Source organism: Alteromonas sp. 5NS40-0096 (genome assembly GCF_057544385.1).
In genome coordinates this window covers 115,344-230,686 of record NZ_BAAJLQ010000001.1, presented here as the reverse complement: position 1 = coordinate 230,686, position 115,343 = coordinate 115,344, and the positions used below count along the sequence as shown (strand labels likewise).

Here is a 115,343-nt window from a genome sequence, read left to right as displayed (position 1 = left end):
GTCAGATTTTTGCACTTTCACGTTGTGCCAGCGTTTTAGAATTTCGACTTTATTGCTTTCTGGGATCGATGCGATAGCCTCGTTAAATACGCTGATTAGGGAACGTTGCGATTTCATCACCCCGAGGGTCATTGAATCATAGGGTTCGGCGTAACCCACAATGACCGCATTACTGTATTGGCCTGAATTAATGGCATTGTTTACCGAAAGCAAAGAACCAACCATCACATCTAGTTTGCCCTGATTTACCAAAGCTATACCTTCTAGTTCGGTATCGATATATCGAATCTTAATATCCGGATAATACCGGGCGATGTACTCTGCATGGCGGGACGCTTTAGTTACACCAACAATCCGATCACCAATTCCACCATACCCCTGTAAATATGGACTATTTGATTTTGCAACGAGGACATTTGGCGCTTCAAAATAAGGTTGGCTAAAGTCGAGGAAGCGCAAATGATTAGGACTGGGAGCCACCATTGCGATGACCTCACAACGACCCAACTGCACATATTCTAGACTTTGTTCCCAGGATTCTGTCGGCACTAATTCAAACTGAATATTCGCTTTGGCACTGATAATTTCAATGAAGTCTGCACTGATGCCCACGTGCCTATTGTCACGTATGGCTTCATAGGGCATCCAATCTGGTTCGACGCAATAGGTTACCGTTGATTTTGCAAAGGCGTGATGAGACCAAGTCAAACAAAGTAAGACAAATACCAGTCCACATTCCAACGCTCGCCTTAACTTCAAAAAACACCTCATTTTCAACCTTACCTCTCAATCACGGGTAGTATTACCGCACGTGACCCAATATTCAAGAACATAAATATCAGGTCACTTTATTTTTTACTTGATATTGAGGCTCCATATAGCGACGCTCTGACATAATAACGAAAAGACGTTGCAAAGCGGTGTCCAGATCGCCTTGGCTCAGATACAGAGGGGTAAACCCAATGCGAAGAATGGAAGGGGCTCTGAAGTCAGCAATGACACCAGCATCAATCCATGCTTGGCATATAGCGTAGCTTTGAGGATGTGAAAATGCGAGTTGACTTCCTCGTTGTGAGACCTCTTTTGGCGATACCAAATCAAATTCTGATAACAAACCCAAGCTATCCATCTGCGCAAGAAAGTAAACGGATAACTCTTGAGACGCCTGTTCGACGTCTTTCATATCAATCTCATCAAACACGTTCAGCGCTGCATCCAATACTGACATGCCGATGACGCCCGGCGTGCCAGATAAATTTTGTTTTATCGATTCAGCAGGCACGTAATTTGGAGAAAATTCGAACGGAGAAGCATGCCCCATCCAACCGCTAATAGGTTGCCGATAAACCTGCTGATGTCGTTCAGACACATAGATAAAACCGGGGGAACCAGGCCCACCGTTTAAGTATTTGTAGGTACAACCTACAGCGAAATCGACCTGGCACTCGTCCAATTCAACCTTGAACGCACCCGCGCTATGGGCCAAGTCCCACACGACCAATATCCCGAGCGCATGAGCAGCTTGTGTGATAGTGGCCATATCCAGCTTTTGTCCTGAGCGAAAGTTAACTTGGGTCAACACCAATACCGCCACATCTTCAGATAATTGGGCGAGTATGTCAGCCTCATCAATCAAGGTTAGATCGATGCCATTGTGACGACTCACCACACCCTCGAGAGTATATATGTCGGACGGAAAGTTATCGATTGTCGTCAACACTTTGCTGCGGCCCGTTTGCATAGTTAGCGCTGCACTGACAACTTTGAAAAGATTGACGCTAATTGTGTCACAACAAATGACTTGCCCGGGTGCAGCCCCGACCAATGTACCAATTTTGTTGCCTACTGTTTCGGGTAAATCGATCCAATCGTGACGATTCCAACTCGTAATTAGCCCCTGTGCCCATTGTTTTTCAACGACTTCTTTGGCTCTGTTTTGTGCAGATAACGGCATCGCTCCCAGCGAATTTCCATCCAAATAAATAGTGCCTTCTGGTAGCGCAAATTGTTCTGCTCGATAAACGCTTGATATCGACGGTTTGTTGTTCATGATATTAAATCACTGATGAATAAGGGTAACTAACAATTCAAATGACGCGGAGTCTGGATGTAAATAATCAAAGTGTCCAGCGCCATCCAGTTCATATATAGCGGCCTGAGCTAAGCCCAAATGTTGTCTGGGTACAATCTTATCCTTGGTACCGAGTAATAGCTTTACGGGCATCGCATATTGAAAGTTCACTGGATTCGCCTTTGCGTAGGTATCACCTAATTCCTTTGGCATTCCACCCATAAATTTTGGTGTTGCAGATTGGCAACTCCCCTTATCATTTGCGTAGTCAACGATATCTGTAATTGCCGCTAAACCAATTACAGAACGAAACGCAAATTGACTTCGGGCTGCACTCAACAATGCCAAATGACCACCCGCCGAATGCCCTACTAAATGGATGTTCTCATTGGTGGATGCTTGGCGCCTGTGTTGAATTGCGGCTGCTAATCCGGCTTCGATATCAACCAAGGTTCCTGGCCACCCACCACCTTCATCTCCGACTCTTCTGTATTCTAGAGAATAGACGTCGACGCCGTTTTGCCGCAAAGCCGCAGACATGGCATCGCTGTGACTTCGATCAAATTGATTTAACCAACAGCCACCATGAATAAAAACAACCGCTGGAGATGAATCGTCTTGGCCATTCTGCTTTGCTTGCCAATACGCTATGTTTTGCAAAGGCAAATCGCCATATTGAATATGGGATGTAGGTGCATCGGCAGAGAGAGTGAGAATATCGCTGTAAGGGACGTCTAAGGGCTTATCTTTAGCATGTGAAGACACACTCAGAAGCACCACAACTAGGATACAAAGTCTAACCATTGGTTCTTTAACAAAAAAAGGCACGATATCGCTATCGTGCCATCTTTGTACGAGGAATCAACCGTTACAGCATTTCTACTGCAAGCGCGACACCCTCTCCGCCACCAATACACAGTGACGCGATCCCTTTCTTTAAGCCTTTTTGGTTTAAAGCATGAAGTAAAGTGACGAGAATTCGAGCGCCAGATGCACCGATTGGATGACCTAATGCGCAAGCGCCACCTTTGACGTTTACTTTAGACTCGTCCAAGCCCAACTTGCGAATTGCCAGCATTGTCACCATCGCAAATGCTTCATTAATCTCAAACAAATCAACGTCGTCTTTAGACCAACCCGCCTTATCTAATACTTTTTCCATAGCGCCAACAGGGGCTACTGTGAAATCTTCAGGCTTGATCGAGTTTGTTGCGTGGGCGACAACCTTAGCCAAAGGCGTCAAGCCCAATTCTGAGGCTTTTTCTGCACTCATGACAACCAATGCCGCCGCGCCATCAGAAATGGAGCTCGAATTCGCAGCAGTGACGGTACCGTCCTTTTTAAACGCAGGCCTCAAGCTCGGGATTTTCTCTGGTCTTGCGCTGCCTGGACCTTCGTCTGTATCGACAACAATCTCTCCTTTACGGGTCGCGATAGTCACAGCAGAGATCTCGTCATTAAAGGTGCCATTGGCAATCGCGTCATTGGCTTTAGATAGTGAAGCTAAAGCAAACTCATCCATTTCAGAGCGAGTAATTTCTTCTGAATCGGCGGTGTCTTGGGCAAAGCACCCCATTGCTTTACCATCATAGGCATTTTCTAGCCCATCAAGCATCATATGATCAAGTGTTTGTCCATGTCCCATGCGATACCCACCACGTGCTTTAGGCAACATGTAAGGCGCATTACTCATGCTTTCCATACCACCAGCGACGACAGCTTGAGCAGATCCAGCTTTGATCAGGTCGTGCGCTAGCATGACAGCTTTTAAGCCTGAACCGCAAACTTTGTTAATCGTGGTAACACCAGCCGAAAGTGGCAATTCGGCTTTCAATGATGCCTGTCTCGCTGGAGACTGGCCTAAACCCGCAGGTAACACACACCCCATAATCACTTCATCAATGTGATTAACATCTACATCAGCGCAGGCCGCCTTGATCGCATCTGCACCTAAATCCGTTGCTGGCACACCAGACAAACTCCCCATGAAACCGCCCATTGGAGTCCTTTTCGCCGCTACAATTACTACTGTTCCATCACTCATAGTCTTAGTGCCTCTATTACTGGTTCAATAAGTTGAGTTGCGAGTACGCCATCAAACCGTACACATAAGTAAACACTTTCTGCTAGCTGACGCATACCCACAACCTATGACAGGTTGACGTTAAGAAAATGTTACCTTACCTTAACGTTAAGTATAATTTACGTTAACGTAAACCTGAATACCTCGACTGTCAATCCGACAATCGAAACCGGGTAACCACTAGGTGTAAACCACAAGGTATTGTGAATGACTACACACAATAATGAACCAACCTATACCATCGGCGAGCTCGCCCGTGATTTCGACATCACTCCACGCTCAATCCGTTTCTATGAAGAGCAGGAGCTTCTGAGTCCAAAAAGAACGGGACAAACCCGAATCTACTGTAACAAAGACCGTGTAAGGTTAAAGCTAATTTTACGTGGTAAGAGGTTGGGCTTCTCATTAGCCGAGGTAAAAACATTATTTGAAATGTATGACACTAATCCGAATTCAGCCGTGCAACTTGAAACCATGATTGCATTGACCGAACAGAAACGTGCCGTACTCCTACAACAATTAGAAGATATTCAAATGCTCATGACAGAACTGAATGACGTCGAGTCTCGCTGTCGCGAAGAGTTAGCAGAACTTAAACGAGGCAAAATTGCATGAACACTCTCTACCCTACTCTCAATTTCGGTCTTGGCGAAGATATCGATATGCTTCGCGATCACGTTTATCAATTCGCGCAAAACGAAATTGCACCATTGGCAGAATCTTCTGACGAGAACAACCAATTTCCTAATGAACTTTGGCCTAAACTTGGCGAAATGGGATTGTTGGGTGTTACGGTTTCTGAACAATACGGCGGTTCAGGTATGGGCTATTTGGCTCACACCGTTGCCATGGAAGAAGTTAGCCGTGCCTCAGCAGGTATTGGCCTGAGTTATGGCGCACACTCAAACCTGTGCGTAAACCAAATATACCGCAATGGCAACGACGCTCAACGAGAAAAATATTTACCAAAATTGGTCAGTGGTGAGCACATTGGCGCATTGGCTATGAGTGAGCCTAACGCCGGTTCTGATGTCGTCAGCATGAAACTCAAAGCGGAAAAGCGCGGCGATGTCTACGTGTTAAACGGCAATAAAATGTGGATTACTAATGGGCCAGACGCAGACACTTTCGTGATCTATGCGAAAACCGATCCTAACGGTGGCTCTCGTGGTATCACCGCGTTCATCGTAGAAAAAGATTTCCCTGGATTCAGCCGAGCACAAAAGCTAGACAAGTTGGGCATGCGCTCTTCCAATACCTGTGAATTGGTATTTGAAGACTGTGAAGTGCCTGCTGAAAACATACTAGGCCGAGAAGGCTCGGGCGTTGAAGTGCTGATGAGCGGTTTGGACTATGAGCGTTTAGTACTGTCTGGCGGACCACTTGGTATTATGCAAGCCTGTATGGATATTGTTGTGCCCTATATTCACGACCGACAACAGTTTGGTCAATCCATCGGCCAGTTCCAATTGGTTCAAGGCAAAGTAGCAGACATGTACACGCAAATGAATGCTGCACGTGCGTATGTCTATGCTGTTGCACAATCATGTGACCGCGGCGAGACAACACGAAAAGACGCCGCTGGTGCTATCCTCTACTCTGCCGAGTTGGCGACTAAAATGGCATTAGATGCTATCCAATTACTCGGTGGTAACGGATATATCAATGAATACCCAACAGGGCGATTACTTCGCGACGCCAAACTCTATGAAATCGGCGCTGGAACGTCTGAAATTCGACGTATGCTGATTGGCCGCGAGTTGTTCAACGAAACTAAGTAATTCAAAAGCTTTGATTAGAGGCCCACAAGAGGCCTCTTTACCTCACGACAGAAACTATCTGACTACGGTCAGATTTTTAGCATAATAGGAGGGTCAACGTGCCCGTCATCAAAAGTGCAATAAATACCAAATCTGACGCTTTCGCCGTCAACCGTGAACACATGGTTGAACAAGTCAATGACCTTAAATCGGTGATTGATACTGTCAAGCAAGGCGGCGGTGAAAAAGCCGCAGCGCGCCATCAATCTCGAGGAAAACTGCTTCCTCGTGACCGAATTAACGCTTTACTCGACCCAGGTTCGCCGTTTTTGGAAATCGGTCAACTAGCCGCTTATGACGTCTACGAGGACTATGTGCCTTGTGCAGGAGTGGTTGCGGGAATCGGCCTTGTTAATGGCCAAGAGTGCATGATAGTGGCAAACGACGCCACTGTGAAAGGTGGAACCTACTATCCATTAACCGTTAAGAAACACCTACGCGCTCAAACCATTGCCGAAGAAAATCACTTGCCGTGTATCTATCTTGTCGATTCCGGTGGTGCGAATCTGCCTCGTCAAGATGACGTATTCCCCGATAAAGACCACTTCGGTCGTATTTTTTTCAATCAGGCGAATATGTCCGCTCAAAATATTCCTCAACTAGCAGTGGTCATGGGTTCTTGCACCGCTGGTGGGGCTTATGTTCCCGCCATGGCAGATGAAAGCATCATAGTGAAAGATCAAGCGACTATCTTCTTGGGTGGCCCACCATTAGTGAAAGCTGCGACAGGTGAAGTAGTCAGCGCCGAAGAGCTCGGTGGCGGCGATGTTCACACGCGGATATCCGGAGTTGCAGACCACTTGGCCAACAACGACCACCATGCGTTGAGCATTGCCAGAGATGCCGTTGCGCGATTAAATCGCAAGAAAACCATCGATATTGACGTGACTGAGCCGCGAGCGCCGCTTTACGACAGTAAAGAGATTTACGGCATCATTCCCAAAGACACGCGCCAACAATTTGATGTGAGAGAAATCATTGCCCGTATTGTTGACGGGTCTGAATTTGACGAATTTAAAGCGAGATACGGTACCACTTTAGTATGTGGTTTTGCTCGTATCTTTGGTTACCCTGTTGGCATCGTTGCAAACAACGGCATTTTGTTTGGCGAATCCGCGATGAAAGGCGCGCATTTTGTAGAACTGTGTGCCCAGAGAAAAATCCCATTGGTCTTCCTGCAAAACATTACCGGGTTCATGGTTGGTAAACAGTACGAGCACGAAGGTATTGCGAAACATGGCGCTAAGATGGTAACTGCCGTCGCCTGCGCAAAAGTCCCTAAACTAACCGTTCTTATTGGCGGTAGTTTTGGTGCGGGTAACTACGGGATGTGTGGTCGCGCTTATGACCCTCGATTCCTGTTTATGTGGCCCAATGCTCGTATATCGGTAATGGGTGGTGAGCAAGCCGCAGGCGTGCTTGCACAGGTTAAGCGAGATCAGAAAGAACGAGCTGGCGAGACTTGGAGTACAGAAGAAGAAGCGGCTTTCAAACAACCGGTAATTGATACCTACGAGAAACAAGGTCACCCCTACTACGCTTCGGCTAGGCTGTGGGATGATGGAGTCATTGACCCTGCAGACACTCGTCGTGTTCTGGGTCTATCGCTGTCTGCTGCGCTAAACAAACCCATCGAAGATACCCAGTTTGGTATCTTTAGAATGTAGTATTGAGGAGACATAAATCATGACGAATCAATCTTCGGTTTTATATCAAGTAGATGACAGAGGCATAGCGACTGTCACGCTCAACAACCCAGACAAACACAACGCGTTTGACGAACATATCATTGCTGCGCTTACGGAGAGCTTTCAACGTGCGACAGACGATACGTCAGTAAGAGCCATGGTTTTGCAGGCCAACGGAAAAAGTTTCTGCGCTGGTGCAGATTTAGGCTGGATGAAAAAAATGGCGGCTTATTCTGAACAAGAAAATCAGCAGGACGCAGAGAAACTCGCCACCATGCTACACACGCTTTACAGCATGCCAAAGCTCACTATCGCACGGGTACAGGGAGCGGCATTTGGTGGTGCGGTTGGCTTAGTCGCGTGCTGTGATGTCGCAGTTGGCAGCAAATTAAGTAAGTTTTGCTTAAGCGAAGTAAAACTAGGCCTGATACCAGCAACAATAAGCCCTTATGTCGTCGAGGCCATGGGAGCGCGAGTGTGCAAGCGATATTTTCAGACAGCAGAGGTCTTTTCCGCAAGACGTGCAAGGCGATTAGGCTTGCTAAGCGAAGTCGTCGCCGAGCAAGAATTAGATCAATACATCAATGATATCGTTGGCCAAGTACTCAACAATGGCCCTCTAGCGGTACAAGAGGCTAAAGCCTTAGTCGACCACGTAAAGTTCCGTGCGATAAGCGCTGATTTACGCTTTGAAACTAGCGAGATGATCGCAAAAATTCGCGTATCAGAAGAAGGTCAAGAAGGACTGAATGCATTCCTTAACAAACGCGCACCAGCATGGCGAGGAACACCAAAATGATTAGAAAATTACTTATTGCAAACCGTGGAGAAATTGCCTGCCGGGTGATAAAGACCGCTAAACAGTTGGGCATTGCTACTGTGGCCGTTTATTCCGATGCCGATGAAAATGCGCTTCACGTTCGCAGTGCGGATGAAGCGGTAAGGTTGGGTCCTGCCCCTTCCAAAGACAGCTATTTGCAAATAGATAAAATCATGGCGTTTGCGAAACAGTTAAACGTTGACGCTATCCACCCTGGATACGGTTTTCTGTCGGAAAATGCTAAATTTGCGCAAGCCTGTGCTGACAACGACATTATTTTCGTCGGCCCCCCTCCTTCCGCTATTGAAGCAATGGGGTCAAAATCGGCAGCTAAGGTCATCATGGAAGACGCCGGCGTTCCTCTTGTCCCGGGTTATCACGGCGACGACCAGAGTTTTGACGTGCTAAAACAAGCCGCCGATGACATGGGCTATCCGGTACTCTTGAAAGCGGCTGCTGGTGGTGGTGGCAAAGGTATGCGCCAAGTATGGAACGAAGCAGAGTTCAGTCAATCGCTCGATGCCGCAAAACGAGAGGCAATGGCGAGCTTTGGTGATGACATCATGCTGGTTGAGAAATATTTGACCCAACCTCGCCATGTCGAATTCCAAGTGTTTTGTGATGAACATGGTAATGGCGTGTATTTGTTTGAACGAGATTGTTCAGTTCAGCGCCGCCATCAAAAAGTGATTGAAGAAGCGCCTGCGCCTGGCATGAGCGAAGCGCTGCGGGAGCAAATGGGGCAAGCTGCAATCAAAGCAGCCCAAGCTATAAATTACGTAGGAGCAGGGACCGTCGAATTCTTATTGGATTTAGATGGTAGTTTCTATTTCATGGAAATGAATACGCGACTACAAGTCGAGCATCCAGTGACAGAAGCAATTACAGGGGAAGACTTAGTTGCATGGCAGCTGTCAGTCGCCGCCGGTAACACCCTGCCCAAGCAGCAAAGTGAGTTGTCAATCAATGGCCATTCTTTCGAAGCGAGAATCTATGCGGAAGACCCAGACAACGAATTTTTGCCCGCCACTGGTACGCTCAACCTGCTTCAACCCCCGGTTGAATCGGCGAATGTCCGCGTAGATACCGGTGTTGTGCAAGGTGATGAAGTATCGGTTTACTATGACCCTATGATTGCCAAATTGGTTGTGTGGGACACTGACCGTGAAAAAGCGCGACAACGCTTACTTGTGGCTCTGCGCGATTATTATATCGACGGTATAACGACCAATATCGACTTCCTTTACAACGTCGCGGCGAGTAAACCTTTTGCTAAAGAGGAACTGGTCACAACATTTATCGAAAAACACTACGATATCCTGTTTGATAAGACAGATATTAATGACAATGCCAGTATTCCTCTGATGGCTCTGGCTGCGTTGTTGTGTCGTCAATCAGGTGTAGTGAGATCATCTGAAGACGCTCACTCTCCTTGGCTTATCAGCGATGACTGGCGTGCCAATGAAACTCACTCCAGTGAATTGACGTTAGATTGCAGTGGCCGCCAAATCACTGTGATGGTGTCGGCAGAAGGTACTCAATGGCATATTCAATGGGACGGCGGTGAAGCGAATGTCAGCGGCGTTTTGAATGGACATGACATTATTGCCAGTGTCGATGGCCACCGCCAACAAGTGACCCTATCAAAGCAGCATGATCAATATGTCATGTTTTGTGCAGACTATGCTTGCAAGTTTGTTGTTATCGAGCCAGACCTCGGCCTCGACGACAATATTGACAGCGAAAATAGTTTGACGGCACCAATGAATGGCACTGTTGTAGCCCACCTAGCTAGTGTTGGGGAAAGTGTCAAAAAAGGGGCGCCGTTACTAGTCATGGAAGCAATGAAAATGGAACACAACATCACAGCCCCTGCTGACGGTAAGGTATCGGAATACTTTTATCAAGCTGGTGACCTTGTCGATGGTGGTGCTTCACTACTCGAGTTTACGCAAGATGATGAATAGTCTTCCTAAAAAAGTCAGTATTGTTGAAGTGGGTCCGCGAGACGGCCTGCAAAACGAATCGGCAACACTGACCACTGAGCTCAAGGTCAACTTGGTCCAATCACTGGTAAATGCCGGTGTCAATCGAGTCGAAGCTGGCAGTTTCGTCTCGCCTAAATGGGTACCACAAATGGCCGATAGTGCTGCCGTATTCGATGCAATTGAGCGACGAGATGGCGTCAGTTATTCGGCGCTAACACCTAATCTACGTGGTTATCAATCGGCTATCGCAGCTAATGCGAATGAAGTTGCCGTATTCGGCGCAGCGTCTGAAGCCTTTTCACAAAAAAACATCAACTGTTCCATTGAAGAGAGTCTTGAGCGATTCTCCGAAATCTTTGCGCGCGCCAAGGAAGACGGCGTCAAAGTTCGCGGTTATGTTTCCTGCGTATTAGGATGTCCCTACCAAGGAAACGTTAGCCCACAGGCAGTGGCTCACGTAGCCGGTACCTTGTATCAAATGGGGTGTTATGAAATATCTCTGGGTGACACCATAGGTACAGGCACCCCAATCGCTACGAAAGCCATGCTAGAAGCAGTCCTTGAGGTGGTGCCTCGCGAAGCAATTGCCGTTCATTTTCACGATACCTATGGCCAAGCACTGAGTAACATTCTCACCTCACTGCAAATGGGTATCGCGACTATCGATAGCGCAGTCGCCGGTCTTGGGGGTTGCCCGTATGCCAAAGGCGCGAGTGGTAATGTAGCCACCGAAGACGTGCTCTATATGTTGAATGGCATGGGCATAGAAACGGGAATATCCCTAACCGAAATGGTTAAAATTGGCACTGAGATTAGTGCGGCGCTCAATAAGAAGCCAGCTTCTAAAGTGACTCTGGCTTCGGGTGGTAAAGCGAGCGAATAACCTGAGAATAACTTGGCAACACCTCAGCGCTATCTAACAACCGGTTTGCTTTTAAATAGGCATGTAATTTCGGTAATTGATACGGTGGCGCTGAAGGTATCCAATGATGCTCAATATGATAATTGACATGGTTTGGTGCGACCGTTAAACGTGCCAACCACCCTGCATAAACTGTTCTTGCGTGACGTCTTGGGTCTGCATCTAATAAATCGGGGACTGAGGCATGCTCTGCCGCATTGCGCACCCGGGAAAACAGCTGAAATGTTGTAAAATACGCTATCCACCATAATGAATAAGCCCACAAGCTACCATTCAGTAGCAACAGCGCAACGAGCGAAAAATGAAAGACTAACGCTGGCCATAACTCCTTGACAATATTTTTCAACGCTTCGGTTGGGCTAGGACGCGTCACTACATCAGTTTGTTTGTACGCCATGTCGTATGGTATGAATCCGGCGTGCATCATCAAAAGGAAATACAAATTTTTTAAGCCTGTGAGACCAACAAGGTCTCGCCCCAGCTTTCTTAGTAAGCTCGGCCGTTTAACAGGGTAATGCTGATAATTTGGGTAATCAGGGTCTTCCACAGTCCCTGCCTTAGCATGGTGTTTGAGGTGATATTTTCGATACCCTTTGAACTGGGCAAGGATTGGCGCGGCACACAAAAACTTGCCTACCCAATCGTTTAGCTTGGGTGATTTAAACAAAGCTCGGTGAGCACAGTCGTGCATCAATATTCCCAAACCCAATTGGCGATTACCCAGTATTACAATACTCACCAGTAAACTCACAGGATGAAAACTGTATATCGGTAACCAAACAGCAAAACCAATCAAGGCAATATTAACCAGCAGTAGAGCGGTGGCTTGAACGTCACTGCGCTGCATAAAAGGCTTTAGGTCATGTGCCCTTAAATCGGCTTGAAAAGGTTTCAACTTTTCGACTCCACGATCACTTTTAAGTTTTCCAAACCCGCTTCAAAATCAGGACCGATGAAGCTGTCCATCATCAACGCAAAATAGCGGTCCATTGGGTTCATACCGACTTCACCCGAGTCACTCCATACCACGCGAGTACCCTGTTCGGTTTCAATTAACTGAAACTCCCCTACTGACCCCATGTCAAACTCCGGGAAATACAAAGAATAAGTCACTTTGCGATTGTGCTCTAATGCGGTGATTTCCATTTGCCCATTGCCTTGGGTTTCACTCAGCCACTCGGTTTTCATACCAATCGCTCGATCGGGACCGCCATAAACTATTTCCATCTTGGGGTCTCGCTTAAACCATACCCCCCATTGAGGCCACTGCTTAAGGTTGACGACAGCGGGGTAAATATCTTGTGGAGGCGCATCAATGACTATGCTTCGTTCTACTCTGTAGTCGGCTGGTAACATGAACCCCAGCACTGTTGCGAGCACGATAACACCTGCAATTACGATAAATACTTTCTTCAATGCTGCCATACTTTGTCCCTATTCAGTTAATCACGCCACCAGCTTATAACAATTCATTAACATTTTATAGTCGAATTTCTTTAAACTTACGCAAACATGCGCACATTACCCTCTAACTACCTCGTGTTTGCGGGCATATGAAGAGAACGGTCAAGTTTTCTTCATAAAATAGAGTGATAACGGTCACTTAGCGGTGCTGGCATTATCATTATTCTTGTGTAAGATGAGACTAAAGTCGAAGAATATAAGTTGTTAACGACACAGCAGTATCGTGTCCCTTCCTTATGGAGAACAGGAAATATGACGGACAGTAGCGCTCGCTATATTAGTAACCTCACCCGTGACACATATGCACTCATCCTCGCAGGTGGACGAGGCTCGCGACTTCATGAACTCACAAATTGGCGCGCCAAACCTGCGCTCTATTTTGGTGGTAAGTTCAGAATTATCGACTTTCCTTTGTCCAATTGTATCAACTCGGGGATTCGACGTGTTGGAGTTATCACCCAATACAAATCTCACTCATTAATTCGGCATTTGGTAAGGGGTTGGGGTCACTTCAAGAAAGAGCTCGGAGAATCGGTAGAAATTCTTCCTGCGTCACAACGCTTTTCCGAACAATGGTACGAAGGTACAGCAGATGCCGTATTCCAAAACATTGATATCATTCGAGACGAACTGCCCAAATACGTGATGATTTTGTCAGGTGACCACATTTACCGTATGGATTACGGTGATATGCTGGCTCGACATGTCGAAACAGGTGCTCAGATGACGGTAAGTTGTATGCGTGTACCGTGTGAAGAGGCTGCGGGTGCATTTGGTGTAATGGAAGTCGATGACAGATACCGAATCTTGGGCTTTGAAGAAAAACCTGCGCAACCGTCTACCCTGCCTAACGATCCAGATCATTGTTTGGCTTCTATGGGCAACTATGTATTCAACACTGATTTCCTGTTCGAACAACTCAAAAAAGATTCCGAGCGCTCAGGCTCGCAGCGTGACTTCGGAAAAGATATTATTCCGTCTATTATCAAAGATTGCGATGTCTACGCATTTCCTTTCCAAAGTGGGTCTAGCGGCTATGCGTACTGGCGTGATGTGGGTACGATTGACTCCTTTTGGGAAGCCAATATGGAGCTAGTAGCGCCTGTACCTGCGTTAAATCTATATGACCAAAAGTGGCCTATATGGACTTATCAAGAGCAGCTTCCTCCAGCGAAATTCGTATGGGAAGACGACAATCGTCGAGGTGAAGCGATCAATTCCGTTGTCTCTGGTGGCTGTATCGTGTCAGGTTCGACGTTAAGGCGCAGTTTGTGTTTCTCTAACGTGAGAATACACAGTTATGGCTTAATCGAAGAAGCAGTGATTTTACCCGACGTTGAAATTAAGCGTCATGTGAAAATGCGCAAAGTGATTATCGACCGTGGCTGTGTCATCCCTGAGGGCATGGTGATTGGCTATAATCACGACGATGATAGAGCACGGGGCTTCCGAGTTTCCGATAAAGGCGTTGTACTTGTCACACGAGAGATGCTTGAAGCGCTAGAAGGTTAATCTATCAGTGGCTACTGCTATCAGTGTTTTAATCAAGCACTGATAGCCCACTTTTCTACCGTCCGTTGGATGATCTTGGCCGTTTTCTCTGGATACTCCAAAGGAAACATATGCCCTCCCTCAACTTCCGCATGTGCCATTTTGTTGGCTCGAATAAACCGGTTGCGCAAGCGCGGTACACAAATATCGGTTTGCGTTCCAGTTACTATCATTGAGGGACAGGTTAACTCTCCCGTGTAGCGATTAAGATCATGGGGAATGTTGCGAAAAACTGCCGCTTCAACGCGATTGTCGAAATTGAGCACTTTGCCTTGGGGTGACTCAATGGTATTCGCTCTGACATAATCGAGCAAACTCTCGTGGTGAAAGTCCTTAAACAGTGCTTTCCCTTGAAAATACGCAAACACATCTTCTTCAACCGACCAAGCTGTTTTCCTAGCCTCGGCTAAGTCAGCACGTGTTAGCTTATCTATCAAACTCGACTGTTTAGCAAATCGAATAATCATTCTAGATACCCCCGTCACAAGGGGTGGATCTAACATAATTAAACCGGCGATTCGGTCTTTCAGTTGGCAAGCAGCCATATAAGATACAATGGCTCCAAAAGAATGCCCGACTAGAAAAATCGGTTGTTGAGGTTGAATGTCCTGTTCGATGTGCTCGACTAATTCATCCCGTTGATTGTGCCAATTTTGCGATATCGGAAAACGCGTAGTATGGCCGAACTTTGGTAACGCATGAAGATGCCAATGTGCTGGGAGATGGGAAAACAAATACCGGTAGCTACCAGACGGAAATCCATTGGCATGGGCAAAATGCAGAGAAATGGGTAAAGTGGACAAGACAACTCCGAAACGCTTTGAATACCGCGCCAACTCTGACTATGGATTGAATACCCCAGTTTCAGTTGTGCGCTAAAAAACTCGCACCTTAACGAGAAAGTCGGCTCAACACAACCATTGAGCCATCCTTAATAACAGGCATTGTTGCTTACTCAAAGCCCCCTACGCTCTGCATCAGCCCAATCTCTTTCAATTTGTGTGCTTGTCCACAGAAAAATGACAATTGACAAACCATAAGGAATCAACAAATACGCCAGTGCTTGTCTCAACGCTTCTACCTCGCCAAGCGAGGGAATTAGTGCCTGACTGACGATACCAGTCAATGTTGGCCCACCGCCCAGCGCAATAATATTGAGCACGAAGAAAAACAGTGCCGTCGACATCGCTCTAACATTAACGGGAGCAAGGGTTTGCGCCATGGCGAAACTCGGCCCTAGGTAAGAACCGCTGGTAAACAGCAGCACTGTTAATAGCGCCACGGACGTCCACATATCGCCGGCTTGCAATGAGAAATAAAGTGCAGGCGTACCTATGAGTAACGCAATGGAGGGCAACAATGCATACGCTTTTTTATTGTGTTTACCCCATTTGTCGGCCAAGACACCGCCCAACCAAACGCCAGAGGCGTAAGCGGTACCGTTAATCACACCAAAAGCGATAAGCAGTTCGGAAATATCTAAGCCCGGAAAACTGCGAACATAGTAGTCAATGACCCAAGTTGAAATGGCGTAGTTACCGAAAGACCCGAAAGAAATCCCCAAGCACATGCCCCACCATGTAGGAATCGATAGTAACTGCTTCAATGATGCCATTACCTTGGGTTTGTCGGCGGTTTGGCTTTGTTCGGTCTCCACCACCGCGGCTTGCTGGCGCACCGGTTCTACAACAGTGAATTTCAGCAGTAAGGCTAGTGCAATCCCGGGGAGACCAACGCTTATCATGACGATACGCCAGTCGGCGCTTCCCCCTTGCAAGAAAAACGCAGACGCAAAAAATGCCAGCATAATACCGAACGGAATACCAAGAGAATAAATCGCCAGTGCACCAGCTCGCTTTTCCTTGGGAAACAAGTCGGAAATTATGCTGTGTGAGGGTGGAGAACCACCTGCCTCGCCGATCCCGACGCCGATTCTCGCCAACGCTAACTGAAGATAGTTCGTAGCAAGCCCAGATAGCGCCGTGAAACCACTCCATAATGTGAGAGACACAGCAATGATGTTGACTCTACTGTAACGGTCAGCCAACCAAGCGATGGGAATTCCAACCACTGTGTACAACAAGGCAAAATAAATCCCTTTCAACCAGCCTAATTGGGCATCATTCAGCCCCATATCAGCTTGAATGAAAGGCGACAAAATACCTATTATTTGCCGATCAATGAAGTTGAATGCATAGACCAAAGTCAGTATAAAAAGCACGTAGTTTCTATAGCCATTGGAAACTTGTGCGGTGTTATTACTGGCAACCGCCGTTTTATCCATCGTATTAGCGCCTTATCAGTTTTTTTACACTATACGGTGGCGGCGAATATTCGCACAACTAAATGTTAATTATTTGTGAACATAAATGAAATGATTGGCGTGAGCGCCAGAATGTTCTATTATCACATCAAACTCATCCGACCAGATACTTATTATGCATGTAGATGAATTATTAAATTTGCCCGCCGTAAACCAAACGGCACAAACCACTTGGATTCACAGCGACGTTGTTGTGCCTGAAGACTGGGCGCAAGGGCGTACAAGTTTCGGTGGTATCTCAGCGGCACTCGTTTATCAAGCTATCAGTCAACATCTCGAAGACGACCGAGTACTGCGCTCTTTCACCACCAATTTTGTTGGCCCACTTAACGTTGGTGTACCGTTTTCGATTGAAGTGGAGCTGCTGAGAACAGGTAAAAACGTATCGCAATTTATTGGTAAAGCGGTACAAGATGGAAAAGTAGCCGTGTTTTGTCAGGCATGCTTTGGTGTGCCAAGAGAATCTTCAATACGTGTGGAGAATTCAGATACTCACAATATGGAAGTGCCGAAAAAAGGAAAGTTCATCCCGCAGATACCCAAAGTGACTCCCAAATTTTTGCGCCACTTTGATTTATCCATCGCCAAAGGTGGCTTGCCATTTACCCGGCAAAAAGAGGCATTAATTCACGGTTGGATGCGCTTTAAAGAAGCACCAGCGTCTATCACTGATGCGCATATCATTACCTTGATAGATGCTTGGCCGCCTACGTTACTCCCCATGTTGAAGTGGCCTGCGCCGGCCAGCACAGTCAGTTGGAACCTAGAGTTTATTCACCCACACCGGCCCATCAAAGGCGAGGACTGGTTTGCTTATCAAGCTGACACGAGACAAGCAGCAGATGGCTACGGCCACACTGAAGCAACAATTTGGGATATGCACGGCGAAGTCATTGCAATCAGTCGTCAGACTGTAGCCGTATTTGACTGAGCTCTGACAGATAAAAAACGCCGCGATGGACCAAGTTCATCGCGGCGTTGTTGTTTGACAACAGATCAGTACAACATGTAAGCACTTGGGTTAAACAAAGAAATCACGCTAATGCATTGTAAATTCGTAATATCCAATGCATCTTCCAAATCTTCCCTATTCAGCGATAGCCTATCGTGCATGATTTCTTCCAAGTTGTTGTAACTCGGATAGATATCTGGATGCACATTATCTAACGCCAATACGTAGGAGAGTTGTAAAATTTGGGCATCGAGGTTGTGCTCAGTCAAGGCTGGGCTGTGAACCTGCCCTATTGGAGCAAAAATCGACGAAGGAATCCCCCATTGTTCTATGAGGTGGGCAGACAATTCGGCGTAGGTAAACCCTAATATTGCTTGTTGCAGTTGAGCTGGGGTGACTCTGGCATTATACGCTAGGCAACGCTGTGCCGCTTTGGGTGCCATAGACACTACCACTAGCTCGCCTATGTTGTGCAATAGACCTGCGACAAACAATCTCTCAGCTTCGCGAATTCGCTTACCTTCTGCAAAATATTTGGCTAACAAACCACAGCTGACGCTTTGCTCCCAATATTTGTCTAAATCGATAATTTTGCTTTCGACATCGCTAAACGTGTTACTGACACCATATGCCAAGGCCAGGTCATAGGCAGACCGTGTACCAATCACTTGAACGGCTTTACTGATTGTCTCAATCTTATTTGGGAATCGGTACAAAGCACTGTTGGCGACTTTCAGAAGTTGCGCACTTAACCCAGGATCAAAAGCAATGATATCAGCGATGTCGTCCATGCTGGCAGCACTGTCATCCATACATTCTTTAAGCCTGGTGACTGCATCAGGAAGAACAAAGATTTCACTGGCCTTTTCGGCCAAATCGCGCGCTTTCATAACGGCATAATCTCCACATTTTCACCTCTCTTCCCAGAAGTGCATACTCATTAAAAACAACTACCTATCCATGAGTAGATCAATAGAGTAATCGAAGTGAAGCGATAAAGCTCTACATAATAAGTCTATTAAGATATAGCTATAGATACCTATAGCGTCAAATGCATACAGCCCTGATGTGATAGACTATTGATTAGTCGGAAGATATTTAGTGGCTACCTTTTCTTGCTTTCCAATCAGGTATGGCGTACTGACATTAACCATTCAAGTTTTGTACAACTTGAGCACATTTTGCCGCGTCACTGGCTGGCAACAAAACGGCCAATATCAAAAGCACTTAAAAAACAGAAATATCACCAATAAACCCGATAATTTGGCTTAGAGTCCTAGTTGTTCTCGCAACGATTTGCCATCTACTCCAGGAAATCGCCCCTGTGCCTCAAACGCGTTTTCAGCGTCGTGAATAAGGCCGCATATTCTTTTAACGAGAGGACACGATACACCCGTCAGCTTCCCCGCTCGAGCGACGGCACCATAGAGAAACTCTACTTCAGTGAGGTGACCACTGTGCAAATCCCACCACATAGAAGTTTTTACGGTTGGATCTATCTTTAACATTTTATTGGCAACCAACTTAAATACAAACGTCGGAAGCTTTAAAATTTTGGGGATCATCGTCGCTTGCACGGCAGTCAACTTGATTAATTTAATCTCTTTGGCTTGCGCAACGGCAATCACCTCTTCCATCAAACCTGCTACGACAATGCGGTAGTCTCGGTTTTCTAACATCGTCTTGACTGGCACATTTGCCAGTGCATTAACCGCGTTCCCCATATTAAGCTGCAGTTTAGACCAGAGTACCGAAGCCATATCATTATGAAGAGTTAAATCAAGAACAGGCGAGTTAAACTGTCCTACGAATCGATTGAAGTTTATCGCACTGGGGTTGTGCTCTATTGTCAAAGCACCGGGTGTCCCTCTGTGAAGGCGGTTGTCTGGTTCTATGGTGACATTAAACGGCACCATCGCCCGAAGCACTGTGTTGTCGGGGAAAGCGCGGCGAATATCATCATCACTATCGAGCCCATTCTGGCAGCACACAATGACGGAATGAGGTTTTACATAGTGCTGCAAATCACTAACAATACTTGCTACTGCTGTGCACTTAACAGTAAGCCATATTACATCAGCAGTGTAAGTAGACTCACTCGCAACACAAGCTTCAACATCACCGTGTCCAACACTGGTTAGGTGGCCCTCAACATCGCTCAGTGACAAGCCTTGTTTGATTCTCTCTAACCATGTTCCTCTCGCAACCATCAAAGTACGCTGATTCGTCAGTGTTAACGCCACCCCGATATAAGAGCCAATCAGGCCACTGCCAAACACTAGATGATTAAGCGACATAAACATACCCCGAGGTTTTTGCTCATGGTAAACTTCCCCACCAATTCCGTCCACTGACACTTTTCCCGACAACGCTACAATGAGCACGACAAAGCACATCGCTATTATTGGTTACGTTTGGCCAGAACCCGATTCTTCAGCTGCCGGTCAAAATATGACAAACCTTTTGAATCTATTTGTAGAAGCGGGTTGGCACGTCAGTTTTATTTGTGCGGCAAATGACAGTATCCACGCGCCAGAATTAACCTCCATGGGTGTCACCCCTTACCTTACCTTTATTAACGATGATAGTTTTGACACCTTGATTAGCGATCTCTCTCCTGATCTCGTCATCTTCGATCGCTTTATGATAGAGGAACAGTTTTCATGGCGGGTTAAACGGGCTTGTCCAGACGCTATGCTTGTACTTAACACCGAGGATTTACACAGCCTGCGCCATGCTCGCCAGATAGCGGTAAAAGCGGGCAGCAACGCACGTGATGCGGTCCTGAATAATGACATGGCTTTGCGCGAAGTCGCCGCTATCCTGCGTTGTGACATAACACTGGTCATTTCGCGTGCCGAGCTAGCACTGCTGTGCCAACACTATGGCGTTTCGCGTACACAGCTACTGTATTTCCCTCTTCACCTTCCCGATACAACCGCCAAATACCCCAGTTTTTCGGCCCGGGAGGGGTTCATGACCATCGGTAATTTCAGGCACGAACCAAACTGGGATTCAGTCCGCTATATTCGAGAGCAGCTGTGGCCCAGTATTCGCAAGCAGCTCCCTGAGGCGAAATGTTATATCTATGGTGCTTACCCGGCCAAGAAAGTGACAAACCTGCACAATGAGAAGCTTGGTTTTTTAGTAAAAGGTTGGGTAAACGATGCCCATGAAGCAATTTCACAACACCGGGTGATGTTAGCGCCTTTGCGCTTTGGCGCGGGTATTAAGGGTAAATTAATCAGTGCTATGCAGACGCGCACTCCCAGTGTCACAACGTGGGTGGGAGCCGAAGGTTTTTGTGAAAACACGCCGTGGCCAGGGGCGATTGCCAATGACCCCAAAACCCAAATTCAACAGGCTATTTCACTCCATCAAGAACAAAACCTATGGGAGAATGCGGTATCAAGTACAGTGAACGTACTGAACGAATATACTAACAATGGCACAGGCAGAAGTGCATTACTGCCAGCCATAGATGAAGGGCTACGCAACCTCAAAGCATTACGGCAAGCCAACTTCAACCAACAAATGTTGTGGCATCATACATTGCGCAGTACCCAATTTATGGGACAGTGGATTACGGCAAAGAATCAGGTGATTGAATAGCCTTAACGACCTGTGTAACACCATTGCCCCGAGATTCACTGAGGTAACGCTGCATCCCAATCTCGCTCAGATAGGCTTCAAAATCAAAGTCGACGAGTTCAGATAGCGTCAACGTCTCTGCCTTTTCAATAATAATAGCCAATACGCCTCTTATTATTTTACTTGGCGAAAAGGCGCGTACCGTAATTTGATCGTTAAGCATAGTTATCTTTAACCAAACGTCACTCTCGCACCCTTTCACATAATTACTCTCAGTGCGTTCGTGTTCGGGTAATGTCGACAACACCTTGCCCGCCAGCATTATCTGACGCAAGGTGTTATCCCAGCCTTTAGCTGTTCGAATAAGCCCAGCCAATTCCGCCATAGCCATTAATCATTTTTCTCAGCTTCAGACCAGCTATCAGCCAATGTCGAGGCGGGCAAAATCATGTTTTCGTCTTTGCCAGCAAATGGAAATGCCACTATCGTCGTGTTGTTTGCTTCTAAACCCGGTGCCCAGGTAGACACAAAAGTGTCGATATCAACCACTTGTGGCTGCGCCACCACCCCATGTTCATTTTGCCAGTTAACGGCAAAGTCTTTGTGTGGCCATACGGGTAAACTCAAATCCGTGTCGGTCTCCATCATGATGAACCCTTGTTCGCCCTGCAGCATCCAAATTTCACCTGCGTTTTCACAATACATGATTAGCAGCTCTAAGCGCTCCTCAGCACTGAGGTAACTTGCCTGTTTAATCATACTCTCGCTGAGAGATTCGGTTACGGTTTTTGGGAACATATTGCGCTCTTTTGTCGCTGAATTTGCGCGGATTCTAGCCCACGTCGAGCATAATGCCAAATGTGAATTGCCTAGCGGCATTTTTGCCACAAAAGCTGATTGAAAATCAACCAATCATGATTTACTCTTTCGGATAGCTTTACCAATACCGCGACAAATATAACTAGATAGCAGGGACGATATGGTTACTCGGTGGTTAGTAGAACATCTTTATGATTTCAGCGCGTTTACAAGCCGTAAGCTCAACACACTTATTTTTTATACTTTTGCACTGGCCATCGCCAGTTCAGCTGGCATTGGCTATCTAGGACTAACGCTGTTTGCCCCAAATTATAATATCGAGCCCGCACTGCCCCAGTCTATTTCAACGCTGTATACTCAAGTTCATCAAGGCCATCAACTCACTGAACAAGAGTTTAAAACGCTTTTCAAGTTCTACACCGTGCAATGGGAAGACGCTAAGCGGCACACCCTTGCGCTAGAAAATGACAAATCACTGCGGTCTGTCACCTATAATGTGCAGGCTAAATGGCGTGGTATTCCAATGGTGGCATTGTTCCCTTACATCGGAGCAAATCATCAACATCTCGCCGAAATCGCACGAACTACCGAGCCCAACATTGCGCCGATTTTAAGACAAGTCTACATCAGTGCGGGTTGGCATAATCGCGCTGATGAAATGTACAAGCTCATGCTGGACAATAATCTGATAGGCAATACTGTACATTACGACTAAATAAGAATGGCGTTTCGCTTAGTTCTGTACAAGGGTTAGCGGTAAGGAAAAACTCTTCACACTAAGCAGTGGTGATAGCTGGACCCGATCTGGTACACTCATGATATCTATTCCGTGTACTTTGAGACCAATGAAATTCATCTCTTTTAATATCAATGGCATTCGTGCCCGCCTTCATCAGCTAGAAGCCCTAATTGAAAAGCATCAACCCGATGTGATTGGCTTGCAAGAAATAAAAGTTCACAACGAACAATTTCCAATCGATGCCGTACAAGCAATGGGATATCACGTGTATTTTCACGGCCAAAAAAGTCATTATGGCGTTGCCATGTTGTGTAAATCAGAGCCCAAGCAAGTGCAATACGGTTTTCCTACCGATGAAGAAGATGCTCAGCGTCGCATGATCATGGTGACACTGACAATGCCTAACGGCGAAGATGTGACAGTACTCAATGGCTATTTCCCTCAAGGAGAAAATGAAAGCCACGAAACCAAGTACCCTGCTAAACGCAAATACTATGAAGATTTGATGCAGTACTTGTCGGGTCACGATCCAGAACGTGACAATGTTGTAGTCATGGGCGACGTCAATATTTCCCATACCGACTTGGATATTGGTATTGGTGAAGAAAACCGCAAAAGATGGCTACGTACTGGCAAGTGTAGCTTCTTGCCAGAGGAACGCATTTGGCTCAACAGAGTTTTTGATTGGGGCTTAAGCGATAGTTTCCGTACTCTCCATCCGACAACAGATGATAGATTCAGCTGGTTTGATTATCGCTCAAAAGGATTTAACGATAACCGTGGCTTGAGAATAGATTTGATTTTAGCCACACCAAAACTACATGAAACACTGACGGAAGCCGATGTTGATTACGAATTGAGAGGCATAGAAAAACCGTCGGATCACGCGCCAATCTGGGCGACATATAACGTAGGTTAATGTTGAGTACCATTCAAACAATTGGCGTATTGGGTTACGCCATCGCCCTATTCGTTGTAGGAAGGTCCATCAATTGGACCGCTCTTATTAGTGATAAACGCCAACAACATATCGTCTTTGGTGCAACCGCGGCGGTTTTCGTATTATGGATTTTTAGAACCGGTATCTACGAAGGGTTAAATGTTCACTTTTTGTGGTTGTCTGCGCTCACCCTAACACTGGGTTTTCGTTGGTCTGTAATCAGTGCCAGCTTAGCGCTGCTCGGCGTAACACTCGCCGGTATGGAACAATGGACTATGCTAGGCGTGAATGGTTTGTTGGGCGTATTCCTACCAATTGGCCTTACGTACTTAATTTACGTCATCGCATTCCACAAAATTCCACGCCACCTATTCGTTTATATCTTCGTGTGCGCCTTCTTCCCTGGTGCCATTGCCATCGCTGCCAAAATGTTAGCCTTAGGAGGCTATTACACGCTAGATGGCATTCACTCGTGGATGGTCGCAAAAGATAATTACATGATTCTGGTGCCACTGATGCTGTTCCCCGAAGGGCTGCTAAACGGCATGACAATCACTTTGTTGATCATATACAAGCCCGAATGGGTCTACACCTTTCACGACAAGTTTTACATAGACGGGAAGTGATCTAGCGCTATCTTGAGCGGTATCCTTGTACCATAAACGAAAAAAGGCCTTAAATAGGCCTTTTTTGTTAATCCAATGGAACCGACAAAGATTTAGAACAAGGTGTCCATTACATTCGCTAGTTCTGTTTTACCTTCGCGAATCTCTTCTTCAGACAAGCCATTAATCTCATGCGGAAACACGAGCCATTCATCGCTCTCATTCACGTAGTAATCAGGCACGATGTCAGTTTTGTTGTTTTGTGGTTTATACCAAGGGCAGGCAATACGGATATCTTTAGGCAAGTTCAAACGCATCAGCTTTCTGACCTGATTAATCAAGGCTTCCACACTTCTGCCGGAATCGAAGACATCGTCAACAATTAGCAACGAATCGTTTGCGTTGGCGTTTTCTACCAGATAATGCAAACCGTGCACGCGAATTTCCTTCGATTGCTGGTTAATACCGTAGTAAGACGACGTACGCACGGCAATATGGTCTGTTGGTACGTTTTTGAATTCGAAAAACTCTTGTACTGCGATACCAATTGGCGCGCCACCACGCCAAATGCCAATAATGAAATTTGGTCTAAAGCCGTCTTCAAATACTTGTGATGCCAGGCGGAATGAATCTTCCAGAAGTGACTGTGAAGTAATGAATTTCTTTTGCATAGGGGACAACCTGACGAATTTAAAAGATCGCGAGTATAGTGAAAAATTTCAGGGTTTGCACTGTAAATTATTCATTCTGCAAGACTTGGGCAGGCTGTACCTTCAACGCGCGGTAAGCTGGGTAAAGACTCGCGATTACACACAAACCAAAGGCAAACGCGGCCACTACTGATACTTGCATCCAGCGAAGGTCGACAGGAACCCCCTGCCCGTCTGCAGAGAGCGCGAGATTGACGCCAAGTAGCGCCAATATACTGTTTAGCTGTGACGTAATCACCAAACCGAGGAGCAAGCCAATAACAGTGCCTTTTAAACCGTTAAACATGCCGTTAAAAACGAATACCGACATAATGGTTTTCGTCGTCATACCTTGCGTTTGCAAAATCGCGATATCCCCCTGTTTTTCGGTTACCACCATCACTAACGCCGAGACGATATTAAAAGCGGCTACGGTGATTATCAGTAGCAACATCAAAAACATCATGTTCTTTTCCATTTTCACCGCATCAAACAATGGGCCTTGACGAGACCGCCAATTGTCAACGGTCAAGCCATCTTGCCGTAGTTGGGTGTCGAGAGACTGATAATCAAAAGCATCTTTTAGAAAAATACGGCTTGCCGGTGGTGTTCCCTTGCGCTGGCGCATTAGTCGAGACAGGTCTGCCTGATGCATGTAGATAACCTTGTCATCCAGTTGGCTACCAACGCTGAACACGCCGGCAATGTTAACTAAGCGCTGGCTGGGCATTCTGCCAAAAGGGGTATATACACTGGCTCCACTGACCATCAAGCGCAACGTGTCTCCCGGTCTCACCTCTAATTGCATGGCGAGTGCTCGCCCCAAAATGACAGAAAATTCACCCGCTTGAAGCTGAGTAAAATTGCCTACCATCATATGGTCAGCGACGATACTCAACGCCTGCATATCGCTGGGGGTAACGCCTTGTAACTGTACTCCACGCAACCCAAATCGCGATTGGGCGACGCCCTCATTCTCCAAGTACGCCGAAACGGCTAACACATTTTCATCAGGCGGTAGTGTCAAATCTTCGGGCGCAACTCGCTCAACGACGATATGAGGCACAATGCCTAAAATCCGTTTTTTCAGCTGACCTTCGAAACCATTCATAACCGATATGACGATAATTAACGCGGCTAAACCCAGTGCAATACCTGCGACGGAGAAGCGATTGATAAATGACACGAAACTATTTTGTTTGCCAGCGCGGGTGTAGCGCATGGCGATAAAAGCCGAAAGCGGGTGATACATGATTCGTTATTTTATTGTGATGATTGAGCCACGCTGCCGATAACAGTAACAAGCCGAGATAATGCTCTCGATGTCTCATTTTTCGACAGTTTTTGAGATAACAATTACTTATGCTACACGCATAATACGTGTAAGCTAAAGACCGTACAAGACGAAGTAGCAGGAGTCAAAGATGGAATCACTCACGTTAGCAGAGAAAACCGCCCAGTTTGAAGAGTTTTTCATGATCCAACACGCGGTTAATATCAATGTGACCCCGTTGGCTGATCACACCCAAGTGCCCAGTCCTGAGCACTTAGACAAAGTGATGCCGCCTGCATTCAAGATGGCCAGTGAATTGGCAACGATTGAAGCCCAAGCGCTGCGCCCCCTTCGTCATTTGAGTGATCACGCTTCTGAGTTAGCCGAATACCTTACTCACCAAGCACGCAAGATAGACTTGATGATGTCCTATATTTTGCAACAACAAGACGAAGAGAGTCAGCGTTTTGAAACTCACAAGTTTGGTGGCGGAGGTGTCATTGTTGTCCACCCAAGTTCAGTAGACGTTGGCACCATTGCCGAACTCAAATTGTTTTTGAGCGAAGAGGCGGCGGCAATTTTCTGTTACGGCGAGGTCATTGCTTGTGAAGCGGTAGACGACAACTACCACGTTTCTCTTGCGTTCACATCAATACGCGAACAAGACCAAGAACTCCTCGTCAGAGCGAGTTTGCATTTGCAAACTCAGCAGCTGAGAAAACGAGCGCAGAAAAAATCCCAATCTGCCGATTGATCTTTTACAATCACGCCTCAAGTATTAACCGCCTAACCATAGAAACAGAATTTCAGGTGTCATGACAGCCTCACTACTCGCTTTACCACTCCCCAAAGCCAAATCATCGGCAAATGTGCAAGATCATCAGATTTGGGGGCATCTCCAAGGTAGCAGCCAAGCATTAGCTGTAGCCCAAGCCAGCCATCAGCACAAAGGGCCGGTTATTTTAATAACCGCGGACACACCGAGTGCGTTGAAGCTCGAAAAAGAACTGGGGTATTTTCTCAATGACCACAACCAGCATGTCACCTTGTTTCCCGACTGGGAAACCTTGCCTTATGACATGTTCTCGCCCCATCAGGATATCGTTTCCCAACGCTTGGAAACCCTTTACCGGTTGACCCAAAGAGAACAAGGCATCTTTATTGTGCCAATCAACACCTTGATGCAGCGATTGGCGCCTGTCGACTATCTAGGTCAATACCTACTCATGTTGGAGACGGGGCAAAACCTAGACCGTGATAACTTTCGGCGAAAATTAGAGCTAAGTGGCTATTTGCATGTCAGCCAGGTAATGAGTCACAGTGAGTTTTCAATACGTGGCAGCATTATCGATCTCTTTCCTATGGGCAGCGAGCAACCCTTTAGGTTAGATTTATTTGACGACGAAATCGATTCCATTCGTTATTTCGATCCGGAAACCCAACGTTCGACAGATAAGGTCGATAAAATAAAGTTACTCCCCGCGCGAGAATTTCCAACGGACAAAGCGGCGATCAATCTCTTCCGCCAACAGTTTCTCGATAAGTTTGACGCGAACAATAGTCAAGAATCGGTATTTTCTCAGGTCTCAAAAGGTACCATGCCAAGTGGCGTTGAATACTACCTGCCTTTGTTTTTCAATGATACGGCTACGTTATTTGACTACCTTCACCCCGATGCATTACTGCTGCTTCACGGCGATATCAATGACGCCAGTGAGTTTTATTGGGCAGATTTGTCCGAGCGTTACGAACAACACAGGTATAACTTAGCGCGACCATTGTTATCTCCTGCTGAGTTATTCATTCCCGTTAATGACTTGTTCGGGGCGATAAAACAATGGCCAAGAGTCTCTTTAACTGATGCTCTGCCCGATGACAAAGCTGGTCGACATGACATGCAATGCCCAAGGCTTAACGACATTGCATTTAATCCGCAAAAGAAAGACCCCGCTCTGAGGCTTACGCAAACCCTCAAAGAAGCTCAGGACAGAGGCGCCAAAGTATTGTTTTGCGCGGAATCTGAAGGGCGTAAAGAAAACCTATTAGAATTACTGGGCAAGGCCAAAATTCACCCGGTAAACATCGATAGTTTCGATGCGTTTCTCGCTAGCCACGACGCCATTGGTATTTCGATTGGAATGGTGGAGCACAGCTTTACTTGGCACAATACGGATGGCGAATTACTGTTCATCACAGAAACAGAATTACTCGGACATAAAGTCAGCCAAAGACGTCTTCGTGAGAGCCGTTCCAGCATTGACGAAAGTGCTATCATTCGCAATTTGGCAGAGCTTGCTGTTGGGCAGCCGGTTGTCCATTTAGATCATGGTGTTGGGCGTTACTTGGGGTTACAAACTCTGGATGCTGGCGGCGTTGCAACTGAATATCTGACCATTGAGTACGCCAAACAAGCGAAACTGTATGTTCCCGTTTCGTCATTGCATTTAATTTCACGCTACAGTGGTGGCGACCCAGATACCGCACAAATTCACAATTTAGGTTCTGAAGCCTGGACCAAAGCAAAACGCAAAGCGGCGGAAAAGGTCAGAGATGTCGCAGCTGAACTACTCGATGTGTACGCAAAGCGCGCCGCAAAACCTGGCTTTGCCTATGGTATTGAATGGGAAGATTATCAGTCTTTCGCTGACAGTTTTCCATTCGAAGAAACTGCCGACCAGTTACACGCTATCAATGCCGTCATTCAGGACATGGGTAGCCCTCAAGCGATGGATAGATTGGTCTGTGGCGACGTTGGATTCGGTAAGACTGAAGTGGCTATGAGAGCAGCATTCTTGGCCGCCAACCAAGGCAAGCAAGTCGCTATTCTGGTGCCAACGACTCTGCTCGCACAACAACATTATGAAAACTTCAAAGATCGCTTTGCAAACTGGCCGTTTAATATTGAAGTAATGTCTCGCTTTGTCAGTGGCAAAGCTCAGAAGACAGTGATCGACGGTATTGCTTCGGGTAACGTCGATATCATTGTAGGCACGCACAAACTGCTACAAGACGACGTAAAGTTTGCCGATTTGGGCTTGGTGATCATTGACGAAGAGCACCGCTTTGGCGTAAGGCAGAAAGAAAAATTTAAGGCATTGCGCGCAGATGTTGATATTCTCACTCTGACAGCGACACCCATTCCTCGTACATTGAATATGGCAATGTCAGGAATGCGAGATTTATCCATCATTGCCACCCCACCGGCGAAGCGCTTGTCGATCAAGACTTTTGTTCAGCAAAGAGACAAGGCAGTAATACGCGAAGCCATCATGCGTGAAATTCTTCGTGGCGGCCAAGTGTACTTCTTACACAACGAAGTCGACTCCATAGAACGCACGGCCGAAGAGATTGCTGAAATTGTACCCGAGGCCCGCATCGCAGTCGGACATGGTCAAATGCGTGAACGTGAGCTGGAAACCGTGATGAGCGATTTCTACCATCAGCGATACAACGTGTTGGTGTGCACCACTATTATTGAGACCGGGATTGACGTTCCGACGGCGAATACCATCATAATGGATCGCGCAGACCACCTTGGCTTAGCACAATTGCACCAGCTACGTGGTCGTGTGGGTCGTTCTCATCACCAAGCGTATGCCTATTTGTTAACGCCTCATCCCAAACGTATGACCAAGGATGCCAAAAAGCGGCTTGATGCCATCGCGGAACTGGAAGATCTGGGTGCAGGCTTTGCGTTAGCCACACACGATTTAGAAATTCGCGGTGCTGGCGAATTACTTGGGGACGATCAATCAGGACAAATCGCTTCTATCGGCTTCACCTTGTATATGGAAATGCTAGAACAAGCAGTGACGGCGCTTAAAGAAGGAAAAGAACCCACTCTAACCGAATCATTGAGTCAACATACCGAAATTGAGTTGCGAATTCCGGCGTTGCTGCCAGAGGATTACATCGCTGATGTGAACACGCGCTTGTCTTTGTATAAACAACTCGCATCTTGCAAAGATGCGAGAGAGATTGATGAATTTCAAATTGAGTGTATCGATAGGTTTGGTTTGTTACCTGATGCGGCGAAAAATCTCATCAAGGTCGCTAAATTGAAGTTGCAAGCTGAAGCCATTGGCATTCTTAAAATAGAGTTGAGCGGTAACGGTGGTACGATGGAGTTCAAGGACACAACAAAAGTTGACCCGGGTTACATCATTCAACTGGTTCAAACTCGCCCCCAAGAATTTAAATTTGAAGGTAGCCAAAAACTGCGATTAACCAAGAAAACCGAGACGGCGAGCGACCGTTTAGGTATGGTAGAGAAGGTAATCGGTGATTTAGCCAAGGAGACGCAAAAGTAATGCAAATTAAGGCGTGGTTGTCAGGGGCACTACTTGTACTTAGCAGTGCGAGCCAAGCTGCAGATGATTGGTGGTTTGATGTTGAGGTTATTGCTTTCAAACGCAATGTCGATATCAATGCGCTTCAAGAGCAATTTCCCTTGTCACAAGATTTTAGTGACGTTCAGTATACGTGGGACGTGATATCTCAATCACTTTACCCTGACATTGCTTGGGTAAAACAAAACCTTGGGCAGTGTGATACTCCCATCAGCCCGATTTGGTACGACACGCCCTCTTTGGAGGATATTGGTGCAATGTACGAGTCTTGGCGTCAATCACTGACGCCAGAAGCGCTTGCTGCGCATGACGAGGCTCAGGCCTTGTTGGAGGGCAATGAACAGGCTCAAATGATTGCTGAGGATTTGTTACAACAAACAGAAGCGCTTAACGAGACCATACCCGCCCCGTCTGAGACAGTATTAGTTCCCGTTGACGACACGGGCGACCTGCTTTGGTCCGGTGATCTCATCGCTGAACAATGGCTCTATTTCCATGGCCCCAAGGCTTACGATAGTGCAGTATTTGCAGCCACACTAAAAGACTGTAATCCCGCCACTGACTGGCTACAATTTGACGGTTCCCAGTGGGTTCGCCACATCACCGACAACCGTCTGCCTGATTTAGCTCGCACGCCGATAGTTGTGATGGGTAAAGACTGGGACCGCTCAGTTCAGCCTCATGCTCTAAGCGAAGAACAATTCGAACTGGCTGAATTATCTAAACAGATTCGCTGGAGAAAAGGCTTAGAGCGAATCTTACATGTTGCATGGCGTCAAGAAGTCAAATTCGGCCAAGACGAGGCCGATACTGTGCGCTTGTTTGCCGGAACTAACTTCGCTGAGCAATATGATGGTGATGGCAAGGCGCGAGTTATCGATGTTGCAATAGATAGCGCTCAAGCCTTTACGCCAATTGAAGAAAACACCGTTTCCGAACCCGTTATTGTGCCCGCTGAGCAAGACATTTTTAGCACTATCGATGACATCGCACTTGAACATCCAACTGTACCCTTTGCGCGTTTTACGCAATTAGAGCAGGATTTAGGTACTGAAGAAGCAAACGACGCGGCGCGTTCTCCAATTTGGGAACTCGATGGCGGAGTAAAAATCTTTCTGAAGTACATCAATCGGGTGCCTTATTTGCACATAGACAGTCAATTAGCATTTAGGCAAGCGACTTTGATTGAATCCGACGCACAAAATAACGCAACGTCAGAACAGCAATATCAGCTCGTGTCTGTCCCCTTCAATCAATTACGTCGGGTGATCAGCAAGCAAGTTCATTACTTTGACCATCCGTTGTTCGGCTTTGTGATTGAATTACGTCGCTACCAAAGGCCAGCCGCAGAGCAAGAACCTGAGGGCACCGTTATACAATAACGGTGTTCAGCCTTTTCATTGCATTAGCATAGTTGAGTTTAGCGTCAGCTGACAACGTCCTGTTGACCAAACGCTCACGGCGATTGTTTTGATCATATTCGCGAGATAAGTTATCTAAAACCTCAGCGGCCCCTTGTGGGTGATTACACACCAAGACCATGTCGCACCCTGCTTCCATTGCGGCTTCAGCTCTTTGTGTGAAACTACCGGTGGCAACTGCACCTTCCATTGATAAATCATCAGAAAAGATAACGCCATCAAAAGCGAGTTGCTGGCGCAACACCGTTTGCATCCAGTACGGAGAGAAACCCGCTGGTTTGTCGCATAACTGAGGATAAACCACGTGTGCGGGCATAATAGCATCAAGGGCGTTTTCAGCTATCAACTGTTTAAACGGCAATAAATCTAACGCCTCTATCTCTTGAAGGCTTCGGTCATCAATAGGACTGGCAATATGGGAGTCGGCCTCAACGCTACCATGGCCTGGGAAATGTTTGCCTGTCACTGGCATGGACATTTCATGCATCCCCCCAATGAGTTGCTCAGCGAGCGCTATCACCTCTTGAGGCGAAGCGCTGAAACTGCGATCGCCAATAACGTTAGAGATACCATCCACATCAAGAACCGGCGCAAAACTCAAATCAATATCCCATTGTTTTAACTCGTAAGCTAATACCCGCCCACAATCGATGGCGATATCTTTGCTGCTATAGCGACTCGTCGCCAAAGCACTGATCGCCCCCATTGCCGGAATGGAAGTGAACCCTTCGCGAAAACGCTGCACTCGGCCACCTTCGTGGTCAACTGCAATCATAATGTCGCCCCTTGCTGCGCCCCGAATTTGTTTTACTAAGTGCGCTAGTTGAGCCGTATCAAAATAGTTTCGAGTAAACAAAATCACGCCACCTGTCGTGGGATGTGCAATCATTTCTCGTTCTTCTGCAAGTAATTCCTCGCCACGGCAATCCAACATTAATGGCCCCATGCGCTCCCCTCTATTCTTGTTATTAGAAGTCTACTTGTTAACATTTCGTTATCAGTGCTTCATTTCATTTCGGTGAGTCGGTAGGATAGAGAAAAAAACGGAGTAACTCACGTGCTAAATTGGATTAAATGGGCATTGATCACCCTTGTTGGTCTCGTTGCGGTTGGGAGTTTAGCTATCTACTTTGCCTTGATTGGCAGTTTACCCTCCCTAGATGGCAATATTTCTTCTTCAGCTGTTGGCGCGGATGTCAAAATAGAAAGAGACAGCTTGGGCCACGCTGTAGTCAGTGCTGATACGCTCAATGACGCCGTGTTTGGATTGGGCTATGCTCACGCCCAAGATCGGTTGTTTCAAATGGATGCCCAACGCCGAGCCGCTGCGGGGGAATTGTCTGAGTGGCTAGGAAAAGGCTTGTTAGACGTCGATAAGCGCGCTCGTTTCCACCAATTTAGAAAACGGGCCAAACTCATCGTTGCTAACTTGCCCCAATGGCAAAAGGACGTATTGGATCACTACGCTGCTGGTGTCAATCAAGCGATATCGGAAATGTCAGTGTTACCATTCGAATACCTCTTAACCCAATTTGATGTCAGCCCTTGGCAACCAGAAGACTCGGTTCTCGTTGCCTTCAGTATGTACATGAGCTTACAAGCTAGCCAAGTCGACCGAGATCTCGCACTGTCGGAAATTGAGCGAGCTTACGGTGAAGATATGGTGGCGTTTTTAACTCAACCTAGCCAGTACCAATCTGCCTATGATGGCAGTATTGATGTGAAGTCTCCTGAGATTCCGAGCCTCACCCCATCAGCACTTGCATATCTTCACATCGAAGAACCCCTCGATATCGGTAGTAATAACTGGGCAGTCACCGGTGCCTTAACGGCCACACAAGCAGGTATGTTGGCTAACGACATGCACTTGGGGCTCCGCGTACCGATAATTTGGTATAGAGGCCAAATTAACTACCAAGAAAACGGTCAAAATGTCCAAGTTACGGGCGTAACCTTACCCGGCTTACCCGGCGTTGTTGTCGGCACTAATGATTATATCGCATGGGGATTTACCAATGCGAATTTAGACAATGTCGACTGGATTGTATTGGACTCAGACACCCCATCGCAGGTAGAAAAGGAGATCATAAAAACCCCTGATGGCGATGTACAATTTGATATCGAGATGAGTGAGTTTGGTCCGGTCAAAACCATTGACTCAAAACGCTATGCATTGCAATGGGTAGCGCATCAGCCGTATGCCGTTGACTTAGATATTATGGAACTTGGCGTTAAAACGTCAATTGAGCAGGCGCTTCCCGTTGTTCATCGGATTGGCATCCCTGTGCAAAACGTGACTATGGTCGACAGACACGGTAACGCCTCATGGACGCCGGGTGGTGCCGTCACCGCGAGAAAAAAACCAACCATGTCCGCCATACCACAATCAGCCTATTCAGCGCTGTGGAAAGAAGACGAGACTGAGCTGCCCGTCAACTTAAACCCTGAACATGGCCGTATTTGGACCGGTAATGCGAGAGTCATTTCAACGGACGACCTCGGCCGCTTTGGTGATGGTGGCTATGCGATGGGCGCCCGGCAATTACAAATTCGAGATCGAATGTTTGAGTTTGAGGAATTTGATGAAGCGCGTTTTTACGCCATCCAACTCGATAACGAGGCCCGATTTATCGAACGTTGGCATGAAAGGCTGCTAACACTGCTCAAAGCCAGTGACAAAGACTACAGTATTGACATCACCGCTCTCGAAAATTGGGGTAAGTGCGCTTGCCCTGAATCTGTTGGTTACACCTTAGCTCGGCGTTTTCGTTCTCAAGTGACTAACGCTCTGCTATCACCACTGGCCAATCATTTGGAAGAGAAAGGGCTGAGCTTGTCGCCAGTGCTACGACATACTGAACCTGCGATTAGAACCATATTGGAACAGCAACCTGACAATTGGTTACCCAGCGATTTTAGCGACTGGCAGTCATTTCTGCTTGCGCAGTACGACGATAGCAAGCAACAGCTGGTCGATGAGTTCGGGGAAAGTGAAGACTTGTCCTCGCTCAATTGGGGACGGGTAAATGCCCTCAAAGTTCAGCACCCCATTGCAGCTCAACTCCCGATTGTAGGAAAACACCTCAATATGGTGGAATATCCTGGATTCGGAGATAGTTATATGCCTGCGGTTCAGGGGCCGGCTTTCGGCGCCTCAGAGCGTTTATTCGTGCAACCCGGCCATTTGGACAAGGCCATTCTAACATTACCTGGAGGCCAGTCAGGCCATCCATTATCGGATTACTATCGAATTGGGTTTGATGATTACGTCGAACAAAGACAAACGCCTTTGTTACCTCAAACCATTGTTCATACGCTGACCATTACCCCTGCGGGCTGAGGCTTCAATGACACCAGCGATTAACATGCTGATTGATAAGAAGCTGCCTCACCAAGTATTGAAGTTTGTTCATCAACCCGGTGCTGGCAGCTTCGCAATGGAAGCAGCGCAGAAACTGAATATTGACCCTGCCCAAGTGTTCAAAACACTGGTAGTAGAAACAGACGATGGGCGCCTTGCCGTGGGCGTTGTTCCGGCAGATCGAATGTTAAATTTAAAACAACTAGCAAAAGCCCTGGGTTGCAAAAAAGCAGCGATGGCCGACAAGACCAAGGTAGAGAGAACGACTGGATACATCATGGGTGGTGTTAGCCCACTTGGACAAAAGAAGCAACTACCTACGGTATTAGACGCCTCTAGCCAATCTTTCGACACTATTTTAGTCAGTGGCGGTAAACGTGGGCTGGAAATTCAGATTTCTCCATCGAGTTTGTGCCAACTGCTGAATGCAAAAGTCGCCGAAATTGGAGCGTATTGACCGTTGAACACCCATTTTCATTCTTTGTTTCGTTGGCATAGAGGCCGCCAAAACAGTGGCTATGACAAGATGCTGTTGTTGTTCTGCAAATGGGGATTAAAATTTGATGTGTATTTGTTGCGTTTTCATCAAGGGAGTGAAATCCCAGCTCATACCGATCCAGTAAAAGCCGGCCGACATTACCGATTAAACATTGTATTGGTCAATGCTCAAAAAGGCGGTGAATTTCACTGCAGCAATCCAATTTTCGAAACCAAGCGAATCAAATTGTTTCGCCCCGATATTAGTGAACACAGTGTGACTAAAGTCGAGATGGGGCGTCGTTATCTGATCAGTATCGGGTGGTTGCGCGCTAACTAGTGCTACCTTGTTGTTTTGCTTTTTTCACGTGGTACATGTTTTCGTCGGCTTTATTCAACCAGCGTTGAATATGAGATTTATGGTCTTCGATTAACACCGCACCGATACTGGCGTTAACCTCATTTGCACAAAAGCAAGATGCCAATCGAGAGACTAAATTATCTAGGTCACTTTGGGTGTCACACGAACTTAAAATCGCAAACTCATCGCCCCCCATTCGCGCCGCCAAGTCACTTTCTCTGATAGTCGATTTGATGGCGATGGCTAAAGCTTGAATCGCTTGGTCTCCCGCTTCATGCCCGCCGCTATCATTAATGGCTTTAAGCCCATCTAAATCGAGATAGAGTAAACCCAGATGTTGCTCTGATCGCCGCGCTAATGCCAACCGATGCTCGGCTTCCATCAAGAAGCTACGACGATTCTCGAGCCCTGTAAGATCATCGTGAAAAGCAATATCTGACATCGCCACGAACTGTTCTACCAGTTTCAAGTCCCCTTCAACTAAATCGCGAAGTTGGACCATCAAATCAAGGTACTCGTCTTGATAATTCGTTTCGGCATAATCCATGACACAAATGGTGCCAAAAGCCGTGCCGTCAGGCCAAAACACCGGCAAGCCGAAGTAGGACAAAAAGCCGTCGTTATGTACCTCGGGGTTGGTATCCCAATACGGGTCTAACTTGGCATTACGGACGTAGAGTGCATCCCGAGTTTCGACAATTTTACGGCAAAAAATATTGGTGTCACTGGGAATGAACGCCCCAGCGGGATAAGGATTACTCTTTTGTTTGCAGCTAAGTACCACTTGGTACCCTTGGGAGGTGTGTTGGACCAAGAAGCCAGCGGGCGCTTTGAACACGCGCGACATGACCGAAACGGTGCGCTGCCATTTGTCTAAGGGAACTAAATCCTTTTGCTCTTCTCGTATCCACTTATCATAGTCAATCATTATCGATACAAAGAATGCCTTCGCGAACTGCTGTCTCTCTTTAGTATTACCAAAATCCCAAAAGCTGCAAGTTCAAAATGTATAGGCCTAAAAAAGAATTTGCCATCGACAAGGTTGTGACATCAACCACCTTCAGTGGCTGTGTACTTCTCTAGCCACATTTGTCTCGCGCGTTCGATGTGGCTTGTTTGAACAGGCTCGCTACCGGCTAGGGTTTGTGCCATCTGCTCAATGAGACTATCGCGCTTGAGCAACAGTGCATCAGCTTGTGAAATCAAATCCGCTGCTTCAGGGTACTTTGCCACTAAATCATCGATGGGTAACAGCGCTTTGTAGCGAAGTTCAAATTCATCGTTGAACAAAGAGCGCTTGGCATTGAAACGCAGGTAATCCGCGCATTGATTCGACTTCAAGTAGGCGAGATCATCTTCTGATAATTGGCCGGCCACACCAACCTGATACGCTTGCTCCATCCACTGGGCAAACAATTGCTCGTCTTTATTCTTCACGGCCTGTTTAACGCCGGCCACCAAGTCTGTTGCGGTCAAGATCTGGTCAATAGAAATGATGGGAATCGGTGCCTGTTTCACTTCTGGAGCAGAAGTTTGCGCTAGAAAAACTAAGCGCCCGCCAACAATTGCAGCGATGATAGCCACAACGACAAAAATTTTCTTCATAGTGATTGACTACAATAGGTATCTAGAAGTTAAAAAACAGAAAAACGGGGCTTAAGCCCCGCTTTTATAATGGAACGATCAAATCGGTTTGGCGAGTGCGACAAGTCACACTATGGGGTCGTTTTACTCGGCTGGAGGCTTAGAGTTCTCAACTCGGCTCTTCAGCTTCTGACCTGGTCTAAACGTCACAACACGACGTGCTTTGATTGGAATATCTTCCCCAGTTTTTGGGTTTCTTCCCGGTCGCTCGTTCTTGTCCCTAAGGTCAAAATTGCCAAAACCGGACAGTTTCACTTGTTCACCAGATTCAAGAGCTTCTTTTATTTCTTCAAAGAATGCCTCGACTAAATCCTTAGCATCACGCTTGTTAATACCCAATTTTTCGAATAAGTGCTCAGCCATCTCGGCTTTGGTTAATGCCATAGTTTACTCTCTTAACGCTGCCCCAAACTCAGATTCTAGGCCCTGAACAATTGTATCAACTGCCTGTTGAATCTCCGATTCTTCCAATGTTTTGTCAGGATCCTGCAATACCAGTGATAATGCCAAGCTCTTGAACCCAGGTTCAATTCCCTGACCTTTATACACGTCGAACAAGTTTAGGCCAACTAGTTGATTTACGCCAATTTTTTCGACAAAAGAAACAATATCACCGACACTTAACTCATCTTTAACCAAAATAGCAATATCTCGGCGATTCGCTGGGAACTTAGAAATCGCCTGCGCTTGCGGTAAATCACGAGCAAGTACGTCTTGTAATTTAAGTTCAAATACAAAAGGTCTGCCACTTACACCCAATAATTTATTAAATTGTGGATGCAAGGCTCCCAACCAGCCAATCTCTTTATCATCCAATACGATACGAGCACTCATGCCCGGATGCAAGGCGCTGTGTTGAGCAGTTTCAAAGCGAACTTCTGCCGATTTGCAAGTCAACGCCAGTAACGCTTCAACATCGGCTTTTGCATCAAAGAAATCAACGGCATTGTCGTCTTGATCCCAATGCTCTTTATGACGACGGCCAGCAATTACGCCACCTATGACAGCTTCTTGCGTCACGCCAGAGGGTTCTTGTGCATTAGGAATGAAGCGTAACCCAGTTTCAAACAAACGAATTCGGTTCTGTTGGCGCTTTTGATTGTAGGCACACGAAGCCAACAAGCCAGGCCACGTTGATACTCTCATTACTGACATATCAGCAGAAATTGGATGCGGTAACGTCAATCCATTCATATCGGGGAACAAAGCCGATTGCGCTTTAGGGTCAACAAATGAATAGGTAATGGCTTCATTGTAACCGCGCTGCAACAACACTTGCTTCACAGCATTCAGTGAAAGTGCAGATTCCTGTGCAGGGATCATGTTCAACTGCGCAGTTGGGGCGACATTGGGTATATTGTTGTAGCCATAAACTCGCGCGACTTCTTCAATCAGGTCTTCCTCGATGGCAATATCGAAACGGTAGCTTGGCGCTACCGCTTGCCAACCGTCCTCAGTCGGTGTGACTGATAAACCAAGACGTACAAGAATATCTTCGACTTGACTGTCTTCAACAGTGATTCCCAAAACGCGAGCTAAACGCGTTTTGCGCAATGTGACGGTTGCTGATGAAGGCAATTGTGCTTCGTCAACCGCTTCTATTACTGGGCCAACTTCACCGCCACAGATTTCCAAAATCAGTGCAGTCGCACGCTCCATCGCCGTGGCTTGAAGCGTGTAATCCACGCCACGCTCATAGCGATGAGATGCATCTGTATGTAAACCATATTGGCGAGCACGCCCCATGATTGCATCGCGATTAAAAAACGCGCTTTCTAGCAAGATATCTTGGGTTTCGGTTGTCACACCTGAGTGTAAACCACCGAAAATTCCAGCCATCGCGAGTGGCTTCTCGTCGTCCGCGATGACGAGGGTGTTGGGTTTGAGTTCAGCTTCGCTTTCGTCAAGTAGTACAAGCTTCTCACCTTCTGAAGCATAACGAACTTGAATACCGCCTTTAATCGACGTCAAATCAAACGCATGCATTGGGTGACCGAGTTCAAGCAACACAAAGTTAGTCACATCAACAATAGGGTCAATACTGCGCACACCGCAACGACGAAGCTTTTCAGTTAGCCATAATGGTGACTGAGCCTTTACGTTGACGTTTTTAATTACTCGTCCAAGATAACGTGGGCAACCATCGGGTGCATTCAATACGATTGGCAGTTCAGCGTCGCTTGTCACAGCCACAGCTTCAATTTGAGGTTCGGTGACATCTGCTTGGTTCAACACACCCACTTCACGGGCGACACCGCGAATACCTAAACAATCGGCACGGTTTGGCGTCAGGTCGATTTCGATAGTCTTGTCATTAAGCCCTAAGTACTCTCTAATGTCCTGACCAATAGGCGCATCAAGTGGCAATTCGATAATCCCATCGTGATCATCACTGATACCTAGCTCTGAGAAACTACAAAGCATGCCAAATGAAGGTTCACCACGTAACTTTGCTTTCTTGATTTTAAAGTTGCCTGGCAATACGGCACCAACCACTGCAACGGCGACTTTTAAGCCTTGACGGCAATTTGGCGCACCACAGACAATATCTAGCAATTCGTCTGCACCCACGTTGATCTTAGTCACGCGCAACTTATCGGCATTAGGGTGCTGACCACACTCCACTACTTCACCAATAACGACGCCAGAAAAGTCGCCTGCGACCGCTTCTACACCATCAACCTCTAGGCCAGCCATACTAAGTTGCTCTGCAAGGTCAGCAGTGCTAACTGATGGGTTAACCCACTCTCTTAACCAATTTTCACTGAATTTCATTTGCGTTTTGCCTTAATTGAATTGCTTGAGGAATCGAACATCGTTCTCGAAGAATGCGCGAAGGTCATTAACTCCATATCGCAACATTGTTAGGCGCTCAACGCCCATACCAAAAGCAAATCCTGTGTACTCTTCAGGGTCAATATTCACGGCGCGCAGCACGTTCGGATGAACCATGCCACAACCCAATACTTCTAACCATTGACCATTTTTGCCCATTACATCGACCTCAGCTGATGGCTCGGTAAACGGGAAATAAGACGGACGAAAACGCACTTGCAGTGACTCTTCAAAAAAGTTTTGCAAGAAGTCGTGAAGAATGCCTTTTAACTCAGTAAAGCTTACATTTTTATCTACCATCAAGCCTTCGACTTGGTGGAACATTGGGGTATGTGTTTGGTCGTAGTCATTTCGATAAACACGGCCCGGAGAAATAATGCGCAACGGCGGCTGCTCTGTTTCCATCGTGCGAATCTGAACGCCAGATGTCTGTGTACGCAACATGACATCAGGATTGAAATAAAACGTATCATGGTCGGCTCGAGCTGGGTGGTTAGCCGGAATATTTAACGCATCAAAATTGTGGAAACCATCTTCGACTTCAGGACCCGTTTTAACGGCAAAACCAAGCTCACTAAAGAAAGATTCAATACGTTGAATCGTACGGCTGACTGGATGTAGATTGCCAGGTTGTTCCGTGCGACCAGGTAGAGTCACATCAATCGCTTCGGACGCAAGTTTAGCGTTCATTTCTGCCTGGCGTAATGCGTCACCTTTAACCGTGATTGCTTGTTGGATTTGCTGTTTGGCTTCGTTGATTTTCTGACCCGCTGCAGGACGTTCCTCAGCAGACAACTTGCCCAATCCTTTTAGTAGGTCGGTAAGCTTCCCTTTTTTACCCATGAACTCAACCCTAACTTGGTCAAGTGTGGCTGCATCTTCGGCAGCGTCAACCAACTCTTTTGCTTGGTTGATGATAGCTTCAAGCTCCATGATTTCCCCAATTTGGCATTGTTTTCACATTACTTCGCAGGCCTTATTTTTTCACCGCGCAGTATGCCTAAAATAAAAATGGGTATTCTACACCAGTTGAGTATTTGAACCACCCTAACAAGCTGATTATTACCACTTTTGAGGCATTTTTTACTGAGCGACTCAAACCTACAGGCCTTTACTGCCTAGATTTTGTTCAACACCAGTCTTTTTTACGTCAACACGTGTTTGTAGCCGTTACGTCTTCGAAGCCATGGCAAATGATAAACCACGACAGAGGCAAGAGAATGCGGCTCAGGCAGTTGCACCCCACCCTTGCAAGCGACTACACTGCGGGAGTTAAAGTAAAAGATTGAAAAGATGATCAAGCCGTATTACGACAAAAAACACAGCACAACCCTTACGCTTTTCAGTAAAGCTGGTTTCGCAGAAGACTGGGAATTAGAACGATGCAGCGAAACTGAAGGGATACAAATGCGAGACCTACCGCCATTTTTACGCACGCTACTCATTACCGATGGCACAGTGACTAAACACCTCGAAGCGTATTTTTGGGAGCCGGTAAATGTGAAACCTCTTGCACAATCGTTAAAGCAAACCGAGAGTGAAATTCCTTGGTTACATTTGCAAGCCGATGAAACCGTACTGACTCGTGAAGTCGAATTGGAGGGAGAGCAAAGTAAACACCATTACGCTACTGCATTTTCTATCGTTTGCCCAACCTTGATTCCAGCCCCCTTCAGACAGGCGTTGCTGGATGGCGAAATTGGTATTGGTAAGCTGATTCGCGAGTCAGGAATGGAGTCTTATCGAGAAGTACTTGAAATCGGTGTAACCGACAGTCCCTTATCTAAAGGCAGTGAACAATCTCAGGCCCACGTGTATAGAACCTATCGCATTTTATTAGCAGGCAAAGCGGCAATTCTGATTACTGAACGCTTCCCTCTCGCTATTTTTTCAAGCTGAAACGAAAAACGGCGAGCATCCTGCTCGCCGTTTCCCGAAAGAACTTAAACTTAATTAAAATTTAATTAAGCTAATGCGCCTTTAGCCGCTTCGACTAATGCGCTGAAAGCCGCTTTGTCATGTACAGCGATGTCGGCAAGGATCTTACGATCGATTTCGACAGACGCTTTCTTAAGGCCGTTGATGAAACGGCTGTAAGACATGCCATTTTGACGTGCCGCAGCGTTGATACGTGCAATCCATAGTTGACGGAATTGACGTTTACGCTGACGACGGTCACGATAAGCGTATTGACCAGCTTTAGTTACAGCTTGTACCGCAACGCGATATACACGACTACGTGCACCGTAATAACCTTTTGCCTGCTTTAGGACTTTTTTGTGACGAGCACGTGCGATTGTGCCGCGTTTTACTCTAGCCATTATTCAGTCTCCTACTATTAAACGTAAGGTAGCATGCGCTGTACTAGTGCAGTATCAGACGTATGAACCAATTTTTTGCCACGAAGGTGACGTTTACGCTTAGAGCTCTTCTTGGTCAAAATGTGACGCAAGTGAGACTGTTTGCTTTTAAAGCGGCCAGAACCCGTTTTCTTGAAACGCTTCGCTGCACCACTCACAGTTTTCATTTTAGGCATTGCTAAAACTCCGCATTGTTAAATATCGATGGTCAGTGTGCAGTCACTTCACATCGGTTAAAATTTGTAGCAAGGTGTTGCAGGGTGCAGAATCCCGCAAACTTTAGACCGTTACTACTTCTTAATTGGGGCGAGCACCATGATCATCTGACGACCTTCCACCTTACGGGGGAACGATTCGCAGTTGGCAATGTCTTCCAAATCCGCTTTAACACGGTTTAACAATTCAATGCCAATCTCTTGGTGCGCCATTTCACGACCGCGGAAGCGGATAGTGACTTTGGCTTTATCACCGCCTTCTAGAAAGCGACGCAGGTTGCGCAGTTTTACCTGGTAATCGCCTTCATCAGTGCCAGGGCGAAATTTAATCTCCTTGACCTGAATTTGCTTCTGTTTTTTCTTCTGCTCTTTTTGAGCTTTACTTTTCTCGAAGAGGAATTTGCCGTAGTCCATAACTTTACAGACCGGCGGCTCGGCATTCGGACTAATTTCAACCAAATCTAAGGATGCATCTTCAGCAGACTGTAGTGCTTCGTTAAGCGATACCACGCCTACCTGTTCGCCATCTTTTCCGATAAGTCGAACTTCTCTAGCTGTAATTTCATCGTTAATGCGGGCTTTATCGCCCTGAGCCTTATTGTTAGCGCCTTTAATGTGCTATTCCTCCAAGTACTTAAATCTTACACTTGTTTCTTTCTATATCGTCTTAAGCGAAACAAGTACGACAAAACGCCCCTCGGGGCGTTGATCACTTAATCGTCTTCTCGTTTATTTCTTGTTGGGCCATCGTGATGAATTCATCAAGCGGCATAGAACCGAGGTCATCCCCGCGACGTGATCGAACGGCAACCTGTCCAGTTTCCATTTCTTTATCACCGACAACAAGCATATAAGGAACACGCTTTAATGTGTGCTCGCGGATTTTAAAGCCAATCTTCTCATTTCTCAAGTCCGACTTTGCTCTAATTCCCGATTGTTGCAATTTTTTTACACAATTTTGGGCATATTCGCTCTGTTTGTCAGTAATATTCATCAACACCACCTGTTGTGGTGCTAACCACAGTGGGAAGAAACCGGCAAACTCTTCAGTCAAAATACCAATGAAGCGTTCAAGTGAACCCAAAATAGCACGGTGGATCATTACCGGCACTTTTCTTTCACCGTCTTCGGCCACATACGTAGAACCAAGACGAGCAGGCATTGAGAAGTCCAATTGAATTGTTCCGCATTGCCATGCGCGTTCTAGACAGTCGAACAATGTAAATTCAATTTTTGGACCGTAAAACGCGCCTTCGCCGGGTTGATAATCAAAGGTGATGTCATTGGCTTTTAGCGCATCAGCCAAGGCCGCTTCTGATTTATCCCAAATTTCATCCGAACCGATGCGTTTCTCAGGTCGAGTCGACAATTTTACGACGATGTTTTCTTTTTCAAATCCAAACGTCTTGTAAGTGTCGTAGACCATGTCGATGCAACCTGTCACTTCTGCAAGAATCTGTTCTTCTGTACAAAAAACATGAGCATCGTCTTGAGTAAAGCTTCGTACGCGCATCAAACCATGCAAAGAGCCAGAAGGCTCGTTACGGTGTACCACACCAAATTCAGCCATGCGTAATGGTAGATCGCGATAAGACTTTAAGCCTTGGTTAAACACCTGAACGTGACCTGGACAGTTCATTGGTTTCACTGCATAGGTACGCTTTTCAGATTCAGTAGCAAAAATGTTTTCTTGGTACTTGTCCCAGTGACCCGATTTTTCCCACATGCTGACGTCCATGATCAGTGGCGCACGAATTTCATCGTACTCATATTTCACCAACTGTTCACGAGCATAGTTTTCCAATTCTTTGTAGATTGTCCAACCGTCATTGTGCCAGAACACCATTCCCGGTGCTTCTTCTTGCCAATGGAACAAATCAAGCGTCTTACCAATTTTGCGGTGGTCGCGTTTTTCTGCTTCTTCTAAGCGCGTTAAATACGCTTTTAGTTGCTTTTTATCAGCCCACGCTGTGCCGTAAATGCGCTGTAACATTTTGTTGTCGCTATCACCGCGCCAGTACGCACCTGCGACTTTCATGATTTTGAAATGATGACAGAACTTCATGTTTGGAACATGAGGACCACGGCACATGTCAATGTACTCTTCGTGGTGATAAAGACCAGGCTTGTCGTCCTTTGCGATGTTCTCGTCAAGGATTTCCATTTTGTAAGATTCGCCACGCGCTTCAAACGTATCTCGCGCTTCTTGCCAACTGACTTTCTTTTTGATGACGTCGTAGTTGGTCTTAGCCAACTCCAACATGCGCTTTTCGAGCTTTTGCAAATCGTCTTGTGTCAAAGAATGCTCAAGGTCGATATCGTAGTAAAAACCGTTATCAATGACTGGCCCGATAGCCATTTTGACATCCGGGTACAACTGCTTGATAGCATGTCCTAAAAGGTGAGCACAACTGTGACGAATAATCTCTAGTCCTTCGTCATCGCGCGCGGTAATAATTTGTAAGTTTGCATCGCTATCGATCATATCGACCGCATCGACAAGCTCGCCATTCACTTTACCGGCGATGGTTGCTTTGGCTAGACCTGGGCCAATGTCGTTTGCCACATCTAGTACAGAAACTGGGTTTTCGAACGCGCGTTGACTTCCGTCAGGGAGAGTAATTACAGGCATGGAATTTCCTTTACAGTGGTGACGCCTACTCTGCGCCACTTGTGATTAAAAATAAATTAACACTCAGCTTTCCAACCTATTGAAAAGCTGACATACATCGACAAATTCGATTGTGGTTTCGCTAACCGATACCAGTGGTTAGGAGCGACGATTATAACGACTTACCGATGACATGCAATGGCCTAAAAATTTCCCCTTGCGATACGTTGCGATAAATGAAGTTAATCGGCGTCTTTCGTACCATGTTTTAGTGTCTTGCTCGTCATTCAATAACCCACAATAGTCGCAGCGTAGTTAGCTCATATAGACTAGGGGGCGAGGGGCGAATCCCAATATCAACAAACTTCAACATGCCCTAGCAAACCTGCCACTTTTGGCCATACTGTAAGTATCGGAATCTCACTGGACGCGTGGCATGTGGCATTTCATTAGTGAACACATTTCTCAGCAAACCAATAACCTGTTCATCTGCCAACACAGGACAGAATTGAACGGAGGCGACTCCCACAAGAGTTACGTTATTCGCGATGATGCAAAGCGCTATTTTGTAAAAACAGCCCCCCTCCAGCCATCCCCCTATTTAGCATGTGAGGCGGACAGCTTGGATGCCTTGGCTAAAACTCAGACTATTGCGACCCCAAAAGTCGTGTGCCGAGGTATTGCGTCGTGTCACGGTGAAGAGACTGAATATTTGGTGTTACAACACTTAAAGTTTATCGATAGGTCAGATGTATCATGGCAACAACTCGGTGAAAGTTTAGCAAAGCTTCACAGAGCCAACATCAAAGACACAATGGGATGGCGATACGACAACTACATTGGTAAAACGAAGCAACTGAATACATCGTGCCATGACTGGCCGACATTTTATGCTGAAAATAGAGTCGCCGCTATGCTCGAGGCGCTAGCAGAAAAAGGCATTCGGCTCGGTGATATCGATGCTATTACAACACTGATAAAACGTAAGCTGGATGGTCACCATCCCTCTTTGTCGCTCCTACATGGCGATTTATGGTCTGGCAATGTCGGGTTTACGCGCTCCCAATCGTATGTCTTCGATCCTGCAAGTTACATTGGTGATAGAGAAACCGATATTGCCATGTCAGAGTTATTTGGCGGCTTCCCACCAGCATTCTACCAGGCATATAAAACCGCTTTCCCACTGTCACCACTATATTCTGTGCGCAAAGAAGTCTATCAGCTGTACCACGTGCTTAATCACGCACTTTTGTTTCACGAGCCTTACGTTTCTATGGCAAAATCAACGATTAAGGGCTTACACAGCTGATCATCTTTTTCAGAGATGTCAACGTAATTGATTATCTGCCCGCTGATTTTGAGGAAAACATGCACGACACCCACTCTCCCGTTGCCCTAGTAACAGGTGCAGCTAAACGCATTGGTAAACAACTCGCTATAACGCTGCACACAGCCGGATACCGCGTCATCATCCACTATAATCAATCGTGTAATGACGCTGAAGCGCTGGCATCCCAGCTCAATGATATTAGCCCCAATAGTGCAGCCACGGTTGGCGGCTCTCTGATTCACACAGACGCAATTCAACAGGTTGCAAATGATGCACTCAGTGCGTTCAAGCGACTCGATATACTCATCAATAACGCGTCCGCTTTCTATCCTACAGAAGTGACAAAGGCGACGCCTGACGACTGGCAGCAATTAATGGGAAGTAATGCAAAAGGCCCCTATTTCCTAACTCAAGCCTTGCTCAGTGCACTACAGCAAAATCACGGTCAAATCATAAACATGATTGATATGCATGTTGATCGACCATTGCCTAATCACAGTATCTATTGCATGGCAAAATCGGCGTTAAAAACCATGACAAAAGCACTGGCACTAGAGTTTGCACCTCACATTCGGGTCAACGGTATCGCCCCAGGTGCAATTTTATGGCCTGAACGTCCACTCGCCGACGACCAACAACAGGCTTTACTCAACAGCATTCCAGCCAAACGCCTTGGTAGCGTTGAAGACATCGCGCAGACGGCGTTGTTCTTAATCAACGCCAATTATGTCACGGGCCAAATTATTTACGTAGACGGTGGCAGAAGCCTAGTCCCAAATGCACAAGACTGTTAAATCCGCGGTAGCAACACTATTTCTTATCAGTGGGCTGTTAGCCGGCTGTACAGGCGATCCGTTACCAAATGCACACAAGGATTATGCCGAGCGCTTGGAAAGGGTCCTAGCAACGCCAATTGCTCAGCCTCAATACGCGCAATTACCTGAGTTTCCCGACGCAGCAAGCCTTCGTCAATCGCCACCGGCTATTGCAATCAAACTCAGTGAGTTTTACGCGCTTGAAAACTGCCAAATTGCTAGTGAAGTGGCTGCGCGAAACACAGCCTTGGGAAAAACGCAGCTACCGTCACAACGTTTCAGCTACGAATTAAAATTGATCAAATTACTATCCGATTGTGCGGACACTCATGGACAATCGATTGGCATGCAGTCAAAACTCCAAAATTGGCTAGCACAAAAGCGCAGTGCTGTGACATTAAATTGGGCTAACGTATTGCTAACCAGCAAAGCGACTCATTTGGCATTTAGCCATGCGCCTTCATTGTTAACTCAAACTAGCAATCAAACTTTGCAAAGCGCCATCAATGCATTTGCCTACCTCACCCCAACTCAAGTCGATGAGTCTTTTGACACCGCCGTCCTAGAACAACAATTACAATTGATTGAACTGACTCGACTACCGGTTAAGTTATGGCAATCTCAAACCTACATTCAACAACATTTTTCGTTGATTACACCTCAACTAGAGCAGGCGTTAAACGAAATCGCTTGTCCGCAAGGTAGGGCCGGCGAACAAGCGAAAATTCTGCGTAATGTGTTCTACTTATTCTTCATTGAACAGATACAACCCATAGGGTCGGTGATCAATCGGGCACATTATCAAATGCAACCGATTGTTGACCGTTGGTTAGTCTCGACAGCGCTGCCTGAACACTTCAAACAGTATGTAGCTTCGGTACACGTTGATGGCTTCGACCGCTACCAAGCGGCAATGACTCGTCACGTAAAAGTGTGGCAGCAGTTTCTCGCTCGCTGTAATTTAAGCCCAGTCGCACCAAATTAAGCGGTTTACACTTGCACGACTAAGTAAGCGCCCAGCCCAACAGTAAAGACAAAGCTGCCCCACAGCGTATGTTCAATAACCACAATCGCGGTTGAGCGTGTTTGCATGTAGCGGTAACCAAACAGCGCCCCGCCAAACCACGTACACACTACGGCAAGCCAATTTCCATAGACAATGTGTGCTAACCCAAACAAAAATGTACTTAACGCCCAGCGATGATGCTTCGAGGGTAAAATGCGTTTGTATCGATGGAAAAAATAAGTACGAAAAATAATTTCTTGGGGAATGACAGATACAATGGGGTAAATCAGTAGTGTCATTACCCACAATCCTGTTTGCTCTCGCGGCCAAGATAAAAAAGCTTCTGGCAAGAACACATAAATAGCGACAGTGAGCAAACATGCCCAAGGTAAAAATACGCGAAGCGCAGAGAAACAATGGGAACGAAAATCACGGATATGCCAAAGCCGAAAGCGCTTGAACTGATTATCTGCGAGTAACACAGCCAAACACGCCATACCGACACCGAACAAAATGGGCATCAGATAAAGGTGTAAGTCGCTCACCCACCAAAATACACCTATCGGCATAAGGACAAACAAGAGCAACAATTCTGCCCACAACTTTTGATTGGCCAACGGCTGCCTCCACGAATCGAAAAACCATCCACCCCTCAATGACAATAGGATGACACTTTTATGTCATTATAGCGAAAATCGCACCGTTCAAAAAGTAAACTATTGGACCATTTCAATGCTGCAGACTGGAGTATGTCGTCTCCATTGAATAATCCACATTGTCTATACTGTTATTCACGCAATGAGATGGTATTGCAGCTTGGAGCGATGTTAGTTGTCTGGCTCGTTCGGGGTTATCGATTTTAGGGTCGACGAATCGTAGCGATTTTCGCTAAACTCTAGGAAAAAGCAATCGAGATAACACGTGTCTTCTGAGCAAAATGTTTTAAGCCGAATTGAACAACACTACCCTAGCCTGTCACCCACGGCTCAAAACATCGCCAATTATTTGCAGCAACACCCCATGGCTATCGTCACACTCTCAGTCGCGGAAATAGCAAACGAAACAAACACGTCAAAAGCCACAGTCAGCCGATTCTTCCGGCAATTGGGATATGACTCTCATCAAGATGCTCGACAAGCAATGCTGTCAAAACGAGCTAGTGGCTACCCAATTGCGCATTCTGCTGATACCAGTAATTACCTCAATGCAGAGTTACACAACTTAGAGTCGACCTTTGGTCCGATAGAAGAGTCACAATTGGATAGTCTCGCGAAAACGATATCCGAGGCCAAAAGGGTCATTTTAATTGGTTATCGCAACAACTATTCACTGGCCCTAACATTCAGACAGCAACTCAAACAAATGCGCCCACACGTGCACTTGTATCCGGTGCCAGGACAAACCTTGTCAGAAGATTTGATTGATATTGATGAACAAGACCTCGTCATTTTGTTTGGCATGCGTCGTCGCCCGACTTTTTTCAGCCGTTTAATCGACCAATTGTCTTCCCGCAATGTATTTCTGATTACCGATCCAAGCGGTCAGATTTACAATCAAAAGGTGAGTCATTTATTAGTTTGCCAATTGGGCCAACAACAGGCTTTTGACAGCTATGCTGCGCCTATGGCTTTAATCGCTACGCTGTCAAACAAAGTGTACTCAGTACTGGGTGAAACGGGGCAACTGCGCACAGCTGCCATTTCCGATATGTATGAAGAATTGGGTGAACTTGATATCCGTTAAACCGTAACTTAACTAATCTTTTGAAACGTGGTCGCTGATATGTGTTTCAAAACCGTCAATACTGGATTGATTCCGGGTCAACCAGTATTCTTGAATCCCATCCGCCCCTTTTTTATCAGCCCAATCATTGAGCAACTGTCTATCTGATTCAAAGCTATAGTTCGGCACAGACATGCCACATGAAGATTGAACCAGATCGATATGCTGAATAAATATCTGGCGACTGCCGGTGAAGTTGGGGAACAAGGCGGCGTAATGCTCCCAATCAAGGCTATCTTGGTGTAGTACTTCTGCTTTGCCGTAGGTTCTTAGAATCTGTGGTTTTCCCTCAAAGGCACAAAACATAATGGTCATGCGATTCACTCGGCCCACATGTGCCGCCGTCTCATTGCCGCTGCCAGTTAGATTCAACCAAGCAATTCGCGATTCATCTAACACGCGGAGCGAGTCGCCACCTTTAGGTGAGACATTCACACGGCCCTCTTCAGCAGCTGTGCCAACAAAGAACATTTTCTGTTGTTCAATAAATTTGATTAACGGGTCTGTCAAACAAGGGAATTGCTTTGCCATAGTCAGTTTCCTCTACACCACAGTGTCTTGTTTCTCATCATACAAAGGTAAACACACTTGGGCTACGATGCCACCAGAGGGTTTGTTACGCAATGACAATCGTCCATGGTGCACATCAACTAAATCCTGACAGACGCTCAACCCAATTCCCGAACCATTGGCTTTGGTTGTACGAAACGGCAACATAATATCTGCCATCATCTCTGCTGGCACACCAGGGCCATCGTCTTCGATAGTGATAGATACGTCTAGTTCACTGACAACCACATTCACCGTCACTTCTTTATCCGGCGCAGCTTCATGAGCGTTTTTGAGCAAATTGATTAAGACCTGCTCCAATTGGGACGGATCACCGAACACGTCGGCATCATGCCAAAACTTTCCCTTTTTGAAATCGTACAGTGGCTTGATGTTATCCAATAGCGGTAGGATAGTAATTCGGGATTTTTGTGTGATGCGTTGTTTTGCCAAGTCGCTGTAACTCTTTACGAAACTTGCCAATCGGTCTATCCGCGTAGAGATCGTATTGAAGACCCTATCTAAATGGGGCTCGTTTAAACGTTCAGATAACAGCTTGCCGTTGTGACACATAGTGCTTATCGGCGCGATTGAATTATTGAGTTCGTGACTGATCACTCGGATGATCTTTTTCCAAGTTTGGAGTTCTTGTCGGGCAAACTCTTCCGTGACAGGTTTAAAAATATAGAGTGCGTGAGGCATGCCATGCAACAACATGTTCTCTTTGCTCACATGCCACAATTGAGTGTGATGAAGCTCATCGGTCTGGCTGAGTAATGTTCTGCCGCTGACGTTAAGCCGCGCTTCGACGTCATCAAAATATTGCGCCTGAATATCTCGCCAATCTGCCCCCACTACACTGCCGTGCTCACGCGTAAAATAGTCGACTGAACGATTGGCAAAATTGATTTGGCCACGGTGATTGACGATAATCATGGCGACATTGCCACTGTTGACCACTTTATCAAGCAACAGCTCTCGCTGATAAAGGTGTTGACGCTCTGCTCTCAATTTATCAGCGGTGCGATTGAACAGTGACAGTACATCTTCGTATCCGGGCACGGATTCAGGGTTGACCGAAACTGAAAAGTTACCATCGAGCATGTGAGTAAGGCCATCTCTAAAGCTGGCTTCGAGAGCGAGTTGCTCTTTGCGATGGCGACTATAGGCAACAAAAAGCAAAACCAATATACCTGCGCTGACGCCAAGCAAAGCAAAAGGATGGTCTGGCCATAACCACACCCAGGTCGCTAGAAACAGGCAATTGAGCAGCAAGATAACGATCCACTGCCTCATGAAGGCTGCTCCAGATTGTATTTTTCAATACGGCGATACAAGGATTGTCGACTCAAACCCAGCGCATCGGCCGCTTGTTTGATAACCCACTGGTGTTCTTCCAAGGCTTTTGCCACCCGAGACTTATCATCGTCCTCAAGCTGTGCAGCTTGCATTTGAAAATCCCCAGCGTTGAGCTCACTTGAAGATGCAAATACGAGCGCCCTTGCACACGCATTTTGCAACTCTCTGACATTGCCCGGCCAAGTGTGTCTACGCAAGGCATTCTCTGCGTCTTGCGTAAGATGTTTATCATCACCGATAAAGTGTCTCACTAATGGAAGAATGTCGTCTTTTCTCTCACACAGTGGGGGAATATTAAGCTCAATTACGTTCAACCGAAAATACAAATCTTCCCGAAATTTGCCCTGGCGCACGGCGCTGGGTAAGTCCTCATTTGTCGCACAAACCACTCTGACATTCGACTTCAAAGTGGTATTTGAGCCCAAACGTTCGAATTCACCCGTTTGTAAAACTCGCAGCAATTTCATTTGACCACTGAGCGACAAATTACCAATTTCATCGAGAAATAGCGTGCCATTGTCCGCCGCCTCAAAGCGCCCTATTCGCTGGCTATTGGCACCTGTAAACGCCCCTTTTTCAGCGCCAAACAACTCAGCTTCCATCAACTGGTCTGGCAAAGCGCCAACATTGACTTTAATGAAAGCCGCGTCGGCGCGGTTCGACTGTTGGTGCATATAATCCGCTAACTTTTCTTTACCACTGCCATTGGGGCCCGTTATCAGCACATTGACATCAGCTTTAGCGACGCGGGTCGCGTGTTGGACAAGTGTATTCATGGCCTCACTGCGATAGATCATCGGTGAATGACCGAGTGCAGTGCTATCGTTGGATTGGGATTGGCTCGTGTGCTGAGAAATGGTTGCTAGCAGCTTTTCATCTGACCAAGGCTTGGGCAAGTAGTCAATTGCCCCCGCTTTGACAAGCTCTACTGCTGTTTCGAGTTGAGTCCAAGCGGTCATCAGAACAATAGGCAGATCAGGGTGGTTCTGCCGCAATTGATAAAACAAGGATTTGCCCTCATCGCCTGAACTCGTCTCTAAACTAAAATTCATGTCTTGGATAACCAAATCAATCGCTTGATTCTGTGACGCCATTAATGCGCTTTTGACATCTTGGGCACACACCACATCGTAACCGTGGAGATGAAGTAATAAGTCCAGTGCATCAAGAATATCGGGGTTGTCATCCACAACCAGAATTTTAGGCATAGTCTATGTTACTCCTTTAAATCGTCCGTGTAGCAATGACTGGTGGAATTCGACTGGTTTGCCTTGCCGGCCACCAAGTCGCCAGTGTGCCTGCAAAAAACACCACAACAAATGCCAGTAAATACAAAACGATACTAGGTTTACTGACTTCAATTTGCGCACTTAGCATAATGTTAAATGCTATCACAAATCCAACGCCAATTACGCCACCAACAAAGGAAATCAACCAGTTTTCGCTTAGCACATACAGCAGAATATCTTTGCGTTTTGCGCCCAACGCCCGTCGAATGCCTATCAGCTTTTTCTGCTTGGCAATGTGGAATTGAGCATGGGCAAAGCTACTGATAGCCGTGACCACCAACATCAGTACACATAGCATCGCAAACAAACTTGCTAATCCCGTGTCATTCTCGAAGTAGTCCGCATGACGTTCTTTCAATGTGTAAACGTCCATGATGTCTCTTTCTGGGTTGACGGCCAAAATAGCATCAGCAACTTGCGCCCTAGCTTGCGCCATTTTGCCGGGCTCCACGTTTATGACGTAATGCTGGGTAAACGAATGCATCGTAATAGGATTCACATTGAACAAAAAGAATTGCTTGGTTACATCGGTACTTGGAGTATTGAGCATATCCCCTACTACCCCAACAATACGGCCGCGATTACTGAGTTTCCCAAGCGGAGACTCATCGGGATAAACCATATTTGCCAACGACTGACTGATAACAATGTTTCGCAACTCTTCATCACCACCCGCATATTCATCAGCTTGGGTAAGCGCTCTTCCCTCTACAATCTCTAATCCGAAGCTATCAATTGCATCAGCAGTGCTCGAGTAGTAAGCAACAAACTGTAACAGGCGGTCCTTTGGTGGCGCGTCGGGATCTTCCGCGCTATCTCTGAAATTCCCGTTCCACCCACCTCGTTGCAACGGCAGCTGTACTTGTGGAGAGACAGCGCGAACACCGTCAATTTCGCTCAATCGAAGTAGGTCCTCATCTAGAATCGAGCGATAGTAATTTGGATCTTCAAACTTAGCAGAAGTCGGCAAGGCTTCAACCACGAGAATGTTGTCAATGTCCATCCCAGTGGGAATCATCAATTTGTCACGAGTATCCAATGCCAACACTAGGCTGTTGACAATCAGTCCTAGGGTCAGTGCCAATTGAAGCAATAATAGCCCTGTTAAGAACTGTCTTTGCATTAATGATTTGATCAAGGCTTTGATATTCATGTCCCTATCCTTTTAATACGCTGGAGATACTGTGACGACCCGCTTGAATCAGAGGGTATGCCATACATACGATCGACGTAATCAGTGCAATTGCAAGACCGATAAAGACGGTATCCATCTCTATCACAGCTATATTGGTAAAATCACTCAGGAATTGCTTTGCGATCTGTAAAAACAACCAGCTCAGCAACATCGACGCCAATCCTGCAAGTAAGCCAACAATGACGCTCTCAACCATACCTTGGGCAAATAACTGCTTTCGGCTTACGCCAAGGGCGCGCTTTAGCCCAGTTTCAAATTGATTACTTTCATAACGTGCTAGTAAAAGGCTACTGGCATTGAATAGGCAAACGACTAAGAACAATGCGGTTGCAATGGCAAAAGCCAAAATGCGGTTGTCGACGACTTCTTCGTGCTCAAGCCACTCGTTGACATCGTGTAATTCGTTAAGAATATCGTTGGGGTGCTGCCCTGCATCACGCAGTTGTCCAGTGTAGTCATCAAGCCATTGTTGCATGGCAGGACGATCTGCAGGTGAAGCCAGTTCAACCCACGTTTGTAAATAATAGACACTGCCGTTACGGGTTTCGGCCATCGACTCATAGTTATCAGAAGACACTGTTTGAACCGTATTGTAGATATTGGCATCCAATGCCACATCTAAAGGCATGTAGATATCTTCGGTGCCATCAAACCTGCCACTCTGAGGGTGATAAAATCGCGGGCGAACACGCCAGCGGTCAAGCACACCCACAACGGTGTATAGCTTGTCTTGAATATCGACCGATTTGCCAATACTGCTTTCTTTACCGAAAAGCTGTTCGTTCATCGACGCACTCAGGACGACTTCGTTTGCGCTTTCAGATGAGAAGCCATTGCCATACTTAAAAGGCGCATTGAACATGTCAAAAAAATCGCCAGTTGTCGCGCGGAGTGTCGAGCGATAGCGCGTTAAACTCTTGCTTTGTGCCGCTTTGGGATAAGCAATGCCTTGATAAGAGACTGAGGTACGCACTGGCACATCAGATTCTAAAATCGCGGCTGAGTCAGCGTATCGTGTAATGGCAAACGGCTGTGTGTGTGGTGTGCCTTCCGGCCACGTATTCATACTGACGTGGAACAACCTATCGCTTTTACTCGGTATCGGGTCGCTTGCCATGGTATTGATCATGGCAATATTGGCGATAAATGCGCCTAAACCAATCGCCAAGGTCAGTAACACCAATCCGTACAATGTTGGTGCTCGCTTGATATTCAACAAGCTTAATTTGAAATAATAATGAAACATAATGCCTCCCTATTAACCCTGAACCGCTTCTTGGCTTGTCGCAGCCATTGGCTCATAAATGCCAAAATCCGAAACTTGGCCATCAATGATTTGAACATTGCGCTGCACAGCGCGAGCTTGGTCGGGGTCATGTGTCACCATAATGATGGTGGCACCTTCTTTATTGAGGTCATTCAACAATTCCATGACCTGCCTAGCCATCAAAGAGTCCAAATTCCCAGTTGGTTCATCAGCGAGCAGAATTTTCGGCTCACCGGCTAGTGCACGGGCGATGGCAACGCGCTGTTGCTGACCGCCGGACAACTGCCTTGGAAGATAATGCTGACGGGCCGCCAGCCCCACTTTTTCAAGGGCGCTCTCTACTCGTTCCTTACGCTCTTTGGCGCTAAATCCACGATAACGCAATGGTAAATCTACGTTATCAAACAAACTAAAGTCCGGAATGAGATTGTAGTTTTGAAAAATGAACCCAATTTTTTCATTTCTCAGCTCTGATAACTCATCATCCTTTAGCCCTTGCACCGATATTCCATCTAGCTGATAGTCGCCCTGCTGAAAACTGTCTAACAATCCAGCGATATTCAAAAACGTTGACTTTCCAGACCCCGATGGGCCAGTCACGGCGACAAACTCACCTTTTTGCACGTTTAAGCTAAAGTCTCTTAACGCATGAGTTTGAATAGTTTCTGTGCGATAGATTCGACTAATATTGTTCATTGATAGCATTGTCATTTCCTTGTCTTAATTCGTTATTGGTCAACGCGTACAGCGTCAAATTCGAGAATGGTGGCATAGTCAGACACGATAATTTGGTCGCTCGCGTCCAGCCCTGATAGCACTTCGATGTAATCGACACTCGCCGCGCCTGTGGTAATTGGGGTTTTGTGTGCAATATCCGCATCGCCAAAACGGTAGGCAGTCACCCCCGCACCCGATTGATAAAATGCACCGCGCTTCACCATTAACACATCGTTTTTTCGCTCAAACTCAATACGGGCATTCAAACGCTGGTTTTGACGCAAGTTGCGTGATTCGGCACCTTCAATACGGGCTTTGACTTGCACTTGGTTGTTGAGGATTTCTGGCGAAACGGATGCGATTGTCGCCTCTATCGATTGCCCTCCAACTTGGATGGTTACCGCTAGGCCAATACCTAAATCATCAGCGTAAAATTCTGGAACATTCAATTCCGCCTCATACTGACTTAAATCGACAATGGTGAGTAACGCCGCGGACTCGGTCACCTTTTCCTTTTGTTCAACAAGCCAATTGCCTATTACACCAGAGAAAGGCGCGGCAATTACCAGTTGCGATTTGCGACGTTCAAGCTCTTCTAATACAAGTTGCTGTTGTTCTACCTTACCTTGTCGGTTCTGCCCTTCGAATGCCAAACGCTCGCGGGCCAAGAGTACCTTTTCACTGGCGTGTTTAAACGTCAACTGTGCCTCTAACAGCGTATCGTTAGCTTTCACCCAATCTAGTTCGCTAATTACGTTTTGTTCGTAGGATTCATCGGCTCTGGCTTTTTCACGCTTGGCGGCATTGAGTGTAACTTTTGCATTATCTAGCTCTCTATTTAGGTCGAGCGCCACCTCTTTATCTTCCAATTCACCGCGCTTTGCTTCTAGTTGTAAACTCGCCAACACTGCTTGAGCTTGACGCAGTTCAGCATGTAATTCTGGGCTATCAATGGTAGCAACAGCATCACCTTGGTTCACCGCATCGCCGGGTTTCGCAATCAGTTCTACCACTCCAGCTTCCGTACTATAAAGTTGGGGGGCATTGGCGGCCACTAGGCGTCCGCTGACGGCAACATCACGAATCAAGTCGCCCTTAAAAACTTCAGATACCTGGACGCTGTCACCATCAATACTCGGTATACTGTTGAACCACAGTGACAAAGTAGGCATTGAATAAAATGCCAATACGCCTCCAACAGCAAGTGCACCAACCCACATTGGCCATTTGCGCTTTTCGCCACTGCTCGCAATGACTTCATCTTGTCCTTGTGTTCCTTCGATCATTTTTTCACTTCCGGTTTTCAACTATACCGTTATGTGCTGCACGGCCTATGCCAACAAGAAGGCAAACATTAAGTAACTGTATTTTAAAGGATTTTGAAAAAACCATCGACTAAGCAGTGTCCGACCGGACACGTCTCACTGTCCGTTAGTGTCCGCAGACAAAGAAGTGGACACTGTGGTCAATCAAGTAAATCGGACATTCGTCTATCGAGCCTATCGTTGTGGGCATACTCCCTTAATCACTCGTATTGAAGGCTTAAGGGAAGACGAATAACCCTAGGTAACTACCTCATACACGCAAGGTTTCTGCCTCATTTGCATAGGAGTCGTTGAATCTTGCATGTTTTGCGTAGCTTAAGTTCACTACACTATTTATGAACTGAATAGAAAGTATCGACAAAGATTACTTTCGTTTCACTTGACTTAAAGATGAAACAATTGTTTCATTAACACTATCCCACTGTATGAGAGTTAACATGGCACAAGATCTGGTTGAAAACCCGTTTATCAACAACGACATTAACGCGGCAACACAAAATGCACCTGATGGCGAACTGTCAGGGTTATCTGTTGCTGTGAAAGATCTTTTTCATATTGCCGGCTTGCCAACAACGGCGGGAAACCCTGATTGGTTGGCATCTCATGCCCTACCTGAAGTCACCAACTCAGCCGTACGCGCACTACTTGATGCGGGTGCGACCTATCGTGGAAAAACCATCACAGATGAACTGGCCTACAGTCTCAATGGACAGAATTGTCATCATGGCACCCCGATCAACCCCGTCACGCCAGACAGGCTGCCCGGCGGGTCGTCAAGTGGTTCCGCAGTCGCGGTCGCAGCATCACTTACCGATATTGGATTGGGAACCGACACCGGTGGTTCTATTCGCGTCCCAGCAAGCTATAACGGTTTGTTTGGACTTCGCCCAACTCATGGCGACATTCCGTGTGACAACATGGTTCCACTAGCACCTTCATTCGATACCGTGGGATGGATGACTGCTTCTTTGGCAATAATGGAGAAAACGGCAAACGTTTTGCTGCCTAAAAGCAATGTACCTGAGATTGAAACCTTGGGCATTGCACAATCACTCGTTGATGATGTCGAACACAAAGACGTAATCAATACATGGCTACGCGGCATCGAGATGCCGCAATCTAGCGTTGACATCGATTTAAGTAAGCTAAAAACCGCGGACGCATTTCGCGTATTACAAGGGGCTGAAATATGGCAGCAACACGGCAAGTGGCTTCGCGCCACGGCTCCTGCAATCGCCGACGACATTCAGGCCCGATTCACTTGGTGTGAAACCCTAACTGCGAGTGATATCGATGGGGCAAAAACCATTCAGCAGGACGTTATCGCACATTTAGATGGCCTATTTAGCAAAGTCGACGCGATCGTTATGCCAACAACTCCGGGGTTATCACCGCTTCTTACAACGCCTGCAGAAGCGCTCGCTCAATATCGAAATCAGCTTTTGGGCATGACGGCAATTGCAGGTCTTTGTGGCTTGCCACAATTGCATCTACCTTTATTTACTCTACATGGCGCACCTTGTGGCCTATCTCTGCTCGGACCAAAAGGCAGTGATCGCCGCCTAATTACGCTCGCCGCCCGTTTACTGGATAAGAATAATGACGAATAAACATATTGCATTTACAGCCCCCCACTATGCGGCATCGCAAGTGGGGCAAAATATTTTAGAAAAAGGCGGTACTGCCATCGAAGCTATGGTTGCCGCAGCCGCATCGATCGCCGTGGAATATCCCCACATGAATGGTCTAGGCGGTGATGGTTTTTGGCTCATCAGTGAGCCTGGTAAAGCCCCGATAGCCATTGATGCCTGTGGTATTGCAGCGGCGAATGCCGACCTAGATTTTTTTAGTGGTCACGATGCCATTCCCAGTCGAGGCGGCAAAGCCGCTGTCACGATGGCGGGTGCTGTTAAAGGTTGGCAAAAAGCCCTGGAAATCAGCACTCAATGGCAAACACCTCTGCCGTTATCGACCCTACTCGATACTGCGATAAGCCAAGCAGAATGGGGCGTTGAAGTCACACAGAGCCTATCAGATGCCAGCTTCAAAACCTTCGAAGACTTAGCAGGCGATCCCCACTTTGACCAGTTTCTGATCAAAGGTAAAGCGCTCAAAAAAGGTAAGATTATTAAACTTACTCAACTTGCCCAAACACTTCGTCAACTGGCTGAACGGGGCTTAGACGACTTTTACAACGGCGACATTGCACAAAAGTTAGCGACCGACCTTCAGGCTGCTGGCTCACCCATTACGTTAAAAGACTTCAACGATTACCAAGCTGAGATCATGACTCCTTTGTCAGTACAAACGAGTAAAGGCAAGTTGTACAATTTACCCGCGCCGACTCAAGGTATTGCATCTCTGCTTATTTTGGCGCTGTACGACAAAGTACAACACCTTGGCAAGACAGATGCAGACATGGTGCATCTACTGATTGAATGTACAAAACAGGCTTTTATTGCTCGCAATCAATATGTGACGGACCCAACGCGCTTGGCTGTCGATTTACAATCACTTTTAGCGCAAGACAACCTTGAAGAAATGGCCAAAAACATTGACCTAGATAACGCTTTACCTTGGCCACATGAGGCGAAACACGGCGACACCATATGGATGGGCGCTTGTGATAGCGAAGGCAGAATGGTGAGCTATATTCAAAGTCTTTACTGGGAATTCGGCAGCGGTATTGTTAGCCCGTCAACGGGCATCGTTTGGAACAATCGCGGTACGTCTTTCACATTACAGCCCGGTGACTTACAACAATTAGCCCCTGGAATGAAGCCTTTCCACACGCTTAACCCAGCCTATGCAGAGCTTAGCGATGGCAGGCGTGTTAGCTACGGCACCATGGGCGGCGAAGGCCAGCCACAAACCCAAGCGGCAATATTCGCGCGTCATTTTTATCATGGGCAACCGCTAGACAAATCCATCGCTCTGGGTCGTTGGCTACTCGGCCGTACTTGGGGTGACCAATCTCACAACCTCAAAGTAGAACAAGACCTCAATGACTATGTTGGTGACGCCCTAAGATCACGTGGGCACGACATGGTCGTTGTCGATGCTTGTACTGAATTAATGGGCCATGCTGGTGCCATTGTTTTACACACAGACGGCGTAACAGATGCGGCTACCGACCCAAGAAGCGATGGCAAAGCGTTCAGTGCCCTTTTCAACACAACAGGACAGGATTAAGTCATTTTATGCAATTCGTTATAGAGAATCTTCCCACTATCGCCGCACTCATTGGCACAGGTGTATTTGCTGGTTTGTTAGCTGGGTTGCTGGGAGTAGGTGGCGGTATTGTTATCGTGCCTGTGTTGTACTTTTTGTTTCAAGCATTTGGGGTCTCTCCCGAGTCGGCTATGGTCGTCGCGACAGCCACTTCGTTAGCGACAATCGTTCCGACGTCAATCAGCTCCATTCGCGCACACAAAGCTAAAGACAATGTCGATTTCGCACTGCTAAAAATTTGGGGGCCATTTATCCTCGTAGGCGTGTTAGTCGGCAGCTGGCTGGTGACACGAGTTAACGGCGAATGGCTGACCATGCTATTTGGTGTGATCGCAACCTTATCCGCAATCAACATGTTGTTTGGTGGCAAAAAAGCACTGTTCCAAGGCCTACCGGGTAAGCCTGGCCAAGCATTGATGGGGACCAGTGTAGGTCTGTTCAGCTCTCTTGTTGGTATTGGTGGCGGCACACTTACGGTCCCTATGCTGACGTTCTGCAATTACCCCGCTCACAGAGCAGTAGGAACAGCCGCAGCAGTTGGCTTAATTATCTCGTTACCCGCCGCCATTACCATGTTAATCGTGGGTACCACACCAGCCGATGCGCCATTTGGTACTTTCGGCTTAGTCAATTTAGTCGGGTTTGTTTGCATCGTGCCACTGACGGTTCTATTTGCGCCGATTGGCGCGTCCCTCGCAGCAAAACTCGATGCCCAGAAACTCAAGAAAGTCTTCGCCGTAGTCTTGATGATTACCGGTGTCCGTATGCTTGCTCAGTTATTTATGTAGGAAATTCGCAATGAAAGTATTATCACCACCTCCTCGCTTATTGATGGGTCCAGGCCCAATCAACTGTTATCCAAGAGTACTCACTGCGATGTCAACTCAACTGGTCGGCCAATACGACCCAGTGATGACTGGCTATATGAATGAGACCATGGCGCTGTATCGCGATGTGTTTCGCACGCAAAACCAACAAACCTTTTTGATTGATGGTACATCACGTGCGGGGATTGAAGCCGTGCTGGTGTCTGCTATAGAACCCGGAGACAAGGTGTTAGTACCGGTCTTTGGCCGATTTGGACACTTGCTGACTGAGATTGCCCAGCGTTGTGATGCAGAAGTACACACCATTGAAGTACCATGGGGTGAAGTGTTCCAGCCTGAACAGATCGAAGAAGCTATCAAACGGGTTCAGCCTAAAATGTTAGCGGTAGTACAAGGTGACACATCTACCACCATGCTTCAGCCTCTCGAACATTTAGGTGCCATCTGTCGTGAACACGGTGTGCTATTTTACAGCGACGCGACGGCTTCAATTGGTGGAAACCCCTTCGAAACAGACAAATGGCAACTTGACGCTGTGTCTGTTGGCCTTCAGAAATGCCTCGGCGGACCGTCAGGTAGCGCGCCGGTTACGCTGAGCCAACGCTATGTCGATATGGTAAATAAACGTCGCCACGTTGAAGCGGGTATACGCAGTGAACACCACCAAGATGGCCAATCTTCACGCATTCGCTCCAACTACTTCGACTTACCTATGATCATGGATTACTGGGGTGAAGAGCGTCTAAATCACCACACTGAAGCAGCCTCTATGCTTTATTGTGCTCGAGAGTGTGCGATCAATTTGCTAGAGGAAGGCATTGACGACACCATTCGTCGCCACAAATTAGCTGGAGACGCTATGCTCGCAGGGGTAAAAGCATTGAACCTTCAGCCTTTTGGCGACCTTGCGCACAAAATGAATAATGTGGTGGGTGTATACATTCCTGACGTGGTGGATGGCGAGGCTATTCGAAGTCAAATGTTGCACGATTTCAATATCGAAATCGGCACGAGTTTTGGCCCTCTTCAAGGCAAAATCTGGCGTATTGGAACCATGGGTTATAACGCTCGACCCGATGCGGTGTACAACACGCTGCAATCTTTGGAAACCGTGCTTCGCCGCGCAGGTCACAAGCTAGCGCCGGGAGAAGGTGTGGATGCCGCGTTTGATGTTTACGGTGCAGCGCGTAAATGAGTCAATTCAAGGCACTAGCTGAACAGGTAATGGCTCGATGTGATGAATTGGGTGCGATTAGCCAACACCCCAATCATGTAGACAGACGCTACCTGACAGCAGAACACAAAAAAGCCAATGCACTTGTCGCGTCTTGGATGGAACAAGCCAACATGATGACATGGCAAGACGGCGCAGGAAACCTGTGGGGTCGCTATGAGAGCAAGGCCAAAGATGCCAAGCGCTTACTGATAGGTAGCCATTTAGATACGGTACCAAACGGTGGAAAATACGATGGCATGCTGGGTGTCATTGCGCCAATCGCAATGGTGCAACACTTTGCAAAAACAGGCGCTGAGTTTCCTTTTCACATCGATATAGTCGGATTCGGCGATGAAGAAGGTACTCGATTTGGCTCAACATTGCTGGGAAGCCGGGCACTGGTCGGCAACTGGCCACAAGAATGGGCTGACCTGACGGATGTCGACGGTATATCACTTCGACAAGCTCTTGCTGAATTTGGTTTGGAGTTTGAAGCTGTAAATGACAGCAAAGTCGATGCTGCAAGCGTACATGCCTATGTAGAGCTACACATAGAACAGGGGCCTGTGCTTGAGCAGCGCGATCTCGCCGTTGGTGTTGTCAGTGCCATAGCTGGGGCAAAACGCTTTGCATTTACTGTCACAGGATTTGCTGGGCACGCGGGAACGGTGCCGATGGGTTTGCGACAAGATGCGTTGGCAGGTGCCAGTGAGATGATTCTTGCCGTAGAGCAAATTGCCGCCAACAGTGGCGTTGTGGCGACGGTCGGTAAAATCGATAACCGTCCTAACGGTGTGAATGTCATTTCAGGTAAAACCCAATTCAGTCTCGATATTCGCAGCGACAATGACAACCTAAGAGATACAACGCTTACAGAGATTATCAGCGCGTTTGAGCAAATCGCCCAGCGCCGTAATCTACAGGTTAACTATGAACAAACCCACAGCGCACCGGCTGTAGTCTGTTCAAATCACCTACAAGAACAGCTAACAGCGGCCGTTGAACATTGCCAAGGGCATTCATTAACCCTGTTGTCTGGCGCGGGTCATGATGCAATGGCCATTGCCGACATATGCCCTGTCGCCATGTTGTTTACTCGTTGCGAAAAAGGCATAAGCCATCACCCCGGTGAAGCAATTACGTCGAAAGATGTGGATATTAGCCTCGCTACACTTCACCACTTTGTTAGCCAATTTCAACCACCAGAGCAGGTTTAGGAGAAACCATGTTAATCAAACGAATTTACAATGATGACGCCGGTAAAAGCCATTTTGGTGAAATCGACATCCCTTTAGCAGATGGTGGCCCCATCGGACTGCTGTCCGAAAAGTTTCCTGCTGGCTCCGTCATATTCCGCGAGACACCTGCTGATTATGACTTCAAATGGCACCCCGCCCCAGCCCGACAGTTACTATTCATTCTCAAAGGCAGGGCTGAGTTTAAAGTTTCATCCGGTGAGCGTCAGGTATTTGGTGCCGGTGACGTTCTGTTGCTAGAGGACACTGAAGGGGAAGGACATTGTAGCAAAGCGCTTTACAATGAAGTGCGCCATTCCATTTTCGTTACCTTACCTGAAGGGTTAACTCTCTAGACCGCTTGGGGGTGGCAACATCCCCTCCTCTCTCGCACCACTTAAGTGCATAATGCAGCCCATCGGCGCAAGTCGATTCGTAACCGGATAACCCTTCACGTCAAAAGTCGAGGAATCTCGCTCTTCACGCTCTCACTCACAAAAACTGACTAATTGGTCAGCAAATTGCTTTATTGGTGACATATCCCGTTCAAATTGGAAATGTCATGCAAAGCTCAAACAGTGATTTGCTTTATTCTCTCGATGATAAACCACCAATACGCCAAACTATAGTTGTCGCCTTTCAGCACATACTCGCAAGTTTCGTCGGTATTGTTACACCAACACTTATCATAGGCTCAGCATTGGGCTTAGATAACGAAATGCCTCACTTGATCAGTATGGCACTGTTGGCCTCAGGTATCGGCACATTTATTCAAAGTCGTCGATTCGGTCCCGTTGGCAGTGGTTTGTTGACGGTGCAAGGGACTAGCTTCGCGTTCATTGGCGCTTTACTCATAGCCGGAGCTTCGGTCAAAAGCCAAGGAGGTAGCAATGCTGACATTATGGCCATGATGCTCGGAATCAGTATGGCGGGTGCGCTTGTTGAGGTAATACTCAGCGTCTTTATTCATCGGTTCAAAACAATCATTACGCCTTTAACCACAGGTATAGTCATCACTGCCATTGGCTTGTCTCTCATCAAGGTGGGAATGACAGATTTAGCTGGGGGCTTCGGTGCCGACAACTTTGGCGCGCCCTCCGAGCTCTTGTTGGGGCTAGTTGTGGTTCTCGTCATCGTTTTTCTCAATGCGTCACCGCTTCCCTTAGCACGTTTATCTGCCATATTTGTTGGGATTGCGGTTGGTGCCATTATCGCGGGGATGCAAGGGCAATTGTCGATTGCCAGTGCAACGACACTGCCAGCGTTTTCTCTTCCACATCCCTTTAAATATGGGATTGCATTTGATTGGGGCCTGTTTTTGCCCGTCGCGTTTATTTACTTTTTTAGCGCGATTGAAACGGCAGGCGATCTCACGGCTAACAGTCTGTTTTGTCGCCTACCTGTCAGCGGGGATAGCTACTTGCAGCGTATCAAGAGAGGTATTCTTGCCGATGGTATCAATTCTGTCATCGCCACCAGTCTCAACAGTTTCCCCAATACCACTTTCGGTCAGAACAATGGCGTGATCCAACTAACCGGTGTCGCCAGTCGACGGGTGGGCATTGCCGTAGGTTGCCTACTCATGCTTTTGGGCCTCTTCCCCGTGATAGGAGGCGTTCTACAGGCTTTGCCAAAACCGATTATCGGCGGCGCTACGCTCATCATGTTTGCCATGGTAGCAGTAGGTGGTTTAAAGCTGCTTACTCAAAACCCACTTACCCGAAGAGACTCTCTAATTGTCGCCAGTGCACTGGGCGCTGGCGTCGGTGTGATGATGGTACCAAGCGCCTTACAAGGCCTCCCTCAATGGTCTCAGTACGCGTTATCTTCACCGGTCACGACATCGGGATTAGTCGCGGTTTTACTCACTTTAACCTTGCCTGGAAAACGGCATAAAAGAACGACGTTAAAGACTGAAAAGGAATATTCATAAACTTCTGCTACGCTGAGATATTCATGGTGCACCAAGCCCCATATTGGTGCATCAAATTTTAGGTAAAGGAAAACCTTTACATTTAATTAACTCCAATATTTTACAGTGAAATTAAAAACCATATAAAACAACAACTTAAAAAGAGCGCATTTCTTGACCATTTGGACAACAACTGGCATTGAATGTGCAAAGTAGGTTTGTTGCACAAAATGAGTAAGCTCGAACAACGAGCAATAAAACGATAAAAGTCAGAGGAAACGCATGAAACACACACATTTCACACGCTCTCCACTTGCACGCGCTGTCGCATTGAGTTGCGCAGTATTGATGCCAACAGTAGCGCTGGCACAAGAAGCGGAAGAAGCGGATGTAGAACGCATTGAAGTAAAAGGCTCGTTGGGCAGTCTTCCGGGTCAAGACGTTGAAGCCGTATTTGGTTTTGGCAAGTCGATACTTGAAACGCCACGCTCGGCGTCGACGATTTCTGACGCACAAATGGAGCGTTTTAACGTTACTGATATCGATGAGCTAGTTGCCTTCGCTCCTGGTACATTTACTCAGTCTTTCTTTGGTGTTGCTGGTTCATTGGACGTACGTGGTACACCGGGCGAAGTGTATTTCCGTGGTGTAAGACGTCTAGATAACCCAGGTAACTACCCTACGCCAATCGGCGCGTCTAGCCGAATCGATATCGTTCGCGGCCCGGCGTCACCTATTTATGGTCCGTCGAAAATCGGTGGCTACCTAAACTTTAACCCCAAATCAGCTCGTGCCTCTTCTGGTCAATATCTAGAAGCGCCAACCGGAGCATTATCATATACCACAGGCTCATGGGATAAGAGCGTGCTTACAGCGGAAGTAGGCGGCCCAACATCCATTGGTGGTAAAGAAATGGGCTACTACTTGTACGGTGAAGTAGAAAACTCTGATAGCTATTATGAGAATACGCAAACTGACCAAACCGTATTGCAAGCATCATTTAACGTTGATATCTCTGATGAACTGCGCTTAGAGTTCGGCGGAATGTATCACGATTACGACGGTAACCAGGTTGCGGGTTGGAACCGTTTGACTCAAGATCTTATCGACAATGGTACTTATATTACGGGTAGTCCAACGTCACTAGATACCGATGGTGATGGCTCTATCTCTCACCAAGAATACGACGCAGTTGCGCACCTGATTAACCCATTTATCTTTACACCCGCTGTGCCGTTAAATACTGTTGGTCCTGATTTCTTTGCGCCAGAAATGGGCTTGGTTAATCCAGGAACTGCGCAATTAAATGGCTCTCAGGTACTTGTTGCTCCTGATGATACGCTTCAAAACGAAGTTATCACGCTCTACTTTGATGCGATTTACTATTCAGACAACTGGGAAATCAAAAACCAGTTGTTCTATGAAGCGTATGAAAACCTCAACGAAAATGCGTACGGTTTCTCACAGTTCCACGACAGCTGGGTAATCGAAGACAAGTTGGTTTTCGCTACGGAATATGAATCTGACAGTATGTTAGCCCAGTTCCAAATCTCGCCTTCAATTCGTTACACAGATTTTGACCACGGCGATGATTTCAACAACGAATACTTTGACCGTCGTGACCTGACAGGCCCATCTACTGCCCTAGATCGTCGTTTGTTAGCAACTCGCATCAACGACGATTACACCACTTATAGTCGTGGTAATTACCTCGACTTGGGCTTTGGTGTAATGACCGATATCACTTGGGATTGGGGTTTGAACCTAGTATTGGGTGCACGTTATGACACCATTGATATTGAAAGTGAGACTCCGGGAGACTTAATCCTAGTCCGTACTCGTGTGTTCGACGACCCAGACGCAGGCCCAATTCCTGACTCGTATGCGGAAGATACGGTTGATGGGGTATCATGGAATGCCAGTATCTCTTATAAAACTGAAATTGGTTTCATTCCTTACATCACCATTGCTGAACAAGCGACACTAGTCGCAGGCCAAGGTGCTGAAATTTCAGTGGATCAGGTCGAGGAAGACGGTGCCTTCGATACCTCTGAATTGTTCGAATACGGTGTGAAAGGTTCATTCCTTGATGATTCACTTTACTTTGCGTTGTCTATTTACGACCAAGAACGTACTGACTTTAATGCACAGGCAATTGTGACTAACGCAACGACGAAAAACGAAGGTGTTGAACTTGAGTTACGTTGGGTAGTTAACGAAAACCTAGTATTGTCAGCAGGTTACTCGAAGACTGAAGTGAAAAACTTGACGACGGTTGACGGTGGTAACCAGTTTGGTTTCTTTGGTGCTGAAGACTTACCATTAATCACTGACCCGTCTATTTTATACGGTGGCTCAGCGATCGGTCTCAACCTTGCTGGTGAAGGTACGTCTAACCCAGAAGGCCTGAAAGCGGGTATTCCTGAAAACATTTACACACTTACTGCGACCTATGACTTCCAGAATGGTTATGCAGCAAACGTCAGTGTTGTTGATGTTGATGAAGTATCATCTGGCTTCTCTGGCGCTGTGACGCTGCCAGCTTACACACTGGTCAACGCGGGCTTGGCTTATGAAGCCGATGATTGGTCAGTTAACGTAACAGTGAAGAACCTAACTGATGAACGTTACTTCCGTGCAAACTTCCCTGACTTGTTTGGTAGCCAAATTGTGCTACCAGAGCTACCACGTCATTGGAATGCAACGTTTAACTACAAATTCTAAGTGCTTCTCCGCTTAGTTCAAAGGGTAAATCAGGTATGCTGATTTACCCTTTTTTTATTAGCGACGCCTAAACGAGGGAACATCATGACAAAATTAGTCATCACCATTTTTTTCGCTCTGCTACTCGCCGGCTGTGGCAGCAAAGAACAATCGACAACGCCAATACCGATAAAAGTTGTTGTCGTCACCATGTTTGAAATCGGTGACGACCAAGGAGACAAGCCCGGTGAATTTCAACTGTGGAAGCAAGGCCAGAATCTATACCAGCGCTACGACTATGCTGCGGGCTTTCACGATTTCTATCTCAACCCGGAGACTGGCGTCCTTGGCATGGTCACTGGTATGGGTAACACCCGAGCATCTGCTGCAATTATGGGATTGGGTTTAGATCCAAGATTCGACTTGACCAAAGCGTATTGGTTGGTAGCAGGCATTAGTGGTATCGACCCGGCTGATGGCAGTATTGGCTCAGCGGTATGGGCAGACTATTTAGTCGACGGTGATATTGCCCACCAAATCGACGGGAGGGAAATTCCCAAAGATTGGCCGACGGGGTATTTTCCACTGTTTGCAGACGCGCCCTACCCCAGCAGCGATGAATCTGTCCTGTCTAGTTCAAACAATGGAGAAGTGTTCGCTCTGAATAAAGCGCTGAGCGATTGGGCCTACGAGCTAACTAAGTCAATCACCATATTGGATACCGAACCGATGCAGGCATTGCGAGGTTTGTACACCGACCATCCTAAAGCCATGCAGCCGCCCCGCGTCATGAAAGGTGATCAGTTGGCTGCATCGACATTTTGGCACGGTAAACTATTTAACCAATGGGCCAATGAGTGGACCGATTATTGGACTGATGGCAAAGGGAATTTCGTCACTTCCGCGATGGAAGATACCGGTACCTATCAGGCTTTATCATACCTTACGAAAGCGGGTAAAGCGGATAAAAATCGCTTAATGGTTTTACGCACTGCGAGTAACTTTACAATGCAACCCCCAGGCTTAACTGCTGCCCAAAACCTAGCATCAGAGAGTTCAGGTGCGGGGTATGCTGGTATGATGCCATCCATTCAGGCGGCGTATGATGTCGGTAGTACGGTCGTAGAGGAATTGGTTGAAAACTGGGCTCAATACGAATCAACGACCCCAGTAAAAGAGTAACACTCTTCCCTACGCTTTGCTCTGCACACAATGAGCGCCGCGTAGGGAGAATGTCGAACCTAGAAAGTGTCGATAATATCTATCCACTTTTGTTTTTCTGACAGCGATAAAAAGCTCGCCGCGAAACTATTTTTAGCCAGTTGTTTAAGCTGAGTTTCGTTCATGCCCAGCGCTTGTTCTAACGCGTGGAAGTTATCGTTCATATACCCGCCAAAATAGCTGGGATCGTCCGAATTAACCGTTGCAGTCACACCAGCATCAAGCAAACTCAGTATATTGTGTTGAGCCATATCATCGACCACACATAACTTCAAATTACTCAACGGACAAACCGTTAACGGCATCTTGGTTTCAATAAGCCGTGACATCAACGTAGGGTCTTCGGCACTTCGCACACCATGGTCAATGCGATCGACCTTTAACACATCTAGCGCAGACCAAATGTATTCTGGCGGCCCCTCTTCTCCGGCATGAGCAACACACTTGAAGCCCAATGCCCGAGAGCGCTCAAACACCCGAGCAAATTTTTCTGGTGGATTCCCCACCTCCGAACTGTCTAGACCAACCGCAGTGATATGGCTGTAGTAGTTTTCTGCCTGTTCTAGTGTCTGCAGTGCATCGTCTTCAGATAGATGACGCAAATAAGACATAATCAGATAAACACTAATACCCAGTTCTTCTTTTGCCCGCGCTATCGCTTTGATAAACCCGGGCATAAACACATCAAATCCAACACCTCTGTGAGTATGGGTTTGCGGGTCAAACATAATCTCTGTATGAACCACGTTGTCTTCTTTACAACGCAGTAAATAGGCCCACATCAGGGCAAAAAAGTCGTCTTCATCACGAAGCACATCAGCACCTTGGTAATACAGATCTAAAAAACTCTGCAAATCACTGAACTGATAGGCTTGTGCAATTGCATCTACGCTGTCATATGGCAGGGCAATCTGATGCTTTTGCGCTAGGTCCCACATCATTTGAGGCTCTAGCGTTCCCTCAATGTGTAGATGCAACTCTACTTTTGGCAATGCTGCAATAAGCGCTTGTACCGTCATTTGTTATCTCTCCCACAGGATTGCACCACTTTGATACTAACGCACAACTTTAGTGCACTACAATGAAAGGAAACTTGCGAAAACCTGTGCAAATTCAACTAATCATGTTTATATACTGGTGCGAAGCAATGGAATACTGCTTGCTTTGTTGTACCCGCATTGCCTTAATCGGCGCGGCGATAACATACAATAGCGATAACAATAATAGGTTTGAACAAAAATATACAGCAATTTTTGACTATTTGGTCAACTTTTTGCTTCTAGTTTGGCAAACCACGCGTACAAAACGCCAATTTTGAGAGACCAAATATCAGTGTCACTAGTAGAAAAAATATTTAAATTACAAGAACATGGAACGAGTTTTAAAACAGAGATCATCGCTGGATTAACGACTTTTGCAGCCATGTCCTACATTCTAGTAGTCAACCCGGGAATTCTCGGCCTCAGCGGCATGCCAGTTGAGGGCCTCATCACAGTTACTGCGCTAGCTGCCTGTCTGGGAACGCTATTGATGGCAGCGTTTACCAATTACCCCATTGCTTTGGCGCCGGGCATGGGCCTCAATGCCTTTTTTGCATTTACTATTTGCATGACAAGGGAAGTGCCTTGGGAAGCCGCGCTCGGTATTGTGTTTTGGAACGGTATCTTGTTTTTGATACTCACGCTGACTGGCGTTAGAAAGAAAATTGCCGAAGCAATCCCCCATGCGCTAAAAATTGGCGTGCAATGCGGTATTGGCCTGTTCATCGCTTTTATTGGTTTGAAGAACGCTGGGCTAATCGTTGATCATCCTGCTACATTTGTTACCTTAGGTGACTTGTCCGACCCAGCAGTACTATTGGCGTTTGCAGGCATCATTTTTACTATCATTCTGGTCATGAAAAATGTCACGGGCGGTATTTTAATCTCCATCGCTTTGTTGACCCTCATTGGTGCCTTTGTGCCAACCGAGTCGGGTTATTTGACGGCGACACCCGACGCTATTGTCGGCATGCCTGAACCTATTTCAGACACTTTCTTTGCGATGGATATCTGGTACCCCATCAACAATTTCGGTGAAACATGGGACCTGATATTCGCCCTTATGTTCGTCAACATGTTTGATACTATCGGTACTCTGATTGGCGTTTCTCGTAAAGCAAACTTATTAGACGAAGATGGCAAGCTGCCAAAAATGGGCAGTGCTATGACAGCCGATGCCGCAGCCAGTGTTGTCGGAGCGGGTCTGGGTACGTCTCCCGTAACCAGCTATGTTGAATCAGCTGCAGGCGTGTCATCGGGCGGCCGTACGGGTTTGACAGCCGTAGTAGTCGCACTGTGCTTTTTACTTGCCTTGTTCCTTACTCCCTTAATGAAAGTCATTCCTTTGATGGCAACAACACCTGCATTGATTATGGTCGGTATTTTGATGATGGATTCGATTCGTCAAATAGACTTCGATGATTTGGGTGCGCTGGCCACAGCCGTGGTTGCTTTGTTAGCAATGCCGCTGACGTTCAGCATCAGTGAAGGCATTGCATTGGGTTTTATCACTTACGTTGGCATCATGCTGGGTACGGGAAGGCACAAACAAGTGAGTGTTATTACCTATTTGATGGCGTTAGTGTTTATTTTAAGGTACGTGTTTGATTTAAAGTAAGCACCTCTTCGTGCCATTGACCTCAATGGCGCGAGGCATTGTCTACTGATTTAGTTCCAAAGAGTGAACAGTAATGGGTGCGGCGGCAGATGGCTTTTGCAAGATAACTGAATAGCTTGCGCCAAGTCCATTACCTGACCCCAGATGGCAGGAATCAGAGCGGTTTACACGATATCCTTGAATCAACAAATCAGCTGCGCCATCATGGTTAAAATCGGTCACTAGACTAAGCTTCATGGTAAAGTTATCAGTCACCACCCCGCATTCGTAAGTGGTTTCAGCTAAAGTCACATCGATATCATGGTTCTTTGTCGATCTAACATTATTCAGCACGTCTTTGAGTAGCTTACCCTCAACCCAAGTTTTATGGATTTGTTTGGCCAGCTCGTAACCCTCGTCACTGTATATGCCACCTGACATAGGGATAAGCTCTGCAGGTATTGCCCACCACCAATTACCGCTCGTTAAATCAAAAAAATTGACTTTGGGCGCAGAAGTTTGCTCAATCAATGCAAGCTCGGCACAAGCTTTCGCAAAACGCATTTCCATAGCCATATCATAAGTCGAGTTACCAAAACAGGCTTTGGACTTTAGCGCTTTAAACTCTCTACAGTTTCGATAAGGCTGACGCTTTGCTGTGTCGGGTAACTCCTCGCAATACAACATGGCACCTTGATAGTTAAAATCAAATAGTGCTTCTTTATATTCATCTACGGTGATATCAATCTGAGGTAACGCGGTCTCAAGGCTGTTGTTTAAAGTTGCTGCCGCTAAAATGCTCAATACCAGTTTCATCAATGTCCTTTTAAAATTTGACAACACGCAAAAGAGCGATGGCGCGGTGCTTTACCGAAACGATCAAGCGGGATAATGTGCTTTCCAGTGCTCGGCGATTGCCTCGCGAGTGCAGCACCAAACGCGATCATGCTGTTGTACATATTCGATGAACCTTTGTAAGGCCATCATGCGAGCAGGTCGGCCTATGATGCGGCAGTGTAACCCAATGGATAACATTTTGGGTTGAGATTCGCCTTCGGCGTAAAGTACGTCAAAGGCGTCTTTCAAGTACTGAAAAAATTGCTCTCCACTGTTAAACCCTTGTGGCGTCGCGAACCGCATATCATTGGTATCCAAGGTATATGGCACCATCAACAAGGGTTTATCGTAATGACGGTCGTAATATGGCAAGTCGTCGGCATAGGAATCTGCACAGTACAAAATGTCATCGCGCTCAGCGATAAGCTTCAACGTGTTCGGGCTCGTTCGCCCCGTATACCAGCCTTTGGGTTTACTCCCTGTCAGTGACTCATGCAAATTAATTGAGTCCTCAATCAACTGACGTTCTTGTTCAATACTCATATCTTGGTAGTGAATCCAGCGCATGGCATGAGATGCCATTTCCCAATCGGCGTCGAGCATGGCTTTTACTGCTTCAGGATGACGTTGCATTGCCATCGTCACGCCGAAAACGGTGACAGGAATATTGTATTTGGTGAAGAGTCGATGCAAACGCCAGAAACCAGCGCGACTACCGTACTCATATATCGACTCCATACTTAAGTGGCGATCGGCATAGGCTTGGGCACCAATAATTTCAGACAAGAAAATTTCGGAATGCTCATCACCATGTAGTACGCAGTTTTCTCCGCCCTCTTCGTAATTGAGCACAAACTGTACAGCAATTTTAGCCTTGCCAGGCCATTTGGGATCTGGGGGCGTAGCACCGTAACCTACTAGGTCCCGGGGGTAAGTCGTTGTCATAAAACTAATTGCCTTTATACTTTTCTGGAATACTCAAACCACAGCCGCCCAAAATCAATTGAACGAGATTTCGCGTCGCCTCGGCAAAGTCTTGCTTCAACATTTTACTGCCCCGCAGGTTCGTAATTTGTGCTGAAAAATCGGCGTAGTGCTGGGTACAAGCCCATATGTGGTACAACAGATACTCCGCAGACATCGCATGCATTTTACCTTGTTCAATCCAGCCTTCGATTACTGCCACGCGGCCACGCATCCACTCGCCGTGCTCTTCTCTGAAATAATCGGTGACGTTGGTCGCGCCGTTGAGAATTTCCATCGCGAACACTTTTGACGCATAGGGGTTTGAACGTGAAATCTCCATTTTTTCTGCGATGTATTCAGCCAGCACAATAGCGGGGTCATCTTCAACTGTCGCCTTGTCGAAAGCAGAATTCCACGTATCCAAAATTTGTTGAAGCACCGCCATGTACAATTCTTGCTTAGTTTTGAAGTAGTACAGTACATTGGTCTTCGGCAACCCTGCACGATCAGCAATTTGTTGAACTGACGTCCCTTTTAGGCCATTTTGTGCGAATGCTTTTTCCGCCGCACTGAGAATCAGCACTTTATTTTTGGCGCCTATACTCGCATCCATAGCTCGAATTTTCGACATTTGAGTTGCTTGTCCTTTGATTACTTTGATTACCCGTATTTTCTGACCATCTAGTCTGCCACAAGCGAGTGCCAGAACAAACCGTCTATTGTATGAATTTGCACAAATATTGCTTGATGTAGTTTTCAGCGCACCTAGTCTACACTCCTTTACGTGCAAGACTTAGAACGCAATGAACATACCAAAACGTCATTGGTGTGTTTTTTTAAAACTAAAAATCTGACCAATTGGTCTACTTTTTTAAACAAAAGCCATATATAGTATGTGGTCAAAGCGATTCTGATGATATTTTTTGGAGTACAACATGATCCGGTTTCTACTGAATGAAGAGCTCGTTACCATAGAGCGCGAAAACGCGGACACAACAGTACTGAATTATTTGCGTGAAAAACGCGATATGCAAGGCACCAAAGAAGGGTGCGCAGCGGGCGATTGTGGTGCATGTACGGTAGTACTTGCCGAAACCAACGACGATACTCAATCACTGAACTACCGTTCTGTGAACAGTTGTGTCACATTTTTGTCGGCATTGGACGGCAAACAGCTGATAACGGTTGAGCACCTCAAGCAAGGCAACAAACTGCACCCTGTGCAACAATCCATGGTAGACCATCACGGTTCACAATGCGGTTTTTGTACTCCTGGCTTTATCATGTCTATGTTCGCGCTATACCAGCAAGATACGGAAGTAGACAGAAACAAAGTACTTTCTGCATTGTCTGGTAACCTTTGTCGGTGCACAGGTTACAGACCTATCATAGACGCCACGCTCGCGGTATGCGGAGAAACCGCCAATGACCAATTTACAGCAAACGCTGAGCGAACCATAGAGACCCTCAAATCCATTGCCAGTGACGAACAAGCTGGCGTTGATGGACTTTATATTCCGAAAAACCGGTCTCAGTTAGCTCAACTAGTCGCGGCACACCCTGACGCACGGCTGGTTGCAGGTAGCACTGATCTAGCGCTAGAAACAACACAACAATTGAATCCGTTAACCAAAATGATCAGCCTGACGCAAGTTAAGGAGCTCAAGCGGGTCGACGTCAGCGACACCCATGTGACAATTGGAGCCGCATGTCCGCTAAACGACATCACAGACGTATTGTTAGACCATTTCCCCGCTCTCTCAGAGATTGTTGAGCGGTTTGCCTCTTTGCCTATACGCAACCAAGCCACACTGGGCGGTAATGTTGCCAATGCCAGTCCTATCGGCGATATGCCTCCAGTACTTTTGGCTCTCGAAGCGTCAGTTATACTGGACAATGGGCAACGCACTCGTCAAGTTGAACTCTCAGAGTTTTTCACGGGTTATCGACAAACACTGTTGAGTGAAGATGAATGGATAGACGCGATTGTCATTCCGAAACTCGCCGCCAACGAAACTGTCAAGGCATACAAAATTTCTAAGCGACACGAAGACGACATTTCGGCGGTATGCGCAGTGTTTAAAATAGCACTTAATGATGGTGTGATTGATGGGATATCGACTGGCTTCGGCGGTGTCGCAGCAACGCCTGTGAGGTGTCAATCGCTGAGCGATACACTTGTTGGCAAGGCTTGGCAGCAATCCAGTGTAATGAATGCGGGCAAAACGCAACTCGAGCAAGCCTTTTCGCCTATTGATGATGTCAGAGCCAGTGCAGCCTATCGCAAACAGGTTTTAGGCAATTTATGGCATCGTTTTTGGCTCGAAACCAACAGTGCTCAGCAAGCAATAGCAACGAGAGTAATCAGCCATGCGTAAACTCATTGACCAACCCAATGTTGTGCCTTCCACGCAAGGCGTTCACACCAGTAAAAAACACGAAAGCGCGCCGCGTCAGGTAGCCGGTAGTGCAAGATATGTTGACGATATTCCAGAGCCAGCGAATATTACCTATGCTGCCGTCGGCGTGAGTCAAGTCGCGCGGGGGAGTATCAAGAGCATCGATTTATCGGCGGTAAAAAATGCACCGGGCGTGATTGACGTTATCACCGCCCAAGACGTACCGGGCCACATCGATATTGGTCCAGTATTCAAAGGGGATCCCGTGCTAGCTGACGGCGAAATAAAGTTTCATGGCCAACCTATATTCGCCGTATTGGCTGACAGTGTGACCCATGCTAGGCAGGCAGCGAAACTGGGTAATATCGACATTGCTCCTATGCCTGCCATCCTTGATGTAGAAACCGCTGCAGCGCAAAACTACACAGTACGTCCCCCTCATCAAATGGCTTTGGGCAATGCCGATGAAGCCATGGATAAGGCATCAAACACCGTCAGTGGCACTTTGTCTGTTGGCGGCCAAGAGCACGTTTATTTGGAAGGCCAAGTCTCTTTAGCTATACCGGAAGAAGAAGACCGCATGCACGTTTACACGTCTAGCCAACACCCTAGCGAAGTGCAAAAACTGGTTGCGGAAGTACTCGACGTCAAACTGCATAAAGTCGTTATTGACATGCGTCGCATGGGCGGAGGCTTTGGTGGCAAAGAGACTCAGGCAGCGCAATGGGCCTGTATCGCGGCGTTACTCGCCTCTCGCGCTGGTCGCGCTGTAAAACTGCGCCTTCCTCGTCAGCAAGACATGATAGCGACAGGTAAACGTCATCCATTTGAAAACCAGTTCGAAGTGGGATTTGATGACAATGGTAAAATCACAGCCGCCAAAATACGGGTCAATGGCAACTGCGGCCACTCGCCCGACTTGTCTGATGCGATTGTCGACCGAGCAATGTTCCATTCCGACAATAGCTACTCGTTAGGACAAGCAAAAATTGATGGTGCGCGCCTCAGAACTGACATGGTATCCCACACTGCATATCGAGGATTTGGCGGTCCGCAAGGTATGATTATGGCTGAAGCGATGATCGATGCTATTGCGAGGTCAACAAAACAAGATCCTTTGACAGTTCGCAAACTTAATTTCTACGGTAAAGGCAACGGTACCACTACTCCATATGGTATGGAGGTTGAACACGAGGTGATTCACGAGCTTGTTTCACAATTAGAGCAATCCAGTGACTACTGGGCTCGTCGCGAAGCCATCTCTGCCTTTAATAAAACCAGTCCAATTATCAAGAAAGGATTAGCCTTAACGCCTGTGAAATTCGGTATATCTTTTACCGCCAAGCATTTGAATCAAGCAGGCGCACTGGTTCATGTCTATACCGATGGTAGTATTCAAGCTAACCACGGTGGCACCGAGATGGGACAAGGTCTTCACACTAAAATAGCGCAGATAGTGGCTAACGAGTTTGGTGTGGATACTGACGACGTAGAAGTGACATCAACGCGCACCGACAAGGTCCCCAACACGTCACCTACTGCCGCCTCAAGTGGTACCGATCTCAATGGTAAGGCCGCACAGAATGCGTGCATTACCATTAAGCAGCGTCTCGCAGCGTTTTATGCGCAGAGCCACGATGGCAATGCGGATGATGTCGTATTTTCTGACAACCAAGTGACATTAGGCGAACATACCACAAGCTTTACCGCTTTGGTGCAAGATGCTTATATGGCAAGGGTGTCACTGTCTTCCAGTGGTTTTTATAAAACACCTAAAATTCATTATGATCGCAGCACAGGAAAAGGACGCCCATTCTTTTACTTTGCTTACGGGGCGTCAGTTAGCGAAGTCAGCGTAGACACGCTGACGGGAGAATATCACGTTGACCGTGTTGACGTTTTGCACGACGTTGGAAAAAGCCTCAACCCGGCAATAGACAAAGGCCAGATTGAAGGTGGATTTATCCAAGGCATGGGTTGGCTGACCACAGAAGAATTGCTGTGGGACAAAGCTGGGAAGTTATCAAGTAATAACTTAGCCACCTATAAAATTCCCGCCATTGGCGACACGCCTGAGGTATTTAACGTCGATTTGTTTGACAGGCCAAATGAAGAAGACAGCATTTACCATTCAAAGGCCGTTGGTGAACCGCCATTCATGTTAGCAATTTCGGTTTGGAGTGCGATAAAAGATGCAGTTTCAAGCTTATCTGACTATACAATTGACCCGCAGATAGACACACCTGCGACGCCAGAGAAGGTATTGCGAGCGGTGACTGCGATGCGCGAGGACCAACCATGAGACCGACGACTTGGTTTGATGCCCTCCACCGATGCCAACACTTAGGCCAGTCTTACGCGATAGTCACAGTAATGACAACCGCGGGCTCCACGCCTCGTGATGCGGGCACGAAAATGATAGTCACAGGTGACAGCCAGTACGATACTATCGGCGGCGGACATCTAGAGTATCAAGCTATTGCTAAGGCACGAGAATTACTCGCGAAGGGTGAGCAGGTTCAACATATTGAGTCATACCCTTTGTCCAGTAAACTCGGCCAATGTTGTGGCGGAGCAATGAAAGTGTTCATCGAAGTCAATGTGACTCACACCCAAACCCTAGCGGTTTTTGGTGGCGGACACGTCGCCCAGGCTTTGGTCCCTATTTTAGCCCAGTTGCCACTGCAAATACGCTGGATAGATAGCCGCAGTGAATGTTTTGATGAAGTGCCAACGCCCGACAATGTGGAATGTGTTATTGATGACGATCCGGTCGCGGAGATGGCGGATTTACCACAAGGCAGTTGGGCCGTCATCCTGACCCACAACCACCAGTTAGATTACGAATTAGTCGAATGTGCACTGAAGAAAAACCATTGTGAATTCCTCGGCATGATTGGCTCAGAAACCAAAGCCAAACGCTTTCGAACACGCCTAGCGAGTCGCGATTTTGATGAACAACAAATTGCACAGATGGTGAGTCCCATAGGCGAGCTTTCCGTACCGGGTAAGCGCCCTATCGAAGTCGCCGTTGCTATCAGTGCTCAGATTATTCAAAAACTCAATTCTCAGGGTATTACGCGCCCTGTGATCAACAAAAAATTGTCGAGCGAAGTACAATGACATTAACTGAATTAAACTATTTCAAACACAACGAAGCCGTTGATTGGTTTATGCAAACCTGCACATCGTCTAAGTGGTGTGATGCCATGGCACAGGCCCGTCCATTCAATAGCGTCGAGCAAGTCAAAGCCACCGCGGAAAACATCTGGTCGCAGATGGATGAAGACGATATTTTAGAGGCGTTCAAAGGCCACCCTATGATTGGCGACATCAGTAGTCTGCGTGAAAAATACGCTAACACAAAAGCCCTTGCTGCGAATGAACAAAGCGGCGCTTCCGTGGCGTCTGATGAGGTTTTACACGCGCTCAAGCAAAGTAATATCGACTATTTGGAAAAGCACGGCTTTATTTTCATCATCTGTGCAACAGGTTTGTCCGCACAAACAATGTTAGCGGCACTGGAAACCAGATTACCCAATACTACCGAACAAGAACTCGCCACTGCGGCAGGTGAACAAATTAAGATTACTCTTCTCAGAATTGAGAAAGGCCTGAGCGAATAGGAAAAATGATGAATAGCTTATCAAGCCATGTTCTAGATACCACTTCAGGTAAGCCTGCAAGCGGCATTAAAATTACGTTAACCACGCCTCAGGGTCAAAGTTTTGAAGGCATTACCGACGATGATGGCCGCTGCCGAGACTGGGGTAACATTGACTTTTCTGCTGGGGTTTATTCTGTTCGCTTCCATTGCCAAGCGTACTTATTGGCGCATCACCAAGCCAGTTTTTACCCACACGTCGATATTGCGTTCGAAATGACAGAAAACGGCGGTCATTATCACGTACCTTTGTTGATTTCACCATTTGGCTTTAGTAGCTACAGAGGCAGTTAAGTGACACAGTCTACACCAGTGGCGCAGCTGTATCGCGCCAGCATTGCACACTTTCCGCAGTGCTCTGATTCACCTCGAGACGCCCTCTCCTATTTTGTGGATGGCGCTTTGGTCGTATTCGGTGAGAACATTGAAGCAGTTGGCGATTACGCAGATTTAAAACCTCGCTTTAGCCATGCTCAAGAGCACGATTTTCGCGGCAAGCTGCTTATTCCGGGCCTGATTGATAGTCACGTACACTTCCCTCAAACAGAGATGATCGCCTGTTATGGTGAACAGCTGTTGAGCTGGTTGGAGAATTATACCTTTCCTACCGAGAAACGTTTCAAACAACAAGATTACAGCGACAAAATCGCGCGCTTGTTTATCGACCAGTTATTGAAGAATGGGACAACATCTGCCTTTGCCTTCTCAAGCGTACACAAGAGTGCGTGCGAAAGTTTATTCAATGTCGCATCCGCTCACAACATGGCGATAGTAGCGGGTAAAGTCTGTATGGACCGAAACTGCCCTGATGACTTGAGCGATACGGCAATAACGGCTCAACGTGACACCGCTGATTTAATTGATAAGTGGCACGGCAAAGGCAGAAATTTGTACGCCATCACGCCGCGATTCGCACCAACGAGCACTGAGGCCCAGATGGCCGCTCTTGGCGAGTTAGCACAACAATATCAAGATGTGTTTATTCAAACGCATTTGTCGGAAAACAAAGACGAAATTGAGTGGGTCAAATCACTTTATCCTCAGCACAAAGGCTATCTGGACGTGTATGACCATTACAACATGGTCAGAGAGCGCTCCGTTTATGGCCATTGTATTCACTTGACTAACGATGAATGGGCTCGCATGGGCGAATCCGGCGCTACCGCAGCGTTTTGTCCAACCTCTAATCTGTTCTTGGGCAGTGGGTTGTTCGACAACGACAAGGCTAAGCAAAATGGCGTCAAGGTGGCACTAGCCAGTGACGTTGGTGCAGGTACCAGTTTCAATTTGCTTCGCACTTACGGTGAAGCCTATAAAATAAGTCAACTCAGAGGCGCACCGATAGACGCCATAGAGGGATTCTATATGATGACGCAAGGTGCAGCCGCTGCTCATGGGCTCACACATACCATCGGCAATTTAAATCCGGGCTCTCATGCCGACTTTGTTCTACTCACGCCTCAGTTTGACGCGTTGAGTTCACTTCGTATCGCAAACGATGCACCAGTAGACGATGTACTTTTTGCATTGAGTATGCTCGGTGATGATCGTGCAATTGCCGCGACTTACGTTGCTGGCAAGCAATATATAACTATTCAGGAGAATTACGATGCCTTGGCTTGATTGGCTATCATTGTTCGTTCGTTGGTTTCACGTTATCGCTGGCGTTGCTTGGATTGGCGCCTCATTTTACTTTATTTGGTTGGACAACAACCTGCGGACACCGCCCCAATGGAAACAGGACAAAGGGATTAAAGGTGACCTATGGGCAATTCATGGCGGTGGCTTTTACGAAGTTGCCAAATATGCCTATGGGCCAGAACAGATGCCTGAAAAGCTTCACTGGTTCAAATGGGAAGCTTACACAACTTGGTTAAGCGGCTTTGCCCTATTAGTGATCGTTTACTACTTTGGTGCGTCTGTGTATTTAATTGACCCCAGTGTAATGGCACTTACACCACTGCAAGCAATTGGTCTTGGGTTGGCATTTATCTTTGGTGGCTTGGCTATTTATGAAATCGCCTGTCGCAGTCGTTTAGGCCAATATCCTGTGGTATTCGCCATCTGCTTGGTGGGCTTTATTACGCTCGCGTGCTACCTAGCAACGCAATGGTTTAGTGGGCGCGGTGCATACATTCATGTCGGGGCGTTGATTGGTACCATCATGGCCGGCAATGTCTTTTTTAATATCATGCCCAATCAGCGAAAAATGGTAGCTGCCGTTGCGAATAAACAGGATATTGACCCTGCGTGGGGCGCTGGTGCGAAGTTACGTTCAGTGCACAATAACTACTTCACATTGCCCCTATTGTTCATCATGATCAGTAATCATTATCCCATGACGTATCAGCACGAACAAAACTGGCTTGTCTTAGTTTTGATCATTGGTATCTCCGCGTGGATTCGCCACTTTTTCAACCTAAAACACCTAGGTATTGTAAAACCCGGCATTCTCATTTCAGGTGCCGCAGCGATGTTTGCAATGGCACTGTGGGTATCATGGCCAGCTTCAACACCAGAGAACAACCAGGCCAGCAACGCAGTTAAACAGTCCGAAAATAGTGTTGAGCCAAAAGTGGTTATCTCTGACGAGCAAGTGGCAAGTATCGTGAAAACCCACTGTACAGGTTGTCATTCGGCAACCCCTACCGACAGTATATTTGTTGTCGCCCCTGCGGGCGTCATGTTCGATACATGGGAGCAAATTGACAGGCTGTCACCGCGTATTGTTCATCGAGCCGCGGTCACAAAAGATATGCCTCTACTCAATAAGACCAACATGACCGACCAAGAGCGCCAACAATTGGCCGATTGGTATGCCGCAAGGCAATAGACTGTACTAAGGTGCTGTTTTCTTATTGAACACAGCACCTTACTATTGACCAAATTCACCTCCCACCTTGGCAAAAAGCATTGTAAACCATCGATCATTTTCGGGTTTATGAGTATGCTTGGGTAAGAGACGTCGCAAGGATGCGATACGCGCCACTCTTATTGCGCCAAGAGCAAACGGTATACAAGGAAGGAACGCGGTTTTGGAGACACACTATCTCATAGCAACAATGATAGCCTTTTCATTGTTTATGGTGGGCGCAACCTACTGGTTGGGTAAGCGCAAAACGCGAATGCCAATCACAGTTGCGATAATCGGTTTAATCACATCCATCATGCCGCCAATTGCCCTAATGTATCTTGTGATTCTCGTTTTCCGTGCGCCCGTAGATCTTACTTCTGACCCCAAATCCCAACGCTAGTGAGAGTCTTTTGTCATTTTTTTGTATTGAGAATCAAACTGTAGCGGCGTATCTGCTCTTTTCGTATTACTGCGGATCGCGTCAGACAAATCACATGAATTTCCTGTCAAACACCAACTAGTCGGCTGGCTGACCGAAGCGTCATTTTGTCTGTGTCGATATTGCGATACCGCGTGATATACCAAGCGACGTGAGCGATTCAGACTGCCAATCGGCTCCCATGCTCCTACACCGTGCCAAGGGTTCATTGACAGGTCTTCACAAAACTGTTGTTGTGCCTCACTGGTAAAGTGTTGTGGCGGGATATTAATGGTTGCGATGGGCACAAAGGGTGAATCCTGTTCTTTCCAGATTACAGTGGCATCGTCAATTGGCATATAAAATCCAGGCTTCTGCTCCTGTACCATGAATTGGAAACAGCCCGCCCCCTTGTCTAGGGTGTTTGCCATCGCTTCTGTCAAATAGTCGAAATCCTTGGTGTTGGCATTGTTATCAAATGTCATTCCTTCACAGGCTTTGGCTGAAAACTTCAGCACGGTATCACCAAGTGTATACGGCAGCATCGAATAATATTGGGGTGTGAGTGGGTTACTAATTTTGGCTGATACGGTTTGAATTGCTCGATAAAACTGTTTTGGATGTAACCTAGGCGGCCATAGGCTGATAAACCAGCGGGTTCTTTTCAATTGGGCCAGATAGCGCATGTCTTCTACATAATCGTAGACGTTGCGATGAAAAAACGCTGCCATATTCGTCATGATAAAATCTTGGGTACCCGTTTTGCCTAATTCGGGGGCAATTGGCTGTCCTTCAACGCCCACAAGCTTAACGGCCATCCCTCTTGCATCGGGCTTACTGTCGGCTTGCACTGTCATGTCGCCGTTGGAAAAGCGTATCCAAGCCTCGTAGGCTTTGCCTGGCGTTGCAAAGACACTGTGCTGCAAGTACTCGGGAATATCAGGATTAACGGTAAAAGTCGCCCTTACACATCCCGTTGCCTTGGCGTGTGCGTCACGACGATATGGCAAGCCATTGACCTTTTCTGCCGCTTTGGAAATCTCCCGACCATACTCCATGGCCTTTTGGATCGCTTGCAGTTCGCGGTCAGAGATCTCCATTCCCAGTTTGTCTATCGTTTGTTCTGCAAGCGCATTGCCAACGTTTAACCAAGTGCTGCCGAGTATAAGTGCAATAGCACAGGCACGGGATGATTTCGCAATATTCACATCTATTCTCCTTGAATCACATTGGCCGCAGCATGACGTAAATGCGAATTGTCACAGCTTTTAGTATGCCAATCCGTTACAGGAGGAGGAGTATGTTTCGACCAGTCTTGTGGGTCACCTCCCAAACGCTCGCTATAGTCTGGATTTCCCATCACTTTGAGGTATTCCATCAACGCAAATTTCTCGACTTCGGAAAACAAAGGACCGATACGACCTGGCATATCTACATCTGTAAACAAATGGCCAGTATTGTGATTGCCAGCGATACTCGTATCGTGTTTGAAACTGCCCGCACTTGGCGTATGTACATAGCCTAAATGAACCGGGTCATACTCGCGGTTTCCGACATGAAACGTCTTAGGCCGCATGCGCAGTGGTGACAACATATGATAAACCGTTGGCACCGAACCGTTGTGTAAAAATGGAGGCGTAGCCCAGACACCGTGTAATGGGCGAGATTTATAAGCTCGTTGGTTGGTGATTCGAAATGGGATATTCAAACCATCGAAATCCGCAACTCGGTCACCGTCGATTCCCCAACGTTGATAAGTTGCAGGCACAAGTTCGTTGAGCAATAGTTGTAAACCGTTTCCGGCATTCACTGGTTTTGCGCCGGGTACTAACTTACTGGGATCATACCGGTTGTCCATATAATTGTTAGCCAATTTAGGGTCGGTACCGATGTCTTCGACCTTGAGCCAAGGTACAGACCAAATCACGCTGCGCCAATCTTGTCGGTAGGCATTCGCCCCCTCTTTGGTAACATCGCCAGCCATATCCCACTGCCAATTACTGTCGTTCTGCCCGGCCACGGTAGGGTCGGATTGGGTTGCAAGTGGCCAAGCGTACGATTCACTGTAGTGTGGGCCATGGCAATGCTGACAGTGATGAGCAAACAAGTCTTTACCCGCGACGGCTTTATCTATGTCTATTTCGCCGAGAATATTTGCTGGCCATTTGGGTGGTTCTAATTCACGTATCAGGCCTTCTGCACAATGTAAGCCATCAATATCAACAAGAGATTGCCCTAGTTCATCACCGGTGAGTCGCTTACCTTGGTCATCCACAAGCTTGATGGGTGCCAACACGCCCAATGCTTCCCCCATGTTTCTGGCCATAGGTTGATTAGTAAACCCTGTGTACTGTACCCAGTCGAAGCGCCAGATATCCCACAAGAATGGATAGCTTGCGGGCGCATCTGCCACTTTGTAGTTATTGGGTTCATCGAGATCATAACCAAAGACGATGTTGCCGATACGACCGACAGCATCCGTTCGTCCTCTGCCCTCTTCAACCGGATAGTATTTGCTTGCACCGGCGGTTCCAACAAAGTGCTTTAATCGCTTTGCATAAGCCCACAGATCTGCTTTCAACGCTTTTCTTGCGTCTTTGTCATGCCCCACTAAGCGGTTAGCAAACCTATCCCATTTGTTGGGATTAAGCAGCGTTTCAAAAACGCTAGCGCCCAGTGTGGTAATGAATTCACCGCGCTTCGCATTGGCAATACTTTGAACCGCTTGTCCACCGTCAACGCGCATGGCCACACCGTTATAATGTAACTCTCCTGTGTGGCAAGTTGCACAACCGATATCCAACATCTCTTTACCGCTTATCGGGTCGAGATGCCGCCCCAATCCAACGGGTAAATTACCCGGGTTAATCTCACTTGCTCGCTGCCCTGGATTAACGATGAACCCCCAGCCACGCATGTTTTCGGGGGACGTCAACAGATCGTGAGACAGTGGCAGTTCTAAATTCACAAACCAGTCATATTCCAAACCGAATAACTCGGTGCCCTGTGGCGTGAAGTAAAAACTCTGCCGTTGCTTTTCTGTCCAGCCCTCGTTTAAGTAGGTTAACGAGTGAATTTGCTCTTGCGTCAAATTTGGAGCGAGTAACGCTTTTAAGCCAACAAACCCCGCTATAAGGACGCCAACTGTGGCGACAGTCCATCGCAGCCAAACCGGACCTAAGGCTCGCCACAAACCGAATAGCGCGATGACGATGCCTTTAATCCAGCGCCACAAACCGCGAAGCCAGTAAATAGGATTGAGCCTTCTTAGCCATCTTTTTATTTTCATTTTTTATTCCGTTATTTACTGTAGTAAGCGCGGCGCTGCGCGTAAGACACCAATTCGCTCTGTTCAAATTTACTGCGTATATTCGTCAGGTAGTTTTCCATCAAATGGGCTTTAACACTGGTATTGAACACATTCTTCCAAAATGACCAGGCCGAGTTCACTTGCGCATCTTGCGATGATTCAAAAACGTAGTATTGATCCCGTAGCAATGTAATTTGATCACCGACATGCTCAAAGCCACCGTGTAGCTCATCTAAAACATCATTTGCTGGGAGTAAAGGAACGACATCGTTTTCGTCAACAACACGCATCAAAGGCAAATGATGGTAACGCTGTACACCGTTTTTATTGGTAACCATGGGCTGGCCGAAGTTAATACAAGGTAGAATCTTGCGTCCATCTTCGTAGTAATACATCAGAAGTAAGGTCGAAATCGCCGCTCCTAGACTATGTCCGGTAAGCACCAATTCATAGTCGTCGAGTAAAAGTGGGGTCAACGATTGATAAACCGCATAAGCGCAGTCGTCGAATCCTTTATGCACCCAGATCGGCAATCGGTGGCTCTTGTGATAAATGTACGTAAAGTCTTCAATGGCATTGGTTAAATTACATGTACCACGTACCGTAATGACATGGGTCTTTGATTCGTGATCAGTTTCCAAAAAATAGCGGAGCTTTTTGCCACATCCCCCCACTTTTTCAACCAGTGGGTAGGTCTCTTGAATCGCTTCTGGGGATTGATAGGCGGTAGTCGCTCGCAGTGCGAATGTTTCTAGTAGCTTGAAGTTGACAATCATTGTCAATCCGTCCTTGCGCTATCGTAGGTGTGGTTTTCACTATTCAAGTCGTCGCACTTTTTCGCCATTTGTCATTGGCCTTAGAGTGCGTGTGCAACATCAGTTATTAATACTATATCCACTTTAATCTTTATATAACAAGACTCTATGATAAAAACTTAGTAATATGAATACATACCATTGTGCAAAAATTGTGAATGTTTGTAGTGTGAGTTTTTATACAATGCCGTTCGTAGTTACACTTTGACGTGTGATGTTTAGAAGTAACGTGCAGCCATGTTGTGAATGACTCTGTTCATCAAACCTCCAGTCATATCTTTAGGGCGGAAACCAGATGCTAAACAAGTATCTTATCGTAGCGTTTGTTTTGACTTTTTTTGTGACCACGGGGTCATGGGCGGACCAAGTTTCAGTGACATCCGTTGAAGCAGGGTCACAGCAAACTGGCCAATCAGATGTCTGGCATGACCCAACTGGAGACAAAACTCTCACCCACGCCATCGAAGCATTTAACAACAATGCGTTCTTTTCGTTGGAGACCGCGGGGTCGACGGGTTTGAAACCCGGGGCGTTTTGGTCGCACTTTTCACTGGTCAATGAAAATGACGGCACTGCTCATCTGTATATTGAGTACATTGACCATCAACTGATCTCACTTGAAGTCTGGGAGCATGACAGCAGCACAAACCAGACAGTAAAGATAGCTGACCTATCGATGGCTAAACCGTTCCAACACAGAGAACTCGCTCATCATAGGTTTGTGTTCCCAGTCGAGTTAGAAGCGGGACAAAACAAAACGTATTTTGCCAAGTACAGTTCTGATCAAATGGGGTTTGTTTTCCCCAGCATGCGTATATGGTCACCTCAAGAGTTTAATCGACAAACTACATCAGAAACCGCCATTATGGCCTTTCTCATTGGCGGCTTTTTCTTAATGGCGTTATTTGCTTTGGTCGCGGGCGTCGCTTCAAATGCCAAAACATTTTATGCCTATTCGATATATGCATTCTCAAAAATCACCATATGGCTCGCGGTTTACGGCTATTTACATCAGTACATTTTCCCCGATAATTTTCATTGGAGTTTCATCTGGATCGCCGCCGCCTGTACGGTATATTTTGGCATATTTTTCGCCCGCATCTTTCTAAAAAGTCGACGTTTCACACCGAACATGGATGTTGTATTAAAACTGATGATGGCGAACGCTATATTCTTATTCGGCTGCGCCATATTCCAGCTCACAGTACCTGCAATCATCTCTATTACTATTGCCATGTTGATGTATCCGGTATTGGTGATTACCGGTTTTATTCGATGGCGACAAGGCTCCACTGAGGCAGGCATATTTTGCCTGGCGTGGAGTTTTTTGATCATTTCGTTGGTCACACAAGCACTAAGAGATTTGGGTTTGGTCCCCGTGACCTTGTCTAATTATTACTGGCCAGCCTACGCGTCATTCTTCGAGCTGCTCACCATCATGGCGGCAATTGGTATGAAGGTGAAATCCCTTCGCGAAGCCAAAGCCGAGGCAGAAGCTCGCTACCGCAAACACCTAGAAGATTCGAATAGCAACTTGGAGCAAATCGTCGCTGAGCGAACTCAAGCCCTTGAGCAGGCCAAGCGAAAAGCCGAGCTGGAGGCTCGAACCGATCCTTTGACAGGCTTGAGCAACCGCCGTTGTTTTATTTCTCAAGCAGAAACCCGAATTGCCTTGGCTAAACGCAAATCTGTCTCTGTTTGTCTGTTTTTAATTGATCTGGATTTCTTTAAAAGCATTAATGATACCTATGGTCATCACATCGGCGATGAGGCTCTGAAGGCTTTTGCCGATATATTAAAGCAGTCTACCCGTAACATCGATGTGTGCGGCCGTTATGGTGGTGAGGAGTTTGTTGTGCTTTGCGACGATAATGCGCTTGGCGCCCAAGAGCTCGCCGAACGCATTCGCAAGAATACTGAATCCCTGGTACTGGATACCGAGTCGGGAAAACTCACCTTCACTATCAGTGTTGGTTTAGCAGAGTTTAACTTAAACGAGTCGCTTGAGTCGTTGCTTTCAAAAGCAGATAAAGCTATGTATCGCGCCAAAGAAAGTGGACGAAACAAAGTCGTCAGTATTACGCGAAATGCCGCCACTGCCAGTTAAGACTAAATGCAAAGGCAAACGATGAAACTGACAACGAGATGGACCTGGGTACTAATGGCGACAATGTGTCATTTTACTTGGGCGGCGGCACCCAATAACCAGCCCTCTCAATGGGTATTGGACAAACAAAGCGACAATATCACCATTTACACAAAGCATATCGAGGGCTCAGATGTCGATGCTTTCAAAGGTGTAACGACTTTACCGGCAAGTCGCGATAGTATTTTAGCAATCATGGAAGATACCGAAGCGCTAGCGCAATGGATGCCGGATGTGATCAGTGCTGAGTTACTCTTCCACGAGGGCAATACCAAAATCCAGTACGTACAGACAGATATTCCTTGGCCGGGGAAAAATCGAGACGGTGCCTACCAACTTACGCTCGAAGAGAGTGATACCCAAACAACTATCCTGATTTGGGCGGTGCCAGAATACCTGGAGCCCAATCCCAAGTTCGTCCGAATTCCTTATGCTAAAGGCTTTTGGCAATTAAGTGATGTTGAAGAAGGCACCCGTGTTGTTTACCAATTGCACGCCGAACCCGGTGGAAAATTACCCGCTTGGCTTATCAATAAATTCGTGACAGACACGCCATTTCAGGCATTATCGAATCTCGCCACGCAAACAAGTGAAAAAGGAACTGAGTATGAAAATTAAAGGAAAATTCGACGTTGGATTGCAACCCTTAGATGCGAGTTTTGCCCCCAGCGATGGTGCAAGTGTTGGACGGATGGGCATAAACAAAACCTTTCACGGCGATCTAGATGCCACCAGTGTAGGAGAAATGTTGAGCCTAACAACAGCAACCAAAGGCTCTGCCGGATACGTTGCAATCGAAAGCGTTACCGGTAGCTTACTGGGTAAAACAGGCAGTTTCGCGCTACAGCATTTTGGTACAATGTCAGCATCGGGTAAGCGGCTAACACTTGAAGTCATACCTGATTCCGGTACCGAGGCGTTGGCTAGCCTCGCCGGTGTCATGGATATTATTATTCGAGATGGCGAGCATTACTATGAGTTCGATTTTAAGCTTGAAACTAACCTACAATAATTGTAGCCGCTCCCATTGCCAATCCTCTTGAGGAAGTGGAACTTGCTTTCTCAGCGCATTGTACTCAGATTCCCCCATTGCAAATGCGACAGTTTTAAACTGACTTTTGGCTTTTATCGCTCGAGTTTGCAACAGATTGAGCTTCTCGTCAGCTTGGTCAGAAAAGTCATCAGCTAAAATATCTAAGCTCTTGCTGTGTGCGGCGTAATACTGCAGCACATACCCGACTAATTTGACCAATACTGAAATCATCCGTTTACTCGGAGACAATGGGCTAAGGTGTGACATTTCAAGCGCTTCTTTTGCACCCGTTTCCGTCAGTTCTGCCAGTGCCGCATGCAGCTGTTCTGCAGTCCTTTGATAGTGTTTCAATAGCGCTAAATAACTTTCTGGCACATCTGTTCCATTTTGTTCGAGGTCATCTGCCATATCCTCACTCAACATATCGAGATTGATGATAAGACGCCCTACTGCACTCATTACAACATTACCCTTTCTTGCGACATGAAAAACACACATAAGCTGTCAAAATTACCACACTATGTGAGGTTTCAAAACCTCTGTTGGCCATGGTCGGACTGGGTGACGAGTTCAATGGACACATCAGTGTAGTGACGTGAAATGTGTTTTTTGATCTAGAACAACTCTAGGGCTTTTTTGCCTTGTTCAAATAAACACACAGCCCTATTCTTCTGCGGATTTTCAATCCGGAACAAACACCATGGTACACAGCAGTAAACCCGAACTCCTCTCTCCAGCAGGCAGCCTAAGAAACATGAGGTACGCCTTCGCCTATGGAGCGGATGCCGTGTATGCTGGCCAACCCCGTTACTCTCTTAGAGTAAGAAACAACGAATTCAATATAGAGAACCTAAAAACGGGCATAGATGAAGCCCATCAATTAGGCAAAAAGTTCTACGTTGTGAGCAATATTGCGCCGCACAACAGTAAAGTGGACACCTACTTAAAAGATATCGCTCCCATCATCGACATGCAGCCAGACGCGCTAATTATGTCTGATCCCGGTATGATCATGCTAGTGCGTGAACACTACCCAAAGATGCCAATTCACCTATCAGTTCAGGCTAACGCTGTTAACTATGCCACGGTCCAGTTTTGGTCACGTTTGGGTATTGAAAGAGTCATTCTATCTCGAGAGCTTTCACTCAAGGAAATTGACGTAATCAGGACTAAAGTACCTGACATTGAGCTCGAAATTTTTGTTCATGGCGCACTTTGCATGGCGTATTCCGGTCGCTGCTTGCTTTCCGGTTATATCAATAAACGAGACCCGAATCAGGGTGCATGTACCAATGCATGTCGCTGGCAATATACAGCAGAGAAAGCTCGAGAAAACGAGACCGGAGACATCGTTCATGTTCAGCAGCCTGATGTGAATACCCCGGTATTGGGGCTGGGCCAACCAACCGACGATGTATACCTACTTGAAGAACCGATGAAGCCCGGTGAGTACATGCCAGCATTTGAAGATGAGCATGGTACTTACATCATGAACTCAAAAGATTTACGCGCCGTACAACACGTCGAAACCTTGGTAGGTATGGGTGTTCACTCTCTCAAAATTGAAGGCAGAACGAAATCCCACTACTACTGCGCGCGAACCGCACAAGTCTATCGCAAAGCCATCGACGACGCCGCAGAAGGCAAACCTTTTGACCCAGATTTAATGCTATCCCTTGAAGGACTTGCCAACCGAGGCTACACAGAAGGTTTTTTACGTCGCCATACACACGACGAATATCAAAATTACCAATCTGGTAGCTCAGTGAGCGACCACCAACAATTCGTGGGTGAAATTTTAGGTTGGTGTCCAGATACCGAGATGGCCATTGTCGATGTCAAAAACAAGTTTTGCGTCGGACATCAACTCGAACTAATGACCCCCGATGGCAATCTGACTTTCGATCTGCAATATATGATTGATTACAAAGGTAACACCATTGATAACGCGAAGGGTTCAGGTCACCAAGTCAGAATTCCTGTACCTCATGGTGTATCACTCGACTATGCATTATTACTGCGCAATCTTGAAGAGAACCAAACAACGCGACGTCCATTCGATACGGCTCCTGAAGAAACTGCGTGAGGAATGACACTATGGCACTGAGAATTACTGACGACTGTATAAACTGTGATATGTGTGAACCAGAATGCCCAAATGCTGCGATCAGTATGGGTGAAAACATCTATCACATCGATACAAAGCGCTGTACCGAATGTGTGGGACATTACGATGAGCCCACTTGTGTCAGTGTTTGCCCTATTGATTGTATCGAGCCCGACCCCCAAGCCAAAGAAACACTTGACCAATTGGCAGAAAAGTTTATCGCACTGACAGGGGCCTAAATCGGTACCTTTTATCGATAAACATTGTCGAGAATCAATCTTGGCTCATGTGATATTTATTAATCAAATCTTTATGAATTTGTGACACTTTAGGCAACGTCACTGGGTTAGACTGCAGATATCAATGATTAATAAGTTGGTCGTATTGTGGTGAAAAAAAGTGTAAGTGTTTTAGCAGGGCTGTGTCTTTTTCAAATCAATAGTGTTGTCGCATTTGAGTGGGATTTTATTTCTCTGAGAACCACCCTGTCGCGGCCAGATACTAGCCAGAGCCTGATTTTCAGAGCACCCGGCGAGACGGAACAAAAAACCTTGTTTCATCTATCTCCAACCAATAATGAACGCATCGGTTTTTTTCTCGACATCAATGATATTGAAATTGGTTATGCGGTAGACGCGCGCAAAGACGACATTGAAACCGACACTCAAAACTTTCTCATTTCCTACCGCAAACTTAAACACTCAAGAATCACACTCAATTACCAGACACTCGAAGGCCTAGACACGAGAGTAGAAAACTTATCCGGTGCAGGCCAGTTTAGTCAGTTTCTAGAGCAAACCAAATCCACGAAAATCGAATTATTCGGGCAACACAACTTCTACACTTTTGGTGGCAAAACGTCAGCCTTTGAACACTTTTTCCTAAATCGTCCCAAGTTGAGCTCTGTATTCGATTGGTCTCTCAGTATCAATGGCGGCTGGTCTGTAAAGAGGCTTTCACTCGAATCCCCAACGTCTATTTTACTCCAAACCGATTTTGTTGGCGCCGAGCTGGCCCCCATTACCGAATTAGACTCGGTCTCTTATAGCGGTGATATCGGTCCATTTTTGTCACTACAAGCCCCCAACAACTTTCACTTCTTCGCTGAGTACAAATTTGGTAAAGGTGTGATTAAAAATCTGAGTGATACAGATAGCCTAAAAGAGTCGGGAGACGAAAAAGCCCGGGCATTCGGCGCGGGTATCTCATGGACATCGTCCGATGAAAAACTCTTGGTTTTACTGCGCGGTTGGAAACAAGAGGGCCGCCATGTTTCAACTTCATTCGGCGACCTATCGGTAGTCTGGTTTTTTTAAGATTGGAGAGAGCATTGTGCCAAAGATGGGCGTTATGATTTCTCAATGTGCTGCAAAATCCAATCCCTAAAATGGTTTACATGGGTATAGTAATCAACGGCGCCATAAAGCCCCTGCTGCCAATTGGTCGCTTGTGTGTCTTGCCACGAACTGACACCGACAATATGTGCGACTCCATCTTTTACTACATACGCCGGTGAGCCGCTATCACCGCCACCTCCTATCCCCTCCAGTGGTAACGCATTGTCATCGGGATGGCTGAAATCAAAACTCACCCATTGTCCCTTTGCCGTTACCACTTCGTTTTGAGCAAACCTGAGCTGCATGGGGGCGTCGACAATGCCGTCTTTGCCATTACCCGTATCCCCTTTTCCCGTGATATTGATAATATCTCCCTCGCTTAATTGATGTTTAAACATAACAACGGCTGGGATAGGTTTGGCGGGAACGGAGATTTTCACTAACGCAATGTCATACCCAAACTGGCGGTCTCGCCATTTTTCATGGGTGTAAACCGCTTTGATATCGAGGTTTTCACCTTGGATTTCTGCCCTGTCCGACGCTTCAAGGAAATTGGCAACATGAGCCGCGGTCAAAACCCACCCTTCGCCGATGTAGGTGCCAGAGCCAACAGGGTAAAGCTCGTCGTTATGCTTGGCGGTAAAAGTTACCAGTGCAGGCAACATCTCGTTATGTACCGTGTAGCGTTTATCATCAATATCATGACGAATGATTATTCCATCCGCAGACCTACAAATACCGAATATTAAAGCGGCGGTTACAAGCCATAGACGCATGTTATGTTCTCCTTGACAGAGTGGATTACAAACGTAATCATAATTAATATTACAACTGTAATCAACAATAAGAGAATACTCGCATGCTCCTAAAACGACTTTTTGTGGTGTTAGCCCTAACTCTGCTGACTCAACGGGTTTTTGCCGAAAGTTCGACAGACACACTGACCTTATCCCACCCCAATATCTCGTCTCCTTTGACATTTAACATTCATTTGCCCCATCGCTATTCAGCTAACAAGAGTAAGCGCTATGTATTGATGTTCAATTTACATCCCCAATCAAATACCTACCTCACCGGAATGCATGACTGGATGAGCCATAATGGAGAGTGGCCGTGGCTAGAAACCATTATCGTAACGCCGCAATCTGGCAACCTTATGGCAAGCTTATTCGACCCGAGTGGAGCGACCACTCCAATGCTTGATTTTATGGAGGCAACATTGCTGCCTGCCATCGATAACAAGTACAGGACCAATGGTTATCGTATTATCAGTGGTTTTCGGGTAGACGGTAGTGTTGTTCTTTCGTCTTTGCTTAATAAGCCAACACTGTTTAACGCCCACATTGCCGTCAGTCCGGAACTCAGTAACGATATGGCCGGCATACTGAGCAGTGCTAAACCTAAACTGATATCACTGGACAACAAACCGAGATATTTACTCTTCAGCCATGGTACAAGTGTCAAAGAATCTCACCAGTATGGGCATTACCAGACGCTAGAGCAGCAATTGAAGGCCCATGCACCTTCTAGCTTACAATGGCAATACCTCCCCCTTGAGGACAGTTATTTTATGTCGTTGCCATTGCTCTCTGTCATCAAAGGTATTGAGCAGATTTTCGATGACATTCACACGGGTTTGTCTGCCGAATCTACCGTGTCACAAGGAGGTGTTGACTCGATTGTTTCCCACTATCACTATCTTTCAAACGAGAAATATGGATTTGAAGTCTCGCCCAAATTTTCGATAAAAACGTTGGCAGACAGTAAGCTATCAAATTCGCTTGAGGAGGGATTGCAAATCTATCAAGTATTAGTCCAGCTTTATCCCGATGATCCCTATAGCTATCACAACATCGCTAAGGCCTATGCAAAATATGGTGATTTTCAACAAGCCGTAGTTTATCAAGAGCGCGCCGTAAACAAGGCAAAGCCTTTGTCAACGTGGCACCAAAAACGGCATCAACGCTTTTTAGACACTTATCGATTAAAACAGCAATGAATGGTTAAGTACGTCGGTACTGTGTTTAACACCTATCTTCATTCCTTCTGTATCAATGCGACCCAGAGCAGCAACTCTGTCCCAGGAGCTTGACATGAGGTCGTATTGGCTGGAATCTTGGCTATCAAACTCAGAGCACAAGGCTCAAACCAACATGTCTCTCGGTAGATAGTTTGAGTAGCAAATAGAGAGAAAGAGGAGATTCAAGGTGTTTGCCGTTATATTCAAAGCCAAAACGGGCCAACAAGATGCGCAATACTCCGAAACCGTCGCTATTATGCGTGAAATCGCATTTCGCGAGTATCATTGCCAAGATTTCATTGCCGTTACAGAAGGAAACCAAGAGATCGCGATTTCGTACTGGTTGTCAGAAGACGATATCAAACGTTGGCACGAAAATGCCAAGCACGCCGTCGCACAGCGGCTTGGTAGGGAAAAATGGTACCAATCTTATGTCGTGGAAGTCGCAGAAATAAAACGCCGCTATGCCGTTGGTGAACCATAGCCTCTGCAAACTGCGTTATTCAATGCTAGTCGTGTTTAAGCGTGATAAAACTCATCAAAAACAATTTGTTGGCGTTGTTTTCTCTTTTCCCACGCTAGACGCTCAAGTTCAGGGGAAGGCTGAAATGCCTTCACATGGCCGACGCACAAATAGGCAATTAGCTCTCTATCCTGCGGGGCATTGAGAATGTCTTTGATGCGGTCTTCATCGAGAATGCTCACCCACCCCATACCGATGTTTAACGCACGCGCCATCAACCACATATTTTGCACTGCTGATACAACACTAAACCTGCCCATGTCAGGCATACTGGTTTGCCCTAAAACGGGACCAGACTTGGGTTTGTAAAATACTGCAATATTCACCGGAGTTTCCAGTATTCCTTCCAATTTTAACTGAGCATATGTCGCCTGCTTGTCTTCGCTCATACCACTTTGTGCAAATTGCGTTTTGGCCGATTCATTTTCGGCTCTGAACACTTCACTCACCGCAACCCGCGTGTTCTTGTCTTTGATGATCACAAACTCCCAAGGCTGGGAAAATCCCACCGAGGGAGCAAGTAACGCGGCATCGATAATGCGAGCTAAATCCTTTTCGTCTATTGGGTCTGCGAGGAAATTATTGCCCCGAATGTCACGCCGCAATCGCATGATTTCAAACAGCTGGTCAGCGTATTCGGCATGGAAGTGAAGAGTTTTAGACATGGTACAACAACCTCAGAGCAAACTGGGCGGTATTGTAGCGTATGCTAAATCTAACGCCCAGTGTTTAACGGCGGGTTACCGCAAGCACATTTTGAGCGACTTCAATCAGCTTGCAATGCTGATCCATCGCGCTTTTCTGAAGCTTTCGGTAAGCTTGCTCTTCTGTCATATCCAATTGTTGCATTAGTACCAGTTTTGCGCGGTCTACCAGTTTCTGATCAGTGATTGCCTGCTTCGCTTCCTCCAACTCGTGGCTCATCTTCTTAATATTTTCAGATTGCTCACGAAGCAAAGCATAAATAGAGCGATTCACGGACAAGCTCGCATCGGTTTCTGCATCCGTTTGCCGGGTTGAATCGGCCCCTCTCAAGCCAGGTAAATTGGGATCGAATAACAATGTAAGTGCACCGTTGTGATCTTTGGTCGCTCCCGCCAGTGCTTTGAGTCGTTTTGAATGATCATTAAGAGTTTGCTCGGCAAGTTCAACTTTTTGATTTGCACAGCACAACATTCTTTCAATGAGCGTTTCCTCAACGTTGTGCATCATATCAATGCGCGTTGTCGCCAAGTCATACCACACTTCACTGATTTCAGCTGCGATGGGCGTACCGTCTGCCAATTGGCAAATCATGTTCCGCATTTGATCGAGTTCTTCTACTTGCTTACTCGCTTCAAGCGCTTGCCATTTTTCCACGTCGTCTTTATGGGCAAACGATAAAAAAATGTCGATGCTCTGTGTTTGCGCCGTTTGTAGCTGATGTAACCGCTCGCATAAGGATTTATTGAAGTGCGTCTCGGCAAAACCAATGGCCCCCCACGCTCGCTCTTGCCCTGCGTATTCTTTGGCCTGGATAAAGTTAAACAAGGCCACGAGTAAACGCGTAATTTCTGGGTCACCGGAAACGTCTGCCGCATCAAACACCACTGACAACAACGAAGCGATAAGACGGCAATAAGCTTGGGTTGACGTTAATGGGGTGACGCTGAGCTCGTCGACTTTCTTGCGTAACTCTGGAAGATGGTCGATCCCCTGTAACGCAAGAGTGATAGAACTCAACAAGCGCATGTTGCTCAATGATTCATGGCCGTTTAAATACAGCGCTTTAAGCTGGCTGCGCAGCCGCTCTTCGCTGTTTTGGCTTTGTGAAATTTGGCTGGCGCGCTTCTGGCCAAACTGTGTGCAACGAGACGCGAGAAAGACATTGCTCGTCCCCCGCTCTTTTTGTAGCTGATGAATCATATCGCTTACTACACCGACCAATTTGCAGTTAGATGCCAACTGATTCAGGCCAGTGAGCTCGGCGTTTTTCGCAGCAAGAAAAAAACGTTTTGTTGCTTCGCTGTAGTGATTACCTGTCATACCTACGACTAGTCATAAACCATGATGAGTCAGACTGCATGCAATCATCGCTCCACGTACCAAAAAAATACTGCAACGCCACTAACCACCCAGTACTAAAGGATTTATTCCTCTCACATTTGTGCATAAAGCTATCCGCATATGTCATTTTGCACTGAATAAGTGCAGCTCATTCACCAAAATCACACGCACTCACAGCGTAAACGTGACTCAACCTCTATTGCAAAATGCAAGTAACCCGATGATTTAAATGAAAAATTTAAAAAAATAACAGTGGTGGCACGGTCGATGCAGTCGATTGAATGACTGGATGTCAAAGGCGGCAACAGTTTAACAACACGAGCAACACATAAAGACAATGGCGTCTCAAACCTTTGATTTTCTTGGGTTGGGGCGTTTTTTTTTGCCACTTGAGCAGAGATTCAAGCGACAACTGGGTATGACACTTTGATTGGGAGATATCAATAATGGCTTATTTAATGCCAACGGAATTCGTCACCAAAATGGTTGATGCTGGCGAATCAAAAATTTATATGTCGACGCGAGACACGCTTGTCAGAGCGTATATGGCAGGGGCAATTCTCGCTTTAGCAGCGGTATTCGCCGTAACAATTGCAGTTCAAACAGGGGTATTCCTGATAGGTGCCGTACTGTTTCCTATCGGCTTTTGTATGCTTTATTTGATGGGTTTCGACTTGCTAACAGGCGTTTTCGTACTATGTCCTTTAGCTTGGCTAGCAAAACGGCCCGGAGTGACATGGAAACAGATTCTGCGCAATTGGGGTTTAGTATTCCTTGGTAACTTCGCCGGAGCGCTGACGGTTGCATTCATGATGTCTTTTGTCTTCACATACGGCTACAACACAGATGGCGGTGCGATCGCAACGAAAGTCGCCAGCATTGGTGAAGCGAGAACCCTCGGCTATGCAGAATATGGTATGGCGGGTTGGTTGACCATATTCTTCCGCGGCATGCTATGTAACTGGATGGTGAGTATGGGCGTGGTTGGCGCCATGATTTCTACGCATGTCAGCGGCAAAATTTTGGCGATGTGGATGCCAATTATGTTGTTCTTCTTCATGGGGTTCGAGCACTCTGTGGTGAACATGTTCTTGTTCCCATTCGGCCTGATCATGGGTGGCGATTTCTCAATCATGGATTACTTCGTCTGGAATGAGATTCCAACGGCTCTGGGCAACCTTGTCGGCGGTTTAGCATTCACTGGCCTTACGCTTTACAGCACGCACTATCGCACTGCACCAAAGCGCAAGCTTGTTCCTGAAACGAAACCTGTTGATCCTGAAGCAGCTACTGCCTAAGGAGAAGGTGTCGCCTTAGGTACAGCTGAGGCGACACCGCTTTTACTATGCACTTTACGGTCAGTGAGCATTCAATAGCGGGAATCAAAACTGTTAATCAAGACTACTGTTTAAGTGTCGTACCAGATACTCAACAACTCTTACATCGCGGTGCAGTCTTCGTAGTATGTGACGGCATTAGCAGCAGTGATGTCAGCCAATATGCCAGTCAACTGGCGGCCGATGAATTTGCGAAACAATACTACGCAGCGTCTTCGTTGTGGAGCCCCATAGAGGCGGCAAATCTCGCGCTACAATATTGTAACTTCAAACTTTTCAGCAAAACACAAAGCAGTGAATATCGAGATAACCCCGACCGAGGGTATGTCTGTACTTTTGTCGCCCTTATCGTGTTGCCCGAACAGTTTTTTGTTATGCATTTGGGTGACAGCCGATGCTACCTGCGTTCAAATGAGCGGTTTTCTCAAGTCACTCAAGACCAAGTCCAAACGTCTTCTCATGGTGACGTGCTGCTTAGTAATGCCCTCGGCCACAAATCATCCATTGCGCCTTGTATATTCCAAGGTGCTACCGAAGCAGGGTTACAGTTTCTGCTGACCACGGATGGCGTTCATGATGTATTGGATGAGGCGCACATCAGCAGTGAATTAACCCTATCTAATGCCACCATTGCGACGAGGTTAGTCAACAAGGCTCTCAAAAACGGCAGTAAAGATAACCTATCCGCTATTGCTATCAAGGTGGAATCCACGGGAGCCGCTAGGGCTAACGCTGTGATTTACCCCCTTTCGTTTTTGCCAGTATTGGATGTAGGCGAACGCATTGATGGCCTCACCATTATTGATGTGCTACACAGGAACCATCGAAGCCACGTTTATCTGGTAAAACCCGAAGGCAAGGCGAAGCCTGTTGTGCTCAAAACTCCCTCTGTCGAATACGAAAATGACGCCAACTACATACAAGCTTTTAAACATGAAGAATGGATCACTCAGCGAATTAACTCGCCTTACGTGGTCAAAACAGCAGATGTTGTAGGCTCTCGTACCGCACTTTACAGTTTGTATGAACACATTAGCGCACAATCGCTACCCGCATGGCTAAACGATAAAGGCAGTCCAACATTGTCGACCGTTAGGCACATCGCCAGCCAACTCGCGAACGGTATTCAAGCACTACATCGCCAAGACACGCTACACCGAGATATCAGGCCCCAAAACATACTTGTCGATGAAAATGGCAAAGTCACACTGATCGATCTCGGTTGTGCATCAGTCGAAAATCACATTACGACATTGGGCTTGAACCACATGGAAATCCCCGGTACGGCTATGTATACAGCACCGGAGTATTTTCTTGGCGAACCCGGTAGTCAAGGGTCTGATATCTATTCGCTCGGCGTACTCATTTATCACCTTCTGAGCGGCGAATTTCCCTATGGCAGCAATGTCGCGAGAGCAACCAGTTACGGAGCACAACTCAAACTTAAATATACATCGCTACTTTCTCCTGACCGCGAGCTACCGGTGTGGGTGGATGAGACCTTAAAAAAAGCAACCCACATTGACCCCAACAAGCGCTACAGCGAAGTATCAGAATTCATCCACGATTTACATCAACCAAACCCGAGGTTTCTCAAGCAGTATCAACGGCCTCTTCTCGAGCGCAAGCCCGTTCAATTCTGGCAAACCGTCAGCGCAGGCTTGTTTATTATCATCTGTATTCTTATCGCAACACGTTAAACAAGGAAATCACTATGATCACTAGCAGGCAAGATGTCACCGATATGATTGTAAGCAGTAAGGTCCTGAACCGTATCAAATGGCAGGATGTGAGCGAAAAATTAGGGTTATCAAAAGAGTGGACAACAGCGGCTTGCTTGGGCCAAATGGCCATGACTAAATCCCAAGCTGAAATTGTCGGTGATATATTCTCATTGACTGATGAAGCGGTTGCATGGCTGCAAATCGTGCCTTACAAGGGATCCATTGATGCTCCCGTGCCGACCGACCCATTGATTTATCGATGGTATGAAGTGGTTAGCGTGTATGGCAGTACCATCAAGGAATTGATTCATGAAGAATTCGGAGATGGCATCATGAGTGCGATTGATTTCTCGATGGATATACAACGAGAAGCTGACCCAAAGGGCGATCGCGTCAACGTTGTACTATCGGGCAAATTCCTGCCTTACAAAACATATTGAACTAACACTTAACAACCCCAGAACTTCGCCTCGAATTATTGAGGCGAAGCCTGCAATTTATTTCTTTCCTACCCTCTCTAATATTCAAAGATTATCTATACTGATTGAGCCATGTTGATCTACCACTAACTCTTAATCAGTTTTATTGATTACAAAAATCAATTTTAAATACTTTTTTAAATCGTATTTTTTGAATAATATTATTCCCGTACTGAAACACAACTCACCAATTGAGGAAATGAAAATGTTAGAGAATCGCGAAGGCCAAACCATCCCATCAGTTACTTTTCGTACTCGTCAAAATGACGAATGGGTAGATGTTACAACGGACGAACTATTTGCAGGAAAAACGGTCGTTGTATTCTCACTACCAGGTGCATTTACACCTACGTGTAGTTCAACTCATTTACCGCGCTACAACGAACTAGCGCCAGTGCTAAAACAAAACGGTGTCGACAGTATTCTGTGTGTTTCTGTTAACGATACTTTCGTTATGAACGCATGGGCTGCAGACCAAGAAGCCGAAAACATCACTATGATCCCCGATGGCAACGGTGAGTTTTCTGACGGCATGGGTCTATTGGTAGACAAAGACGATCTCGGCTTTGGTAAGCGTTCATGGAGATACTCAATGCTAGTCAAAGACGGTGTGGTTGAGAAAATGTTCATCGAACCTGAAAAACCAGGTGACCCGTTCGAAGTATCAGACGCCGATACGATGTTGAACTACATTAATCCAAATGCGTCTGCGGGGGAATCTGTAGCGATATTTACCAAGCCTGGTTGCCCATTCTGTGCCAAAGCCAAAGCACTTTTATCTGAAAAAGGCTTAGCGTACGAAGAGGTCGTACTTGGCACTGACGCGACACTAACTGGTTTGCGAGCGGTATCCGGTCGTGAAACCGTACCACAGGTATTCATTGGTGGTAACCACATTGGCGGCAGCGATGATTTGGAAGCTTACTTCAACAGCTAAGCGCTAACCCACGCTAAATATCGGCGCCTCTCGGCGCCGAATTTTTTAAGAGACGTTATTCAGCCTGCAAGGAACTGTCATGCGAATTATTGAAACTGATGTCGCCATTATTGGCACAGGAACCGCTGGTCTCGGCGCATACCGAGCGGCAAAGCAACACACAGACAAGGTGGTATTAATCGAAGGCGGCGCTTACGGCACGACATGTGCTCGTGTGGGCTGTATGCCAAGTAAACTATTGATCGCGGCAGCAGAAGCAGCACACGCTATCGACAAAGCGCACCATTTCGGTGTAAATCCAGATGGCTATACCATTGACGGCCATGCCGTTATGCAACGCGTAAAATCAGAGCGCGATCGATTCGTCGGTTTTGTATTAGAATCTGTGGAGTCAATCAATGCTGAGGACCGCATTTTGGGCTTCGCTAAGTTTATTGACGACAATACGCTGATGGTGGATGAGCACACGAAAATTAGTGCCAAACGCATTGTCATTGCCACTGGCTCTCGCCCGACCTATCCACCATTTTTTGAGCAGTTGGGCGATAGATTAATTATCAATGATGATGTGTTCGAATGGGACACATTGCCCGAAAGTGTCATTGTTTTTGGCCCCGGAGTTATCGGTCTAGAGCTAGGCCAAGCTTTACATCGACTGGGTGTAAAAGTTCATATGTTTGGCGTTGGTGGCGCGGTAGGCCCGATTACTGACCCCGTTGTAGCAGACTATGCAAAAACGCTGTTTACCAATGAATTTTACCTTGACCCTGACGCAAAAATTGAAAAGTTGGAGAAACAAGGTGATAAAGCTGTTGTCACTTTTGTGCACAAAGACACAGGTGAACTTACGACAGTGTCAGCCGACTTCGCTATCGCTGCAACAGGTCGCAAGCCTAATGTCGATAATCTCGATATACACAACACTAGCCTCGACCTAGACGAGCGCGGTGTCCCTGTTGCTAACCCCTATACGATGCAGTGTGGACAAAGTCACATCTTTATTGCTGGCGACGCGTCAAACATGATTCCACTGCTACATGAGGCAACGGATCAGGGAAAAATCGCTGGCGATAACGCAGGTCGTTTCCCGGATATTCGTCCTGGTTTACGCCGCGCAGGTATTGGTGTTGTATTTAGCGACCCACAGTTGGCAACCATTGGCAGTAACTTTCGCTCTGTAGAAGGAGAGCTGGGAGACTGCGGTTGCTACGCCGTTGGAGAAGTCAGCTTTGAAGGCCAAGGCAGAAGCCGAGTCATGCTGAAAAACAAAGGTGTGCTGCGGGTTTATGGAGAGCAAGGCACAGGCACTTTTATTGGCGCTGAAATGATTGGCCCAGGAGCTGAACATATTGCTCACTTACTGTCATGGGCAGTGCAAAACAAGATGACGGTGTCACAAATGTTAGAGATGCCGTTTTATCACCCCGTGATTGAAGAAGGCGTGAGAACAGCACTTCGCGATCTCAATGCGAAACTCCACATTGGCAAAGCAATTGCGGACCAGTGTGCTGAGTGTGGCCCAGGTGCATAATTACAGCATCAAATAGGCTGAGAATAAAAAACCAAACACCACACTTGTTGCCTTCAACTCGTGTGGTGCCTTTTTTCACAAAAACACCTAGCGGAACATTAAAGACAAACAATAGTAAGCTCGCTAGCGTTTTATTTACCGAGCCATTTAAGCTTGGCGGCGTTAGCCGTCTTGTCGAATTCCGCCTGAGTTATTCTACCCTGAATCAAATCCGCTTCTGCAGACTGAACAGCCTTGACGTATTCGTATTCTAAATCAGCCAGAATATAGCCCAGCTTGGTTTCAGTTATGTTGCCTTTTCGAAAATGACTCATCGCCAGCTTCTTATTCCATGCTTTACCTTCAGGTGGTGACGGAAGCGAAAAGTCGAGGGTAAGCAGCCTTTTATCAGAGATTTCCAAACCTTTACTAATTGAATCTTCCGCACATTTATACAGCATATAATCAATGGAATCTTGTAGGCCGTAAACATGCCAGTCATAACCGGCGTTACAGGCACCGACGACATTGCCCTCGATATCGGTAATGTCTATGCTTCTCTCAGCACAACCTGAGAGACAAAACAATGCAAGTAAGAGTACGAAGCATTTATTGAACATGAGTAAATTTTTCTAAATGTTTTTATGTTTTCGAGCACGAGGATACGCTCGAAGTTAGCACGAATGGGTGTGCGAGTAGAATATTACCCACAAAAAAACCTTGCCGTTACCAACAAGGTTTTTAGGACTAAACAATAGCGCTAACGTCGCTGTGGACCAATATAGATTGCGCTGTAAGTTACTTAGCAGCTTCCAAATCACGGTCAAAGAGGTAAGGCGTATCGACTCTTGATCGGTACAACAAATAGACCGCGTACAGCAGAATGGGAACGTTCAGCAACAGCGAGGGTATCGCAAATACACCTACTTGATGGGTCATACCATACACCAACAACGCGCTCAGCAAAGAAAACGCGGTTAATTGCTGTAATCGCCTTTTGTTCATCGATGTCACCCCTGCTGCCAATGCCACGACTAGCAATAACGGTACCCAGAAAATAGCGACACCTTCATACTGTAGGGTGAACACCAAAATGGCACTGACTGATAGCGCGATTGGTGTACCCCAGACAATACCGTGCCATACACGTGCCAAGCGAGTCTCTGTACGATTTTGTTTGAGCAGCCATATATTGATGCCAGACGTCGCTAACAGGGTTAGCATCATCCCTAACACAAAATAAACCAACTTCATTGGTAGCCCAGCAAAGTCACCAAAATGCAATCGATACAGAGAATAGATAGCTTGCTTCCCTAGGTCCCCCTCTTTGTAACCCGCCGAACCTATGTAGGTGCCATCAGGTTTAAACCGATAGTTTTCAGAGTAAATAAGCTTACCTTGAATTTTCGTATACACTTCAATGAATTGCCCTTCAGTATTGGGTTCGTGCACGGTCAGAAATATCGGTTTTCCTTCGGGTTCTAGCTCAAGGGTTTTTGCCAACGCTTTTCCCACTTCAACAGCCTGTATAGGTAAAGATAGTTCTGGCTCAGCCGTAAATACCTCTCCGATAACGGCTTCTCGGTCTCCGCCGTAAAAGGCTTGTGCGACTATAACCAGCACAATTCCGGCCAGTCCAAAATAAGTGCCTGTAACACCAATGATCAGGTGAAATGGGCTGGCCCAAACACCAATTCGGTTGTGTAAGTCGATATTTTGCTGAAGCCCACTACCTCCACGCCGGAAGCGAAATGCATCTTTAATAATACGCTTGTGTGCGACAATGCCCGAGACGATAAGTCCGCAAATCATCGCACCAAAAAGGCTGACAATGACGACACCGATGTTGGTTGGTAGATGCAAAAACTCATGTAAGTGTGTCAGTAACGTCGTAAAAGTTGGCTTTTCTATCTCTAAAAGCTCGCCTTCTTCGCTAACAAAATGGGCGACGTGATCATCTTCGACTACAAGCCGTGGTATTCCCGATGTAGGCAATACGACATGGTAGTGTTCTGTTTCAGTATCATAGCGTTGCCTAAAGGTATCGAATACTTGCTGCACTCTTTCGGGCGATGTTTCACTGAACTCAGGAATATTAGGCTGCTCCCAACGTTCCCATTCTTGATAAAACACACTCAGCGCGCCGGAAATACAAATTAGATACAAGAACGCGCCTAAAAATACACCAATCCAGCTATGAGCCGATAATGCGTTTCTTGTTTTTTTAGTGGTTGATGTTGTCATATTCCCTCCGCTACACCATCAATCCCACACCCAAAGCAATGCATATGACCATTGCCAATGTGTGTATCCAAGGTTTTGAGGATGCAAGAAATAGATAGCTCCAAGTCCCCCACACCATGGGAAGTACAATAATGCCCAGTGCCAGTCTATCCGCGACGGCAATGGGTAAGTAATAGACCGCAAAACACAATACAAGGCTAACCGCCGCCATATTCAACACGAGTACAACGAGTAGTCGCCCCGTGTTTTTTGAATAGGACAACAAGCCAACATCAAGTGATTTAGCCTGGGTTTTGAGTGGCGTTTGAGGCAGTAATTTCCGCTCTAGTGGTAAAAGAAACCATACCAACAGGCCAGGCACAATGCCCGCCGAGACCACGCCATACTCTGCCCCTAAAGCCGCTGACCATACAAAAAAAGAGCCTATAAAAAGCCCTCCACCATATAACGCAAGTTGGCGGCTACTTTGCCGCCAGCTAAAATAAGTCGCAGTTAAAGCCAGCATCGATATGACGCTGGCACCTGCAACACTAATCGCAGTGTTGAACATGAGCGCTTGTTACCCTTGTTAGAATCGGTACGTTAACGTGCCAGTCACAGTGCGTCTCAGCCCAGGAAAACAATCGCCTCGTGCTAAGCAAGATGTGAGGTACTTCTTATCAGTCACATTTCTGACGTTAAGTGCGAGTGATAAACTGTCATCTATGTCGTAACCCATCATAAAGTCGCCTAGGGTGTAACTTGGTGTCTCATAACGCACAGTCCCATCTTCAGAGACACTTTGCCCAACATGTCTTACACCGCCGCCAATACGCAAGTTAGGGATCCAATCTGTTGGCTCCCACAATACCCATATCGAGCCTTGACTCTCTGGTACTGAAGACAGTTCAAAGCCGTTTGGATCCTCTGCATCAATCGTTGAATACGCCAATTCCATTGATACTTGTTCTAACTGGAACTTTGCTTCAAACTCGAGACCAGACAGTTTGGATACACCAAGTTGTTGCCCTGCGGTTGCCGGTAGTGCATTTGGGTTAGGTAAGTTAGAGATTTCAATATCGTAGTAAGCCGCGGAGAAGAAGCCTGGGATAAAACCGGGCTCATACTTAATACCTGCTTCCCATTGACGAGCTTCTTCTGGCTCTAATTGATCCCCTTCAGCAGTCTGGCCAACAACCGTTTCAAAAGACTCGGCATAACTAATGTAAGGTGCTACGCCACTTTCAAAGGCGTACAACAAGCCACCACTAAACGAGGTTTGACTGTCACTTTGTTTTGTTGTGCCATCATCATTATCGATGTCGTCATAGCGAACACCCGCCGTCAAATGCCAGTTACCGATGGTCATATTGTCTGAAATGTAAAAACCGAGATCTTTTACATTTTGTTCTGGGTTGTCCACATAAATGGCGTCAAAAACCGACTGGTCAGGTGCACCGGTATAAACTGGGTTTGCCAAGTCTAGAACAAACCTGAAGTCGCCTTGTAATGCCCCGCCACCATACAGATACGAAATATTGTTATCCGTGACGACATCTTGATATTGCGCACCGGCTAATATTTCATGCTCAATTGCCCCCGTCTCGACGATATGGCGTAGGCGCACATCAAAGGCTTTTTGCTCTGATTCATTGTCTGCTTGATAAAAGCTACGAGGTACCGTCGTCGGAGTCGCAATCACAGCTCCGGCAATATCGTTGAGGTAACGACTTACGCCATTGCCGGTAAAGGTTGGCCATGCTTGATGGTAGTCTGCTTCCCCGTCACGCCAGAGTGCAGTAAAGGTCAGCTCGGTGTCATCGTTAAACCTATGTTCACCCAAAACTGTCAGCTGTGTGGATTCTGTGTCATAGCGATTAAAATCTGGCTCGCCGATGTAGACATCTTGGTCGAGATAGCTGCCATCGGGAAGCGGCTGCAATGTACCAACGACAGGAATAAACTGAGATGCCGTATCACTTTCGGTATCTTGAATCATGCCGATGACAGTAATCTTGGTGTCGTCTGAAGGTAAAAAGCTGATAGATGGCATAGCAACATAAGTCTTGTCGTCAACAAAATCGACTTGTGTCCCGGCATCGCGGTACAGGCCGACGAACCGCCCTTGAACCGACTGTTCATCATTAAGCGCACCAGTAACATCAACGCCAAGCTGTTTGTTATCAAAGCTACCGTAGCGCGCCACAATTTCCCCTGAACGCTCAGCTCTGGGGGTTTTAGAAACATAGTTAACGATACCGCCCGGAGAACCCTGACCATAAAGCACTGAGGCAGGTCCGCGCAGCAACTCGACTTGCTCAATAGTGTAGAGTTCAGGACGCGTGGTGTTATAGCTACCAAATAGCTCTTGAATAGAGTCGCGATAACGCGGAATTGCTAATCCGCGAGACCTTACCCAGTCCCCACGCGTTGCAAAACCGAATGTTTCACCCGTAATGCCCGCCGTATAGGTGGTCGCCTGCGATAAACTCAGTGCACCTTTGATGTTAAATGCCTCGGCAGTCTCAATCGACAGTGAACGAGCCATCTCTACAATTGGCGTTTGTGACTTAGTCGCACCGAATGATGACACGGCGCCATACACCTCCACCACTTCAATCTCATTGTCTTCATTCGTATTATCAGATTGTTGGGATACAGCAGGGAAAGCCAGCAAAGAGCTAATACTCAAGGCCAGCAAATGTTTTGCAGTTTGCATTCTTGTTAAATTCCATTTGAATGATAATAATTCTTATTTAGAATTGCATTTATTCTAATAGATAGTCAAGTAGTTATTCGCTAACCGTTCTAAAAAACAAAAGGTTAACTGGGATCTGCTAATTTTTGTTTTTTAAAGAGGCAGTGGATACAACGCTGTGTTGAGCCACAATTGCCAAAGAAAAAGGGGATTGATTCAATAGTTGAAGCATGAGCGCGCCGCTTAAAAAAGCGAATAACAAGCTGTCATCAAAGAAGCCGGATATAAAGATAAAGAGCCGAGAATGGAGTTATAAACATCGGCCCTATCCTTCATTTTAAACTGTGAGGTGTGGCGAAGGCCTATGAAGCGACAACCAAATAAGATGTGCGGATGCAGACACATCAAAATAGAGTCATTGCGACGCGAAGTGTGAAGAAATGTAAAATCCTGTACCCATTTTCCAAGTTTCTTCCGTCATTGGTCCGCGGAACAATTACCCTAAAAATTGAATCGCACACATGGTCAAATCATCTTGGAATGTGGTGCAACCACAAAACTGGTTCATTCTTGTTTCCAAGAACTCAAGCATGGCATCAGGTGAAGCCGGTGATACCATCAACCCTGCCTCTAGGCCATGAAAACCGAAGGCTTCAGCATCAGTATTTTGTGTTTCAATAACGACATCGGTGTACAAAAATAACGTATCTCCAACGTTCACTGGAACAGTATGGTTCTCCCAGGTTTGTTCTCGTAACACTCCAATTGGTATACCGCCCTCATTCAGTGACGTTAAGCCTAACTGCGACTTAATATAAGCATGGGGATGACCGGCATTGGCATAAGTGATTTGTTGCTCAGCTTCCGAATAATGAAAGACTGCAGCTGTACAAAATGTCCCACGCCCTTTACGAGTAAAGAAATGACGATTGATGTAAGCCAGCACATCAGCGGGACTCGGTTCTATCGGGTCATAAGTCCTTAAGATGGCATCAATCATAGCCGTTTCGACCGCCGCAGATGGCCCATGGCCGCTGACATCTGCGATGATAATACCCACTTCTTTCATCCCAGTATCAGGGTCGGTTAAATTAGCGATATCGATATAATCGCCACCCGCCCCTTTCATTGCTTTATAAACGAAAGCGATTTTGGTGCCAGGAATATCGATGTTGTCATGGGGAAGCATCAATTGCTGAATATTCGCAATTTCTTCCATTTCTTCGCGAATCCAGGTTTCTGCTTTCTCTAAACGTCCTTGTACCGCTGATAAATGTGATTGTGTGAAGTCAATGACAAGTTGTTGAAAATGCGTTTTGATCGAGCTTTCTTGCCAACGAGATTTATGATCGACAATCACAATATAGGCGATGTGTTTACAGTGAGCCTCGCAGGGCAAAACCCAAACGACACAGCCATCTACGACCGCTTGGCGAATGTCCTTACTGCCATTGTCCGGTAAAAGCTCTAGCAGCGCTGGTTTTTGCTCGATAAACCAGTGTTGAGTGGAAAAAACGAGACGACGAGAATCAGTCACTAACGCATGGTCTGAATACGGAAAGTAACTATCGAGATGGTTTTTAAACCAATCTAGCTCGCAAAAGCTTGCGCGTTTTTCACCCATTAAATACATTGGTTATTTTGCTTCCAAAGCTTTTAATTTTTCTTCAAGGGCTTGATTTAAGCCACTGACACCTTTGCTTTTCAGTGTAGACTGATAATCGTTACTGAACGAGCGAATCATAGAAATCCCTTCCGCAACGAAATCGTAAATTTTCCAGTCATTGTCACGATAATACAAGCGATAACTCACGGGGATCACGACATCGGGAGATTGAATCTCAGTGTCGACTATGGCGTACACTTTCTTTTTGATCTGCTCATCTTTATAAGCCACGACTTGGTTGTCATATTCATCGAGAAGATTGATATAAGTGTTTACCAAAAGCGAGCGAAAGAGTTTGAGAAATTCGCGTTTCTCTTCTTTTGTTGCCGTACGCCAGTAACGCGCTAACACCCGTTGTGCAGACGCTTGTAAGTCAACATGAGTGTTGATTACACCTGCTAATTTCTCTCGTTTTTGGGTAATATCCAATTCAGCATCAGCCGCAATAGAGATGATATCTTGCACCCCAGCTTTCACTCTTTCAGTCGGGTTATCAGCAGCTTGAACAGAGAAAGCAAACCCCATCACCAACAGAACACTTAACAACTTTTTCATGGTTTACTCCTGACTAAACATATATTTACTAACCAGTTCTTCCAAACTGATAGACGACTCGGTTTCGATGATTTCCTCGCCTTCTTCGAGGAACAGGTCAGAACCACCGGGAATAATTTTAATAAACCTATCGCCAATGATGCCCGCCGTTCGGATTGCAGCAATAGAATCATCCGGTACTTCAACTGCGTCATCTAAAGCGATTACCACTACTGCCTGAAACAGTTGTGGATCGAACTCGATTGACGTGGCTTTGCCAACTCGCACACCCGCGACTTCAACAAATGCCCCTTCCTTCAAACCTGAAGCGCTGTCAAAACGCGCCACCAACGAATATTGGCCAGACTGTGAAATAGAAGCACCACCGATTGAAACTGACATAAATAACAGTGCACCGGCACCAATTATCACAAACAGTCCAACCAATAACGTAAGGGAAGAATTTTTCATTATTGATGTCCTTACAACATTAAAGAGCTAATTATGTAATCGCTGAAGAGCATTAAAATTGCGCTCAGCACCACGGCCTGGGTTGTGGCATTACTCACGCCCGCTGCCCCTTGATTTTTCTGATTTAAGTGGAGGTAAAAGCCAAAATAGAGGGGTAACCAAATAATAATCACACCAAAAATCAGAGATTTAATTTGTCCCATCAGCACATCTTTTGCATTTACGGTATCGATCAAACCTTGGATGTAGGCCCCTGCACTTTCGCCTTGAATTAACACACCAACGATATAACCGCCGCCTATGCCCACAAGGTCGAAAACTGCGGTTAAAATGGGTACACAAATGAGTGCTGCGATAAAACGCGGTAACAGCACAAATCGATGGGCATCAATCGCCATGCACGTCAATGCATCGAATTGCTGCTCGTTGCGCATAATGCCGATTTCTGCACATGTTGCCGAGCCCACTCGCGCGATTACCATCAGCGCTGTCATAACCGGCCCGAGCTCGCGAATTAAGCTCAAGGCAACGGCTGACCCGAGCAAGTCTACCGAGCCAAATCTGACTAGCGTATCGTAAAATTGAAGCGCAACAACCATGCCTGTAAACACGGCTGCGACTAACAACACGCTCAACGATCGATTGCCAATGAAAAAGATTTGTTTAACGACTTCTCTCCACGGCAACTTCCCAGAAAAAGCACTGATCACAATCTTAAACAATAACTCGGCCGCTAATCCAACATGGCTGACCATATCGAGTGTGCGCTGCCCTACACTATTCACTTTGTCTAGTGTACTCATGATCCATTCCCTCTGTTGAGTAATCGATTCAAATACACTTCGCCTTCGTCCTTTTGTGTGTTGGGGCGACGATTGATGAGGTTTTGAATGCGCTCATCCGGGTGATTTTTAATTTCGTCAACAGTACCAAATGCCACTGCCTCTCCACCGAACAGTACGAGAATTTTGTCTGCGATTTTAAACACACTTTCAAGCTCATGTGTTACGACAACTACAGACATTTGCATGGCATCTCGCAAGGTCAAAATCAAATCGTCCAGCTCGACGGCAGTGGTCGGGTCCAGCCCTGCAGAAGGTTCGTCAAAAAACAACAACTGAGGGTCCATTACTACCGCTCTAGCCAACCCAGCTCGTTTGACCATGCCACCAGACAATTCCGATGGCATGAGGTTTTCTGTTCCCGACATGTTCATGAGTTCGAGCTTCATACGTACCATGATGTCGATAGTAGCCGCGTCCAATTCGGTATTTTGTTCAAGAGGCAAACGCACATTGTCGCCTACACTCATGGAACTCAATAACGCCCCACCTTGAAAAGCAACGCCCATTTTTTTACGCAATTCAAATATCTGTTTTGACGATGCCTGACAAATATTAACGTCATCAATAACCACATCACCCGACGAGGGCTTGCGCAAACCAAGCATGTGATTCAACAAGGTGCTTTTACCTGACCCAGAACCACCCATTATCACGACAATCTCGCCGCTTTGGACCTCAAAATTGATGTCTTTCAGCACCTGCTTGGCGCCATAAAACGCGTTCAGGCCACTGACGGAAATAGTTGGTTTACTCATGACAAGGCGTCTACTGAATCAACCATCGAGAATACGGTATCCAAACGAGTCAATTTAAACACTTGCAGCGGTGCGCCCTGTGCCCCAGCGATATGGAATTC

The 115,343-nt window shown here is 46.6% G+C and carries 107 protein-coding genes (2 of these 107 cut by a window edge); 54 read left to right on the top strand and 53 right to left on the bottom strand.

The window, feature by feature from the left end:
• From AC27G9_RS01150 to AC27G9_RS01135, 4 genes are all read right to left on the bottom strand, one after another.
• Positions 1 to 759: the 5' portion of a diguanylate cyclase gene (locus AC27G9_RS01150; RefSeq protein ID WP_487070161.1), read on the bottom strand. Its footprint begins 651 nt before the window's first position; only the first 759 of its 1,410 coding nucleotides appear in the window; the start codon lies at positions 757 to 759; its stop codon lies off the left edge, out of view.
• A gap of 79 nt (positions 760 to 838) precedes the next feature.
• Entirely contained in the window at positions 839 to 2,050 is a 1,212-nt protein-coding gene (gene kynU, locus AC27G9_RS01145; protein WP_487070159.1) for a kynureninase, read from the bottom strand.
• A 9-nt stretch (positions 2,051 to 2,059) separates the two neighbouring features.
• Positions 2,060 to 2,836 carry an alpha/beta hydrolase family protein gene (locus AC27G9_RS01140; RefSeq protein WP_487070157.1) on the bottom strand — a complete coding sequence of 259 codons (777 nt, stop codon included), beginning with the start codon at positions 2,834 to 2,836 and terminating at the stop codon, positions 2,060 to 2,062.
• Between the two features lie 103 nt (positions 2,837 to 2,939).
• On the bottom strand, positions 2,940 to 4,115 hold the full coding sequence (locus tag AC27G9_RS01135; protein ID WP_487070155.1) for a thiolase family protein: 1,176 nt from the start codon (positions 4,113 to 4,115) through the stop codon (positions 2,940 to 2,942).
• Between the two features lie 246 nt (positions 4,116 to 4,361).
• Here AC27G9_RS01135 and AC27G9_RS01130 point away from each other — a divergent pair, with 246 nt between their 5' ends.
• From AC27G9_RS01130 to AC27G9_RS01105, 6 genes are all read left to right on the top strand, one after another.
• A complete protein-coding gene (locus AC27G9_RS01130) occupies positions 4,362 to 4,769 on the top strand; it encodes a MerR family transcriptional regulator (RefSeq protein ID WP_487070153.1) in 408 nt (135 codons plus the stop codon).
• The gene (locus AC27G9_RS01125) at positions 4,766 to 5,935 is read left to right on the top strand and encodes an isovaleryl-CoA dehydrogenase (RefSeq protein WP_487070151.1); all 1,170 of its coding nucleotides are present in this window, start codon (positions 4,766 to 4,768) and stop codon (positions 5,933 to 5,935) included. The genes AC27G9_RS01130 and AC27G9_RS01125 overlap by 4 nt, the downstream gene beginning before the upstream one ends.
• 98 nt (positions 5,936 to 6,033) lie before the next feature.
• The gene (locus AC27G9_RS01120) at positions 6,034 to 7,641 is read left to right on the top strand and encodes a carboxyl transferase domain-containing protein (RefSeq protein WP_487070149.1); all 1,608 of its coding nucleotides are present in this window, start codon (positions 6,034 to 6,036) and stop codon (positions 7,639 to 7,641) included.
• A gap of 19 nt (positions 7,642 to 7,660) precedes the next feature.
• Positions 7,661 to 8,461 carry an enoyl-CoA hydratase/isomerase family protein gene (locus AC27G9_RS01115; RefSeq protein ID WP_487070147.1) on the top strand — a complete coding sequence of 267 codons (801 nt, stop codon included), beginning with the start codon at positions 7,661 to 7,663 and terminating at the stop codon, positions 8,459 to 8,461.
• Positions 8,458 to 10,449, top strand: a complete 1,992-nt coding sequence (locus AC27G9_RS01110) for an acetyl/propionyl/methylcrotonyl-CoA carboxylase subunit alpha (protein WP_487070145.1) — start codon at positions 8,458 to 8,460, stop codon at positions 10,447 to 10,449. Before AC27G9_RS01115 ends, AC27G9_RS01110 begins: the two co-directional genes overlap by 4 nt.
• Positions 10,439 to 11,353 carry a hydroxymethylglutaryl-CoA lyase gene (locus AC27G9_RS01105; RefSeq protein WP_487070143.1) on the top strand — a complete coding sequence of 305 codons (915 nt, stop codon included), beginning with the start codon at positions 10,439 to 10,441 and terminating at the stop codon, positions 11,351 to 11,353. The genes AC27G9_RS01110 and AC27G9_RS01105 overlap by 11 nt, the downstream gene beginning before the upstream one ends.
• Here the strand turns inward: AC27G9_RS01105 and AC27G9_RS01100 are convergent.
• A complete protein-coding gene (locus AC27G9_RS01100) occupies positions 11,313 to 12,287 on the bottom strand; it encodes a fatty acid desaturase family protein (protein WP_487070141.1) in 975 nt (324 codons plus the stop codon). The two genes, AC27G9_RS01105 and AC27G9_RS01100, sit on opposite strands and share 41 nt — an antisense overlap.
• Positions 12,284 to 12,817, bottom strand: coding sequence for an SRPBCC family protein (locus tag AC27G9_RS01095; protein ID WP_487070139.1), 534 nt, complete (start codon positions 12,815 to 12,817; stop codon positions 12,284 to 12,286). The genes AC27G9_RS01100 and AC27G9_RS01095 overlap by 4 nt, the downstream gene beginning before the upstream one ends.
• A 291-nt stretch (positions 12,818 to 13,108) precedes the next feature.
• Here AC27G9_RS01095 and glgC point away from each other — a divergent pair, with 291 nt between their 5' ends.
• A complete protein-coding gene (glgC, locus tag AC27G9_RS01090; RefSeq protein ID WP_487070137.1) occupies positions 13,109 to 14,368 on the top strand; it encodes a glucose-1-phosphate adenylyltransferase in 1,260 nt (419 codons plus the stop codon).
• A gap of 32 nt (positions 14,369 to 14,400) precedes the next feature.
• Here glgC and AC27G9_RS01085 read toward each other — a convergent pair whose 3' ends face one another.
• Positions 14,401 to 15,210 carry an alpha/beta fold hydrolase gene (locus AC27G9_RS01085; RefSeq protein WP_487070135.1) on the bottom strand — a complete coding sequence of 270 codons (810 nt, stop codon included), beginning with the start codon at positions 15,208 to 15,210 and terminating at the stop codon, positions 14,401 to 14,403.
• 152 nt (positions 15,211 to 15,362) lie between these two features.
• The gene (locus tag AC27G9_RS01080; protein WP_487070133.1) at positions 15,363 to 16,691 is read right to left on the bottom strand and encodes a spinster family MFS transporter; all 1,329 of its coding nucleotides are present in this window, start codon (positions 16,689 to 16,691) and stop codon (positions 15,363 to 15,365) included.
• A gap of 154 nt (positions 16,692 to 16,845) precedes the next feature.
• On the opposite strand from AC27G9_RS01080, the gene AC27G9_RS01075 reads away from it, so the two are divergent.
• Positions 16,846 to 17,661: an acyl-CoA thioesterase gene (locus tag AC27G9_RS01075; RefSeq protein ID WP_487070131.1), complete on the top strand. Its 816-nt coding sequence runs from the start codon at positions 16,846 to 16,848 to the stop codon at positions 17,659 to 17,661.
• Positions 17,662 to 17,726: 65 nt separating this feature from the next.
• On the opposite strand, the gene AC27G9_RS01070 is transcribed toward AC27G9_RS01075, so the two are convergent.
• The gene (locus AC27G9_RS01070; protein ID WP_487070130.1) at positions 17,727 to 18,572 is read right to left on the bottom strand and encodes an HDOD domain-containing protein; all 846 of its coding nucleotides are present in this window, start codon (positions 18,570 to 18,572) and stop codon (positions 17,727 to 17,729) included.
• A 378-nt stretch (positions 18,573 to 18,950) separates the two neighbouring features.
• Positions 18,951 to 19,979, bottom strand: coding sequence for a 2-dehydropantoate 2-reductase (locus AC27G9_RS01065; protein ID WP_487070128.1), 1,029 nt, complete (start codon positions 19,977 to 19,979; stop codon positions 18,951 to 18,953).
• A gap of 79 nt (positions 19,980 to 20,058) precedes the next feature.
• Here AC27G9_RS01065 and AC27G9_RS01060 point away from each other — a divergent pair, with 79 nt between their 5' ends.
• Positions 20,059 to 21,294 carry a glycosyltransferase gene (locus tag AC27G9_RS01060; protein WP_487070126.1) on the top strand — a complete coding sequence of 412 codons (1,236 nt, stop codon included), beginning with the start codon at positions 20,059 to 20,061 and terminating at the stop codon, positions 21,292 to 21,294.
• Here AC27G9_RS01060 and AC27G9_RS01055 read toward each other — a convergent pair.
• Both AC27G9_RS01055 and AC27G9_RS01050 read right to left on the bottom strand, forming a co-directional pair.
• Positions 21,266 to 21,664, bottom strand: coding sequence for a SufE family protein (locus AC27G9_RS01055; RefSeq protein WP_487070124.1), 399 nt, complete (start codon positions 21,662 to 21,664; stop codon positions 21,266 to 21,268). The two genes, AC27G9_RS01060 and AC27G9_RS01055, sit on opposite strands and share 29 nt — an antisense overlap.
• The gene (locus AC27G9_RS01050; protein ID WP_487070122.1) at positions 21,664 to 22,071 is read right to left on the bottom strand and encodes a DUF2750 domain-containing protein; all 408 of its coding nucleotides are present in this window, start codon (positions 22,069 to 22,071) and stop codon (positions 21,664 to 21,666) included. Before AC27G9_RS01050 ends, AC27G9_RS01055 begins: the two co-directional genes overlap by 1 nt.
• 181 nt (positions 22,072 to 22,252) lie before the next feature.
• On the opposite strand from AC27G9_RS01050, the gene AC27G9_RS01045 reads away from it, so the two are divergent.
• The 3 genes from AC27G9_RS01045 (at position 22,253) to AC27G9_RS01035 (ending at position 24,397) form a co-directional block, all read left to right on the top strand.
• A complete protein-coding gene (locus AC27G9_RS01045) occupies positions 22,253 to 22,807 on the top strand; it encodes a hypothetical protein (protein ID WP_487070120.1) in 555 nt (184 codons plus the stop codon).
• 130 nt (positions 22,808 to 22,937) lie between these two features.
• A complete protein-coding gene (xthA, locus tag AC27G9_RS01040) occupies positions 22,938 to 23,750 on the top strand; it encodes an exodeoxyribonuclease III (RefSeq protein WP_487070118.1) in 813 nt (270 codons plus the stop codon).
• Positions 23,750 to 24,397 (top strand): energy-coupling factor ABC transporter permease, encoded by a 648-nt coding sequence (locus AC27G9_RS01035; protein WP_487070116.1) that lies wholly within the window; start codon positions 23,750 to 23,752, stop codon positions 24,395 to 24,397. The genes xthA and AC27G9_RS01035 overlap by 1 nt, the downstream gene beginning before the upstream one ends.
• A gap of 92 nt (positions 24,398 to 24,489) precedes the next feature.
• Here AC27G9_RS01035 and AC27G9_RS01030 read toward each other — a convergent pair whose 3' ends face one another.
• Both AC27G9_RS01030 and AC27G9_RS01025 read right to left on the bottom strand, forming a co-directional pair.
• Positions 24,490 to 25,047: a phosphoribosyltransferase gene (locus AC27G9_RS01030; RefSeq protein ID WP_487070114.1), complete on the bottom strand. Its 558-nt coding sequence runs from the start codon at positions 25,045 to 25,047 to the stop codon at positions 24,490 to 24,492.
• Positions 25,048 to 25,114: 67 nt separating this feature from the next.
• Positions 25,115 to 26,317: a lipoprotein-releasing ABC transporter permease subunit gene (locus AC27G9_RS01025; protein ID WP_487070112.1), complete on the bottom strand. Its 1,203-nt coding sequence runs from the start codon at positions 26,315 to 26,317 to the stop codon at positions 25,115 to 25,117.
• Between the two features lie 172 nt (positions 26,318 to 26,489).
• On the opposite strand from AC27G9_RS01025, the gene AC27G9_RS01020 reads away from it, so the two are divergent.
• The 3 genes from AC27G9_RS01020 to AC27G9_RS01010 all read left to right on the top strand — a co-directional run bounded on the left by AC27G9_RS01020 (position 26,490) and on the right by AC27G9_RS01010 (position 32,069).
• Positions 26,490 to 27,092, top strand: coding sequence for a PilZ domain-containing protein (locus AC27G9_RS01020; protein ID WP_487070110.1), 603 nt, complete (start codon positions 26,490 to 26,492; stop codon positions 27,090 to 27,092).
• 61 nt (positions 27,093 to 27,153) lie between these two features.
• Positions 27,154 to 30,648: a transcription-repair coupling factor gene (gene mfd, locus AC27G9_RS01015; RefSeq protein ID WP_487070108.1), complete on the top strand. Its 3,495-nt coding sequence runs from the start codon at positions 27,154 to 27,156 to the stop codon at positions 30,646 to 30,648.
• A complete protein-coding gene (locus AC27G9_RS01010; RefSeq protein WP_487070106.1) occupies positions 30,648 to 32,069 on the top strand; it encodes a CsiV family protein in 1,422 nt (473 codons plus the stop codon). The genes mfd and AC27G9_RS01010 overlap by 1 nt, the downstream gene beginning before the upstream one ends.
• On the opposite strand, the gene nagZ is transcribed toward AC27G9_RS01010, so the two are convergent.
• The gene (nagZ, locus tag AC27G9_RS01005; RefSeq protein WP_487070104.1) at positions 32,059 to 33,054 is read right to left on the bottom strand and encodes a beta-N-acetylhexosaminidase; all 996 of its coding nucleotides are present in this window, start codon (positions 33,052 to 33,054) and stop codon (positions 32,059 to 32,061) included. The genes AC27G9_RS01010 and nagZ overlap by 11 nt on opposite strands.
• A 111-nt stretch (positions 33,055 to 33,165) precedes the next feature.
• Here nagZ and AC27G9_RS01000 point away from each other — a divergent pair, with 111 nt between their 5' ends.
• From AC27G9_RS01000 to AC27G9_RS00990, 3 genes are all read left to right on the top strand, one after another.
• Positions 33,166 to 35,448 (top strand): penicillin acylase family protein, encoded by a 2,283-nt coding sequence (locus AC27G9_RS01000; protein WP_487070102.1) that lies wholly within the window; start codon positions 33,166 to 33,168, stop codon positions 35,446 to 35,448.
• 7 nt (positions 35,449 to 35,455) lie between these two features.
• Entirely contained in the window at positions 35,456 to 35,926 is a 471-nt protein-coding gene (ybaK, locus tag AC27G9_RS00995) for a Cys-tRNA(Pro) deacylase (RefSeq protein WP_487070100.1), read from the top strand.
• A gap of 69 nt (positions 35,927 to 35,995) precedes the next feature.
• Positions 35,996 to 36,286 carry a 2OG-Fe(II) oxygenase gene (locus AC27G9_RS00990; RefSeq protein ID WP_487072029.1) on the top strand — a complete coding sequence of 97 codons (291 nt, stop codon included), beginning with the start codon at positions 35,996 to 35,998 and terminating at the stop codon, positions 36,284 to 36,286.
• On the opposite strand, the gene AC27G9_RS00985 is transcribed toward AC27G9_RS00990, so the two are convergent.
• From AC27G9_RS00985 to pheS, 5 genes are all read right to left on the bottom strand, one after another.
• Positions 36,279 to 37,235 (bottom strand): sensor domain-containing diguanylate cyclase, encoded by a 957-nt coding sequence (locus tag AC27G9_RS00985; RefSeq protein WP_487070098.1) that lies wholly within the window; start codon positions 37,233 to 37,235, stop codon positions 36,279 to 36,281. The genes AC27G9_RS00990 and AC27G9_RS00985 overlap by 8 nt on opposite strands.
• A gap of 122 nt (positions 37,236 to 37,357) precedes the next feature.
• Positions 37,358 to 37,912 (bottom strand): hypothetical protein, encoded by a 555-nt coding sequence (locus AC27G9_RS00980; protein WP_487070096.1) that lies wholly within the window; start codon positions 37,910 to 37,912, stop codon positions 37,358 to 37,360.
• A gap of 123 nt (positions 37,913 to 38,035) precedes the next feature.
• Positions 38,036 to 38,335: an integration host factor subunit alpha gene (gene ihfA, locus AC27G9_RS00975; protein WP_487070094.1), complete on the bottom strand. Its 300-nt coding sequence runs from the start codon at positions 38,333 to 38,335 to the stop codon at positions 38,036 to 38,038.
• 3 nt (positions 38,336 to 38,338) lie between these two features.
• Entirely contained in the window at positions 38,339 to 40,726 is a 2,388-nt protein-coding gene (pheT, locus tag AC27G9_RS00970; protein ID WP_487070092.1) for a phenylalanine--tRNA ligase subunit beta, read from the bottom strand.
• Between the two features lie 12 nt (positions 40,727 to 40,738).
• Positions 40,739 to 41,722, bottom strand: a complete 984-nt coding sequence (gene pheS, locus AC27G9_RS00965; protein WP_487072027.1) for a phenylalanine--tRNA ligase subunit alpha — start codon at positions 41,720 to 41,722, stop codon at positions 40,739 to 40,741.
• Between the two features lie 357 nt (positions 41,723 to 42,079).
• Here pheS and AC27G9_RS00960 point away from each other — a divergent pair, with 357 nt between their 5' ends.
• Positions 42,080 to 42,685 (top strand): chorismate--pyruvate lyase family protein, encoded by a 606-nt coding sequence (locus AC27G9_RS00960; protein ID WP_487070090.1) that lies wholly within the window; start codon positions 42,080 to 42,082, stop codon positions 42,683 to 42,685.
• Between the two features lie 65 nt (positions 42,686 to 42,750).
• Here the strand turns inward: AC27G9_RS00960 and rplT are convergent, their stop codons facing one another.
• The 4 genes from rplT to thrS all read right to left on the bottom strand — a co-directional run bounded on the left by rplT (position 42,751) and on the right by thrS (position 45,993).
• Entirely contained in the window at positions 42,751 to 43,107 is a 357-nt protein-coding gene (rplT, locus tag AC27G9_RS00955) for a 50S ribosomal protein L20 (protein WP_012518092.1), read from the bottom strand.
• A gap of 17 nt (positions 43,108 to 43,124) precedes the next feature.
• Positions 43,125 to 43,322 (bottom strand): 50S ribosomal protein L35, encoded by a 198-nt coding sequence (gene rpmI / locus AC27G9_RS00950; RefSeq protein ID WP_487070085.1) that lies wholly within the window; start codon positions 43,320 to 43,322, stop codon positions 43,125 to 43,127.
• A 114-nt stretch (positions 43,323 to 43,436) separates the two neighbouring features.
• Complete coding sequence (infC, locus tag AC27G9_RS00945; protein WP_487072025.1) at positions 43,437 to 43,976, bottom strand: translation initiation factor IF-3; 540 nt, start codon at positions 43,974 to 43,976, stop codon at positions 43,437 to 43,439.
• A gap of 94 nt (positions 43,977 to 44,070) precedes the next feature.
• Positions 44,071 to 45,993: a threonine--tRNA ligase gene (thrS, locus tag AC27G9_RS00940; RefSeq protein ID WP_487070083.1), complete on the bottom strand. Its 1,923-nt coding sequence runs from the start codon at positions 45,991 to 45,993 to the stop codon at positions 44,071 to 44,073.
• A gap of 415 nt (positions 45,994 to 46,408) precedes the next feature.
• On the opposite strand from thrS, the gene AC27G9_RS00935 reads away from it, so the two are divergent.
• Genes AC27G9_RS00935 through AC27G9_RS00925 form a run of 3 tightly spaced genes read left to right on the top strand, consistent with a single transcriptional unit; the run spans position 46,409 to position 49,102 of the window.
• The gene (locus AC27G9_RS00935; RefSeq protein ID WP_487070081.1) at positions 46,409 to 47,281 is read left to right on the top strand and encodes a fructosamine kinase family protein; all 873 of its coding nucleotides are present in this window, start codon (positions 46,409 to 46,411) and stop codon (positions 47,279 to 47,281) included.
• 59 nt (positions 47,282 to 47,340) lie between these two features.
• Positions 47,341 to 48,096 (top strand): pteridine reductase, encoded by a 756-nt coding sequence (locus AC27G9_RS00930; protein ID WP_487070079.1) that lies wholly within the window; start codon positions 47,341 to 47,343, stop codon positions 48,094 to 48,096.
• Entirely contained in the window at positions 48,080 to 49,102 is a 1,023-nt protein-coding gene (locus tag AC27G9_RS00925) for a DUF3080 family protein (protein ID WP_487070077.1), read from the top strand. Before AC27G9_RS00930 ends, AC27G9_RS00925 begins: the two co-directional genes overlap by 17 nt.
• A 5-nt stretch (positions 49,103 to 49,107) precedes the next feature.
• Here AC27G9_RS00925 and AC27G9_RS00920 read toward each other — a convergent pair whose 3' ends face one another.
• Positions 49,108 to 49,692, bottom strand: a complete 585-nt coding sequence (locus tag AC27G9_RS00920) for a CPBP family intramembrane glutamic endopeptidase (protein WP_487072023.1) — start codon at positions 49,690 to 49,692, stop codon at positions 49,108 to 49,110.
• Between the two features lie 352 nt (positions 49,693 to 50,044).
• Here AC27G9_RS00920 and AC27G9_RS00915 point away from each other — a divergent pair, with 352 nt between their 5' ends.
• Positions 50,045 to 50,866 carry a MurR/RpiR family transcriptional regulator gene (locus AC27G9_RS00915; RefSeq protein WP_487070075.1) on the top strand — a complete coding sequence of 274 codons (822 nt, stop codon included), beginning with the start codon at positions 50,045 to 50,047 and terminating at the stop codon, positions 50,864 to 50,866.
• Between the two features lie 12 nt (positions 50,867 to 50,878).
• Here the strand turns inward: AC27G9_RS00915 and AC27G9_RS00910 are convergent, their stop codons facing one another.
• Genes AC27G9_RS00910 through AC27G9_RS00880 form a run of 7 tightly spaced genes read right to left on the bottom strand, consistent with a single transcriptional unit; the run spans position 50,879 to position 58,567 of the window.
• Complete coding sequence (locus tag AC27G9_RS00910) at positions 50,879 to 51,436, bottom strand: pyridoxamine 5'-phosphate oxidase family protein (RefSeq protein ID WP_487070073.1); 558 nt, start codon at positions 51,434 to 51,436, stop codon at positions 50,879 to 50,881.
• Between the two features lie 12 nt (positions 51,437 to 51,448).
• On the bottom strand, positions 51,449 to 52,750 hold the full coding sequence (locus tag AC27G9_RS00905) for a sensor histidine kinase (RefSeq protein ID WP_487070071.1): 1,302 nt from the start codon (positions 52,748 to 52,750) through the stop codon (positions 51,449 to 51,451).
• The gene (locus tag AC27G9_RS00900; RefSeq protein ID WP_487070069.1) at positions 52,747 to 54,021 is read right to left on the bottom strand and encodes a sigma-54-dependent transcriptional regulator; all 1,275 of its coding nucleotides are present in this window, start codon (positions 54,019 to 54,021) and stop codon (positions 52,747 to 52,749) included. Before AC27G9_RS00900 ends, AC27G9_RS00905 begins: the two co-directional genes overlap by 4 nt.
• Positions 54,022 to 54,037: 16 nt before the next feature.
• Positions 54,038 to 55,255 (bottom strand): FtsX-like permease family protein, encoded by a 1,218-nt coding sequence (locus AC27G9_RS00895; RefSeq protein ID WP_487070067.1) that lies wholly within the window; start codon positions 55,253 to 55,255, stop codon positions 54,038 to 54,040.
• 4 nt (positions 55,256 to 55,259) lie between these two features.
• Positions 55,260 to 56,543, bottom strand: a complete 1,284-nt coding sequence (locus AC27G9_RS00890; RefSeq protein ID WP_487070065.1) for an ABC transporter permease — start codon at positions 56,541 to 56,543, stop codon at positions 55,260 to 55,262.
• A 12-nt stretch (positions 56,544 to 56,555) separates the two neighbouring features.
• Positions 56,556 to 57,269 carry an ABC transporter ATP-binding protein gene (locus tag AC27G9_RS00885; protein ID WP_487070063.1) on the bottom strand — a complete coding sequence of 238 codons (714 nt, stop codon included), beginning with the start codon at positions 57,267 to 57,269 and terminating at the stop codon, positions 56,556 to 56,558.
• A 23-nt stretch (positions 57,270 to 57,292) separates the two neighbouring features.
• Positions 57,293 to 58,567 carry an efflux RND transporter periplasmic adaptor subunit gene (locus tag AC27G9_RS00880; RefSeq protein ID WP_487070061.1) on the bottom strand — a complete coding sequence of 425 codons (1,275 nt, stop codon included), beginning with the start codon at positions 58,565 to 58,567 and terminating at the stop codon, positions 57,293 to 57,295.
• A gap of 476 nt (positions 58,568 to 59,043) precedes the next feature.
• Between AC27G9_RS00880 and AC27G9_RS00875 the strand changes: the two genes are divergently transcribed.
• From AC27G9_RS00875 to AC27G9_RS00835, 9 genes are all read left to right on the top strand, one after another.
• Positions 59,044 to 60,216, top strand: a complete 1,173-nt coding sequence (locus AC27G9_RS00875) for an amidase (protein ID WP_487070059.1) — start codon at positions 59,044 to 59,046, stop codon at positions 60,214 to 60,216.
• Positions 60,206 to 61,798: a gamma-glutamyltransferase family protein gene (locus AC27G9_RS00870; RefSeq protein ID WP_487070057.1), complete on the top strand. Its 1,593-nt coding sequence runs from the start codon at positions 60,206 to 60,208 to the stop codon at positions 61,796 to 61,798. The genes AC27G9_RS00875 and AC27G9_RS00870 overlap by 11 nt, the downstream gene beginning before the upstream one ends.
• 8 nt (positions 61,799 to 61,806) lie before the next feature.
• Complete coding sequence (locus AC27G9_RS00865; protein WP_487070055.1) at positions 61,807 to 62,625, top strand: sulfite exporter TauE/SafE family protein; 819 nt, start codon at positions 61,807 to 61,809, stop codon at positions 62,623 to 62,625.
• Positions 62,626 to 62,635: 10 nt separating this feature from the next.
• The gene (locus tag AC27G9_RS00860; RefSeq protein ID WP_487070053.1) at positions 62,636 to 63,859 is read left to right on the top strand and encodes a pyridoxal-phosphate-dependent aminotransferase family protein; all 1,224 of its coding nucleotides are present in this window, start codon (positions 62,636 to 62,638) and stop codon (positions 63,857 to 63,859) included.
• Positions 63,856 to 65,097 carry an allantoate amidohydrolase gene (locus AC27G9_RS00855; RefSeq protein WP_487070051.1) on the top strand — a complete coding sequence of 414 codons (1,242 nt, stop codon included), beginning with the start codon at positions 63,856 to 63,858 and terminating at the stop codon, positions 65,095 to 65,097. The genes AC27G9_RS00860 and AC27G9_RS00855 overlap by 4 nt, the downstream gene beginning before the upstream one ends.
• Before the next feature lie 8 nt (positions 65,098 to 65,105).
• The gene (locus tag AC27G9_RS00850; RefSeq protein ID WP_487070049.1) at positions 65,106 to 65,471 is read left to right on the top strand and encodes a cupin domain-containing protein; all 366 of its coding nucleotides are present in this window, start codon (positions 65,106 to 65,108) and stop codon (positions 65,469 to 65,471) included.
• Positions 65,472 to 65,677: 206 nt separating this feature from the next.
• Positions 65,678 to 67,048, top strand: a complete 1,371-nt coding sequence (locus tag AC27G9_RS00845) for a uracil-xanthine permease family protein (protein WP_487070047.1) — start codon at positions 65,678 to 65,680, stop codon at positions 67,046 to 67,048.
• Between the two features lie 261 nt (positions 67,049 to 67,309).
• Entirely contained in the window at positions 67,310 to 69,751 is a 2,442-nt protein-coding gene (locus tag AC27G9_RS00840; protein WP_487070045.1) for a TonB-dependent siderophore receptor, read from the top strand.
• An 84-nt stretch (positions 69,752 to 69,835) separates the two neighbouring features.
• Complete coding sequence (locus tag AC27G9_RS00835; protein ID WP_487070043.1) at positions 69,836 to 70,912, top strand: purine nucleoside permease; 1,077 nt, start codon at positions 69,836 to 69,838, stop codon at positions 70,910 to 70,912.
• 59 nt (positions 70,913 to 70,971) lie between these two features.
• Here the strand turns inward: AC27G9_RS00835 and AC27G9_RS00830 are convergent, their stop codons facing one another.
• A complete protein-coding gene (locus AC27G9_RS00830) occupies positions 70,972 to 71,970 on the bottom strand; it encodes an adenosine deaminase (protein WP_487070041.1) in 999 nt (332 codons plus the stop codon).
• 313 nt (positions 71,971 to 72,283) lie between these two features.
• Here AC27G9_RS00830 and AC27G9_RS00825 point away from each other — a divergent pair, with 313 nt between their 5' ends.
• Entirely contained in the window at positions 72,284 to 73,609 is a 1,326-nt protein-coding gene (locus AC27G9_RS00825) for an NCS2 family permease (RefSeq protein WP_487070039.1), read from the top strand.
• 42 nt (positions 73,610 to 73,651) lie between these two features.
• Here AC27G9_RS00825 and AC27G9_RS00820 read toward each other — a convergent pair whose 3' ends face one another.
• From AC27G9_RS00820 to AC27G9_RS00810, 3 genes are all read right to left on the bottom strand, one after another.
• Positions 73,652 to 74,404, bottom strand: a complete 753-nt coding sequence (locus tag AC27G9_RS00820) for a hypothetical protein (RefSeq protein WP_487070037.1) — start codon at positions 74,402 to 74,404, stop codon at positions 73,652 to 73,654.
• A gap of 63 nt (positions 74,405 to 74,467) precedes the next feature.
• Positions 74,468 to 75,370 carry an allantoinase PuuE gene (gene puuE / locus AC27G9_RS00815; RefSeq protein ID WP_487070035.1) on the bottom strand — a complete coding sequence of 301 codons (903 nt, stop codon included), beginning with the start codon at positions 75,368 to 75,370 and terminating at the stop codon, positions 74,468 to 74,470.
• Between the two features lie 4 nt (positions 75,371 to 75,374).
• The gene (locus AC27G9_RS00810) at positions 75,375 to 76,022 is read right to left on the bottom strand and encodes a TetR family transcriptional regulator C-terminal domain-containing protein (RefSeq protein ID WP_487070033.1); all 648 of its coding nucleotides are present in this window, start codon (positions 76,020 to 76,022) and stop codon (positions 75,375 to 75,377) included.
• A gap of 304 nt (positions 76,023 to 76,326) precedes the next feature.
• Between AC27G9_RS00810 and xdhA the strand changes: the two genes are divergently transcribed.
• From xdhA to AC27G9_RS00770, 8 genes are all read left to right on the top strand, one after another.
• On the top strand, positions 76,327 to 77,769 hold the full coding sequence (gene xdhA / locus AC27G9_RS00805) for a xanthine dehydrogenase small subunit (RefSeq protein WP_487070031.1): 1,443 nt from the start codon (positions 76,327 to 76,329) through the stop codon (positions 77,767 to 77,769).
• The gene (xdhB, locus tag AC27G9_RS00800) at positions 77,762 to 80,092 is read left to right on the top strand and encodes a xanthine dehydrogenase molybdopterin binding subunit (RefSeq protein ID WP_487070029.1); all 2,331 of its coding nucleotides are present in this window, start codon (positions 77,762 to 77,764) and stop codon (positions 80,090 to 80,092) included. Before xdhA ends, xdhB begins: the two co-directional genes overlap by 8 nt.
• Positions 80,089 to 80,913, top strand: coding sequence for a xanthine dehydrogenase accessory protein XdhC (xdhC, locus tag AC27G9_RS00795; protein WP_487070027.1), 825 nt, complete (start codon positions 80,089 to 80,091; stop codon positions 80,911 to 80,913). Before xdhB ends, xdhC begins: the two co-directional genes overlap by 4 nt.
• A complete protein-coding gene (gene uraD / locus AC27G9_RS00790; protein WP_487070025.1) occupies positions 80,910 to 81,416 on the top strand; it encodes a 2-oxo-4-hydroxy-4-carboxy-5-ureidoimidazoline decarboxylase in 507 nt (168 codons plus the stop codon). Before xdhC ends, uraD begins: the two co-directional genes overlap by 4 nt.
• 8 nt (positions 81,417 to 81,424) lie before the next feature.
• Complete coding sequence (gene uraH, locus AC27G9_RS00785; protein WP_487070023.1) at positions 81,425 to 81,748, top strand: hydroxyisourate hydrolase; 324 nt, start codon at positions 81,425 to 81,427, stop codon at positions 81,746 to 81,748.
• On the top strand, positions 81,749 to 83,077 hold the full coding sequence (gene guaD / locus AC27G9_RS00780; RefSeq protein ID WP_487070021.1) for a guanine deaminase: 1,329 nt from the start codon (positions 81,749 to 81,751) through the stop codon (positions 83,075 to 83,077).
• Complete coding sequence (locus AC27G9_RS00775) at positions 83,064 to 84,287, top strand: urate hydroxylase PuuD (protein ID WP_487070019.1); 1,224 nt, start codon at positions 83,064 to 83,066, stop codon at positions 84,285 to 84,287. The genes guaD and AC27G9_RS00775 overlap by 14 nt, the downstream gene beginning before the upstream one ends.
• A 118-nt stretch (positions 84,288 to 84,405) precedes the next feature.
• Complete coding sequence (locus AC27G9_RS00770; RefSeq protein WP_487070017.1) at positions 84,406 to 84,708, top strand: hypothetical protein; 303 nt, start codon at positions 84,406 to 84,408, stop codon at positions 84,706 to 84,708.
• On the opposite strand, the gene AC27G9_RS00765 is transcribed toward AC27G9_RS00770, so the two are convergent.
• From AC27G9_RS00765 to AC27G9_RS00755, 3 genes are read right to left on the bottom strand one after another with little or no spacing between them, the layout of a single operon-like run.
• Positions 84,705 to 85,934 (bottom strand): catalase family protein, encoded by a 1,230-nt coding sequence (locus AC27G9_RS00765; protein ID WP_487070015.1) that lies wholly within the window; start codon positions 85,932 to 85,934, stop codon positions 84,705 to 84,707. The genes AC27G9_RS00770 and AC27G9_RS00765 overlap by 4 nt on opposite strands.
• A gap of 2 nt (positions 85,935 to 85,936) precedes the next feature.
• Positions 85,937 to 88,015 (bottom strand): di-heme-cytochrome C peroxidase, encoded by a 2,079-nt coding sequence (locus AC27G9_RS00760; protein WP_487070013.1) that lies wholly within the window; start codon positions 88,013 to 88,015, stop codon positions 85,937 to 85,939.
• A gap of 11 nt (positions 88,016 to 88,026) precedes the next feature.
• On the bottom strand, positions 88,027 to 88,812 hold the full coding sequence (locus AC27G9_RS00755) for a lipase family protein (protein WP_487070011.1): 786 nt from the start codon (positions 88,810 to 88,812) through the stop codon (positions 88,027 to 88,029).
• 334 nt (positions 88,813 to 89,146) lie between these two features.
• Between AC27G9_RS00755 and AC27G9_RS00750 the strand changes: the two genes are divergently transcribed.
• The 3 genes from AC27G9_RS00750 to AC27G9_RS00740 are packed head-to-tail and all read left to right on the top strand — an operon-like array spanning position 89,147 to position 92,009.
• Positions 89,147 to 90,958: a sensor domain-containing diguanylate cyclase gene (locus tag AC27G9_RS00750; RefSeq protein WP_487070009.1), complete on the top strand. Its 1,812-nt coding sequence runs from the start codon at positions 89,147 to 89,149 to the stop codon at positions 90,956 to 90,958.
• A 21-nt stretch (positions 90,959 to 90,979) separates the two neighbouring features.
• A complete protein-coding gene (locus tag AC27G9_RS00745; RefSeq protein ID WP_487070007.1) occupies positions 90,980 to 91,615 on the top strand; it encodes an START domain-containing protein in 636 nt (211 codons plus the stop codon).
• Entirely contained in the window at positions 91,605 to 92,009 is a 405-nt protein-coding gene (locus tag AC27G9_RS00740) for a DUF3224 domain-containing protein (RefSeq protein WP_487070005.1), read from the top strand. The genes AC27G9_RS00745 and AC27G9_RS00740 overlap by 11 nt, the downstream gene beginning before the upstream one ends.
• On the opposite strand, the gene AC27G9_RS00735 is transcribed toward AC27G9_RS00740, so the two are convergent.
• Positions 92,001 to 92,489 carry a hypothetical protein gene (locus AC27G9_RS00735; RefSeq protein WP_487070003.1) on the bottom strand — a complete coding sequence of 163 codons (489 nt, stop codon included), beginning with the start codon at positions 92,487 to 92,489 and terminating at the stop codon, positions 92,001 to 92,003. The genes AC27G9_RS00740 and AC27G9_RS00735 overlap by 9 nt on opposite strands.
• 241 nt (positions 92,490 to 92,730) lie before the next feature.
• On the opposite strand from AC27G9_RS00735, the gene trhP reads away from it, so the two are divergent.
• From trhP to AC27G9_RS00720, 3 genes are all read left to right on the top strand, one after another.
• On the top strand, positions 92,731 to 94,116 hold the full coding sequence (gene trhP / locus AC27G9_RS00730; RefSeq protein WP_487070001.1) for a prephenate-dependent tRNA uridine(34) hydroxylase TrhP: 1,386 nt from the start codon (positions 92,731 to 92,733) through the stop codon (positions 94,114 to 94,116).
• An 11-nt stretch (positions 94,117 to 94,127) separates the two neighbouring features.
• The gene (locus tag AC27G9_RS00725; protein WP_487069999.1) at positions 94,128 to 94,376 is read left to right on the top strand and encodes a YfhL family 4Fe-4S dicluster ferredoxin; all 249 of its coding nucleotides are present in this window, start codon (positions 94,128 to 94,130) and stop codon (positions 94,374 to 94,376) included.
• A gap of 147 nt (positions 94,377 to 94,523) precedes the next feature.
• Positions 94,524 to 95,453 carry a hypothetical protein gene (locus AC27G9_RS00720; RefSeq protein WP_487069997.1) on the top strand — a complete coding sequence of 310 codons (930 nt, stop codon included), beginning with the start codon at positions 94,524 to 94,526 and terminating at the stop codon, positions 95,451 to 95,453.
• Between the two features lie 32 nt (positions 95,454 to 95,485).
• Here AC27G9_RS00720 and AC27G9_RS00715 read toward each other — a convergent pair whose 3' ends face one another.
• Positions 95,486 to 96,250 carry a trypsin-like serine protease gene (locus AC27G9_RS00715; RefSeq protein ID WP_487069995.1) on the bottom strand — a complete coding sequence of 255 codons (765 nt, stop codon included), beginning with the start codon at positions 96,248 to 96,250 and terminating at the stop codon, positions 95,486 to 95,488.
• Positions 96,251 to 96,333: 83 nt separating this feature from the next.
• Between AC27G9_RS00715 and AC27G9_RS00710 the strand changes: the two genes are divergently transcribed.
• Together AC27G9_RS00710 and AC27G9_RS00705 are read left to right on the top strand one after the other, a co-directional pair.
• The gene (locus AC27G9_RS00710; RefSeq protein WP_487069993.1) at positions 96,334 to 97,473 is read left to right on the top strand and encodes an alpha/beta hydrolase-fold protein; all 1,140 of its coding nucleotides are present in this window, start codon (positions 96,334 to 96,336) and stop codon (positions 97,471 to 97,473) included.
• Between the two features lie 208 nt (positions 97,474 to 97,681).
• Positions 97,682 to 97,978: an antibiotic biosynthesis monooxygenase family protein gene (locus AC27G9_RS00705; protein WP_487069991.1), complete on the top strand. Its 297-nt coding sequence runs from the start codon at positions 97,682 to 97,684 to the stop codon at positions 97,976 to 97,978.
• A 35-nt stretch (positions 97,979 to 98,013) separates the two neighbouring features.
• On the opposite strand, the gene bluB is transcribed toward AC27G9_RS00705, so the two are convergent.
• Together bluB and AC27G9_RS00695 are read right to left on the bottom strand one after the other, a co-directional pair.
• Positions 98,014 to 98,682, bottom strand: a complete 669-nt coding sequence (bluB, locus tag AC27G9_RS00700; RefSeq protein WP_487069989.1) for a 5,6-dimethylbenzimidazole synthase — start codon at positions 98,680 to 98,682, stop codon at positions 98,014 to 98,016.
• A 64-nt stretch (positions 98,683 to 98,746) separates the two neighbouring features.
• Positions 98,747 to 100,042: a nitrate- and nitrite sensing domain-containing protein gene (locus AC27G9_RS00695; RefSeq protein ID WP_487069987.1), complete on the bottom strand. Its 1,296-nt coding sequence runs from the start codon at positions 100,040 to 100,042 to the stop codon at positions 98,747 to 98,749.
• Positions 100,043 to 100,509: 467 nt separating this feature from the next.
• Here AC27G9_RS00695 and AC27G9_RS00690 point away from each other — a divergent pair, with 467 nt between their 5' ends.
• The 5 genes from AC27G9_RS00690 (at position 100,510) to AC27G9_RS00670 (ending at position 106,071) form a co-directional block, all read left to right on the top strand.
• On the top strand, positions 100,510 to 101,361 hold the full coding sequence (locus AC27G9_RS00690) for a formate/nitrite transporter family protein (RefSeq protein WP_487069985.1): 852 nt from the start codon (positions 100,510 to 100,512) through the stop codon (positions 101,359 to 101,361).
• Between the two features lie 47 nt (positions 101,362 to 101,408).
• Positions 101,409 to 103,100 carry a bifunctional protein-serine/threonine kinase/phosphatase gene (locus AC27G9_RS00685; RefSeq protein WP_487069983.1) on the top strand — a complete coding sequence of 564 codons (1,692 nt, stop codon included), beginning with the start codon at positions 101,409 to 101,411 and terminating at the stop codon, positions 103,098 to 103,100.
• A 14-nt stretch (positions 103,101 to 103,114) separates the two neighbouring features.
• Positions 103,115 to 103,564 carry a cyanase gene (gene cynS, locus AC27G9_RS00680; protein ID WP_487069981.1) on the top strand — a complete coding sequence of 150 codons (450 nt, stop codon included), beginning with the start codon at positions 103,115 to 103,117 and terminating at the stop codon, positions 103,562 to 103,564.
• A 244-nt stretch (positions 103,565 to 103,808) separates the two neighbouring features.
• Positions 103,809 to 104,540, top strand: coding sequence for a glutathione peroxidase (locus tag AC27G9_RS00675; RefSeq protein WP_487069979.1), 732 nt, complete (start codon positions 103,809 to 103,811; stop codon positions 104,538 to 104,540).
• Positions 104,541 to 104,619: 79 nt separating this feature from the next.
• On the top strand, positions 104,620 to 106,071 hold the full coding sequence (locus AC27G9_RS00670; protein ID WP_487069977.1) for a dihydrolipoyl dehydrogenase: 1,452 nt from the start codon (positions 104,620 to 104,622) through the stop codon (positions 106,069 to 106,071).
• Between the two features lie 131 nt (positions 106,072 to 106,202).
• On the opposite strand, the gene AC27G9_RS00665 is transcribed toward AC27G9_RS00670, so the two are convergent.
• The 10 genes from AC27G9_RS00665 to AC27G9_RS00620 form a co-directional block, all read right to left on the bottom strand.
• Positions 106,203 to 106,670 (bottom strand): hypothetical protein, encoded by a 468-nt coding sequence (locus tag AC27G9_RS00665; RefSeq protein ID WP_487069975.1) that lies wholly within the window; start codon positions 106,668 to 106,670, stop codon positions 106,203 to 106,205.
• Positions 106,671 to 106,848: 178 nt separating this feature from the next.
• Positions 106,849 to 108,294 carry a PepSY-associated TM helix domain-containing protein gene (locus AC27G9_RS00660; RefSeq protein ID WP_487069973.1) on the bottom strand — a complete coding sequence of 482 codons (1,446 nt, stop codon included), beginning with the start codon at positions 108,292 to 108,294 and terminating at the stop codon, positions 106,849 to 106,851.
• A gap of 10 nt (positions 108,295 to 108,304) precedes the next feature.
• Positions 108,305 to 108,844: a hypothetical protein gene (locus tag AC27G9_RS00655; RefSeq protein ID WP_487069971.1), complete on the bottom strand. Its 540-nt coding sequence runs from the start codon at positions 108,842 to 108,844 to the stop codon at positions 108,305 to 108,307.
• An 18-nt stretch (positions 108,845 to 108,862) separates the two neighbouring features.
• Positions 108,863 to 110,992: a TonB-dependent siderophore receptor gene (locus AC27G9_RS00650; RefSeq protein ID WP_487069969.1), complete on the bottom strand. Its 2,130-nt coding sequence runs from the start codon at positions 110,990 to 110,992 to the stop codon at positions 108,863 to 108,865.
• Positions 110,993 to 111,467: 475 nt separating this feature from the next.
• The gene (locus AC27G9_RS00645; protein WP_487069967.1) at positions 111,468 to 112,604 is read right to left on the bottom strand and encodes a PP2C family protein-serine/threonine phosphatase; all 1,137 of its coding nucleotides are present in this window, start codon (positions 112,602 to 112,604) and stop codon (positions 111,468 to 111,470) included.
• Positions 112,605 to 112,607: 3 nt separating this feature from the next.
• Positions 112,608 to 113,192 (bottom strand): MlaC/ttg2D family ABC transporter substrate-binding protein, encoded by a 585-nt coding sequence (locus AC27G9_RS00640; RefSeq protein WP_487069965.1) that lies wholly within the window; start codon positions 113,190 to 113,192, stop codon positions 112,608 to 112,610.
• Between the two features lie 3 nt (positions 113,193 to 113,195).
• Positions 113,196 to 113,642, bottom strand: a complete 447-nt coding sequence (gene mlaD / locus AC27G9_RS00635) for an outer membrane lipid asymmetry maintenance protein MlaD (protein WP_487069963.1) — start codon at positions 113,640 to 113,642, stop codon at positions 113,196 to 113,198.
• A gap of 11 nt (positions 113,643 to 113,653) precedes the next feature.
• Positions 113,654 to 114,445 carry an MlaE family ABC transporter permease gene (locus AC27G9_RS00630; RefSeq protein ID WP_487069961.1) on the bottom strand — a complete coding sequence of 264 codons (792 nt, stop codon included), beginning with the start codon at positions 114,443 to 114,445 and terminating at the stop codon, positions 113,654 to 113,656.
• A complete protein-coding gene (locus tag AC27G9_RS00625) occupies positions 114,442 to 115,242 on the bottom strand; it encodes an ABC transporter ATP-binding protein (protein ID WP_487069959.1) in 801 nt (266 codons plus the stop codon). Before AC27G9_RS00625 ends, AC27G9_RS00630 begins: the two co-directional genes overlap by 4 nt.
• Positions 115,239 to 115,343, bottom strand: partial view of an STAS domain-containing protein gene (locus AC27G9_RS00620; protein ID WP_487069957.1) — the 3' end only. 216 nt of this gene lie beyond the right edge of the window; only the last 105 of its 321 coding nucleotides appear in the window; its start codon lies off the right edge, out of view — the gene reads right to left on this strand; it ends in the stop codon at positions 115,239 to 115,241. The genes AC27G9_RS00625 and AC27G9_RS00620 overlap by 4 nt, the downstream gene beginning before the upstream one ends.

Excerpts from the sequence above, each read along its gene's own strand:
- xdhB (WP_487070029.1), top strand. The coding sequence starts at position 77,762 with ATGCGTAAACTCATTGACCAACCCAATGTTGTGCCTTCCACGCAAGGC.
- AC27G9_RS00645 (WP_487069967.1), bottom strand. The coding sequence starts at position 112,604 with ATGTATTTAATGGGTGAAAAACGCGCAAGCTTTTGCGAGCTAGATTGG.
- AC27G9_RS01020 (WP_487070110.1), top strand. The coding sequence starts at position 26,490 with ATGGAATCACTCACGTTAGCAGAGAAAACCGCCCAGTTTGAAGAGTTT.
- puuE (WP_487070035.1), bottom strand. The coding sequence starts at position 75,370 with ATGACAACGACTTACCCCCGGGACCTAGTAGGTTACGGTGCTACGCCC.
- AC27G9_RS00670 (WP_487069977.1), top strand. The coding sequence starts at position 104,620 with ATGCGAATTATTGAAACTGATGTCGCCATTATTGGCACAGGAACCGCT.
- AC27G9_RS00630 (WP_487069961.1), bottom strand. The coding sequence starts at position 114,445 with ATGAGTACACTAGACAAAGTGAATAGTGTAGGGCAGCGCACACTCGAT.
- AC27G9_RS00655 (WP_487069971.1), bottom strand. The coding sequence starts at position 108,844 with ATGTTCAACACTGCGATTAGTGTTGCAGGTGCCAGCGTCATATCGATG.
- AC27G9_RS00640 (WP_487069965.1), bottom strand. The coding sequence starts at position 113,192 with ATGAAAAAGTTGTTAAGTGTTCTGTTGGTGATGGGGTTTGCTTTCTCT.
- AC27G9_RS00930 (WP_487070079.1), top strand. The coding sequence starts at position 47,341 with ATGCACGACACCCACTCTCCCGTTGCCCTAGTAACAGGTGCAGCTAAA.
- xdhC (WP_487070027.1), top strand. The coding sequence starts at position 80,089 with ATGAGACCGACGACTTGGTTTGATGCCCTCCACCGATGCCAACACTTA.
- AC27G9_RS00850 (WP_487070049.1), top strand. The coding sequence starts at position 65,106 with ATGTTAATCAAACGAATTTACAATGATGACGCCGGTAAAAGCCATTTT.
- AC27G9_RS00900 (WP_487070069.1), bottom strand. The coding sequence starts at position 54,021 with ATGCCTAAAATTCTGGTTGTGGATGACAACCCCGATATTCTTGATGCA.
- AC27G9_RS01065 (WP_487070128.1), bottom strand. The coding sequence starts at position 19,979 with ATGTCGCTTAATCATCTAGTGTTTGGCAGTGGCCTGATTGGCTCTTAT.
- AC27G9_RS00715 (WP_487069995.1), bottom strand. The coding sequence starts at position 96,250 with ATGCGTCTATGGCTTGTAACCGCCGCTTTAATATTCGGTATTTGTAGG.
- AC27G9_RS00685 (WP_487069983.1), top strand. The coding sequence starts at position 101,409 with ATGCACTTTACGGTCAGTGAGCATTCAATAGCGGGAATCAAAACTGTT.
- AC27G9_RS00695 (WP_487069987.1), bottom strand. The coding sequence starts at position 100,042 with ATGACAGGTAATCACTACAGCGAAGCAACAAAACGTTTTTTTCTTGCT.
- AC27G9_RS00855 (WP_487070051.1), top strand. The coding sequence starts at position 63,856 with ATGAGTCAATTCAAGGCACTAGCTGAACAGGTAATGGCTCGATGTGAT.
- AC27G9_RS01105 (WP_487070143.1), top strand. The coding sequence starts at position 10,439 with ATGATGAATAGTCTTCCTAAAAAAGTCAGTATTGTTGAAGTGGGTCCG.
- AC27G9_RS00885 (WP_487070063.1), bottom strand. The coding sequence starts at position 57,269 with ATGCTATCAATGAACAATATTAGTCGAATCTATCGCACAGAAACTATT.
- ihfA (WP_487070094.1), bottom strand. The coding sequence starts at position 38,335 with ATGGCATTAACCAAAGCCGAGATGGCTGAGCACTTATTCGAAAAATTG.
- AC27G9_RS00990 (WP_487072029.1), top strand. The coding sequence starts at position 35,996 with ATGCTGTTGTTGTTCTGCAAATGGGGATTAAAATTTGATGTGTATTTG.
- xthA (WP_487070118.1), top strand. The coding sequence starts at position 22,938 with ATGAAATTCATCTCTTTTAATATCAATGGCATTCGTGCCCGCCTTCAT.
- AC27G9_RS01060 (WP_487070126.1), top strand. The coding sequence starts at position 20,059 with ATGAGCACGACAAAGCACATCGCTATTATTGGTTACGTTTGGCCAGAA.
- AC27G9_RS00690 (WP_487069985.1), top strand. The coding sequence starts at position 100,510 with ATGGCTTATTTAATGCCAACGGAATTCGTCACCAAAATGGTTGATGCT.
- uraH (WP_487070023.1), top strand. The coding sequence starts at position 81,425 with ATGAATAGCTTATCAAGCCATGTTCTAGATACCACTTCAGGTAAGCCT.
- AC27G9_RS00740 (WP_487070005.1), top strand. The coding sequence starts at position 91,605 with ATGAAAATTAAAGGAAAATTCGACGTTGGATTGCAACCCTTAGATGCG.
- AC27G9_RS01095 (WP_487070139.1), bottom strand. The coding sequence starts at position 12,817 with ATGGCAGCATTGAAGAAAGTATTTATCGTAATTGCAGGTGTTATCGTG.
- trhP (WP_487070001.1), top strand. The coding sequence starts at position 92,731 with ATGGTACACAGCAGTAAACCCGAACTCCTCTCTCCAGCAGGCAGCCTA.
- AC27G9_RS00890 (WP_487070065.1), bottom strand. The coding sequence starts at position 56,543 with ATGTTTCATTATTATTTCAAATTAAGCTTGTTGAATATCAAGCGAGCA.
- AC27G9_RS00775 (WP_487070019.1), top strand. The coding sequence starts at position 83,064 with ATGCCTTGGCTTGATTGGCTATCATTGTTCGTTCGTTGGTTTCACGTT.
- AC27G9_RS01115 (WP_487070147.1), top strand. The coding sequence starts at position 7,661 with ATGACGAATCAATCTTCGGTTTTATATCAAGTAGATGACAGAGGCATA.
- AC27G9_RS01025 (WP_487070112.1), bottom strand. The coding sequence starts at position 26,317 with ATGTATCACCCGCTTTCGGCTTTTATCGCCATGCGCTACACCCGCGCT.
- AC27G9_RS00675 (WP_487069979.1), top strand. The coding sequence starts at position 103,809 with ATGTTAGAGAATCGCGAAGGCCAAACCATCCCATCAGTTACTTTTCGT.
- AC27G9_RS01010 (WP_487070106.1), top strand. The coding sequence starts at position 30,648 with ATGCAAATTAAGGCGTGGTTGTCAGGGGCACTACTTGTACTTAGCAGT.
- xdhA (WP_487070031.1), top strand. The coding sequence starts at position 76,327 with ATGATCCGGTTTCTACTGAATGAAGAGCTCGTTACCATAGAGCGCGAA.
- kynU (WP_487070159.1), bottom strand. The coding sequence starts at position 2,050 with ATGAACAACAAACCGTCGATATCAAGCGTTTATCGAGCAGAACAATTT.
- AC27G9_RS00920 (WP_487072023.1), bottom strand. The coding sequence starts at position 49,692 with ATGCCGATAGGTGTATTTTGGTGGGTGAGCGACTTACACCTTTATCTG.
- AC27G9_RS00760 (WP_487070013.1), bottom strand. The coding sequence starts at position 88,015 with ATGAAAATAAAAAGATGGCTAAGAAGGCTCAATCCTATTTACTGGCTT.
- AC27G9_RS00980 (WP_487070096.1), bottom strand. The coding sequence starts at position 37,912 with ATGAAGAAAATTTTTGTCGTTGTGGCTATCATCGCTGCAATTGTTGGC.
- AC27G9_RS01135 (WP_487070155.1), bottom strand. The coding sequence starts at position 4,115 with ATGAGTGATGGAACAGTAGTAATTGTAGCGGCGAAAAGGACTCCAATG.
- AC27G9_RS00625 (WP_487069959.1), bottom strand. The coding sequence starts at position 115,242 with ATGAGTAAACCAACTATTTCCGTCAGTGGCCTGAACGCGTTTTATGGC.
- AC27G9_RS00745 (WP_487070007.1), top strand. The coding sequence starts at position 90,980 with ATGAAACTGACAACGAGATGGACCTGGGTACTAATGGCGACAATGTGT.
- AC27G9_RS00860 (WP_487070053.1), top strand. The coding sequence starts at position 62,636 with ATGAAAGTATTATCACCACCTCCTCGCTTATTGATGGGTCCAGGCCCA.
- AC27G9_RS00660 (WP_487069973.1), bottom strand. The coding sequence starts at position 108,294 with ATGACAACATCAACCACTAAAAAAACAAGAAACGCATTATCGGCTCAT.
- AC27G9_RS00725 (WP_487069999.1), top strand. The coding sequence starts at position 94,128 with ATGGCACTGAGAATTACTGACGACTGTATAAACTGTGATATGTGTGAA.
- pheT (WP_487070092.1), bottom strand. The coding sequence starts at position 40,726 with ATGAAATTCAGTGAAAATTGGTTAAGAGAGTGGGTTAACCCATCAGTT.
- AC27G9_RS00650 (WP_487069969.1), bottom strand. The coding sequence starts at position 110,992 with ATGCAAACTGCAAAACATTTGCTGGCCTTGAGTATTAGCTCTTTGCTG.
- AC27G9_RS00750 (WP_487070009.1), top strand. The coding sequence starts at position 89,147 with ATGCTAAACAAGTATCTTATCGTAGCGTTTGTTTTGACTTTTTTTGTG.
- AC27G9_RS00835 (WP_487070043.1), top strand. The coding sequence starts at position 69,836 with ATGACAAAATTAGTCATCACCATTTTTTTCGCTCTGCTACTCGCCGGC.
- AC27G9_RS00935 (WP_487070081.1), top strand. The coding sequence starts at position 46,409 with ATGTGGCATTTCATTAGTGAACACATTTCTCAGCAAACCAATAACCTG.
- glgC (WP_487070137.1), top strand. The coding sequence starts at position 13,109 with ATGACGGACAGTAGCGCTCGCTATATTAGTAACCTCACCCGTGACACA.
- ybaK (WP_487070100.1), top strand. The coding sequence starts at position 35,456 with ATGACACCAGCGATTAACATGCTGATTGATAAGAAGCTGCCTCACCAA.
- AC27G9_RS01070 (WP_487070130.1), bottom strand. The coding sequence starts at position 18,572 with ATGAAAGCGCGCGATTTGGCCGAAAAGGCCAGTGAAATCTTTGTTCTT.
- AC27G9_RS01035 (WP_487070116.1), top strand. The coding sequence starts at position 23,750 with ATGTTGAGTACCATTCAAACAATTGGCGTATTGGGTTACGCCATCGCC.
- AC27G9_RS00830 (WP_487070041.1), bottom strand. The coding sequence starts at position 71,970 with ATGACGGTACAAGCGCTTATTGCAGCATTGCCAAAAGTAGAGTTGCAT.
- nagZ (WP_487070104.1), bottom strand. The coding sequence starts at position 33,054 with ATGGGGCCATTAATGTTGGATTGCCGTGGCGAGGAATTACTTGCAGAA.
- AC27G9_RS01125 (WP_487070151.1), top strand. The coding sequence starts at position 4,766 with ATGAACACTCTCTACCCTACTCTCAATTTCGGTCTTGGCGAAGATATC.
- AC27G9_RS00895 (WP_487070067.1), bottom strand. The coding sequence starts at position 55,255 with ATGAATATCAAAGCCTTGATCAAATCATTAATGCAAAGACAGTTCTTA.
- AC27G9_RS00755 (WP_487070011.1), bottom strand. The coding sequence starts at position 88,812 with ATGATTGTCAACTTCAAGCTACTAGAAACATTCGCACTGCGAGCGACT.
- AC27G9_RS00820 (WP_487070037.1), bottom strand. The coding sequence starts at position 74,404 with ATGAAACTGGTATTGAGCATTTTAGCGGCAGCAACTTTAAACAACAGC.
- AC27G9_RS01110 (WP_487070145.1), top strand. The coding sequence starts at position 8,458 with ATGATTAGAAAATTACTTATTGCAAACCGTGGAGAAATTGCCTGCCGG.
- AC27G9_RS01080 (WP_487070133.1), bottom strand. The coding sequence starts at position 16,691 with ATGGATAAAACGGCGGTTGCCAGTAATAACACCGCACAAGTTTCCAAT.
- rplT (WP_012518092.1), bottom strand. The coding sequence starts at position 43,107 with ATGGCTAGAGTAAAACGCGGCACAATCGCACGTGCTCGTCACAAAAAA.
- AC27G9_RS01045 (WP_487070120.1), top strand. The coding sequence starts at position 22,253 with ATGGTTACTCGGTGGTTAGTAGAACATCTTTATGATTTCAGCGCGTTT.
- AC27G9_RS00910 (WP_487070073.1), bottom strand. The coding sequence starts at position 51,436 with ATGGCAAAGCAATTCCCTTGTTTGACAGACCCGTTAATCAAATTTATT.
- AC27G9_RS00810 (WP_487070033.1), bottom strand. The coding sequence starts at position 76,022 with ATGTCGAAAATTCGAGCTATGGATGCGAGTATAGGCGCCAAAAATAAA.
- AC27G9_RS01050 (WP_487070122.1), bottom strand. The coding sequence starts at position 22,071 with ATGTTCCCAAAAACCGTAACCGAATCTCTCAGCGAGAGTATGATTAAA.
- thrS (WP_487070083.1), bottom strand. The coding sequence starts at position 45,993 with ATGCCTGTAATTACTCTCCCTGACGGAAGTCAACGCGCGTTCGAAAAC.
- AC27G9_RS00735 (WP_487070003.1), bottom strand. The coding sequence starts at position 92,489 with ATGAGTGCAGTAGGGCGTCTTATCATCAATCTCGATATGTTGAGTGAG.
- rpmI (WP_487070085.1), bottom strand. The coding sequence starts at position 43,322 with ATGCCTAAAATGAAAACTGTGAGTGGTGCAGCGAAGCGTTTCAAGAAA.
- AC27G9_RS00840 (WP_487070045.1), top strand. The coding sequence starts at position 67,310 with ATGAAACACACACATTTCACACGCTCTCCACTTGCACGCGCTGTCGCA.
- AC27G9_RS00905 (WP_487070071.1), bottom strand. The coding sequence starts at position 52,750 with ATGAGGCAGTGGATCGTTATCTTGCTGCTCAATTGCCTGTTTCTAGCG.
- AC27G9_RS00925 (WP_487070077.1), top strand. The coding sequence starts at position 48,080 with ATGCACAAGACTGTTAAATCCGCGGTAGCAACACTATTTCTTATCAGT.
- AC27G9_RS01130 (WP_487070153.1), top strand. The coding sequence starts at position 4,362 with ATGACTACACACAATAATGAACCAACCTATACCATCGGCGAGCTCGCC.
- cynS (WP_487069981.1), top strand. The coding sequence starts at position 103,115 with ATGATCACTAGCAGGCAAGATGTCACCGATATGATTGTAAGCAGTAAG.
- bluB (WP_487069989.1), bottom strand. The coding sequence starts at position 98,682 with ATGTCTAAAACTCTTCACTTCCATGCCGAATACGCTGACCAGCTGTTT.
- AC27G9_RS00875 (WP_487070059.1), top strand. The coding sequence starts at position 59,044 with ATGGCACAAGATCTGGTTGAAAACCCGTTTATCAACAACGACATTAAC.
- AC27G9_RS01075 (WP_487070131.1), top strand. The coding sequence starts at position 16,846 with ATGCATGTAGATGAATTATTAAATTTGCCCGCCGTAAACCAAACGGCA.
- uraD (WP_487070025.1), top strand. The coding sequence starts at position 80,910 with ATGACATTAACTGAATTAAACTATTTCAAACACAACGAAGCCGTTGAT.
- AC27G9_RS00710 (WP_487069993.1), top strand. The coding sequence starts at position 96,334 with ATGCTCCTAAAACGACTTTTTGTGGTGTTAGCCCTAACTCTGCTGACT.
- AC27G9_RS00870 (WP_487070057.1), top strand. The coding sequence starts at position 60,206 with ATGACGAATAAACATATTGCATTTACAGCCCCCCACTATGCGGCATCG.
- AC27G9_RS00665 (WP_487069975.1), bottom strand. The coding sequence starts at position 106,670 with ATGTTCAATAAATGCTTCGTACTCTTACTTGCATTGTTTTGTCTCTCA.
- AC27G9_RS00960 (WP_487070090.1), top strand. The coding sequence starts at position 42,080 with ATGATCAAGCCGTATTACGACAAAAAACACAGCACAACCCTTACGCTT.
- AC27G9_RS00985 (WP_487070098.1), bottom strand. The coding sequence starts at position 37,235 with ATGATTGACTATGATAAGTGGATACGAGAAGAGCAAAAGGATTTAGTT.
- AC27G9_RS01030 (WP_487070114.1), bottom strand. The coding sequence starts at position 25,047 with ATGCAAAAGAAATTCATTACTTCACAGTCACTTCTGGAAGATTCATTC.
- mfd (WP_487070108.1), top strand. The coding sequence starts at position 27,154 with ATGACAGCCTCACTACTCGCTTTACCACTCCCCAAAGCCAAATCATCG.
- AC27G9_RS00845 (WP_487070047.1), top strand. The coding sequence starts at position 65,678 with ATGCAAAGCTCAAACAGTGATTTGCTTTATTCTCTCGATGATAAACCA.
- AC27G9_RS01055 (WP_487070124.1), bottom strand. The coding sequence starts at position 21,664 with ATGGCTATGGCGGAATTGGCTGGGCTTATTCGAACAGCTAAAGGCTGG.
- AC27G9_RS00880 (WP_487070061.1), bottom strand. The coding sequence starts at position 58,567 with ATGATCGAAGGAACACAAGGACAAGATGAAGTCATTGCGAGCAGTGGC.
- AC27G9_RS00865 (WP_487070055.1), top strand. The coding sequence starts at position 61,807 with ATGCAATTCGTTATAGAGAATCTTCCCACTATCGCCGCACTCATTGGC.
- mlaD (WP_487069963.1), bottom strand. The coding sequence starts at position 113,642 with ATGAAAAATTCTTCCCTTACGTTATTGGTTGGACTGTTTGTGATAATT.